Origin of the sequence: Neorhizobium sp. SHOUNA12A (assembly GCF_023006505.1) — a bacterium.
Taxonomy (GTDB): domain Bacteria; phylum Pseudomonadota; class Alphaproteobacteria; order Rhizobiales; family Rhizobiaceae; genus Neorhizobium.
Window position 1 is genome coordinate 57021 of sequence record NZ_JALBGV010000005.1, and the last position, 89557, is coordinate 146577.

Annotated in this window: 83 protein-coding genes and 2 pseudogenes (1 of these 85 running past the window's edge); 51 read left to right on the forward strand and 34 right to left on the reverse strand. The window is 62.4% G+C overall.

Features of this window, described 5'->3' with window-relative positions:
* A protein-coding gene (gene scpA, locus MOV63_RS03940) for a methylmalonyl-CoA mutase (RefSeq protein ID WP_405029299.1) crosses the window boundary here: on the forward strand, window positions 1-1578 show its 3' portion. It extends 564 nt beyond the left edge of the window; the window shows 1578 of its 2142 coding nt (coding positions 565-2142); the start codon falls outside the window, past its left edge; the stop codon is at window positions 1576-1578.
* Between the two features lie 3 nt (window positions 1579-1581).
* On the opposite strand, the gene MOV63_RS03945 is transcribed toward scpA, so the two are convergent.
* Window positions 1582-2520 (reverse strand): sugar-binding transcriptional regulator, encoded by a 939-nt coding sequence (locus MOV63_RS03945; protein WP_247031837.1) that lies wholly within the window; start codon window positions 2518-2520, stop codon window positions 1582-1584.
* Between the two features lie 150 nt (window positions 2521-2670).
* On the opposite strand from MOV63_RS03945, the gene MOV63_RS03950 reads away from it, so the two are divergent.
* From MOV63_RS03950 to MOV63_RS04000, 11 genes are all read left to right on the forward strand, one after another.
* Entirely contained in the window at window positions 2671-3996 is a 1326-nt protein-coding gene (locus tag MOV63_RS03950; RefSeq protein WP_247031839.1) for an extracellular solute-binding protein, read from the forward strand.
* Window positions 3983-4975 carry an ABC transporter permease subunit gene (locus MOV63_RS03955; protein ID WP_247031841.1) on the forward strand — a complete coding sequence of 331 codons (993 nt, stop codon included), beginning with the start codon at window positions 3983-3985 and terminating at the stop codon, window positions 4973-4975. The genes MOV63_RS03950 and MOV63_RS03955 overlap by 14 nt, the downstream gene beginning before the upstream one ends.
* Before the next feature lie 2 nt (window positions 4976-4977).
* Complete coding sequence (locus tag MOV63_RS03960) at window positions 4978-5898, forward strand: ABC transporter permease subunit (protein WP_247031843.1); 921 nt, start codon at window positions 4978-4980, stop codon at window positions 5896-5898.
* A gap of 16 nt (window positions 5899-5914) precedes the next feature.
* Window positions 5915-6667, forward strand: coding sequence for a glycerophosphodiester phosphodiesterase family protein (locus MOV63_RS03965; protein ID WP_247031845.1), 753 nt, complete (start codon window positions 5915-5917; stop codon window positions 6665-6667).
* Entirely contained in the window at window positions 6654-8177 is a 1524-nt protein-coding gene (locus MOV63_RS03970) for an alkaline phosphatase (RefSeq protein ID WP_247031847.1), read from the forward strand. The genes MOV63_RS03965 and MOV63_RS03970 overlap by 14 nt, the downstream gene beginning before the upstream one ends.
* Before the next feature lie 23 nt (window positions 8178-8200).
* A complete protein-coding gene (locus tag MOV63_RS03975) occupies window positions 8201-8884 on the forward strand; it encodes an HAD family phosphatase (RefSeq protein WP_247031849.1) in 684 nt (227 codons plus the stop codon).
* Between the two features lie 113 nt (window positions 8885-8997).
* Window positions 8998-10131: an ABC transporter ATP-binding protein gene (locus MOV63_RS03980; RefSeq protein ID WP_247031851.1), complete on the forward strand. Its 1134-nt coding sequence runs from the start codon at window positions 8998-9000 to the stop codon at window positions 10129-10131.
* Between the two features lie 42 nt (window positions 10132-10173).
* Window positions 10174-11307 (forward strand): extracellular solute-binding protein, encoded by a 1134-nt coding sequence (locus tag MOV63_RS03985; RefSeq protein WP_247031853.1) that lies wholly within the window; start codon window positions 10174-10176, stop codon window positions 11305-11307.
* 173 nt (window positions 11308-11480) lie between these two features.
* Window positions 11481-12302: an ABC transporter permease gene (locus tag MOV63_RS03990; protein ID WP_247031855.1), complete on the forward strand. Its 822-nt coding sequence runs from the start codon at window positions 11481-11483 to the stop codon at window positions 12300-12302.
* Entirely contained in the window at window positions 12299-13138 is an 840-nt protein-coding gene (locus MOV63_RS03995) for an ABC transporter permease (protein WP_247031857.1), read from the forward strand. Before MOV63_RS03990 ends, MOV63_RS03995 begins: the two co-directional genes overlap by 4 nt.
* A 7-nt stretch (window positions 13139-13145) precedes the next feature.
* Complete coding sequence (locus MOV63_RS04000) at window positions 13146-14159, forward strand: LacI family DNA-binding transcriptional regulator (protein WP_247031859.1); 1014 nt, start codon at window positions 13146-13148, stop codon at window positions 14157-14159.
* Here the strand turns inward: MOV63_RS04000 and MOV63_RS04005 are convergent.
* Genes MOV63_RS04005 through MOV63_RS04015 form a run of 3 tightly spaced genes read right to left on the reverse strand, consistent with a single transcriptional unit; the run spans window position 14156 to window position 16319 of the window.
* On the reverse strand, window positions 14156-15031 hold the full coding sequence (locus MOV63_RS04005; RefSeq protein ID WP_038547636.1) for an amidohydrolase family protein: 876 nt from the start codon (window positions 15029-15031) through the stop codon (window positions 14156-14158). The genes MOV63_RS04000 and MOV63_RS04005 overlap by 4 nt on opposite strands.
* Before the next feature lie 25 nt (window positions 15032-15056).
* Window positions 15057-15512: a MarR family winged helix-turn-helix transcriptional regulator gene (locus tag MOV63_RS04010; protein ID WP_038547639.1), complete on the reverse strand. Its 456-nt coding sequence runs from the start codon at window positions 15510-15512 to the stop codon at window positions 15057-15059.
* A 12-nt stretch (window positions 15513-15524) separates the two neighbouring features.
* A complete protein-coding gene (locus MOV63_RS04015; protein WP_038547642.1) occupies window positions 15525-16319 on the reverse strand; it encodes a crotonase/enoyl-CoA hydratase family protein in 795 nt (264 codons plus the stop codon).
* A 133-nt stretch (window positions 16320-16452) separates the two neighbouring features.
* Between MOV63_RS04015 and MOV63_RS04020 the strand changes: the two genes are divergently transcribed.
* From MOV63_RS04020 to MOV63_RS04060, 9 genes are all read left to right on the forward strand, one after another.
* The gene (locus MOV63_RS04020) at window positions 16453-18309 is read left to right on the forward strand and encodes a feruloyl-CoA synthase (protein ID WP_247031860.1); all 1857 of its coding nucleotides are present in this window, start codon (window positions 16453-16455) and stop codon (window positions 18307-18309) included.
* Window positions 18306-19067 carry an SDR family NAD(P)-dependent oxidoreductase gene (locus MOV63_RS04025; RefSeq protein ID WP_247031862.1) on the forward strand — a complete coding sequence of 254 codons (762 nt, stop codon included), beginning with the start codon at window positions 18306-18308 and terminating at the stop codon, window positions 19065-19067. The genes MOV63_RS04020 and MOV63_RS04025 overlap by 4 nt, the downstream gene beginning before the upstream one ends.
* A gap of 6 nt (window positions 19068-19073) precedes the next feature.
* On the forward strand, window positions 19074-20681 hold the full coding sequence (locus tag MOV63_RS04030; protein WP_247031864.1) for an acyl-CoA dehydrogenase family protein: 1608 nt from the start codon (window positions 19074-19076) through the stop codon (window positions 20679-20681).
* Between the two features lie 83 nt (window positions 20682-20764).
* Window positions 20765-21673 (forward strand): LysR family transcriptional regulator, encoded by a 909-nt coding sequence (locus tag MOV63_RS04035; protein WP_247031866.1) that lies wholly within the window; start codon window positions 20765-20767, stop codon window positions 21671-21673.
* 194 nt (window positions 21674-21867) lie between these two features.
* Window positions 21868-23205, forward strand: a complete 1338-nt coding sequence (locus MOV63_RS04040) for an FAD-dependent oxidoreductase (RefSeq protein WP_247031867.1) — start codon at window positions 21868-21870, stop codon at window positions 23203-23205.
* 10 nt (window positions 23206-23215) lie between these two features.
* Entirely contained in the window at window positions 23216-24487 is a 1272-nt protein-coding gene (locus MOV63_RS04045; RefSeq protein WP_247031869.1) for an aconitase X catalytic domain-containing protein, read from the forward strand.
* A complete protein-coding gene (locus MOV63_RS04050) occupies window positions 24487-24927 on the forward strand; it encodes an aconitase X swivel domain-containing protein (protein WP_247031871.1) in 441 nt (146 codons plus the stop codon). The genes MOV63_RS04045 and MOV63_RS04050 overlap by 1 nt, the downstream gene beginning before the upstream one ends.
* Window positions 24928-25018: 91 nt before the next feature.
* The gene (locus MOV63_RS04055; RefSeq protein WP_151045538.1) at window positions 25019-25759 is read left to right on the forward strand and encodes an SDR family oxidoreductase; all 741 of its coding nucleotides are present in this window, start codon (window positions 25019-25021) and stop codon (window positions 25757-25759) included.
* 74 nt (window positions 25760-25833) lie between these two features.
* Window positions 25834-26880: an NAD(P)-dependent alcohol dehydrogenase gene (locus MOV63_RS04060; protein WP_247031873.1), complete on the forward strand. Its 1047-nt coding sequence runs from the start codon at window positions 25834-25836 to the stop codon at window positions 26878-26880.
* Here the strand turns inward: MOV63_RS04060 and MOV63_RS04065 are convergent, their stop codons facing one another.
* From MOV63_RS04065 to MOV63_RS04115, 12 genes and pseudogenes are all read right to left on the reverse strand, one after another.
* Window positions 26881-27585: a ParA family protein gene (locus tag MOV63_RS04065; protein WP_038547666.1), complete on the reverse strand. Its 705-nt coding sequence runs from the start codon at window positions 27583-27585 to the stop codon at window positions 26881-26883.
* A gap of 115 nt (window positions 27586-27700) precedes the next feature.
* The gene (locus MOV63_RS04070) at window positions 27701-28783 is read right to left on the reverse strand and encodes a chemotaxis response regulator protein-glutamate methylesterase (protein ID WP_038547669.1); all 1083 of its coding nucleotides are present in this window, start codon (window positions 28781-28783) and stop codon (window positions 27701-27703) included.
* Between the two features lie 3 nt (window positions 28784-28786).
* A complete protein-coding gene (locus MOV63_RS04075) occupies window positions 28787-29650 on the reverse strand; it encodes a protein-glutamate O-methyltransferase CheR (RefSeq protein WP_038547672.1) in 864 nt (287 codons plus the stop codon).
* A gap of 38 nt (window positions 29651-29688) precedes the next feature.
* The gene (locus MOV63_RS04080; RefSeq protein ID WP_038547675.1) at window positions 29689-30180 is read right to left on the reverse strand and encodes a chemotaxis protein CheW; all 492 of its coding nucleotides are present in this window, start codon (window positions 30178-30180) and stop codon (window positions 29689-29691) included.
* Window positions 30180-31439: pseudogene (locus tag MOV63_RS04085) on the reverse strand (methyl-accepting chemotaxis protein); the annotation flags it as partial. The pseudogene MOV63_RS04085 and the gene MOV63_RS04080, both read right to left, overlap by 1 nt.
* A 189-nt stretch (window positions 31440-31628) precedes the next feature.
* A pseudogene (locus MOV63_RS32910) lies at window positions 31629-32105 on the reverse strand (MCP four helix bundle domain-containing protein); the annotation flags it as partial.
* Window positions 32106-32279: 174 nt separating this feature from the next.
* Window positions 32280-34091 (reverse strand): methyl-accepting chemotaxis protein, encoded by a 1812-nt coding sequence (locus MOV63_RS04090; protein ID WP_247031877.1) that lies wholly within the window; start codon window positions 34089-34091, stop codon window positions 32280-32282.
* 186 nt (window positions 34092-34277) lie between these two features.
* Window positions 34278-35984, reverse strand: coding sequence for a methyl-accepting chemotaxis protein (locus tag MOV63_RS04095; RefSeq protein ID WP_247031879.1), 1707 nt, complete (start codon window positions 35982-35984; stop codon window positions 34278-34280).
* Window positions 35985-36008: 24 nt separating this feature from the next.
* A complete protein-coding gene (locus MOV63_RS04100; protein ID WP_038591915.1) occupies window positions 36009-36524 on the reverse strand; it encodes a chemotaxis protein CheW in 516 nt (171 codons plus the stop codon).
* On the reverse strand, window positions 36521-38542 hold the full coding sequence (locus MOV63_RS04105) for a chemotaxis protein CheA (RefSeq protein WP_247031881.1): 2022 nt from the start codon (window positions 38540-38542) through the stop codon (window positions 36521-36523). The genes MOV63_RS04100 and MOV63_RS04105 overlap by 4 nt, the downstream gene beginning before the upstream one ends.
* The gene (locus MOV63_RS04110; protein WP_038547692.1) at window positions 38539-38907 is read right to left on the reverse strand and encodes a response regulator; all 369 of its coding nucleotides are present in this window, start codon (window positions 38905-38907) and stop codon (window positions 38539-38541) included. The genes MOV63_RS04105 and MOV63_RS04110 overlap by 4 nt, the downstream gene beginning before the upstream one ends.
* The gene (locus MOV63_RS04115) at window positions 38904-39233 is read right to left on the reverse strand and encodes a hypothetical protein (protein ID WP_051899923.1); all 330 of its coding nucleotides are present in this window, start codon (window positions 39231-39233) and stop codon (window positions 38904-38906) included. The genes MOV63_RS04110 and MOV63_RS04115 overlap by 4 nt, the downstream gene beginning before the upstream one ends.
* A 365-nt stretch (window positions 39234-39598) precedes the next feature.
* On the opposite strand from MOV63_RS04115, the gene MOV63_RS04120 reads away from it, so the two are divergent.
* From MOV63_RS04120 to MOV63_RS04150, 7 genes are all read left to right on the forward strand, one after another.
* Window positions 39599-41302, forward strand: a complete 1704-nt coding sequence (locus MOV63_RS04120; RefSeq protein ID WP_247031883.1) for a chemotaxis protein — start codon at window positions 39599-39601, stop codon at window positions 41300-41302.
* A 174-nt stretch (window positions 41303-41476) separates the two neighbouring features.
* Window positions 41477-41884, forward strand: a complete 408-nt coding sequence (rbfA, locus tag MOV63_RS04125; protein ID WP_038547695.1) for a 30S ribosome-binding factor RbfA — start codon at window positions 41477-41479, stop codon at window positions 41882-41884.
* 12 nt (window positions 41885-41896) lie between these two features.
* A complete protein-coding gene (gene truB / locus MOV63_RS04130) occupies window positions 41897-42826 on the forward strand; it encodes a tRNA pseudouridine(55) synthase TruB (RefSeq protein ID WP_038547697.1) in 930 nt (309 codons plus the stop codon).
* 151 nt (window positions 42827-42977) lie between these two features.
* The gene (rpsO, locus tag MOV63_RS04135) at window positions 42978-43247 is read left to right on the forward strand and encodes a 30S ribosomal protein S15 (protein ID WP_038547700.1); all 270 of its coding nucleotides are present in this window, start codon (window positions 42978-42980) and stop codon (window positions 43245-43247) included.
* Between the two features lie 334 nt (window positions 43248-43581).
* Window positions 43582-45714, forward strand: coding sequence for a polyribonucleotide nucleotidyltransferase (pnp, locus tag MOV63_RS04140; protein ID WP_247031885.1), 2133 nt, complete (start codon window positions 43582-43584; stop codon window positions 45712-45714).
* A gap of 89 nt (window positions 45715-45803) precedes the next feature.
* Window positions 45804-46811: a class I SAM-dependent methyltransferase gene (locus MOV63_RS04145; protein WP_247031886.1), complete on the forward strand. Its 1008-nt coding sequence runs from the start codon at window positions 45804-45806 to the stop codon at window positions 46809-46811.
* A gap of 16 nt (window positions 46812-46827) precedes the next feature.
* Window positions 46828-47409, forward strand: coding sequence for a hypothetical protein (locus tag MOV63_RS04150; protein WP_247031888.1), 582 nt, complete (start codon window positions 46828-46830; stop codon window positions 47407-47409).
* Window positions 47410-47412: 3 nt separating this feature from the next.
* Here MOV63_RS04150 and fabI read toward each other — a convergent pair whose 3' ends face one another.
* Genes fabI through fabA form a run of 3 tightly spaced genes read right to left on the reverse strand, consistent with a single transcriptional unit; the run spans window position 47413 to window position 50010 of the window.
* Window positions 47413-48219: an enoyl-ACP reductase FabI gene (fabI, locus tag MOV63_RS04155; RefSeq protein ID WP_038547712.1), complete on the reverse strand. Its 807-nt coding sequence runs from the start codon at window positions 48217-48219 to the stop codon at window positions 47413-47415.
* Between the two features lie 4 nt (window positions 48220-48223).
* Window positions 48224-49447 carry a beta-ketoacyl-ACP synthase I gene (fabB, locus tag MOV63_RS04160; RefSeq protein WP_247031890.1) on the reverse strand — a complete coding sequence of 408 codons (1224 nt, stop codon included), beginning with the start codon at window positions 49445-49447 and terminating at the stop codon, window positions 48224-48226.
* 47 nt (window positions 49448-49494) lie between these two features.
* On the reverse strand, window positions 49495-50010 hold the full coding sequence (gene fabA, locus MOV63_RS04165) for a 3-hydroxyacyl-[acyl-carrier-protein] dehydratase FabA (protein ID WP_038547719.1): 516 nt from the start codon (window positions 50008-50010) through the stop codon (window positions 49495-49497).
* 316 nt (window positions 50011-50326) lie between these two features.
* Here fabA and irrA point away from each other — a divergent pair, with 316 nt between their 5' ends.
* Entirely contained in the window at window positions 50327-50743 is a 417-nt protein-coding gene (gene irrA / locus MOV63_RS04170) for an iron response transcriptional regulator IrrA (RefSeq protein ID WP_038547722.1), read from the forward strand.
* A gap of 6 nt (window positions 50744-50749) precedes the next feature.
* Here the strand turns inward: irrA and MOV63_RS04175 are convergent, their stop codons facing one another.
* Window positions 50750-51403, reverse strand: a complete 654-nt coding sequence (locus tag MOV63_RS04175; protein WP_038547724.1) for a trimeric intracellular cation channel family protein — start codon at window positions 51401-51403, stop codon at window positions 50750-50752.
* A gap of 116 nt (window positions 51404-51519) precedes the next feature.
* Between MOV63_RS04175 and MOV63_RS04180 the strand changes: the two genes are divergently transcribed.
* Window positions 51520-51996 carry a hypothetical protein gene (locus tag MOV63_RS04180; RefSeq protein WP_247031892.1) on the forward strand — a complete coding sequence of 159 codons (477 nt, stop codon included), beginning with the start codon at window positions 51520-51522 and terminating at the stop codon, window positions 51994-51996.
* Between the two features lie 18 nt (window positions 51997-52014).
* On the opposite strand, the gene MOV63_RS04185 is transcribed toward MOV63_RS04180, so the two are convergent.
* The 4 genes from MOV63_RS04185 to MOV63_RS04200 all read right to left on the reverse strand — a co-directional run bounded on the left by MOV63_RS04185 (window position 52015) and on the right by MOV63_RS04200 (window position 58505).
* Window positions 52015-52803: a YdcF family protein gene (locus MOV63_RS04185; protein ID WP_247031894.1), complete on the reverse strand. Its 789-nt coding sequence runs from the start codon at window positions 52801-52803 to the stop codon at window positions 52015-52017.
* Between the two features lie 18 nt (window positions 52804-52821).
* Entirely contained in the window at window positions 52822-53541 is a 720-nt protein-coding gene (locus tag MOV63_RS04190) for a YoaK family protein (protein ID WP_038547731.1), read from the reverse strand.
* 109 nt (window positions 53542-53650) lie between these two features.
* A complete protein-coding gene (locus MOV63_RS04195; protein WP_247031896.1) occupies window positions 53651-54859 on the reverse strand; it encodes a TIGR03862 family flavoprotein in 1209 nt (402 codons plus the stop codon).
* Between the two features lie 19 nt (window positions 54860-54878).
* Complete coding sequence (locus MOV63_RS04200) at window positions 54879-58505, reverse strand: hydantoinase B/oxoprolinase family protein (RefSeq protein WP_247031898.1); 3627 nt, start codon at window positions 58503-58505, stop codon at window positions 54879-54881.
* A 204-nt stretch (window positions 58506-58709) separates the two neighbouring features.
* Here MOV63_RS04200 and MOV63_RS04205 point away from each other — a divergent pair, with 204 nt between their 5' ends.
* From MOV63_RS04205 to MOV63_RS04220, 4 genes are read left to right on the forward strand one after another with little or no spacing between them, the layout of a single operon-like run.
* Complete coding sequence (locus MOV63_RS04205) at window positions 58710-59294, forward strand: TRAP transporter small permease (protein ID WP_247031900.1); 585 nt, start codon at window positions 58710-58712, stop codon at window positions 59292-59294.
* A gap of 3 nt (window positions 59295-59297) precedes the next feature.
* On the forward strand, window positions 59298-60611 hold the full coding sequence (locus tag MOV63_RS04210) for a TRAP transporter large permease (protein WP_247031902.1): 1314 nt from the start codon (window positions 59298-59300) through the stop codon (window positions 60609-60611).
* Between the two features lie 35 nt (window positions 60612-60646).
* The gene (locus tag MOV63_RS04215) at window positions 60647-61627 is read left to right on the forward strand and encodes a TRAP transporter substrate-binding protein (protein WP_247031944.1); all 981 of its coding nucleotides are present in this window, start codon (window positions 60647-60649) and stop codon (window positions 61625-61627) included.
* A 56-nt stretch (window positions 61628-61683) separates the two neighbouring features.
* Window positions 61684-62205: a winged helix DNA-binding protein gene (locus MOV63_RS04220; protein ID WP_080719246.1), complete on the forward strand. Its 522-nt coding sequence runs from the start codon at window positions 61684-61686 to the stop codon at window positions 62203-62205.
* Here the strand turns inward: MOV63_RS04220 and MOV63_RS04225 are convergent.
* Window positions 62202-63026 (reverse strand): alpha/beta hydrolase, encoded by an 825-nt coding sequence (locus tag MOV63_RS04225; protein ID WP_247031904.1) that lies wholly within the window; start codon window positions 63024-63026, stop codon window positions 62202-62204. The two genes, MOV63_RS04220 and MOV63_RS04225, sit on opposite strands and share 4 nt — an antisense overlap.
* A gap of 205 nt (window positions 63027-63231) precedes the next feature.
* Here MOV63_RS04225 and MOV63_RS04230 point away from each other — a divergent pair, with 205 nt between their 5' ends.
* The 8 genes from MOV63_RS04230 to MOV63_RS04265 all read left to right on the forward strand — a co-directional run bounded on the left by MOV63_RS04230 (window position 63232) and on the right by MOV63_RS04265 (window position 70971).
* A complete protein-coding gene (locus MOV63_RS04230; RefSeq protein ID WP_247031906.1) occupies window positions 63232-64857 on the forward strand; it encodes an AMP-binding protein in 1626 nt (541 codons plus the stop codon).
* A 142-nt stretch (window positions 64858-64999) separates the two neighbouring features.
* Window positions 65000-66136 carry an ABC transporter substrate-binding protein gene (locus MOV63_RS04235; RefSeq protein ID WP_038547751.1) on the forward strand — a complete coding sequence of 379 codons (1137 nt, stop codon included), beginning with the start codon at window positions 65000-65002 and terminating at the stop codon, window positions 66134-66136.
* Window positions 66137-66145: 9 nt separating this feature from the next.
* Window positions 66146-67069 (forward strand): branched-chain amino acid ABC transporter permease, encoded by a 924-nt coding sequence (locus MOV63_RS04240; RefSeq protein ID WP_247031908.1) that lies wholly within the window; start codon window positions 66146-66148, stop codon window positions 67067-67069.
* 15 nt (window positions 67070-67084) lie between these two features.
* Complete coding sequence (locus tag MOV63_RS04245; RefSeq protein ID WP_405029298.1) at window positions 67085-68062, forward strand: branched-chain amino acid ABC transporter permease; 978 nt, start codon at window positions 67085-67087, stop codon at window positions 68060-68062.
* A complete protein-coding gene (locus MOV63_RS04250) occupies window positions 68055-68804 on the forward strand; it encodes an ABC transporter ATP-binding protein (RefSeq protein ID WP_247031910.1) in 750 nt (249 codons plus the stop codon). The genes MOV63_RS04245 and MOV63_RS04250 overlap by 8 nt, the downstream gene beginning before the upstream one ends.
* Window positions 68804-69487: an ABC transporter ATP-binding protein gene (locus tag MOV63_RS04255; protein ID WP_247031912.1), complete on the forward strand. Its 684-nt coding sequence runs from the start codon at window positions 68804-68806 to the stop codon at window positions 69485-69487. Before MOV63_RS04250 ends, MOV63_RS04255 begins: the two co-directional genes overlap by 1 nt.
* A gap of 2 nt (window positions 69488-69489) precedes the next feature.
* On the forward strand, window positions 69490-70002 hold the full coding sequence (locus MOV63_RS04260; protein ID WP_037080105.1) for a MarR family winged helix-turn-helix transcriptional regulator: 513 nt from the start codon (window positions 69490-69492) through the stop codon (window positions 70000-70002).
* A gap of 39 nt (window positions 70003-70041) precedes the next feature.
* Window positions 70042-70971, forward strand: coding sequence for a glutaminase (locus tag MOV63_RS04265; RefSeq protein ID WP_247031914.1), 930 nt, complete (start codon window positions 70042-70044; stop codon window positions 70969-70971).
* Between the two features lie 48 nt (window positions 70972-71019).
* Here MOV63_RS04265 and MOV63_RS04270 read toward each other — a convergent pair whose 3' ends face one another.
* The 4 genes from MOV63_RS04270 to MOV63_RS04285 all read right to left on the reverse strand — a co-directional run bounded on the left by MOV63_RS04270 (window position 71020) and on the right by MOV63_RS04285 (window position 75303).
* Entirely contained in the window at window positions 71020-72537 is a 1518-nt protein-coding gene (locus MOV63_RS04270; RefSeq protein WP_247031916.1) for a tripartite tricarboxylate transporter permease, read from the reverse strand.
* 22 nt (window positions 72538-72559) lie between these two features.
* The gene (locus tag MOV63_RS04275; protein ID WP_247031918.1) at window positions 72560-73054 is read right to left on the reverse strand and encodes a tripartite tricarboxylate transporter TctB family protein; all 495 of its coding nucleotides are present in this window, start codon (window positions 73052-73054) and stop codon (window positions 72560-72562) included.
* Window positions 73051-73995 (reverse strand): tripartite tricarboxylate transporter substrate binding protein, encoded by a 945-nt coding sequence (locus MOV63_RS04280; RefSeq protein WP_247031920.1) that lies wholly within the window; start codon window positions 73993-73995, stop codon window positions 73051-73053. Before MOV63_RS04280 ends, MOV63_RS04275 begins: the two co-directional genes overlap by 4 nt.
* Before the next feature lie 237 nt (window positions 73996-74232).
* Entirely contained in the window at window positions 74233-75303 is a 1071-nt protein-coding gene (locus MOV63_RS04285; protein WP_247031921.1) for an ABC transporter substrate-binding protein, read from the reverse strand.
* Between the two features lie 182 nt (window positions 75304-75485).
* Here MOV63_RS04285 and MOV63_RS04290 point away from each other — a divergent pair, with 182 nt between their 5' ends.
* The 3 genes from MOV63_RS04290 (at window position 75486) to MOV63_RS04300 (ending at window position 78152) form a co-directional block, all read left to right on the forward strand.
* Window positions 75486-75995, forward strand: coding sequence for a DUF1993 family protein (locus tag MOV63_RS04290; RefSeq protein WP_151045590.1), 510 nt, complete (start codon window positions 75486-75488; stop codon window positions 75993-75995).
* Window positions 75996-76065: 70 nt separating this feature from the next.
* Complete coding sequence (locus tag MOV63_RS04295; protein WP_247031923.1) at window positions 76066-76743, forward strand: response regulator transcription factor; 678 nt, start codon at window positions 76066-76068, stop codon at window positions 76741-76743.
* Window positions 76740-78152 (forward strand): sensor histidine kinase, encoded by a 1413-nt coding sequence (locus MOV63_RS04300; RefSeq protein ID WP_247031925.1) that lies wholly within the window; start codon window positions 76740-76742, stop codon window positions 78150-78152. Before MOV63_RS04295 ends, MOV63_RS04300 begins: the two co-directional genes overlap by 4 nt.
* A gap of 178 nt (window positions 78153-78330) precedes the next feature.
* Here MOV63_RS04300 and nagA read toward each other — a convergent pair whose 3' ends face one another.
* Genes nagA through MOV63_RS04320 form a run of 4 tightly spaced genes read right to left on the reverse strand, consistent with a single transcriptional unit; the run spans window position 78331 to window position 82185 of the window.
* Complete coding sequence (gene nagA, locus MOV63_RS04305; protein ID WP_247031927.1) at window positions 78331-79491, reverse strand: N-acetylglucosamine-6-phosphate deacetylase; 1161 nt, start codon at window positions 79489-79491, stop codon at window positions 78331-78333.
* Window positions 79488-80519 carry an SIS domain-containing protein gene (locus MOV63_RS04310; RefSeq protein ID WP_247031929.1) on the reverse strand — a complete coding sequence of 344 codons (1032 nt, stop codon included), beginning with the start codon at window positions 80517-80519 and terminating at the stop codon, window positions 79488-79490. The genes nagA and MOV63_RS04310 overlap by 4 nt, the downstream gene beginning before the upstream one ends.
* A gap of 17 nt (window positions 80520-80536) precedes the next feature.
* Window positions 80537-81301 carry a GntR family transcriptional regulator gene (locus MOV63_RS04315; RefSeq protein ID WP_038591998.1) on the reverse strand — a complete coding sequence of 255 codons (765 nt, stop codon included), beginning with the start codon at window positions 81299-81301 and terminating at the stop codon, window positions 80537-80539.
* The gene (locus MOV63_RS04320) at window positions 81298-82185 is read right to left on the reverse strand and encodes an N-acetylglucosamine kinase (protein WP_247031931.1); all 888 of its coding nucleotides are present in this window, start codon (window positions 82183-82185) and stop codon (window positions 81298-81300) included. The genes MOV63_RS04315 and MOV63_RS04320 overlap by 4 nt, the downstream gene beginning before the upstream one ends.
* A 207-nt stretch (window positions 82186-82392) precedes the next feature.
* Between MOV63_RS04320 and MOV63_RS04325 the strand changes: the two genes are divergently transcribed.
* The 6 genes from MOV63_RS04325 (at window position 82393) to MOV63_RS04350 (ending at window position 88891) form a co-directional block, all read left to right on the forward strand.
* On the forward strand, window positions 82393-83307 hold the full coding sequence (locus MOV63_RS04325) for an N-acetylmuramic acid 6-phosphate etherase (RefSeq protein ID WP_247031933.1): 915 nt from the start codon (window positions 82393-82395) through the stop codon (window positions 83305-83307).
* 26 nt (window positions 83308-83333) lie between these two features.
* On the forward strand, window positions 83334-84602 hold the full coding sequence (locus MOV63_RS04330; protein ID WP_247031935.1) for an ABC transporter substrate-binding protein: 1269 nt from the start codon (window positions 83334-83336) through the stop codon (window positions 84600-84602).
* Between the two features lie 208 nt (window positions 84603-84810).
* Window positions 84811-85761 (forward strand): carbohydrate ABC transporter permease, encoded by a 951-nt coding sequence (locus MOV63_RS04335; protein WP_038547794.1) that lies wholly within the window; start codon window positions 84811-84813, stop codon window positions 85759-85761.
* A gap of 13 nt (window positions 85762-85774) precedes the next feature.
* The gene (locus MOV63_RS04340; RefSeq protein WP_247031937.1) at window positions 85775-86614 is read left to right on the forward strand and encodes a carbohydrate ABC transporter permease; all 840 of its coding nucleotides are present in this window, start codon (window positions 85775-85777) and stop codon (window positions 86612-86614) included.
* Between the two features lie 187 nt (window positions 86615-86801).
* Window positions 86802-87863: a Gfo/Idh/MocA family protein gene (locus MOV63_RS04345; protein WP_247031938.1), complete on the forward strand. Its 1062-nt coding sequence runs from the start codon at window positions 86802-86804 to the stop codon at window positions 87861-87863.
* A 26-nt stretch (window positions 87864-87889) separates the two neighbouring features.
* Entirely contained in the window at window positions 87890-88891 is a 1002-nt protein-coding gene (locus MOV63_RS04350; protein WP_247031940.1) for an ABC transporter ATP-binding protein, read from the forward strand.
* 60 nt (window positions 88892-88951) lie between these two features.
* Here the strand turns inward: MOV63_RS04350 and MOV63_RS04355 are convergent.
* On the reverse strand, window positions 88952-89557 hold a 606-nt coding region (locus MOV63_RS04355; protein WP_247031942.1), incomplete at its 5' end, for a carbohydrate kinase family protein.

Consider the following 89557-nt stretch of genomic DNA (forward strand, 5'->3'; position numbering starts at 1 on the left):
ATTTTGAAGGAGTTCATGGTCCGCAACACCTATATCTATCCGCCCGAGCCCTCGATGCGGATCGTCGCCGACATCATCGAATATACGGCAAAAGAAATGCCGAAGTTCAATTCGATTTCGATATCCGGCTATCATATGCAGGAAGCGGGTGCGACGCTCGTCCAGGAACTCGCCTTCACGCTGGCCGACGGCCGCGAATATGTCCGTGCTGCACTTGCCAAGGGTCTCAGCGTCGACGAGTTCGCTGGCCGGCTGTCGTTTTTCTTCGCGATCGGCATGAATTTCTTCATGGAGGCGGCCAAGCTGCGTGCCGCCCGGCTTCTGTGGTCGCGGATCATGGAGGAGTTCAAGCCGCAGAAGGCGTCGTCGCTGATGCTGCGCACCCATTGCCAGACGTCGGGCGTCTCGCTGCAGGAGCAGGACCCCTACAACAACGTCATCCGCACGGCCTATGAGGCCCTGTCAGCGGTGCTCGGCGGCACCCAATCGCTGCACACCAACGCGCTGGACGAGGCGATGGCTTTGCCGACCGATTTTTCCGCCCGCATCGCCCGCAACACCCAGCTCATCCTCAGCCACGAGACTGGCGTGACGAAGGTCGTCGATCCGCTGGCCGGCTCCTACTATGTCGAGAGCCTGACCAACGAGCTTGCGAATAAGGCCTGGGCGCTGATTGAGGAGGTCGAGGCGATGGGCGGCATGACCAAGGCGGTCGCCGATGGCCTGCCGAAACGGCTGATCGAGGAAGCCGCCACCCGCCGCCAGGCCGCCGTCGACCGCGGCGAGGAAATCATCGTCGGCGTCAATAAATACCGGCTGGAAAACGAGGACGAGATCGACATTCTCGCCATCGACAATACCGCCGTCCGCAAAGGCCAGATCAAGCGGCTGAAGGAGGTTCGCCGGCAGCGGGATCCGAAGCGGGTGGCGGCGGCGCTCGCCGTCCTCGAGGAAGCCGCGGAAACCGGCGAGGGAAATCTGCTGCAAGTGGCGATCGAAGCGGCCCGCGCCCGCGCCACCGTCGGTGAAATCTCCGATGCGATGCGGCAAGCCTTCGGCGATCATTCCGCCGTGCCGGAAGTGGTCAGCGATATCTATGGACCCGCTTACGAGGATGATCCGGAATACAGGACGATCGTCTCGCGGCTTGGCAGCTACGCTCAAACGCTTGGCAGCAGGCCGAAGATCATGGTCGCCAAGCTCGGCCAGGACGGCCATGACCGCGGTGCAAAGGTGATCGCCTCGGCCTTTGGCGACATCGGTTTCGAGGTTCTCGCCGGCCCGCTGTTCCAGACGCCCGAGGAAGCGGCGGACCTCGCGGTCAAAGAGAAGGTCCAGGTGGTCGGCATGTCGTCGCTCGCCGCCGGTCACCGGACGCTTGCGCCCCAGCTCGTCGAAGCGTTGAAGGCGAAAGGCGCCGAAAACATAATCGTCGTGGTCGGCGGCGTCGTTCCTCGGCAGGATTACGACTACCTGATGGAGCACGGCGTTGCCGCCGTCTTCGGCCCGGGCACCAACGTGCTTGATGCCGCAAACTCGATCATCGACCTTCTGGAAGGCAAGCGCCGCAATATCTGAGGGTTATTTCGCCGCCAGCATCGCCTTGGCGCTGTCGGCATCTGTGATCAGCACGTTGATCAGCCCGTTCTGCGCCACCGCCTGCAGGATCTTGTGCTTGTGCGGCCCGCCCGAGGCGACGATGCGGCAGCCGATGCGGCGAAAATCCTCCATCTCGGGGGCCAGCACCTGGCGGTTCAACGGATGATCGATCTCCTTGCCCGCAGCGTCGAGATAACGGCCCATCAGGTCGCCGACCGCCCCGGCTTGTCTGAGGATCTGTTCGGTCATGCCTTCCGGCAGGCCGTAGCGCACCTGTAGCGACTGCTGCGACACGTCGCCGACGCTGAGGTAAGCGACATCCACCTCGCAGATCTGCTTGAACGTCCGCTGGAACACCGCCTGCGAAATGATCGCATCGCGCGATTCCGGGCTCTCGGCATAGATCGGCGCCACGAAATAGCGGCACTGGGCGTTCAGCACTTGCGCGAAGCCGCGCACGATCTCGAACGTGTTGATTTCGGAGCCCTGCGTCAGTCCGCCCATCATCGAGCGCACCTTGATCTGCGGTTCGTTGAGCGAGGGGATGTGCTGGATCGTCTCGCGCAGCGTCGAGCCCCAGCCAACGCCGATCGAGGCGGGTTTCTGCGTCTGGATCAGCCGGCCGAGAAAGCCGGCGGCCCCGCGTCCAAGCACCGAATGCAGAAGCGCCGGATCCGTCGGCGTCGGCACCACGACGGCATCCTGCAGACCGAATCGCTTGCGCAATTTCGCCTCCAGCTCGACGCTTTCGGCCAGCACGGAATCGAAGCTGATCCTGACGACGCCCGCTTCCAGCGCCTCCGAGAGGATCTCGTTAACACGCCGCCGCGTGATGTTCATCCGTTCGGCGATCTGCTGCTGGGTAAGGCCTTCCACGTGATAGAGCCACGCGGCCCGCACCATCAGCTCACGATATTCCATTGTCCCCACCTTTGAAGTATCATATGTCACATGTGTGTAACATGTGTAACCTAACCCATCCAAGTCATGGCTAACCCAGACTGATGGAGATGGCCAGAACCGAAACAGGGCGGGTCGCGTGAAAGACCCGATTATGGAGGGATCCGAAACATGGCTTCGACATATGTGAAATCGATAACCGGCCTTCTTGCCGCCGGCGCGCTGCTGGTGGGCGCGGCGGGTGCGACTGCCGCCGACCGAGTCAAGATCGAATGGTGGTATGCGATCTCCGGCAAGCTCGGCGATACCGTCCAGCAGCTGATCTCCGACTTCAACAAGTCGCAGGACAAGTACGAGCTCGTCGGCACGTTCAAGGGCAATTACGAAGAGACCATGGCCGCCATGGTCGCCGCATACCGCGTCAATCAGCAGCCGGCTATCCTCCAGTCTGCCGAGCGCGGGTTCATGACCATGCTGAATTCCGGCGCCGTCATCCCGGTCGATCAACTGATGGCCAAGCAAGGCTACAAGATCGACTGGAACGATTTCGTCAAGCCGGTCGCAGGCTTCTACATCGTCAACGGCAAGCCGGCAGCACTTCCCTTCAACTCGTCGACGCCGATCCTCTGGTACAATGCCGATGCCTTCAAGGCCGCCGGCTTCGACGCGCCGTCCGACACCTGGCAGGGCCTCGAAAAGCAGCTTTATGCACTGAAGGAAAAGAAGATCACCGATTGCTCGATGGCGCTGCCGGGTGATTTCCAGTGGAGCCTGATCGAGAACTATTCGGCGATCAACAACTATCCCTTCGCCACCAGGGCCAATGGGTATGCCGGCCTCGACACCGAATTTGTCTACAACAAGACCGGCGTCGTCGGCCAGGTTGCCCGTCTCAAGAAGTGGGTTGATGACGGCGTGCTGAAAATCGCCGGCCAGGGCGTCGCCCCGATCAGCCTCTTCACCTCCGGCACTTGCGCGACGATCATCAATTCCACCGCCAGCCATTCCGGCGTCGAAGCCGACGCGAAGTTCAAGTGGAGCGCCGCGGTCATGCCGCATGAGGAAGGCGCCGATGTCAGGAACGGCACGATCGGCGGCGCCTCGCTCTGGGCGGTCAAGGGCAAGTCGGAAGAGGTTCAGGCCGGTGTCGCCGCCTTCTTCAACTTCGTCGCCCAACCCGATACCCAGGAATGGTGGAGCAAGGCGACCGGCTACGTTCCGGTCACCAATGCCGCCTATCAGAAGATGAAGGCCGAAGGTTATTTCAAGGATCACCCGACCCGCGAAATCGCCATCGAACAGCTGTCGCGTGGCGAGCCGACCGATAACTCCCGTGGCTTCCGTTTCGGCAACCACAACCAGTCGACCGCCATCCTGATCGAGGAAATCCAGGCCGTGTGGACCGGCAAGAAGACCCCGCAGGAAGCGCTCGACAGCTCCGTCAAGCGCGGCAACGAAATCTTGCGCCAGTACGAGAAGCTCCATGCCGGCAAGTGATGCCATCATGATGGAGAACGAGGGCGTGGGGACACGCCCCCGTTTGCCCTTGCGGCGAAGCCTCCGCTCCCTGGTCGGGACGTCGGAAGCGGGGCTGAAGGCCTCGCATTTCCGGCGGCCCTGGCTGGCCGCCGGCCTTCTCGCGCCGCAGCTGCTGATCCTGCTCTTCTTTTTCTTCATCCCCACCTGGAAGGCTCTATCGCTCGCCTTCGTGCAGGTGGATCCGTTCGGTGGCACGATGATCTTCGTCGGCTTCGAGAATTTTACCACCCTGTTTTCGAGCCCCGAATATCGAGACAGCGCAATCCTGACGCTGTGGTTCACAGTTGTGCAATGTATCGCCACGCTCGCCATCGCCGGGCTGTTGGCCTTCGCCACCGACAACGTCATGCGCGGCCGGGCGATCTACAAGGGCGTCATCCTTCTGCCTTATGCGATCGCGCCGGCCATATCCGGCGTGCTCTGGGCTTTCCTGTTCAACCCGACCGTCGGCCCGCTCGCCCAGATGCTGCATCAGTTGGGCTTCGCCTGGGACCCGAACCGCCGGCCGTTCGACGCGCTGCTGCTGGTCTCGGTCGCGGCGGTCTGGAAACATGTCTGCTACGACTACATCTTCCTCGTCGCGGCCTTCCTTGCCGTGCCGGCCTCGGTGATGGAAGCGGCCGCGATCGACGGCGCCCGTCCGGTCCGCCGCTTTTTCACGATGACGTTGCCAATGGCGGCGCCTACCATTTTCTTCCTGATCGTCATGAACTTCGTCTACGGGCTGTTCGAGACCTTCGGCATCATCGACACGGTGACGCGCGGCGGACCCGCCGGCAGCACCAACACCCTGGTCTACAAGGTTTACCAGGACGGTTTCCGCCAACTCGACCTCGGCTCGTCCGCCGCCCAGTCGGTGATCCTGATGGTGATTGCCGTGCTCTTCACCATTCTGCAGTTCCGCGCCGTCGAGCGCAAAGTCAATTATCAGGTGTGACCATGGTTGAACGTCACACGGGCCTGTCGATCTTCTGCCACGTCGTTCTGCTGATAGGCGCGGCAATCGTCTGCATGCCGCTCTATTTCGCCTTCGTCGCCGGTTCGCTGACGGTCGGCGAGGTGCAGCAGGTGCCGTTTCCGCTGGTTCCAGGCGGCCATTTCGTCGAGAACACCGTCCTTGCCTGGAACGAAGGCCAGTTCAGCCGGCTCTATGTCAATTCCGTCATCGTCACGGTCGGCATTGTCGTCGGCAAGCTCACGGTCTCGCTGATAGCCGGTTTCGCGGTCACCTATTTCCGCTTTCCCTTCCGCATGACCGCTTTCTGGCTGATCTTCATCTCGCTGATGCTGCCGGTCGAAGTCCGCATCATCCCGACCTATGAGGCGGTGGCCGACGCCGGCGGGCCGCTGCGGTCGTTGTTCGACGCTATCGGCCTGACGGGCTTCATTGCCGACAGGACCGGCTATCAGCTCGACGCGGCGCTGCAATGGAACATGATCAACAGTTATGGCGGCCTCATCCTGCCGCTGATCGCCTCGGCGTCCGCGACCTTTCTGTTCCGCCAGTTCTTCCTGACCGTGCCGGACGAACTCTGCGAGGCGGCCAAGCTCGATGGCGCCGGTCCGTTGAAATTCTTCTGGGATGTGCTGTTGCCGCTGTCTCGCGCCAATATCGCGGCGCTGTCGATCATCCTCTTCCTCTACGGTTGGAACCAGTATCTGTGGCCGCTCCTCTTCACCACCGAGAAGACGATGGCGACGGCGATGATCGGATTGAAGGACCTGATCCCGGTTGCCGACGCCCAACCAGCCTGGAACATCGCCATGGCCGCCTCTTTTTTTGTGATGGCGCCGCCCGCGCTCGTCATCCTTCTGATGCAACGCTGGTTCACCAAAGGTCTGGTAGACTCCAGCAAATAGAAATGAGGTATTTCCAATGACCAGTCCCATCATCGTCGGCCATCGCGGCGCCCGCAATCTCTGGGCGGAGAACAGCCTGACCGGCTTTCGCAACCTTCTCGACCTCGAAGTCGAATCGGTCGAATTCGACGTGCACCTGAGCGCCACCGGCGAACTCCTCGTCATCCATGACGCGACGCTCGACCGCACTACCGAACGCTCTGGCCGGGTAAGCGAACTTGCCGCCGGCGAATATCGCTCGGTGATCCTCAAGGGCACCGATGAGCACATCCCGACGCTTGAAGACGTGCTCGAAATCTACGCTCCGACCGGCCTCGAACTGCATGTGGAACTGAAGGCCGACGCCGACGGCAAGCCCTATGAAGACCTCGAAGCCAGGGCCGCGGCGATGCTCGATCGTTTCGGCGTGGCCGACAACTCCTTCCTGACCAGCTTCAGCAGTGAAGTCCTGAAGACGATCGGCGAGGTCGCGCCGCATATCCGCCGGCTGTCGTCGCTCAATCACAAATCCGTCCAGGCTCTCGGCTTGCGCCAGTCCGTCGAAGCCATGCTGCGGGTCTCCGACGTGCTGGCGATCGAAAAGGCGCTGCTTCTGGAGGAATGGGAATTGCTCTCCGCGCTTGTCCCACCCGAAAAGCTCGGCGTCTGGGTTCCGAACGAATTGGAAGACCTGTCCTTCTGGCTTAAGCGCCCGCTCCGCCAGATTACCACTGACCGCCCGGACCTTGCGGTCAAGGCTCGCGAAGGACTGTTCGATGCCGCTCATTGATCGTCGAGGCCTGCTACTGGGCGGATTGGCGGCGGCTGCCATCTGGCGGCCGCTCGGCTCCGCACGGGCGGCGAGCTTCAGCACCGATCCTTTCGCTCTCGGTGTCGCCTCCGGCGCGCCGAGGGCCGACAGCGTCGTCCTCTGGACGCGGCTGATCCTGGAGAACGCATCGCCCGCCGCCGCCGATCCCTTTGCCCCGGCGCCGAAGCAGAACCTCGATCCGATCGACGTGGAGTGGACGGTCGCCGAGGACGAGGCTTTTTCAAAGCCGGTCCGGTCAGGCCTATTCCGTGCAGTCCCCGAATTCGCCCATTCCGTGCATGTGGAGGTGAAGGGCCTTCAACCCGGCCGCTGGTATTTCTACCGCTTCCGCTCCGGTAATGCGGAAAGCCCGGTCGGCCGCACCCGAACAGCACCGGCGGACAGCGTCAATTCGCTTCACCTCGCCTTCGCCTCCTGCCAGCAATACGAGCAGGGTTTCTACAGCGCCTATGCCGACATGGCCGCCCGCGACCTCGATCTGGTCGTCCATCTCGGAGATTACATCTACGAGCGGAGTTATGGTGCGCAGCTCGTGCGCAAGCACGAGACCGGCATACCATCGATGCTCTACGAATTCCGCGACCGTTATGCGCTCTACAAGTCCGACCCGCAACTGCAGGCAGCCCACGCCGCCTTTCCCTGGCTCGCCGTCTGGGACGACCACGAGGTCACCAATAATTACGCCAATGACCGTGCCCCCGACGCACCGAACCCGGCGGAGTTTCTAACCCGCCGCCGCGCCGCATATCAGGCCTGGTTCGAGCACATGCCCGTACATCCGAGCCTTGCTGCCGGGTTCGATGCGCTCCGCATCTACGATCATTATCGGTTCGGCAATCTGGCTGGCGTGACGCTTCTCGACACGCGGCAATACCGCTCGCCGGAACTCGAAGGTTCCGCCGGCGACGATCGGCCGGAGCGGACCATGCTCGGCCCGGCGCAGGAAGAATGGCTGGGCAAGACGCTCGGTGCCGGCCGCGCGAAATGGAACATCATCGCCCAGCAGACCCTGCTTGCCGAACGCGACACCAAGGCCGGGCCCGCTACGGCATACAATCTCGACGGCTGGGACGGCTATCGCGCCGCCCGCGGTCGTCTGCTGGAGGCGGTGCAGACCTCGGCGGTCGAGAACCCCCTAATTATCGGCGGCGATCTGCACGCCTTCTACGCCGCCGACGTGAAGCGCGACTTCGCCGACGAGAAAGCCCGGGCAATCGCCAGCGAATTCGTCTGCGGCTCGATCACCTCGGACGCGCCGTCTGCCGCAAGCCTTGCGACCGCACTTGCCGAAAACCCGCATCTCAAGTTTGCCTCGGACAAGCATGGTTATGCGATCATGCGCTTGAGCGAGAGGTCGGCCGAGGTGGATTTCATCGGTGTCGCCGACCGCAAGCAGCAGAACTCCCCCGCCTCCGTTTTCCAGAGCTTTGCCGTCGCCGACGGTGCAGCCGGCGTCAATCGGCTTTGACGCCTCACCCAAGTTGGACTTTCATGCAGATAGATCTCCTGATTTTCGATTGTGACGGCGTCCTGATCAACAGCGAGCCGATCGCCAGCCGCACGCTTGCCAAGGCTCTGCAGGATGCTGGCGCCGCGATCACCACCGAAGAGGTGCTGGTCCGCTTCACCGGCAATTCGGCGAGCGTCATCCGCCGCATCTGCACCGAAGAGCTTGGCATTGCCGATCTGGATACGGTCCTCGAGGCCTGGCATCTCGATATCTATCCGGAATTCGCCCGCTCGCTGGAACCGATGCCCGGTATCGAAAGCCTCGTTCGCTCGTTACCGCATCGCAAATGCGTCGCCTCCAACAGTTCGACGGACCGGCTGTCGAAAAGCCTTGGTCTTTTGCCCCTCTGGAACGCTTTTGCGCCCTCCATCTTCAGCGCCGACATGGTGGCACGGCCGAAACCCGCGCCGGATCTCTTCCATCTCTGCGCCGAAACGCTCACCGTCGATGCGGCCCGTTGCGTCGTGATCGACGACAGCGCCCACGGGATCACCGGGGCGAGGGCGGCGGGCATGACGGCGATCGGCTTCGTTGATCCAGCAGACCCACGGCCCGGCCGCGTGAAAATCCTGGCGGAGGCCGGAGCCATTTTCGTGGCGACCGGTGCCGACGAGCTTGAGGAAGCGCTCGCCCGGCTGGAAGCCTCGCTCTCCGTGGACGCCTGAGCGGCCACCTCACGAGCATCCGGCAATAAAAAATTTGAGGTGTCATCCGCCTGTAAAACTCCGGCCCTAAGAAACGCCCAGCAAGATTGCACGGCTGTGCAAAAGGGGGTTCGATGGAACGGGACGGTTTTCTGGAATTGCGCGGTGTCGCCAGCCGTTATGGCGCCACGCAGGTTCTGACCGATATCGATCTGTCGATCGCCAAGGGCGAATTCGTGGCGCTGCTCGGTTCGTCCGGCTGCGGCAAGACCACGCTTCTGCGTCTGCTGGCCGGTTTCATCAGCCCGTCGGCCGGTGAAGTGAAGGTGCGCCATCGCGACGTGACTTACCTGCCGCCCGACAAGCGCGGCATGGCGCTGGTTTTCCAGTCCTACGCGCTTTGGCCACATATGACGGTGGCGCAGAACATCGGCTACGGGCTGAAGCTGAAGGGCATTTCTCGAACCGAGATCGCCACCCGCGTCGCCGCCATGCAGTCGCTGCTTGGCCTCGACGGGCTGGAGGCACGCAAACCGTCGGCGCTGTCCGGCGGTCAGCGCCAGCGTGTCGCGCTCGGCCGGGCGCTCGCCATCGATCCGGAAATCCTGCTGCTCGACGAGCCGCTGTCCAACCTTGACGCCCGTATCCGCCTGACGGTGCGCCACGAGCTGCGGGCGCTGCAGAAGCGGCTCGGCATCACCGCGATCCATGTTACCCACGACCGCGAGGAGGCTATGGTGATGGCCGACCGGATCGTCATCCTGAATGCCGGCAGGATCGCCCAACAGGGCACGCCGGAGGAAGTCTATAACCGTCCGGCCTCAACTTTCGTCGCCGCCTTCATGGGTGCCGAAAATGTGCTTTTCTTGAACGGTGCGCCACAGGGTGACCAGTTCGCGATCGCCGCCGGCCCGGCAAATACGGCCTGTTCCGTGCCGCTCCTCGGCCGTCCGTTGGCCGCCGGTCCGGTCGAAGCTCGCTTCCGCCCGGAGGCCGCGCGCCTTTTTTCGACCGACGATATCGCCGTGATCGGCCCCGGCATCACCTTCGGGGGCGAGGTCGCCGCCGTCAGCTATCCCGGCGGCCATTGGCGTCATGTCGTCAAACTCGGCGATCACGAGATCATGGCCGATGCCGAGCGCGCCTTCGAGCCGGGCGCCCGCGTCGCCGTGTTCGTGCCGGCTGAGGCGCTCTTTCTGTTTGGTTCGCCGGAGGCTGCTTCGGCCTCCCCTATTTCCCGGGCGCCATCCGAGAAAGTCCACGCCTGACCTTTCGATACCTCTGCCTTTTCAACTCACGGAGAAGCACTCATGAACAAGATGTCCTACGCAGCCTTCGCCGTCGTTTTCGCAGCCCTTCCGGTTCATGCCGAAGAGCTGACGGTTGCGACTGCCGGCGACCAGAACATGGTCGATTACATCAACCAGTATCTCGGACCGCTTTTCGAGAAGACCTATCCGGGCAACACGGTTCGCGCCGTCGGCACCGGTCCTGGCGACGCAGGTTCGCAGAAGATCCTGGAGCGTTTCGACGCCCAGTCTGCCGCCAAGTCCGATAAGTGGGACGTCGACGTTGCCGTCGTCCACGAAAAATTCGTCGGCCCGATGGTGACCAAGAGCTATCTCGACAAGTATCGCGGCGACATCGACACCGGCAAGCTCGTCTCGCGCGACAACGCCAAGATGGCGCTCGGCACCAATGTCGACGGTTATGTCATGCCGATGTTCAACAGCCAGACCGCGATCGCCTACAACCCTGCGCTCGTACCGAACCCGCCGAAGTCCTACGCAGAACTCGCAGACTGGGCCAAAGCCCATCCGAAGCAGTTCGGTTATAACGGCATCAAGGGCGGCGCTTCCGGCGTTTCGTTCGTCATGGGCTGGATCTACGCCTTCGGCGGTGGTGATGCCAACACCCTGATGAACGGCCCGTTCAAGGAAGAGGAAACCAAGAAGTGGGATGCGGCCTTCAAGAGCCTCGCCGACTTCACCACCAATGCCACGCTGACGCCCGGCAATGCCGGCACGCTCGACCTCCTGTCGCGCGGCGAAATCGCCATGGGCCCGGTCTGGGTCGACATGTTCTACTCCTGGCAGGCCAACGGCCAGCTGCCGCCGACGATGAAACTCGTTCTGCCGGCGCCGGGCATGCCGGGTCAGCCGATGCACTATGTCCTGCCGGAAAAGGCAGCCCACAAGGCGCTGGCCGAGAAGTTCATCGCGCTTGCCACCAGCCCGAAGGTCCAGGCCGAAGGCATCGTCAAGCGCTTCAACTGGTATCCGGGAATCGACGCGGACAAGGTAAAGGTCGAACTCGACGACGCCACCTGGAACAAGCTATTCGTCGATATCTCGCCGGCCGACCTTGCTGCCAAGGGCAAGCCCTTCCCGATCGCGCCCTACAACACCGCGATCCTCGAAGCTTATGAGAAGTCTGTGAAGTAAACAGTCAGCGTCTGCCCCTCATCCGCCTGCCGGCACCTTCTCCCCGCTCGCGGGGAGAAGGACCAATGCCGCGCCCTCTCCGCCCGATTGACGGTCGGGTGGGGCACGTTCCCTCTCCCCGCATGCGGGGAGAGGGTTAGGGTGAGGGGCAAACTTCAGCGAGCGTGAACCCCATGCCAAAACGCCTCCTCGGTCTCCTCCTCGTGCTGCCGGCACTCGCGGTGATCGCCTTCCTTTTCATCCTGCCGCTGATCATGTCGGCGGTCGGCGCCTTTCAGGTGGAGGGGGCATTCGGCTGGGGTAATTTCACCAAGACCTTCGACCTCTATACCAAGGACATCATTTTCACCGTCGTGATCGTCAGCCTATCGACGGTGCTGATCGGCATCGCCTCGATCGCGATCGGGGGGTATCTGACGCTCGGCGAACATCCGGTCGCGGTGGCGATCCTGCGCTGGCTCTACCGCTGGCCGATGTTCATTCCCTTCATCGTCGTCGGCCAGATTCTACGCACGTTCCTGTCCAAGAACGGCATGATGAACAACACTTTCATCAACCTTGGTCTCATGACGCCGCTCGATGCGGTGAGCTTCCTCGACTGGCGCGGCATCGTCATCGCCTTCGTCTGGAAGCAGACACCGTTCGTGGCGCTGCTCGTCGCCGGTGCCATGGCCTCCATCAACCGCGATACGATCGAGGCAGCCCGCAATCTCGGCGCTTCGCGGCTGCGGCTCCTCGTCGAGATCGTCGTGCCGCAGGTGGCGATGACGCTGACGGTCGGCCTCATCCTCTCCTTCATCACCATGATGTCGGTTCTCTCGGTGCCGCTGATGATCAACGCCCAGTCGCCGACCATGCTGACCGCCGATATCGCCTTCCGGGTCAATTCCTACGGGGATTACGGCGTCGCCAATGCGCTCGGCCTGATCTCGCTCGTGCTCGCCGCCTCCGTCGCATGGATCTACCTGCGCGCCAGCCTCAAGGAGCGCGCATGACAGCCGCCCATAATCCCGCCGCCCGCAATCCTCTCGCGGCCCTCTGGTGGGTGCCGCGCGGCATCATCTTCGGGCCGATGGCCTTCTTCATCTTCGGGCCGCTCTTCAACCTGCTGATCTGGACGGTGGCTGAGAAGTGGTATTTCCCCTACAGCCTGCCGCTGGAATACGGCTTCAGTTCCTGGGCGCGGGTGTTTGCACCGCGCGGCGGGGCGATGGAATCGCTCACCAATTCGCTGGTCGTGGCCCTGCTGACCGTTGTCGTGTCGCTCTTGTTGGCGATCCCGGCCGGCTACGCTCTGGCGCGGTTGAAACTGCCGTTCCGCGGCCTCATCCTGCTCGCCTTCCTCATTCCGCAGGCCTTTCCGAACCTAACGGTCTACGTCAACGTCGCCCGCATCTTCTACGAGATCAGGCTCAACGGCACGATTCCCGGCGTCGTGCTGGTGCATGTCTCGCACGGCCTCGTTTATGCGGTGTGGATCGCGACGGCCGCCTTTTCGGCGATCGACGCGGAGCTCGAACAGGCGGCGCGCAATATCGGCGCCGGAGCCTTCCGGGCTTTCCTCGACGTGACCCTGCCGCTCGCAGCACCCGGCCTGATGGCGAGCGCCATCTTCGTGTTCCTGGAATCGCTTGACGAGTTCACCGGCAGCTATTTCGTCGGCGCGCCTGATGTGAACATGCTGCCGCTATTGCTCTATACGACCGCCGCCGGCGGAAATTATCAGATAGCATCGATCACGGCCCTCTTGCTGCTCGTTCCCTCTCTGGTGTTCATGTTGATCGTCGAGCGATTCCTGAAGGCGGACGTCCTTTCGCGCGTGGGGCATTGAGGAAAGCATGAAGGACGAAAAACGGATGCGTTTCGTCAGCGCCGAACAGGTGGCGCAACTTGCCGGCGTCTCCCGCTCGGCGGTTTCCCGCACGTTTACGCCGGGCGCCAGCGTCGCGCCGGCAACGCGGGAAAAGGTGCTGCGGGCGGCGGAAGAGCTTGGCTATCATGTCAACGACCTCGCCCGCGGCGTGCTCGCCAACCAGAGCCGCCTTGTCGGCATCGTCGCCACCAAGCCGGAACTCGGCTTTCGCGCCCATCTGACCGCGGCTTTGGCCAAAGCGCTGATCCAGCGTGGCAGCATCCCGATCCTCATCAATACCGGACAGGCGGAAGAGGAATTGCTGGCTGCCCAGAAAATGCTGATCGGCCACCGCGCCGAGGCGACCATCATCCTCTCCGGTTCGCCGCCCGCAAGCTTTTTCGAACTCGCCCAGCGCAATGGCCAGCCGCTGGTGGTGATCGGCCGTTCGGAACCGGATGCCGATCATGTCCGCGCCGGCAATTCCGAGGCCTCCCGCAAGGCTGCCAATGCCTTTTTCGATGCCGGCCGTCGGCACCTCGCCGTCGTCGGTTCGCAATCGGGGACGCCGAGCATCGTCGAACGCGAAAATGCCTTCACGGCGGCGGCGCGGTCGCTCGGCGCCGAAGTCCAGTCCGCCGGGGGGCCTGATTCCGACTATGACAGCGGCATAGCCGCCGCCCGCGAGCTGTTTGCCGGTGATGAAAGCCCGGATGCGGTGTTCTGCGCCAACGACCAGATTGCCTTCGGACTGATGGATTTCATTCGCATCGAGAAGAAACTGCGCGTCCCGGAAAACGTTGCGGTGATCGGTTTCGACGACGTGCCGGAAGCGGCCTGGCTGAGCTACAGCCTCACCACCTTCCGCCAGGACCCGGTCACCATGGCGCTGCGGGCCGTCGAGCTTCTGGAACGGCGCCTCGGAAACCCGGACGCTTCGCCGGGCTACGAGCGGGTGATCCCCGAACTGGTCGTGCGAAAGAGTTTCGTCCCGGTTTAAAGCTTCAACAGCTTGCGGGCGTTTTCCTTGAGGATCAGCGGCCGCACCTCGTCCTTGATCGAGATTGCGGCAAAATCCGCCATCCAGCGGTCCGGGGTGATCGCCGGCCAGTCCGAGCCGAACAGCATTTTGTGCTTCAGGATCGAGTTGGCGTACTGCACCAGGATCGCCGGAAAATATTTCGGCGACCAGCCGGACATGTCGATATAGACGTTCGGCTTGTGGGTCGCGACCGAAAGCGCCTCTTCCTGCCAGGGGAAGGAGGGGTGCGCGAGAATAATCGGCATGTCGGGAAAATCCGCCGCCACGTCGTCCAGATAGATCGGGTTGGAATATTTGAGCCGCATGTTCATGCCGCCGCGCATGCCGGCGCCGACGCCCGTCTGGCCCGTATGGAACAGCGTGATCGCACCCTCTTCGGCAATCGCCTCGTAGAGCGGGTAGGCCATCCGGTCGTTCGGATAGAAGGCCTGCATGGTCGGGTGGAACTTGAAACCCTTGACGCCGAATTCCCGCACCAGCCGGCGCGCCTCGCGGGCGCCCATCTTGCCCTTGGCGGGGTCGATCGACGCGAACGGGATCATGATGTCGCTGTTTTCGGCAGCGATCATCGCCACTTCTTCGTTGTTGTAACGCCGGAAACCGGTCTCGCGCTCGGCATCGACCGGAAAGATCACGCAGCCGATCTTGCGTTCGCGGTAATAGACGGCAGTCTCGTTCACCGTCGGCAGCATGCCCTTGTGGCCGGCCGGGTTCTTGAAATATTTGGCCATGCCGGCCTGGAATTGGTCATAGCCGTCGTCGCGCGGGCCGCAGCAGGGCTCTTCCGCATGGGTGTGGACGTCGATGGCGATCAGCTCGTCGATGTTCAAGGTTCGCTCCTCCCGATCCTTAAATTCAGCCCAGGCCTACGAATTTCCGCAGCAGGGACGTCAGTTGTTGGCGCTCGTCACCGGTAAGGTTGGCGCCGACCGACTCTTCGTAGGTGAAGAACCATTGGCTCGCCTGCTTCACCCTTGTCACCGCTTCCGGCGTCAGCGTGATCTCCACGGCGCGGCGATCTCCATCCGGCACCTTCCGCGAAACGAGGTTCTGGTCCTCCAGCGCCCGGATCAGCTTGGTCATATGAGCGCGCTTGATCATCAGCCGTTGGCCGAGCACGCTCTGGCGGATACCGGGATTGTGGAGAATGACCCAAAGCACGGAGAATTCCCCCGGCTTCAGATTATGCTCGCCGACCTCTTCGAAAAAACGCTCGTAGATCTTGAGCTGCGCCAGCCGCATCAGGAAACCGAGCGCCGAATTGAGCCGGTCGAGTTCGACCTCGTCTGCGGTGCGGATCGGCATGTCCATGGGCGTTCCCCCTTATGCCGAGCCCGGCGCCTTCAGCCGCGCGGCGCGTTTTTCCAGGAAGGCGCGCAGACGCTCTTCGGCCTCCGGGCTGGTAGCGGTGAAGGAGGCGATGAAGGATTCGACGAAAAGCCCGTCTTCCTTGGCCATGTCCTGGATGCGCGGCAATGCGTTGAGCACCGCGTAGTTGGAAATTTCGGCGTTGCTGGCGGCGGCTTCTGCAAGCTCATGCGCCTTCTGCCGGGCCATGCCCTTTTCGACGACGTATTGCGCCAGGTTCCAGCGCTCCGCCTCTTCCGCCGAAGCGACGCGGCCGGTCAGCATCATGTCGGTCATGCGGGCGACGCCCATCAGCCGGGCGGCCCGAACCGAACCACCGCCGCCGACGAAGATGCCGCGCTGGCCTTCCGGCAGGGCGAAAAAGGCGGACTTGTCCGCAACCCGGATATGGGTGGCGGACGCCAGTTCGAGGCCACCGCCGACCACCGCCCCGTGCAGGGCTGAAATCCACGGGATCGTGCCATGTTCGATGCCGGCAAACACCGCATGCCAGCGGCGCGAACCGCGCACGCCTTCGATCGGCGTTTTCTTGACGTGTTCGGCAAGGTCGAGCCCGGCGCAGAAGTGATCGCCATGGCCGAACAGCACGACGGCTTTCGCCTCGCTTTCGGCGCGCGCCACGGTCTCGGCGATCGTTTCGACGAAACGGTCGCTGATCGCATTGCGCTTTTCCGGACGATTGAGACCTATATGGGCAACATTGCCCTTGAGCTCATAGGTCACGAAGCTGGTTGCCGTATGATCGGCCATTTTATGCATTCTCCTCCAGCAACGGACGCTCCCCAGCCCGTCATCAGTTTTTGATCGTTTACAGGGAGATTGTTTCTTTGTAAACAAATTTTGGGAGCCCGATAGGGAGCATTGACGTCTGGGAGGAGAAGTCATGAGCGGAAAACCTGTGCGTGACGTGAAGCTGTGGTCGCCTGTGGTCGGCTGGGAAGAACGGCCGAACGGCGAGTTCGTGGTCTGGCGTGAGGATCCGCTCGGACCTTATCCCGACAAGCTCAACGAGCGGCTGGTCCACTGGGCGAAAACCGCACCCGACCGCACCTGGATGGCGGATCGCGAAGGGACGGCCGAGTGGCGCAGGGTGAGTTTTGCTGAGGCGCTGGATCACGTGCGGCGCATCGGTCAGTTCCTGCTGGACATGAAGCTCTCGGCCGAAAATCCGCTCGTCATCCTTTCGGAAAACTCGATCGAACATGCGCTGATGGCGCTCGGCGCCCAGCATGTGGGCATCCCGTCGGCGGCGATTGCACCCGCCTATGCGACCATCTCCTCGGACTTTTCCAAGCTGCACGACATCGCCAGGCAGATCACCCCCGGCCTGATCTTCGCCGACGACGCGGCTGCTTTCCGCAACGCGGTCGATACGGCTTTCGGGGCGGATATTCCGTTTGCGGGGATGCGTAACCTGCCCGAGGGCCGGTCCTGCACTTATCTCCTCGACGACATCCTCAAGACCGAGCCGACAGTGGCCGTGGACAAGGCTTTTGACGCAGTCGGGCCGGATACGGTTGCGAAATTCCTGTTCACCTCGGGCACGACCGGCTCGCCCAAGGCGGTGATCCAGACCCAGCGCATGCTCTGCTCCAACCAGGAAATGGTCACCGACTGCTATTCCTATTTCCGCGACGAGCCGCCGGTTCTGGTCGATTGGGCGCCCTGGAACCATACCGCCAGCGGCAACAAGGTGTTCAACATCGCCATCTATAACGGTGGCACCTATTATATCGACCGCGGCAAGCCGAGCCCGGCGCTGATGGCCCAGACGATCGCCAACCTGAGGGAAATCTCGCCGACCTGGTATTTCAACGTGCCGGCCGGCTATGAAATGCTGATCCAGGCGATGCGCGAGGACGAGGGGCTTCGCAAGACCTTCTTCAAGGACCTGAAGCTCTTGATGTATGCCGGCGCCGGCATGGCGCAGCATACCTGGGATGCGCTGATCGAGCTTTCCGAAATGACGATTGGCGAACGGGTGCCGCTCGGCACCGGCATCGGCTCGACGGAGACCGCGCCGTTCGCGATCTTCTGCACCGAACCGCAGGAAAAGCCTGGCAATATCGGCGTCCCCGGCCAGGGGGTCACCATGAAACTGGTGCCGATCGACGACAAATACGAACTGCGCCTCAAGGGTCCGAACGTCACCCCAGGCTACTGGCGCAACGAGAAACTGACCAAAGAAGCCTTCGACGACGAAGGCTTTTATCGGATCGGTGACGCGGTGAAATTCGCCGTGCCGGGCGATCCGCGCCAGGGGTTCTATTTCGACGGCCGCACGGCGGAAAACTTCAAGCTGCAGACCGGCACCTGGGTGGCGGTCGGCGTGCTGCGGGCACAGTTGGTAAACCAGTTCGGCGGGCTGATCCGCGATGCGGTCATCACCGGCGAGAACCGGGCCGAGCTCGGGGCGCTGGCGGTCCCTTTCATGCCGGCACTGCGCGAACTGATCGGCGGCGACACTGCCCTTTCCGACGAGGCGGTGGTTGCCCATCCGAAGGTAAGGGCGGCGATCATCGAGCGGCTGAAGGACCATCAGCGCCAGTCGAGCGGTTCGGCAACGCGCGTCATGCGCATGATGCTGATGACCCAGCCGTTGCGTTTCGAGAAGGGCGAGGTGACCGACAAGGGCTCGATCAATCAACGCGCCGTGCTCGCCCATCGCGGCGATCTCGTCGAGGAACTGTATGCGGATGCGCCGGGGGTCATCCGGGTCGGCAAGGAGCTTGCGGCATGAGGATCGAAGGAACAAGCGCCGTCGTCACCGGTGGTGGATCGGGGCTCGGCGAGGCGACGGCACGGCTGCTCGCGAAACTCGGGGCCGTGGTGCATGTCTTCGACCGCAACCAGGCCGCAGCCGAAAAGATCGCGACCGAGATCGGCGGCGTGGCGCTCTCGGGCGACGTGACCAGCGAGGACGATGCGGCTCGGGCGCTCGACGTTGCGGCGAAGGCCGGTGACGGCTTGCGCATCCTCGTCAACTGCGCCGGTATCGGCACGGCGGGGCGCATCGTCGGCAAAAATGGCCCGATGCCGCTTGCCGATTTCGAGCGGGTCATCCGTGTCAACCTGATCGGCACGTTCAACATGATGCGGCTTGCGGCCGATCGCATGTCTGGCCTGCCCGAGCGCGACGACAAGGCACGTGGCGTCATTGTCAACACCGCCTCGGTCGCCGCCTTCGAGGGACAGATCGGCCAGGCGGCCTATGCGGCCTCCAAGGGCGGCATCGTTTCGCTGGCTTTGCCGGCGGCGCGCGAATTCTCCCGCTTCGGCGTAAGGGTCAACACTGTAGCACCCGGCATCTTCCTGACGCCGCTGCTTCATGAGCTGCCGCAGGAGGCGCAGGACAGTCTTGCCAGCGCTATCCCCTATCCGTCCCGGCTCGGCGACCCCGGCGAGTTTGCCGATGCGGTGCGGTTCGTGATCGAGAACCAGTATGTCAACGGCGAAGTGATCCGGCTCGACGGCGCACTGCGCATGCAGCCGCGGTAACCGCCGATGTCTTTTTCGGATCAGGCCGACCGAACGCTGGACATCCTGGCTCTGACGCCGGGCTGGCACCGGCTGAAAGAGCTCCGTGAGGATTGCGACGACGAGACGGTCGCCGCGATTATCGAGGAGGCGGCAAGTTTTGCCGAGGGCGTGCTGGCGCCGCTGAATGCGGTGGGCGACCGGATCGGTGCGAGGATGGTCGACGGCCGGGTGAGGACGCCGGATGGCTTTTCCGACGCCTTCCGGCAATATGCCGAGGCCGGCTGGCTCGGCATGGACGTGGCCGAGAAATTCGGCGGCCAGGCCGTGCCGCTGATATTGCATGCCGCCTGCGCGCCGTTGTTCGAGCGCGCCTGCGTGGCGCTGATGATGGCGGCCGGCTCGACACGCGCCGCGGCGCATCTTCTGGCCGAAGCCGCCGACGAGACGACCGCGAACGAATGGGTGCCGAAACTCACCGCCGGCGAATGGGCGGCGACGATCTGTATTTCTGAGCCGGAAGCGGGCTCGGATGTCGGACGCCTGCGCACCAAGGCCGAATTGCGCGACGGCGAATGGCTGATCACCGGCCAGAAGATCTGGATCTCCTTCGGAGATCACGACATGGCGGACCGCATAGGTCATTGCCTGCTCGCCCGCACCAACGACCAGCCGGGCACGCGCGGCATCAGCCTGTTTCTGGTTCCCAATCTCATCGACGGCCAGCCGAACGGCGTTTCGGTCGATCGGATCGAAGAGAAGATGGGCCTGCATGGCTCTCCCACCTGCGCCATGCGGTTCGACAATGCCCGGGGCATCATGCTCGGCCGCGAAGGGCGAGGCCTGCCGCAGCTTTTCACCATGATCGAGCTGATGCGGCTGCTCACCGGCTGCCAGGGGCTGGGCATCGCGTCTGCTGCGGCCGATATCGCCGAAGACTATGCGAAGGAGCGCCGTCAGGGCGGACGGCCGGACCAGCCGCCGGTGCCGATATCGAGCCATCCGGATGTGCAGCGCCAACTGCATGAGATCCGCAGCTCCACGGAAATCCTGCGCGCCGCCATTCTCGAACTTGCCACGACCATGGATATTGCCCGGCTGGAGCCCGAGTCCGGCCTGGAGGACTTTACCGGCTGGATGCTGCCGCTGATCAAGAATTTTGGCGCAGCGGCGGGGTTCGAGACAGCGAATGCGGCGATCCAGGTGCTTGGCGGCGTCGGCTACACCCGGGATTGGCCGCTCGAACAATATCTTCGCGACGCCCGCATCATGACCATCTATGAGGGTACGACGGGCATGCAGGCGCTGGACTTTTTGACCCGCCGCCTCTGGCGCGACGAGGGCAGGGGGGTTGCGCTCTTCCTGGAGAGGGCACGCGACGAGATCGATGCCTATATCGCCGAACATCCGCAGGCTTCGGAACTGGCTCTCGCGGCCCTCGATGGTTTCGAACTCTTGAGCGCGCGCATGATGGCGCTTCAGAGCGATCCGGATGCCGCCCTCTACCGCGCCGACAGCTATATGCGGGCTGCCTGGTCGGCTGTATCGGTGTGGATGGCATTGCGCATCTCGGAAACCGGTGCGGTCCGGAGACTGGTTGCGGAGTTCGATTTCCATAACGCACGTTGCGGCTGATATGGAACGCGGCCGGAGTTGCGGAACCCCGGAAAATATGCGCGTGATACCGGCTCGGATTTTTTCTCGAAACGAGAAAGACAGTGAACATACTTCTCGATATCGGCGCATTCCTGGCAACCGCCCGCGCCGGCAGTTTTTCCGCCGCTGGCCGTGACTTGGGCGTCGCGACCTCGGTCATCACCAAGCGAGTGAAGCGGCTCGAAGACCATCTGAACACCCAGCTTTTCGTGCGCACCACAAGACGGCTGGCCCTGACGCTCGACGGCGAGCGGCTGAGACCCCGTCTGCAGCTCCTGGTCGGTGAGATCGAGGAGACGCTGGCGACGCCGAATACCCATGAACTGGGGCTGACCGGTTCGCTGCGCATCAAGGCGCCGACGACGCTGACCTCGATGTTCTTCGGCGATATCTGCGCCGCGTTCCAGGCCGCCAATCCGCGGGTGAAGATGGAGATCGTGCTGATCGATCGTTCGGTCAATCCGCTCGAGGAGGGGTTCGACGTGGCGATCGGCGCGCTGCCTCAATCCTACGCGTACGTGATCGACCACCCGCTTTGCCCTTATCCACGCGTCCTCTGCGCATCGCGGGACTATCTGGCAAGCCGCAAGCGGCCCAAGACGCCTACTGAACTCGTCGGCCACGAATGCATCACCTTCCACACGATCGGCACGACCTGGACCTTCCAGATGGAGACGAGCACGATCAACGTGGAGATCACCTCGAATTTCACGGCCAACGATAGTCGGGTCCTGCTCGCCGCTGCCCGGCAGGGGCTGGGACTGGCAATCCTGCCGAGGTTCCTCGCTCGGTCGGATCTCGGTAGCGGCGCGCTCGAAGAGGTGATGCCGGAGTTTCCGGTCGAGCCGCTCTGGGTCAAGGCGTCGGTGCCCAGGATCAAGATGAACAAGGTCGTGGTGTCGGAGTTCATATCCTACGTGCAGAAGCGGTTTTCGGAAGGGGTGCCGGATCAGGTCATTCCGATGTTCTGAGGAGAAATCCGGACGCACCCGCAGCTGTCCACCTCCACGCTTGCGTTTCGCTGACGCCAAACCGCTGAAATCCAGCGGGACCTTTCTCGAAACAAGAAAGCTGATCGCATCACTTGCCGGGTTCAAGGCGAGGCGGCTTGGGTTACGATCATGGCCAGAGCGCCGGGAGGGCGCAGGCTGTATGGGAGGGTTCGATGGCGGAGACGCTGAGCAGGGAAACGCGGATTGTCCGGCGCGAGAAGTCGGCGCCATTCCGCAAGCTCAAGGCGGATATCTGCGTCGTCGGCGCCGGCATTGCCGGCATTTCCGCAGCACTTGAAGCCGCGAAGCTCGGTCGCAAGGTGGTGATCGTTGATGGCCAGGCAGCGCTCGGCGGGCAGGCGGTCAACTCGATCATCGCCACGTTCTGCGGCCTGTTTTCGAATGGCACGCATGGCTACCAGTTCACCTATGGCATCGCCGACAGGCTGCTCGCCCATCTCGAAAGCCAGGACCGGTCGATCTATTACCGCCACGGGCCGAACACCACGGTCGTCTATTACGACGAAGTCGTCCTCGGCCGCTGGATGGAGAGTAGCATTCTGGACGCCGGTATCGAGGTCGTGCTCGGCGCGCAGATCCTCGACGTGCATGTCGAAGGCCGGCGCGTCGTCCAGACCGATTTCATGACCCGTTACGGCGGCGTCTCGATCGAGGCGACGGGCTGGGTGGAGGCGAGCGGCGACGCTGCGCTCGTCTGGCAGGCCGGTTTTGCCTGCCGTCAGCCGGAAAAGGGCGGCGTTTTCGGCACCCAGATGGTCGTGCTGGAAAACATCGACGAAGCCAGGCAGCCGACCCGCTACGAGATCGGCGACCGGATGAAGGAGAAGGCCGCGAGCTATGGCCTGCTGCGCCGAGAAGGCCTCGGCTTCACCATTCCCGGCCGCGGCATTGCCGCCATGAACATGACCCATGTGGAAACGCCGCTCGATCCGGTCGAGGCTTCCAGGAAGGCGCTGGAAGGCAAGGACCAGGCGGCTCGCGCCGTGGAGTTCCTGAAGGCGGAATTCCCGGAATGCTTCGGCAATGCCCGTATCCGCTCCTTCGGTCTGCCGGGCATCCGCCAGACCCGCTGGATCGCCGGCAGCCATCACCTGACGGTCGACGAGATCAAGGCCGGCACCAAGTTCGATGACGCGGTTGCCCGCACCGCCTGGCCGATCGAGCTGCATGACCACGGCGACGGCCATCACTGGATCACTTTCGACGAAGAGCATGCCCACTACATTCCGCTTGGCAGCCTGACGCCGGACGAATGCGACAACATCGCCGCCGCCGGCCGCTGCGTCGATGCGGATTCCGCGGCCCTGTCGAGCATCCGCGTCATGGGCCCGTGCATCGCCATGGGCATGGCCGCCGCCAACGCGCTCGACCTTGCCGGAACCGGCAGCGTGCACCAGATCGATCGCGATGCGCTGCGCGAGCGGGTTTCCGACAACGTCGAAAAGAAGCATTATCGGTGGGCCGACGCGAAAATGCGCGCCGCATCGTGAGGAGGATGCGATGAACCTGACGGATCACGAAAAGGCCATGTATGACGGCGAGCACGGGCGCGCCAAGGCACGCGCCATGGACCTGCTGGTTCGTTACGGCGAAGCGCTCGGGGCCGAGCGGCTGGTCGAGACCAACAATGTCGCCGGCGCCTTCAACGCCTCGACCCCCTCGGTGCAGGCGATTGCCGAAAAGGGCATGGAACACGTCTATTCAGAGCTCAACCTCGACAGCGACGAAGTCGTCGAGGTGCCGCATATGGTGGCGCATACCTGTCAGCTGATCACCGGCATCGACAACGACAATTGGGAACTGCAGGGCGTCGACAAGGCGCTGGTGGACATGCAGCGCGCCAATGAGAAGTACCTGGGGCGCCGCGGCGTCAACATGTTCGCCACCTGCACGCCCTATCAGGTGGGCAACGTGCCTGTGAAGGGCGAACACTGCGCCTGGATGGAATCATCGGCCGTCATCTACTGCAATTCGGTTCTCGGCGCCCGCACCAATGTCGAGGGCAAGGAAAGTACCGGGGCTGCGGCGCTGACGGGCCGCATACCCTATTGGGGTTTCCACATTACCGAAAACCGCCGCGGCACCCATCTGGTCGAGCTCGATGTCGAGGTCGACGACATGATGGATTGGGGCCTGCTCGGTTATTACATCGGCGAAGTGATCGGCGAGGAGATCCCGGTGCTGAACGGCACCGGCCGCCAGCCCGACCTCATCAAGCTCAAGCATTTTGGAGCCGCCGCAGCGTCCTCCGGCGGGGTCGAGATGTACCATATTCCGGGCATCACGCCGGAAGCGGATTCGATCGAGGAAGCCTTCGGCGGTCGCAAGGTCAAGGGCACGTTCCGCTACGGCGCCAAGGAACGGCGCGAAACCTATGAGAAGCTGCAGAGCTCGACCGAGAAAAAGGTCGATTTCATCATGCTCGGCTGTCCGCACAATTCCATCGACCAGATGGCGCTGATCGCCCACATGCTGGAGAATAAAAAGATCCATTCGGATGTGCAGCTCTGGGTGCACACGCCGCGTGCAATCAAGCAGGTCGCCGAGCGCAACGGCTATATCGACGTCATCCGCGAAGCCGGCGGGGTCGTCATGAGCGACACCTGTCCCGCCATTTCCCGCCGGCTGCCGGCTGGGACCAAGGTCATCGCCACCGATTCGGCCAAGCAGGCGCACTACCTGCCGGCGATCACCGGCGTGCAGGGCTGGTTCGGCTCGGTCAGCGATTGCGTCGATGCCGCCTTGACGGGTGAGTGGAACGGGAGGGTCTGATGGATATCGTAACAGAAGCAAAACCTGGAACCATCGAACTCAAGGGCCGCAAGGTGGTGGCCGGCCGCGCCGAGGGCGAGGCGCTTGTCACGACCGAGACGATCTCCGGCTGGGGTGGCATCAACGAGCGCACCGGCACGGTCATCGAGCGTCGGCATGAGATGCGCGGCGTCTCCTTCGCCGGCAAGATTCTGGTTTTTCCGGGCGCGAAAGGCTCGTCCGGCTGGTCGGCCTATTTCCATATGACACGGCTGAACGGCGTCCAGCCGGCGGCGATGATCTTTACGCGGATGACCACCAAAATCGCCCTCGGCGCCGTCGTCACCCGCGTTCCGGCGATCACCGAGCTCGACCAGGACCCGCTTTCGGTGATCGAGACCGGCGACTGGGTAGTGGTCGATGCCGATGCCGGCACGGTGACCGTGACCAAAAAATCCTGAAAGCGATGTTCGCTCTCGCAGGCCTGCCCACTCGACGGCCATGCCGATCGCCGACTATAAGATGCGGCGAAACGGACAAGGAGGAGTGGACATGTCGAAAGTAGCGATCGTAACCGGCGCTGGCTCGGGCGTTGGCAGGGCCGTCGCCATCGGGCTTTTGAACGCAGGTTATAGGACTGTGCTTGCCGGCCGGCGCGAGAGCGAGCTGCAGGGCACGGCGGAACTGGCCGGCGGGAAGTCGCTGGTGGTGCCGACGGACGTCACCGATCCGGCAGCCGTCGACGCCTTGTTTGCGGCGACGCAGGAGGCCTATGGCCGTCTCGATCTTCTGTTCAACAATGCCGGCCGCGGCACGCCGGCCGTTCCGATCGACGAATTGCCGCTTGAAACCTGGCGCGCCGTCATCGACCTCAACCTCAATGGCGCCTTCTATTGCGCCCGGGCGGCCTTCGGGATGATGCGGCGGCAGAACCCCGGCGGAGGGCGGATCATCAACAACGGCTCGATTTCGGCCCATGTGCCGCGCCCGTACCAAGCCGCCTATACCGCCACCAAACACGCCATTACCGGTCTGACCCGTCAGATCGCGCTCGACGGGCGGCCGCTGAACATCGTCTGCGGTCAGGTGGATATCGGCAATGCCGACACGCCGATGACGGTGCGAATGAAGGAAGGCGCGCTGCAAGCCGATCTGACGACTGCCGTGGAGCCGGTCATGGACCCGAAACACGTGGCCGATGCGGTGCTCTATATGGACGGATTGCCTTTGGAGGCCAATGTCCTGTTCATGACGGTGATGGCAAACGGCATGCCCTACGCCGGCCGCGGCTGAGATCGGCCGCCGGCCGCCTTGATCTTGCCCGCAAGCTCGACCAGCGTCAGAAGATAATCGGAAGGAAACATCCCATGCAGCAGGCACTGGTGCTCGAGAAAAAAGGCGTCCTCTCGTTGAGGGAAATCGATCTTCCGACCGAGGTCGGGCCGGGCGACGTGAAGATCGCCATCGATACGGTCGGCGTCTGCGGCAGCGACGTTCATTATTACACCCACGGCGCGATCGGGCCCTTTGTTCTGCGCGAGCCGATGGTGCTCGGCCATGAGGCGGCCGGCATCGTCGTCGAGGTCGGCAGCGAGGTGAAAACCTTGAAGGTTGGTGACCGCGTCTGCATGGAGCCCGGCGTGCCGAACCTTTCGTCCCGCGCTTCCAAGCTCGGTCTCTACAACGTCGATCCAGATGTCCGTTTCTGGGCGACGCCGCCGATCCACGGGGTGCTGACGCCGGAAGTCATCCACCCGGCAGCCTTCACCTACAAGCTGCCGGACAATGTCTCCTTTGCCGAAGGCGCCATGGTGGAGCCGTTTGCGATCGGCATGCAGGCCGCCAGCCGCGCCCGCATCCAACCCGGCGATGTCGGTGCGGTGATCGGTGCCGGCCCGATCGGCATCATGGTGGCGCTGGCGGCACTCGCGGGCGGTTGCGCCCGCGTGTTCATTTCGGATCTGAGCCCCGACAAGCTGAAGATCGCCGGCCAGTATCCGGGCATCATCCCCGTCAACATTACCGAACGGCCGTTCGCGGAAGTCATCGCCGAGCAGACCGGCGGCTGGGGCGCGGATGTGGTGTTCGAGGCGAGCGGCAGCCCGAGGGCCTATTCCGGTATGTTGGACCTGGTACGGCCCGGTGGCGCCTTCGTGCTGGTCGGCCTGCCGGTCGAGCCGGTGCCGCTGGACGTCGCAGGCGCCATCTCCAAGGAGGTTCGCTTCGAGACCGTGTTCCGTTACGCCAACATCTTCGACCGGGCGCTGGAACTGATCGCCTCGGGCAAGGTGGACCTGAAGCCGCTGATCACCGGCGTCTTCGATTTCAAGGATTCGATCAAGGCCTTCGAGCGAGCCGCCGCCGGACATCCATCGGACGTCAAGCTGCAGATCGTGCTGAGCGGCAAGGCCTGATCAGGCGGCGCGGGTAAAGCGCTTCGAAAGCGATGCCGGCTTGTGAAGCGGCACGCGGCGGAGCATTTCGAGCGCGAACAGGCGGGCGTTCTGCCGGGCTTTGTCGAGATTGCTGATGCGGTTTTCGTCCATCGTGTAGAGCGTGCCGCCGAGATCGAAGATGTCGCGGAAGGCGGCGCGTTCGATGATCGGCGTGTCCAGCACTTCGACCTTGCGCTCGGCGAGCAGCATCTTCACCGCCAGCAGCGCACGGGTGGTGACCATCGAGTTGACGCGGGTCAGCACGACCGAGTGCGGCACGTGAAGATTGGCCTTTTCTTCGAGATAGCGCAGCAGTTCAAGCACGTTTGCACCGCCCTGGGCATCCATGGCGCAGCCCTGGATCGGGATCAGCACGTGGTCGGAGAGGCCGATCGCCTTGGCGAGCAGCGGGCTCTGCGCGCCGGGAAGGTCGAGCACGAAATAATCGGTCTTGTGGCGGTTTTCAGAAATATGCCGGTCGATCGAGGCCTGCGTCACGTAGGAAATGACGTTGAGCTTGTCGTTATGCGGTGAGAGCATGTGCCAGCGGGTGATCCAGTATTGCGGATCGGCATCAAGGATCGTAACGCGGTAGCCCTGCTCAACGAGTTCTGTTGCAAGAAGGAGCACAGCGGTGGTCTTGCCCGCTCCGCCCTTGGTGTTGGCAAAGGTAATGACTGGCATCTTGGGTCCCTGTCCGGCTACGAGCGTAAGATTGCTCTCTCACCGCACCCTCATGATGCGTTGCCCCATTCTTGCCAAACATGGTTAACGAGACGTGAAAATCCGTTGCCAGATCTTACCGGCGGCGATCGGCGGCGAGAATTTCCCGGGCGATCTGCTCGAGCGACACGACCTTGTCGACGCCGCCATGGGCGATGGCTTCCTTGGGCATGCCGAAGACCACCGACGACGCCTCGTCCTGGGCCACCGTATAGGCTCCCGCCTGATGCATCTCGTTCATGCCGCGGGCGCCGTCGTCGCCCATGCCGGTCATGATCACGCCCATCGCGTTCGCGCCGGCCGAGCGGGCGGCGGACCGGAATAGCACGTCGACGGAAGGGCGATGGCGGCTGACGAGCGGACCCGAGCGGACCGAGACTTCATAACGCGCGCCGCGCCGTTCTAGCAGCATATGTTTGTCGCCGGGGGCGATGAGCACATGGCCGCGCAGTACCGGATCGCCTTCGGCTGCTTCCTTGACCTCGACTTCGCAAAGGCTGTTGAGACGCTTGGCGAAGGCGGCGGTGAATTTTTCCGGCATATGCTGGACGATGACCAAGCCCGGAGAATTGGCCGGCAGGGCTTCGAGAAGCTCGCGCAGAGCTTCGGTTCCGCCAGTCGAGGCGCCGACGCAGACGACCATTTCGGTGGTCTTCGCCATGGCTCCGAGCTTGGGAGGCGGAAGCATCGCATCGGCCGTAAGCTTGGCGGTCGTGCCGCCTTCGGAAATGCGTGACGGACGCAGCCGGCCGACGCGGGCGCGTGCGGCTCCCTTGACCGCGGTGCGGATCCTTTCGCCGGACTCGGCGAGGTGGTCGGCCGCGCCGATCTTCGGTTTCAGGATAACGTCCACGGCGCCCGCTTCAAGCGCCTGCATCAGCGTTTCCGAGCCGCTTTCGGTCAGCGACGAACACATCACCACCGGGATGGGATGCTGCGCCATCAGCTTGCGGAGAAAAGTGATGCCGTCCATCTGCGGCATTTCCACATCGAGCGTGATGACGTCGGGAATTTCCTCGCGCAGCTTGCGCGCCGCCATGAAGGGATCGCTGGCCGCGCCGATGACTTCGATATCCGGATCCGCCGACAGGACGGCCGTCAGGGTCTGGCGGACGCTGGCTGAGTCATCGATGATCAGAACTCGAATTTTGCCGGTCATGGTTCATACCCGCTTGAACACAGTATTTGCCACCTGCCGGATCGGCAGATCGAAGCCGGTCACGGTTTCCGAGTGACCGATGAACAGATAGCCTCCCGGAAGCAGGGCTTCGCAAAGGCGCGACAGCACGTGCTGCTGAGTCGGCTTGTCGAAATAGATCAGCACATTGCGGCAGAAGATCATGTGCATCGGATCGCCGATGGGATAGGCCTCGTCCATCAGGTTCAGCCGGGCGAAACCGACGCGGGAGCGCAGTTTCGGCGAAATTCGCATCTCCTGCCGTCGCTTGTCGGATGGCCGCATGACATATTTGTTCATCATGTCTGCCGGAACGGGTGCCAGGAGATCGCTCTGGTAGATGCCGCGCTGGGCCTTCTGCAGCACGTCGGTCGAAAGATCGGTAGCAAGCACGAAATAGTCGCGTTCCGGCGTCGACGAACTCAGAAATTCCGAAAGCACCATGGCCATCGTATAGGGTTCGGCGCCCGTCGAGCAGGCGGAACTCCAGGTGCGGATGCGCCGGTCGGCATAGGTCTTCAGGATGTCCGGCAGCGCCGTCTGTACCATGTAGTCGAAATGCTTCGGCTCGCGGAAGAAATCGGTCTTGTTGGTGGTCACCGCATCGATGAGGAAGATCGACTCCGCTTCAATGCCGCCGTGCTTGAACAGATAGTCGCAATAACTGTCGAAGGTCGGCATGGCCGTGACCCGCAGGCGCCGGCGAAGCCGCCCCTCCAGCATCGTCATCTTGCTGTGCGGCATCTTGATGCCGCTATAGTCGTAGATGTACTTCGAAAGCAGATCGAAGTTGCGCTTGCTCAGCCGATCATCGAGCGGCTGGCTTCTCATTGCTGCATTCACGCACATGCCCCCGTACAAGAACCTATTCGGTTATGCCAATTCCGTCATGCGACCTGAGACTGCGGCCCCACATCGGCGAGAGCCGATCCGGAATCCGAAAATAGCCGTGCAAGATCGACGACGACGACGAAACCGCTCTCCCGCCGCACCACGCCGGCGATATAATCGGAGCGCCAGCGCACGCCGATATCCGGTGCCGTCTCGATCTGTTCCTTGCGAAACGGCACGACCTCGAAGACCCGGTCTGCGACGAGGCCGAGCACCAGGACGCGATCGGCGACCGGCACGTCGAGCACCAGGATGCGCGTATGTGGCGTCTTAACCGTCCTCGTCATGCCAAGGCGAAGACGAAGGTCGATCACAGGCACGCCCTGTCCGCGCACATCGCGCAGGCCGAGCAGGTATTCCGGGCCGTGTGGGATCTTGAAGGGTTCCTCGTGGTCGAGAATCTCGCGGACCACCTCGACGGGGACCGCAAAAATCTCGTCGCCGAGGCTGAAGGTCACGAATTGGGATTCGGAGGATATGACTGCCATTACGCGCTCTCCCTGAAATCGTCATCGTCCGCGTCCGGGCCGCCCATCGACAGGTCGAGGGCAAAACCTTTCACGCGGGCCTGTTGTGCGGTCACCGAGTGGCCGGCCGAATAAGCCTTTGCCGGCGGCTGGGTCTTGGCCTTCGCCGGTGCGGGCTTGGCGGTCGGGGCCGGCTGGTTTCGCTGCTTGGACCCGGCCCGTTCGACCTTGAAGAAGGCGATCGAGGCCTGCAGTTCTTCCGCTTGAGCGGCGAGTTCTTCTGAAGTCGCGGACATCTGTTCAGAGGCGCCGGCGTTCTGCTGTGTCACCTTGTCGAGCTGCTGGATCGCTTCGTTGATCTGCGAAGCACCGATGTCCTGTTCACGGCAGGCGGCGGAGATTTCCGACACGAGTTCCGCGGTCTTGTGGATGTCCGGCACCAGCTTATTGAGCATCTCGCCGGCTTCGGTGGCGACCTGCACGGTCTCGCCCGAAAGCGCGCTGATTTCGGCGGCGGCAGCCTGGCTACGTTCGGCAAGCTTGCGGACTTCCGAAGCGACGACCGCAAAACCCTTGCCGTGTTCCCCGGCACGGGCGGCTTCCACCGCAGCATTCAGAGCAAGAAGGTCGGTCTGACGGGCGATTTCCTGGACGATCGAGATCTTCTGGGCAATCGTGCGCATGGCGCCGACGGCGCGTCCGACAGCCTGGCCCGACGCTTCGGCGTCACGCGACGACTGGCGGGCGATCTTTTCCGTCTGGGCGGCGTTATCGGCGTTCTGCTTGATGTTGGCTGCCATCTGCTCCATCGAAGAGGAAGCTTCTTCAGCCGATGAGGCCTGCTCGGTGGCGCCCTGGCTCAGCTGTTCCGAACTTGCCGACAGTTCCTGGCTGCCCGAAGAGACGTTGTTTGACGCTGCAAGCGCGTCGGCCACGACACCCCGAAGACGTTCCACCATGCTCTGCAGCGCAAGACCGAGCGTGTCCTTCTCGGAGAGTGGCTTTGGCGAAATGGTCAGGTCGCCATTGGCGATCTGGTCGGCCACGTGCGCCGTGGTCCGCAGATTGGCGACCATGCTCTGCATGGCGAGCCCAAGCGTATCCTTGTCGGAAAGCGGCTTGGCATCGACCGAAAGGTCGCCCTCGGAAATACGCTCGGCGATCGCCGCCGTATTGCGGAGATTGCCGGTCATCACGTTGACCGTATCGATGAGGTCCTTGATCTCGTCATTGGTCTTGACCTCGACCTTCTGGTTGAGGTCTCCGATCGCCACGGCATTGGCAATCAAGGATATCTTTTTCAGGCCTCGGCTGATGCCGAAAGCGATCCAGAGGGCGGCGGCGATCGCCACGATCGTTGCCAGAGAGGCGATGGCGAGGACAAGATTACGCGTGCTGTTGTATTGTTCGTCCGTGGCCTGATCCGTTGCAGCCATTTGGTTCTTTGCGGCCTGGACGCGCTTGTCGATGGCGCTTTCGATCTCGTCGATCAGCTCTCGGCCTTGGCCTGCGATGATCACGACCGCTTCGTTGGACTTGCCGGCCTTGACAAGATCGCGGATTCGGGTGTCGAGAGTCACGATCTGCTGAAACTTGAGGCCGACATCTCTCCAAGCCTGCCTGCCTTCCTCTGTAGAGGCAAGGCCGGCAAGTTTCTCAAGTATTGTCTTGAAGTTCTGCTGGTTACGGTCACTGGCTTCGGCATAGGTGTCGAAGTCCTTGGGATTGCTTGCATTTACCATATTGAGCTGCGCCCGGGTCAGGCGAAGCTGGATATTGCCTAGGTCCTGCGCGGTTTCCAAACGCGCCGCCGGCCCGGCGATCAGTTTGCCGATCGCGTCGTTCAGGTCGGACAAGCTGTATATTCCGAAGCCCGCCACGCCGATTAGCAGCGCTATGACCAAGCCATAAGTGAATGCCAGCTTCAATTTGATAGTAAACCGCATTTTAAGGTCTCCGAAATCCTTCAGGTCGGGGAATGCTTCATCTCGGATGCGATCGAGAAAGCCTCACGATCAGGATACTTCCTAACGGCAGTCGTTTCGTTGCTCGCACCAACGCAATAACGCTGGCTATCGCGGGGCCGCCTGACGGCCCCGCTCATTGGTTGGGGTGAGCGCTCAGGCGCTTTCCCGGAAGTCGTCGTCATCACCGTCGGGACCGCCCATCGAAAGATCGAGAGCAAATCCTTTGGCGCGTGACTGCTGAGCTGCGACGGAATGGCCGGCCGGACGGGGCGCAGGAGCCTTAGACGGTTGTTTTGGGCCAGGCTTTGCTGTTGTGTGAGCCTTGGCGCCCGGCTGCGGCCGCGCTTTTGCGCCCGCCCGTTCGACCTTGAAGAAGGCGATCGAGGCCTGCAGTTCTTCCGCCTGAGCGGCGAGTTCTTCTGAAGTCGCCGACATTTCTTCCGAGGCGCCGGCGTTCTGCTGGGTCACCTTGTCGAGCTGCTGGATCGCTTCGTTGATCTGGCTGGCACCGACATCCTGTTCGCGGCAGGCGGCGGAGATTTCCGACACGAGTTCCGCCGTCTTCTGGATGTCCGGCACCAGCTTGTTGAGCATCTCGCCGGCTTCGGTGGCGACCTGCACGGTCTCACCTGAAAGCGCGCTGATCTCGGCGGCGGCAGCCTGGCTACGTTCGGCAAGCTTGCGGACTTCCGAGGCGACGACCGCGAAGCCCTTGCCGTGTTCGCCGGCACGGGCGGCTTCCACCGCGGCGTTGAGAGCAAGAAGGTCGGTCTGGCGGGCGATTTCCTGGACGATCGAGATCTTCTGGGCAATCGTGCGCATGGCGCCGACGGCGCGGCCGACGGCCTGGCCGGACGCTTCGGCGTCACGCGACGACTGCCGGGCGATCTTTTCCGTCTGGGCGGCGTTATCGGCGTTCTGCTTGATGTTGGCTGCCATCTGCTCCATCGAAGAGGAGGCTTCTTCAGCCGATGAGGCCTGTTCGGTGGCGCCCTGGCTCAGCTGTTCCGAGCTGGCCGACAGTTCCTGGCTGCCCGAAGAGACATTGTCTGCCGCCGAAAGAGCGTCGCCGACCACGCCGCGCAGGCGTTCCACCATGCTTTCAAGCGCAAGACCGAGCGTGTCCTTGTCGGAGAGCGGTTTCGGTGAAACGGTCAGATCACCGTTGGAAATCTGGTCGGCAATGGTCGCCGTGTTGCGCAGGTTGGCCGTCATCGTGTTGATGGTATCGACCAGATCCTTGATCTCGTCATTTGTCTTGATTTCGACGTTCTGATTGAGATCGCCGATCGACACGGCCCGGGCGACGCCCATGATCTTGGTGAGGCCTCTGCCGATGCCGAGGGCGATCCAGAACGCTGTCGCCGCCGCCGTAATGACGGCAACGACCGCGATCGAGATCATTAGGCTGCGCGTGGTCCAATATGTGGCTTCGGCTTCATCATTGGCCTTCTGCATCCGGTCGCGATTGATTTGGACGGATTCATCCAGCTGCGCGGAGAGTTCGGTGATCGCCTTGCGGCTTTCTCCAGCCGAGAGAGCGAGTGCTTGCTGCATGTCGCCGCGCTTGGCGGCGGCATCGACCTTGTCGTTCGCAGCCTGGTTGGTCGTCGCGAGACCGCGCGTTTCATCCCAGAACGGCTTCTGGTCTGCCGATGCGGTCGAAGCCAGTTCGTTCAGCAGCGTGATGAACTGCAACTCCAGCTTGTCGCCGTCGCCGAGGAACTTTTCGATCTCCTGCGGCGAGGTGGCAAGCAGCATGTTCTTCTGCGCGCGGATGCGATTGAGCGACAGGATGTTCATCTGCTGGACTTTATCGAGCCGCGTCGCCGCGACGTCCGTGACGTAAGTCATGGCCTCATTGGCGGCGCCAAGGCTATATATTCCGTAGCCGGCCGTACCAACCAGCATGCTGACAAGAAAGCCGAAGGCCAATGTCAGTTTGGCTTTGATCGTAAATCGCATAGCCCTATCCCCTCAAGGCAATGAAGTGCATCAGTCGATGCGTCCCTCCAGGCGGGGGGACGCGGTTGAAAACGAGAAGACCGATACATTCACCCTTCTGCGATAGTCCGGTTGCCCGGATATTCTCCCGCCTACATGCAAGAGACGATCCCGAATTCCTGTCAATCCGGGATCGGTTCAGTTCCCTCAGGCGCTTTCGCGGAAGTCCGCGTCATCGGCATCCGGCCCGCCCATCGACATGTCGAGGGCAAAACCCTTGGCGCGGGCTTGCTGGCTGAGGACCGAATGGTCGCCCTTGTGGTGTTGTCCCGCAGCGCGTGCCTGCGTGGGTTTTGCCATCGGCTTGCGGGCGGCGGAGGCGGCCGGAGCGCGCTTTGCCTGTTTGGCCTGTTTGCTGCCGGACTGATCCACCCGGAAGAAGGCGATCGAGGCCTGCAGTTCTTCTGCCTGCGAGGCAAGTTCTTCCGAAGTCGCCGACATTTCTTCAGAGGCGCCGGCGTTCTGCTGGGTCACCTTGTCGAGTTGCTGGATCGCTTCGTTGATCTGGCTGGCACCGACATCCTGCTCACGGCAAGCGGCGGAGATTTCCGACACGAGTTCCGCCGTCTTCTGGATGTCCGGCACCAGCTTGTTGAGCATCTCGCCGGCTTCGGTGGCAACCTGCACGGTCTCACCTGAAAGCGCGCTGATCTCGGCGGCGGCAGCCTGGCTGCGTTCGGCAAGCTTGCGGACTTCCGAGGCGACGACCGCAAAACCCTTGCCGTGTTCCCCGGCACGTGCGGCTTCGACCGCGGCGTTGAGAGCAAGAAGGTCGGTCTGACGGGCGATTTCCTGGACGATCGAGATCTTTTCCGCGATCGTGCGCATTGCATGGACGGCGCGTCCTACCGCCTGGCCCGACGCTTCGGCGTCACGCGACGACTGGCGGGCGATCTTTTCCGTCTGGGCGGCGTTATCGGCGTTCTGCTTGATGTTGGCCGCCATCTGCTCCATCGAGGCGGATGCTTCTTCGGCCGACGAGGCCTGTTCGGTGGCGCCCTGGCTCAGCTGTTCCGAGCTTGCAGAAAGTTCCTGGCTGCCCGAGGAGACGTTGTCGGAAGCGGCGAGCGCATCGCCGACGACGCCGCGCAGGCGCTCGATCATGGTGTTGACGAAGCCGAGCAGTTCACCGATCTCGTCCCTGCTGGAGATGGCGGCGAAGCGGGTCAGGTCGCCGTCGGCGACGTTCTGCACTGCCCCGATCGCATTGCGCAGGCCCTTGTTGATCGAAAGGGCGATCCAGAGGGCGGCCAGCAAGGCGATCAGGAAAGCGGTTGCCGCGACCGAGATCATGATCAGTCGGGTCTGAGCATAATCCACATCCGACTGTTTGTTGGCGTCGTCGAGCCGGCCTTCTTCGAGTTTGACCACGTCGGAGAGCAAAGCATCGATCTCGTTGGTGACGGTGCGTGCCTCAGTGGTTGAAATACGCAGTGCCGAGCTTGTATCTCCACCCAGCATCAGGGTGCGGATGTGGTCATCCTGCTTGCGGAATTCCGCTGTGAAGGCGGAGAGCTTGCCCCAAAGGACTTTGCCCTGTTCGGTCGCGCGGGCTTCAACCGCCTTGAGCGTCTCGTCGAATACACGGCGGGCCTCGTCACTCTTCGCGATATATCCCTGTATCTCGCCGGGATTCGCCGCCAGAAGCAGGTTCTTCTGTTGGCGGATCTGCTGAAGCTGCTCGTTGTTCAGGTTCTGGGCAAGTTTCAGTCGCAGGGCTGGCCCCTGCAGCACATTTTCGAGCGTGTCGTTCAGGCTACTGAGGCTGAAAATGCCATAGGTAGCAGTCGCCAACAGCATGATGATGATGAAACCGAATGCTGAAGCCAGCTTAAATTTGATTGAAGCGTGCATTTTTTGAGTCCATCAAAAGGGTGATCAACCGTGGGAGGCCCCGGTCGCGGAATGGTCGTGTTGGGCGGAGAAGATCACCTGGAGGTTCGGGAGGATGATGAATTCAGCCCCTCGCTTGACGAGGCAATCGATGAAATCTGGTCGCCAGCGCATCCCCACGCTCGGCGGCGGCTCGCCGGCGGTGCGAAGCAGCGTTGTCACTTCGTGGACTTTGTCCGTGCGGATGCCCGTCAGAACCGATTCGCCGTCGATCTCGATCGAGATGACGATGATGCGGCTGTCGATCGTCGGCTTGGTCGCTTCCATGCCGAATGCGAGACGGATATCGGCAAGCGGGATGACCTTGCCGCGGAAGTTGATGACGCTGCCGACAAAGGCCTTGGCGCCCGGAACCATGGTCTCCGGCAGAAGATCGAGGATCTCCTGCACGATGAAGGCTTCCAGCGCGAAAACTTCGCCGGCAATGTCGAATGTCAGGACTTCCAACTCGTCGCGGCCGCCCCAAAGGTCCTGAGAAATCTTTCTGACTGCTTCGTTCATCCGGCCGCGCGCAGATGCGCCTCCTGTTGTTGCCCCTCGGCCACCAGATGGCCGACGTCGAGGATCAGCGCCACGTCCCCGTCGCCGAGGATGGTCGCACCCGAGAAGGTGGCGACGTCATGGTGCAGTTTCGACATGCCCTTGATGACCGTCTGGTGATCGCCAATGATCTGGTCGACGACCAGGCCGACCCGTTCGGAACCTGTCGAGATGACGACCACCTTCTGGAAGGGGTCGGGCTTGGTGCCGGTGCGGAAGAGATCGCGAAGCCTGAGAAATGGCACGAGACTGTCGCGCAGCGAGATGAAGCTGCGGCCGCGTGAGCGCATGTCTTCTTCAATCGAGAGCTCGAGGCATTCCTCGACCGCCGAGAGCGGGATGACATAACGGCCGTCGCCGACCCGCACGAGCAGTCCGTCGATGATCGCGAGCGTCAGAGGGATCGCCAGCGAAATCTCGGAACCTTCGCCAGGATGGCTTGCAACGTTGATCGTGCCGCGGAGTGCATCGATGGTCCGCTTGACCACATCCATGCCGACACCGCGGCCTGAAAGGTTGGTGACCGTCTGGGCTGTCGAGAAGCCGGGGTGGAAGATCAGCTGGTAGAGTTCCTGATCGGTGAGGCTGGCATTCGGCGGGATGAGGCCGGAGGATTCCGCCTTGGCGCGCACCCGTTCGCGGTTGATGCCGCGACCGTCGTCCTTGATAGTGATAATGACTTCGCCAGCCTGCTGGCGGGCGGAAAGCAAGATATGCCCTGCTTGTGATTTGCCGGCGGCAAGCCGTTCCTCGGGGGTCTCGAGACCGTGGTCGCAGGAGTTGCGCACCAGATGCACCAGCGGATCGGCCAGGCGTTCGATGACGCTCTTGTCGACTTCCGTGCTTTCGCCCTCGGTGACCAGTTCGATCGTCTTGCCGGTTTCATGCGAAAGATCGTGCACCAGCCTGCGGAAGCGGCTGAAGAGGTGCGCGACCGGTACCATGCGCAGCACCATCATCGTATCGCGCAGCTCGCCTGAAAGGCGTTCCACGTCTTCCGAGACGGCCCGCAGCTGCAGATCGCCGCTGCCGCCTGCAAGTTGGCTGAGGCGCGACTGGGCGATGACGAGTTCGCCGACCCGGTCCATCAGCTCGTCGAGTTTTTCGGCGGGCACACGGACGTTTTCGGACGCCTTGTTCTGCTTCGTCTCGACGGGAGCTGCAGCGATCGGCGCAGGTGCAGCCGCATGCAGGACGACAACCGGTGCCGCCGCAGGCTGGGGTGCCGCGGCGGGCTGCGATGCCGTAACCGGGGCTTCCGTCTTGGCTGGTGCCTTGGCGGCGACCGAAGTCTCGACGGTTATGACTTCGAGCTGCATCTCGTCCATGACGAAGATGAATACGTCGTCAATCGCAGACCGCGGCTGGGTGGTCAGAAGCTCGACTTCCCAGGAGACATAAAGATCGGTCGGCGCGAGAAGGTCGAGCGATGGGATGGCAGAGCGGTCTGCCACGATCCGGCACTCGCCGAGCTCGCGCAGTTCGTCGAGAAGCGGCAGCGGATTGGTGCCGTTTGCCATTGCGTTCTGCGGCAAGCTGAAGCGGATCTTGAAATGGTTCTGGCCCGGAGCAGTTTTGGCGGGGCCGGAAGAACCGGCGTTGTTGGCGCCATCGACGGCAGCGCGCAGGCTGGCGAGAAGCGCTTCGCCGGTCGCCTCATGGTCGCCATTCGGCGTGTCGACCAGGGCACGCATGTGATCCTTGGCCTCGAGAACCGCCGTGACCAGCTCCTGTGTTGCAGGAACTTCGCCCTTGCGGACGCGGTCGAACGCCGTCTCGCAATGATGGGTGAAAGCAGCCAGGGCATCGAAGCCGAACATGGCTCCCGATCCCTTCAAAGTGTGGAGTCCGCGGAAGACCGCGTCCACCTGATCCTTGTCGCCGAGGTTTACGTTCAGGTCGAGAAGCCCAGCTTCGATCTGTTCCAGAAGCTCGGCAGCCTCTGTCCTGAAAACCGCGATAGGATCGGGAAAGCTCATCTGCCGAGTACCTTTCGAACGATCTTGACCAGGCTTTCCGGGTCGAAGGGCTTGGTGAGCCAACCGGTGGCACCGGCGGCCTTGGCTTCCTGCTTGATGTCGTTGTCGGATTCCGTCGTCAGGAAGATGACTGGAACGCCCATATGGGCCGGCATCTTGCGCAGTTCCCGGATCATCGTCAGGCCGTCCATGTTCGGCATGTTGAGATCGGTGACGATCAGGTCGAACTGGCTGGCGCTAAGCTTGGCGATGCCGTCCATGCCGTCGACTGCTTCCGTGATCTGGTATCCGGCATTGCTGAGGGCGACGCGCGTCGTCAGCCGGATGCTGGCGGAATCGTCGACTGTTAAGATGCTGGCGCTCATTGAATACCCCCTTGATGAAGCCAGAATTTCAGGTCTTCAGCGGACATCCCGTCGAGGAAGCCGCTGCGCTTCAAGACATCGAGCGTTGGGCCGCTGGCGGGACGGGCTAACGCGATTTGCTTTCCGGCTGCGACGGCGTAGATGCGCGCCGCTTCCATGAGTTGAATGAAGCTGATGTCCACTTGGCAATCATCATCGAGTTCGATGGTTGCGGACGCGGTTTTGTCCAGAAACTGCAGTATTTCCCGCTGCACGGTTGCAATCGTGCGAACAGTCAGGTTCTGCGGCGGGCGAAAGTAATCCTCTTGAACATCGGAAGCAGGCATTCTTACCTCAATATAATTCCGAAAACGCTGAAATAGCTGGCCGAATGTGGACTTGCATCGTTAATGCGGAGTTAACCAACCATGGCCATTTCTCACGAAACAAAACTGATAGGTTGCATTTCGCCGCGCTAATGAGCGGGAAAATTAACCACAAGTCGCAAACGACCGCCGCTATTCTGCGGGAATTAACTCATCGTCCCTCAGAGTAGTTCTCGCGCAGGACAAAACCGTGCCCGAACTTGCTGGTGCGGAACTGTCCCAAAACAATGCAGGCGAGTTCATCGTCGTATCTTCAGCAGGCAGAGGTCCCGTGGGGACCTGAAAGGTGAGGCAAAGTGGCTGTCAGGGCATCCATTTTTGACATCGTGAGTAGCTCGACTGGCGTTCTCGCCTTCGTCGACCGGATGGAAACGGCACGCTCGCGTATCGAGGAGCGTTTTCTCGATGGCGGCGCGGCGCTCCTGTCGATCCTCGATGTGCTGAACAAGCTGATCACCTCCCTCGACCAGTTGACCGGTTCGCTGGACGAAGGAACGGCAAACGCCACGATGACCGAGCTGAAGAGCACGGTCGAGCGGCTGTCGCACCTGACCAGGCTCGAATCCGGACGCCAGGTTGGCTTCCAGGAAATCGCCTCCGCGGAAAGAAAACTGCGGCCTCAGATCGAGGACATGCAGGAAACGCTGCGCTATCTGCGCACCTTCGCCGTGACTGCCAAGATCACCGGGGCCGGTATTGCCGATTTTGCGGGCTTCGCGGAAGAGATTCTCGCAAAGATCCAGGAGGGATCACGCCAGGTCAACGATCTGGCCGGCAAGCTGAGCACCCTCGGTCATGGCCTAGGGCCAGTGATGATCAAGGGAAAGGCGATCCTGGCGAGCTACGACGAAACGGTGCCGCAAATCGTTTCCGGCCTCTCCAACGGCGCGGCTGAGATCGGCAAACACCGCAAACTGCTCGTCGAGCGCGCAGCAAGGGTGCGTACCGTCGCAAGCGGCATCCAGTCGAAGCTCGCCTCGACGCTGTCGGCCATGCAGGTCGGCGATATCACCCGCCAGCGTATTGAACACTGCCAGTCGAGCCTGCGCATCCTTTCGGATTATCTGGAAGCGCCTGGGGCCGCAAAACTAACCGGCGGCCAGCGCGAAAGCCTGTCTCTGATCATCCGCAAGCTCGTCTCGCTGCAGCTCAATCAATCGATCTCCGACTTTGAACGCGATACTGCAAAGATCGTCGCCATCGTCGCAAGCTTCCGGTCCGATCTGTCGCAGATCGAGGCCCTTCGTGCGGCGATGACCGATGCCGACAGCGGCAACAACAACAATGCGATCCGGCAACTTGAAACCGGTGTGGCCGCCGCTCGCGGCGCCGTGCGCGAAATCGAGGATGTCGCCCATCGCGCCGGCGAACTCAGCCGGGCGACCAGCGACACCGTCGGGGAACTTCTCGACGGCATCGGCACCGTCCAGATCGTGCGCACCGACATTCATTATATGGCACTCAATACCAACTTGCGCTGCAGCAAGATAGGCGAAGAGGGCAAGGCTATAAATGTCGTGACCGCCGAACTGCGCAACTTTGCAGCAGCGCTCGACGGAACGGCTGAAAAGATCCTGACCGAACTCCAGACGCTGGAAATCGCCGCCAACAAGCTGACCAGCGTGCATGGCGAAGAAGGTGAACAAAGCCTCGATCAGCGCCTCGAAAACGCGCTTGAGAATATCCGCTCCGTCGGCGACCGGATGGATGCTCAGATGCTGGCGCTCGGCGATCAGAGCAGGACGGCCGTCGGCGAAATGGATATCGCGCTCGCCCGGTTGAACTTCAACGCCGAACTCGGCGAAGTGCTACGCGCCTGCGCAGACGAGATGGAACTCGATGAGGACGTCTTCGAAGCGCCGGGCCTTGAAGAGGCGCTTGTGGAAGTCGGTGGCCGTATTGCCCGTCTTTATACGATGGTGACCGAACGCGAATTGCATGCCGCGGTGCTCGGCACGGCGCCGCCGATGGTCGCCGCTGCTGCCGCCACCACCATGTCGGATGAAGACATCGACGATGCCCTGTTCTGATCGGCCGGCGCCTGCGCGGACCGGCGGGGGCTGCATTCAGCGGCTTGTCCTGTTAAGATAAAGCGAAGGCCGCGCCTTGACCTTTGGGTGCGCCTGGGTCATGTGACCGCCTTTGCTGACCGCAGCGCTTGGAATACGGGACGAACCCCGCAAGTGCTCTAGAAGAGAAACACAATGAGCAAGCCAACATCCTCGGCGCCCTCCCAGCGCATGCTTCGCGTTGGCGAACAGGTCCGCGCCGCCATAACCCAGGTCCTGCAACGCGGCGAAGTGCGCGACGACCTCATCGAAAAGACCGTGATCTCGGTGTCCGAAGTGCGCATGTCGACAGACCTTAAGGTCGCCACGGCCTACGTGACACCCCTCGGCCTGCCGGATCATGCGGCAATCATCGAGGCGCTGAACCGCAACGCCAAATACATTCGCGGCCGCATCGGCGGTCAGCTCCGGCAGATGAAATACATGCCGGAAGTCCGCTTCCGCGACGATACCAGCTTCGACAACTACAAGAAGATCGATGAGCTGCTGCGCTCGCCGGAGGTCCAGCGGGATCTCGACGGCGGCAATGAAGACAAAGAATAATCAAGAGAACGCATGTCAAAACCCCGCAAACCAAAGGGCCGCCCGATTTCCGGCTGGCTGATCCTCGACAAGCCGGTCGACTTCGGCTCCACCGAAGCCGTCTCCAAGATCAAGTGGCTGTTCAACGCCCAGAAGGCGGGACATGCCGGTACGCTCGATCCGCTCGCTTCCGGCATGCTGCCGATTGCGCTCGGCGATGCGACCAAGACCGTGCCTTACGTTATGGACGGACGCAAGATTTATGAATTCGCCGTCAGCTGGGGCGAAGAGCGTTCGACCGACGACCTCGAAGGCGAAGTCACAGCCGCTTCGGATATGCGTCCCGACGAACAGTCCATCCGCGATCTGCTGCCGAAATACACCGGCACGATCAGCCAGATTCCGCCGCAGTTCTCGGCCATCAAGATCGCCGGCGAACGGGCCTATGACCTCGCTCGCGATGGCGAGACGGTCGATATCCCTTCCCGCGAAGTAGAGATCTTCCGGCTGACGCTGCTCGGCGTCACCGCGGACAAGGCGCATTTCGAGGTGGAATGCGGCAAGGGCACCTATGTGCGCGCGCTCGCCCGCGATTTCGGCCGCGATCTCGGTTGCTATGGCCATATTTCCGAATTGCGTCGCACCTTCGTCGCGCCGTTCGCCGAGGAAAAGATGGTTCCGCTCGCCGATCTCGTGGCGCTTGAGGAGATCGAGGACCGCGACGAACGCCTGGCGGCGCTCGATGAGTTCCTGATCGACACTGCCGAAGCGCTGTCCAGCCTGCCGCATCTGCCGGTCACCGACGATCAGGCGCACAGGCTGAAAATGGGCAACCCGGTCATTTTGCGCGGCCGCGATGCGCCGCTTGCGGAGGCCGAGGCCTATGCGACGGTGCGCGGCAAGCTGATCGCCATCGGCGAGATCGGCCAGGGCGAATTCCGGCCGAAGCGGGTGTTCGGCTGATCGGCGGACGCCTCTTCCAATTGCAACGTGAATGGTCTATAGGCAGCGCCAGCATCAGGAGCCTATAGGCATCCTACTGCATTCATGGCCGAAGCTGAACGACATCTCGGCTTCTGGCGTCTCGTTCTCCTCTTTACGAAAGGATCGTAAGATGTCGATCACTGCCGAGCGCAAGACTGCGCTGATCAAGGAATATGCAACCGTCGAAGGCGACACCGGTTCTCCGGAAATTCAGGTCGCAATCCTGACGGAACGCATCAACAACCTGACGGGTCACTTCAAGGATCACAAGAAGGACAACCACTCGCGTCGTGGCCTTCTGACCATGGTTTCCACCCGTCGCTCGCTTCTTGATTATCTCAAGAAGAAGGACGAGGCCCGTTACAGCAAGATCATTGCTGCTCTGGGTATTCGCCGCTAAAAATTTCCGGCGGGCGCTCTTGGGGTGCCTGCCGGTTCTTTATTCGGGCTAAGGTCCGATGAAATGTTTGCGCTACGCCCTAGTTCGCGTGGTGACTGCCCGCAGACCCGGATGGGCCGGATCTGCCAAACAAACCGTTGACCTGTCATGGGGCAGGATTGCCGGATGCTTTCGGCCAAAGCCCTCGGGGCTTTAGCCGCGGCTCCTTTCCAGGATGCCGGTGATGCAAAGCCTCCCGTTGTCTTGCCCATGATGTGTCACATTGATTGCGGTCGACTGTACGCTACGCCTGATATCGGCGATGCGTGTGCTCCCGCATTGAAGGACAAGACATATGTTCAATACTCATTCCGTCGAAATCGAATGGGCCGGCCGCCCGCTGAGGCTGGAAACGGGCAAGATCGCCCGCCAGGCTGACGGCGCGGTTCTCGCAACCTACGGCGAGACCGTCGTTCTCGCGACCGTTGTTTCCGCCAAGGCTCCGAAGCCTGGCCAGGATTTCTTCCCGCTCACCGTCAACTACCAGGAAAAGACCTATGCCGCCGGCAAGATCCCGGGCGGCTATTTCAAGCGCGAAGGTCGTCCGTCGGAAAAGGAAACGCTGGTTTCCCGCCTGATCGACCGTCCGATCCGCCCGCTCTTCCCGGAAGGCTACAAGAACGACACCCAGGTCGTCGTTACCGTCGTCCAGCACGACCTTGAGAACGATCCGGACGTCTTGTCGATGGTTGCGGCATCTGCTGCGCTGACGCTCTCCGGCGTTCCCTTCATGGGCCCGGTCGGCGGCGCCCGCGTTGGTTACATCAACGGCGAATACGTCCTGAACCCGCATCTCGACGAGATGGACGAGTCGGTTCTCGATCTCGTCGTCGCCGGTACGGGCGATGCCGTCCTGATGGTCGAATCCGAAGCCAAGGAACTCAACGAAGACATCATGCTCGGCGCCGTCATGTTCGGCCACCGCGGTTTCCAGCCGGTCATCGACGCGATCATCAAGCTCGCTGAAGTCGCCGCCAAGGAACCCCGCGAGTTCGAACCGGAAGATCATTCCGCGCTCGAGGCCGAAATGCTCCAGCATTTCGAAGCCGAACTTCGCGAAGGCTACAAGATCACCCAGAAGGCCGACCGTTACGCAGCCGTCGACGCCGTCAAGGCGAAGGTGAAGGCCCACTTCTTCCCAGAGGGCGCCGAGCCGAAGTACAATGCCGAAGTCATCGGCGCCGTGTTCAAGCACCTGCAGGCCAAGATCGTTCGCTGGAACATCCTCGACACCAAGAGCCGCATCGACGGCCGTGATCTCGAGACCGTCCGCCCGATCGTCTCTGAAGTTGGCATCCTGCCGCGCACCCACGGTTCTGCCCTCTTCACCCGCGGCGAGACCCAGGCGATCGTTGTCGCCACGCTCGGCACCGGCGAAGACGAGCAGTACGTCGACAGCCTGACCGGCATGTACAAGGAGCGCTTCCTGCTCCATTACAACTTCCCTCCCTACTCGGTTGGTGAAACCGGCCGCATGGGCTCCCCGGGCCGCCGCGAAATCGGCCATGGCAAGCTTGCATGGCGCGCCATTCGCCCGATGCTGCCGACTGTCGAGCAGTTCCCCTACACGCTGCGCGTCGTTTCCGAAATCACCGAGTCCAACGGCTCGTCTTCGATGGCGACCGTCTGCGGCACCTCGCTCGCACTGATGGACGCCGGCGTACCGCTGGCCAAGCCGGTTGCCGGCATCGCCATGGGCCTCATCCTCGAAGGTGAGCGTTTCGCGGTTCTCTCCGACATCCTCGGCGACGAAGACCACCTCGGCGACATGGACTTCAAGGTAGCGGGTACCGCCGACGGCATCACCTCGCTGCAGATGGACATCAAGATCGCCGGTATCACCGAAGAGATCATGAAGGTCGCGCTCAATCAGGCACAGGGCGGTCGCAAGCACATCCTCGGCGAAATGGCCAATGCCATCACCGAGAGCCGCGGCCAGCTCGGCGAATTCGCACCGCGCATCGAAGTGATGAACATCCCGGTCGACAAGATCCGTGAAGTCATCGGTTCGGGCGGCAAGGTCATCCGCGAAATCGTCGAAAAGACCGGCGCCAAGATCAACATCGAGGACGACGGCACCGTCAAGATCGCTTCGTCTTCCGGCAAGGAAATCGAAGCCGCCCGCAAGTGGATCCACTCGATCGTTGCCGAGCCGGAAGTTGGCGCTATCTATGAAGGCACGGTCGTCAAGACCGCTGACTTCGGTGCTTTCGTAAACTTCTTCGGCGCCCGCGACGGCCTCGTGCACATCTCGCAGCTCGCTTCCGAGCGCGTTGCCAAGACCCAGGACGTCGTCAAGGAAGGCGACAAGGTCTGGGTCAAGCTGATGGGCTTCGACGAGCGCGGCAAGGTTCGCCTGTCGATGAAGGTCGTCGACCAGGCCACCGGCCAGGAAGTCAAGAAGGCTGAAGGCGAAGCCGCCGAATAAGGCCTTCGTCTTCCCGAGACATCGAGGCGCGGAAGCTCTTCCGCGCCTTTTGTTTATCTGCTTCACGAGACGAACCCACGAGACTAGCCATGAGCCGAGACGCCCTGAAAACCCTGTTCCACCCCTTCGACACCGAGGCTGTTCCGATGCCCGGCGAAGGCGAGCGCGTGCTCTTCCTGGGCGCCGAGGCGGGTAATGCCCTGCCCGAAGGGTTCGCGGCGGAGATCACGGCGGTGCAGCCGTTCCGGCCGCTGTTCCGGGCCCTGCGCGACGGCGCCTTTCCCGAGGCCGAGGGCGACGGTTACGACTTTGGGCTGGTGCTCTGCGGCAAACATCGCGGCGAGAACGAGAACCGTGTCGTCGAGGCTCTGGAGCGTGTCAGAACAGGCGGCGTCATCATCGTGGCCGGCGGTAAGGATGATGGCATCCAGCCGCTTCGCAACACGCTCCTGAAGCTTGGCATCGAACTCGATTACACCCCGAAATATCACGGCGTCGCCATATGGTTCGCCAGGCCCGCCAATGCCGACGCAGCGATCAAGGCGCTGAAGAAGTCGACCGTGGTGATCGACGCCCGGTTCGAGGCTGCACCCGGCATGTTCTCCCACGAGCGCGTGGATGCAGGCTCGGAACTGCTCGCAGGCCGCCTGCCGACCGATTTCGACGGCAACGCCGCCGACTTCGGCGCCGGCTGGGGTTATCTCTCGGTGATGCTGGCCGAAAAGTCGAAGCGTGTGAACCGCATCGATCTCTTCGAAGCCGATTACCAGGCACTGGAATTCGCCAAGCGCAACATCGCGCGCAACTGCCCGGATCTCAATGCCCGTTTCTATTGGCAGGACCTCGGCGCCGAGCCGCCGAAGGAAAAATACGACCTCGTCATCATGAACCCGCCGTTCCACGAGACGCAGGCGACGGATCCGGAACTCGGCAAGACGATGATCCGCACTGCCGCTGCGGCACTCAAGAACGGCGGCCGCCTGATGCTGGTCGCCAATCGCGGCCTGACCTACGAGCCGGTCCTGGCCGAAGGTTTCCGCGAAAGCGGAGAGACTTGCCGCAACGCCCGCTTTAAGGTTCTATGGGCGAAGAAGTAGCCTCGCAAGGACCGATATGCTCGATCGAGATCCGATTGTCATCGCTGACGCAGGGCCGTTGAACCGCCTCGCAGCGGCGGGGCTCCTCGATTGCATGCGGCTCACCAATCGCAGGATTGTCATCGTCGATCGGATCGAGGAGGAAGTCTGCAGTGATCTCTCCAAACCTTATGCGCCGGAGATCGAGGCCTGGATGACGTCCATGAACGGGGCGATCGAGCATGCAGAGACGTTGGAGGGCATCGCGATCGCGGCATTGCGCGATCGTGCGACAACGCCGGAAGCGCAGGACAAACTCAAGCGGGCATTGAGGAACAGCGGCGAACGCGCCATTCGCGAATACATCGAAGCAATGGACCCGCAGGATACGGATGAGGCATTGGTCCTTTATGAGGACGGCGCCGTTCCGAATCTGATGGCAGCAGCAACGGTTCCGATGACGCTTTTGACGACCCGCGCCTTCGTCAGGGAAATCGAAGAGCGTGGCTACAATCTCGATGCCGTTCAGGCGCTTGAAGCCGTTCCATACAATCTGAAGCCGGCAATACGCACCGTTATCGATGCGAACAGCGGGCCTTCAGAAGGTTTCCCAAAATAGCGCTTACTCCGAATCCGCGTTCCGCAGCCGGTCGAGGCTCGGCAGCGACGTGATGTTGTAGCCGGCGTCCACATAGTGGATTTCCCCGGTGACGCCGCGGGAAAGGTCCGAGAGCAGGTAGAGGGCCGAGCCGCCGATATCCTCGATGGTGGCCGTGCGACGCAGGGGCGCGTTCTTCTGGTTCCAGGAATAGATCGCGCGCGCGTCGGAAATGCCCGCACCCGCAAGCGTGCGCACGGGGCCTGCGGAGATTGCGTTGACGCGGATGTCGCGTGGGCCGTAATCGGCGGCGAGATAGCGCACCGAGCTTTCCAGCGCCGCCTTTGCAACGCCCATGACGTTGTAGTTCGGGATGACCCGCATCGAACCGCCATAGGTGAGCGTCAGGATCGTTCCGCCGTCGATCATCAGGTCCGCCGCCCGTTTGGAAATCTCGGTGAAGGAGAAGCAGGAAATCACCATGGTGCGGCTGAAATTCTCGCGCGTCGTGTCGGCGTAGAGGCCTTTCAGCTCGTTCTTGTCGGAAAAGCCGATGGCATGCACCAAGAAGTCCAGCTTGCCCCAGCGTTCCTTGATCGCCGCGAAGGTCGCGTCCACCGAGGCGATATCCTCGACATCGCAAGGCACCACGAAATCGGAATTGAGTTCGGCTGCGAGCGGCTTGACCCGCTTGCCGAGCGCTTCGCCCTGAAAGGTGAAGGCGAGTTCGGCGCCTTGCGCTGCGACGGCTTTCGAAATCCCCCAGGCGATGGAGTGATTATTAGCGACCCCCATGATCAGGCCGCGTTTCCCCTGCATGATTCCGGTCATGGATTTACCCGTTAAAGCGCTGGAAGACGAGCGTGGCGTTGGTGCCGCCGAACCCGAAGGAATTGGAAAGAACCGTATCGATCTTGGCGTCGTCGATCCGCTTGCGGACGATCGGCACACCTTCGAATTCCGGGTCCAGGTTCTCGATATGGGCGCTTTCGCCGATGAAGCGTTCCTGCATCATCAAAAGGCCGTAGATCGATTCCTGCACGCCGGCGCCGCCAAGCGAATGGCCGGTCAGCGACTTGGTCGACTGGATATGCGGGATCTTGTCACCGAAGACCTGGCGGATTGCGCCGATCTCCTTGCTGTCCCCGACCGGCGTCGAGGTGCCGTGGGTGTTGATGTAGTCGATATCGCCTTTCACGGTCGCCAGCGCCTGGCGCATGCATCGCATCGCGCCTTCGCCCGAGGGGGCGACCATGTCGTAGCCATCCGACGTCGCGCCGTAGCCGACGATTTCCGCATAGATCTTGGCGCCGCGGGCCTTGGCATGCTCGAGTTCTTCGAGAACCAGCACGCCGGCGCCGCCGGCGATGACGAAACCGTCGCGGTCGACGTCATAGGCGCGGGAGGCCTTGTCGGGATTGTTGTTGTACTTGGTGGACATGGCGCCCATGGCGTCGAACAGGTTCGACATCGTCCAGTCGAGGTCCTCGTGGCCACCGGCGAACATCACGTCCTGCTTGCCCCACTGGATCATCTCCGCAGCGTTGCCGATGCAGTGCGCGGATGTCGAGCAGGCGGACGAGATCGAATAATTGACGCCGTGGATCTTGAACCAGGTGGCGAGTGTCGCGGATGCCGTGGAGGACATCGCCTTCGGCACGGCAAACGGACCGATCCGCTTCGGGCTGTTGTTCTTGAGCGTGATCTCGGCGGCTTCGATCAGCGTGCGGGTGGACGGGCCGCCGGAGCCCATGATGATGCCGGTGCGCTCGTTCTCGCCGATATCCTTGTCTTCTAGACCGGAATCGGCGATCGCCTGTTTCATGGCGACATGGTTCCAGGCGCCGCCCTGGGAAAGGAAGCGCATCGCGCGGCGGTCGACGAGATCGGTCGGGTCGAGCGTCGGCTTGCCCCAGACCTGGCACTTGAAGCCGTGCTCGGCGAAATCGGGAGAGAAGGAAATGCCGGACTTTGCCTGACGCAAGGATTCGGTGACTTCGGCGGCATCGCTCCCGATCGAGGATACGATACCGAGACCCGTTACAACTACCCGTCTCATCTCATCAAAACCTTTTCTGCTTGTTCTGCTTTGGCCGCCACGCAGGATCAGGCGGCCTTTTCCTTCGACAGGCCTACACGAAGGTCCGTCGCCTGGTAAATGGTTTCGCCATCCGCCTTCAGCCAGCCATCGGCGGTGCCGAGCACCAGGCGGCCGCGCATGACGCGCTTGAAGTCGATGCCATACTCAAGCAGCTTGGTATCCGGGCGTATCATGCCCTTGAACTTCACTTCGCCGGTCGACAGAGCCATGCCGCGTCCGGGTTCGCCGAGCCAGCCGAGGAAAAAGCCGGTCAACTGCCACATGCCGTCGAGACCGAGGCAGCCCGGCATGATGGGATTGCCTTCGAAATGGCAGGGAAAATACCAGTCGTCCGGTCGTACGTCGTACTCGGCGCGGAGATAACCCTTGTCGAAAGCTCCGCCTGTTTCCGAGATATCGGTGATGCGGTGGACCATCAACATCGGCGGCAGCGGAAGCTGCGCATTGCCTGGTCCGAACAGCTCACCATGGGCGCAAGAGAGAAGTTCTTCGTAAGAGAAGCTGGACTGCCTGGGTGCCATAAATTTCCGTTCCCCCCGTTGAACCTTAGACCTTTTGTTTCAGCAGCGTATTGCAAGATCGGTCGGAATTGAAGCGTAACGATGAACTTGCGCTCCGCCTGGGGATGGCAGCCGAGCCGCTGGAACATGCGTTTGTTCTGGTCCGCATATAGGAAGCTACAGGCGCAAACCAGAGGCTTGTAACGAAATTGCGCGTTTTTGGCGCTCTCGCCGCAGGTATCCTCCGGAAACTATTGAAACTACCGTCCGTAAAAGTTATATCGGAAAGTCAAGATACCTGATATTGGCGTGAAACGGCAGGAGTTGACGGGTAATTATGGCAGAAGCCATTACGGACATCGAGACGAGACTGCGCCATTGCGGCCTGCGTCCGACGCGGCAGCGTATTGCGCTTGCCGACCTGTTGTTCGCCAAGGGTGACCGCCATCTGACCGTCGAGGAACTGCACGAGGAAGCCACCTTTGCCGGTGTCCCGGTTTCGCTCGCGACCGTCTACAATACCTTGCATCAGTTCACCGAAGCCGGTCTCATCCGCGTGCTCGCGGTTGAAAGCGCCAGGACCTATTTCGACACCAATATTTCCGATCACCATCACTTCTTCGTCGAGGGCCGCAATCAGGTGCTCGACATTCCGGTCAGCAATCTGCAGATCGACAACCTTCCGGAAGCTCCCGAAGGCATGGAAATCGCTCATGTGGATGTGATCATCCGTCTGCGCGAAAAGAAAAGCTGACGCCTCTCACGGCCTTTTCTTTCCTTTGATTGCTTCGTCCTGGTCCCGTCCGGGACGCGGCCTGTAGCGTGGCAATGTCCAGCCATAGTGGATCGCGCCACCGCGCAGGCCGAAGGCGAGCGCCGCGCCCAGCCCCGAACTTGCATAGACCGGCAGGCCGAGTGCATTCGCCGCGGTAAACCCGCAGGCGCCCGCGAGGGCGGCGGTGATGTATATTTCCGGCCGAAGCAGAACCGAGGGTTCGTTGGCGAGAAGGTCGCGCAGGATGCCGCCGAAGGCGGCTGTCAACGCTCCGGTGACGATCGCGATCGTCGGCGATCCGGTGGCGGCGAGACCTTTTGCTGCACCGAGCACGCTATAGGCGGCAAGCCCGATCGCGTCGAGCCAGATCAGCAGGCGAAAGCGCCATTCCACCCGATGCGCGGTGCAGAACACGAAGGCGCCCGAGACGACGCAGATGAGAATATAGGTCGGGTCCAGCACCCAGAAGACCGGCGTGCGACCGAGGAGGATGTCCCTGAGCGTTCCCCCGCCGAGCCCGGTGACCGCCGCGAAAAACAGGAAGCCGACGAGGTCGAGCTGCTTTCGCGAAGCGGCAAGCGCGCCTGTCGCAGCAAAAAGCGCGATGCCGGCATAGTCGAGTATCGTCAGCAGAGACATGTCAGACCTTGTGATCCAGCGTCGCGCAAGTGCGGGCCGTTAGCATAGCCGCCGATCGTTGCGTGCGTCATCCTTCGACGCACGCCGTGAACAGATGAATTTGCAGAGGTCCGCCAGTGAAAAAGCTCTTGATCATTGTCGTGCAGGCGCTCGTCCTGGTGTTTGCGCCCGCACTTGCTTTTGCTCAGCAGCCGCAGCGTTTCAGCGATCCGGAAATCTACGAGAAGGACTACTTCCGCAAGGAGTGCAAGACCGTCGATTTCGGCCCGGCCTTCATCAAGCGCTTCGACATCAACAACGACGGCATGCTCGATCTCGTTTCCAACCAATCCGAAGTAACCTGCGACGGGGTGAGGGGACCGCGCTGCGCCAGTGAAGGCTGCCGCTACAATTTTTATGTGCAGATCAAGGAAGGCGGCTACGTCATGGTCGCCACTGCCCAGCTTTATCACTACGATTTCGTTCAGTACTTCGGCAACATGGTCTTCGAATTGACGATGCACCCCCGCTTCTGCGGTCGCACCGACGCCGCGCCCTGCGAAATGCGCGTCAGGGTGCGCGGCCTTGATTTCAATATCCTGTCGAAAAAATAGAACGGCCCGGCAGAGGGCTTATTTCGGAAAGATCTCGCCGATCCGCCCGGTGAGATAATAGGCTGTCAGGCTCATCCACTCGCGGGCTGCAGTCGTCGTCAGTTGCGCATTCAGCGCCGGCTGGGTGAAATCCAGCGATAGGCGGACGATGCCGCTGGTGCGGTAGTCGACCGGCCACGGCGTCACCTCCGTTCCGGCGGCCCGGAACAGGCCTATCGATCTCGGCATATGGAAGGCGGAGGTGATCAGCAGGCAGCGTTCGAGCCCCTGAGCCTTCAGAAGCCCGGCCGAATTCACTGTGTTCTCATAGGTCGTGCGAGACGTATTCTCCTTCACCAGTCGATCGGCCGGGATGGCGAAGGCGGAGAAGAACCGTTCCGCAGCCTGCGCCTCTCCTTCGTAGGCGCCGCTGATCGAACCGTCGCCGCCGGAAATCAGGATGTGTGCTTGCGGATGATTACGGGCGAGCCGCAACGCCTCCACGAACCGGTCGGCGGCCTGATTGAGCTCGATGCCGCCGCGCACGGTCGTCACCTCGTTCTCGAGCACGCCGCCGAGCACGATCATGCAGGAAACCGACTGGGGTTCCTGCATCGGCTTTGGAATGCGGCCTTCCAGCGCCTGCAGCGCCACTGCGCCCGTCGTGGTAAAAAGCGTCAGGAACAGCACCAGTGCGGTCAGCAGCGCAGCAAGGCCGCCAAGCCGGCGCCAGCCGACGGCGATGAGAACTGTGGCAAGGGCGGAGAGGAGAAAAGCAAGCGAGAGGGGCTGGGCGAAGACCCAGAAGAGTTTTGAAAGCAGGAACATCAAAAACTTTCGGAAAGATCAGGCACGGCGGCGGGCTGAGGCGATCGGCTGCTGGAAATGCAGGTGCAGCGGGCGCGGCAGAAGCGTCGTCGCCAATGCGACCGCGAGGGCCAGAACCGAAACGATCCAGAGCGCATGGCTGCCTGCATATTTCGTCAAAAAAGCGCCCGTCACCGCGCCGCATGCCATTCCGGTCCAAGGAACCGTCTGGATCAGCCAACCGGTCGGGTTGCGGTCGCCGATCAGCCAGCGGCCGATGCCGCGGCCAAAGCGGGAAAGCGCCCCCGTCACGTAGGTGAGGCCGATCGGCAGCCCTTCGATATGTTCGACCGTTGCGTTGATCATGCCCATCGACAACACGACCAGATAGAATTGCAGCCGAGGATATCCCCCCGCGTCGGGGACGGTCGAGGCGGCGGCAAGCAGGATGGAGACGCTTGCAAGCACCACGAATGTGCGGCGCGCCGACACCGTATAGGCAAGCACGATGCCGAGCGCGTTGCCGAGGATGAAGACCCAGAGCGCGATGAACAGGATGATCGCATGGCTATAGTCGCCGTCGGCGAAGGCGATGGCCGCGCGGGTCGTGTTGCCGGTCATGAAGGACACGAAGTCGCCCGAGAGCAACAGGCCCACCGCATCCGTCATGCCCGCCACGAAGGAAATGGCGGCAACCAGCGCAAGGCCTGTCACGGTCCGCCGCCTGCGGATGATGCGTCTTCGTCTTTCCCTGCTCATGGAGCCCCTTCTTCCGCGTAGATCTGCGCGAATCACGCCTTGAGGCGTTGATCTAGGACAATGTCGGATAAGTGGAGAAGAAATCGCAAATAGCGTCCCGAAGCGAGTCCTATCTCGGGTCCAACCAGGCATCGATACCCTTTGCCGCGGCCAGGCCCGTCGCAAGACACGCGGTCAGCAGGTAGCCCCCCGTCGGGGCCTCCCAGTCGAGCATTTCCCCGGCGGCGAAAAGGCCCGGAAGCGGTTTCAGCATGTAGTTTTCGTCAAGGTCGCTCCAGGCGATGCCGCCGGCGGAGGAGATTGCTTCCGCAATCGGCCGGGGACGGAGAACCGGGATCTGCAGAGACTTGATCAGCCTCGCCAGTTCCTCAGGGGACACGCGGTTAATATCGCCAACAAGTTCGCGAAGTAGGGCAGCCTTCACGCCCTCCAGCCCTGCTCCCTTGCGCAGACGGTTGGAGAAACTCGCCTTGGCATCCTGCCGGGCAAGGTCGCGGCCAAGTCGCTCCAGCGTGCGGCCGGGTGCGAGGTCGACGGTCAATGTCGCCTGGCCTTGCGCAAAAAGCCGGTCCCGAAGCGCTGCTGAATGGGCATAGACAAGGCTGCCTTCGATCCCCTGCCCGGAGATCACGAATTCGCCTTGGAATGTGCCGGCGTCCGAAGTGGTCGAAACGGATTTCAGGGGCTCGCCCGCAAACCGTTCGCGAAACGTCCCGCTCCAGGCAACATCGAAGCCGCAATTGGCCGGCTGCAGATCGACGACTTCAACGCCCTTGTCCTTCAGCCACGGCACCCAGGCGGCATCCGAGCCAAGCCGCGGCCAACTGGCGCCGCCCAGCGCCACAAGAGCGGCATCCGGCTGGACGGTGACGGGCCCTTCCGGCGTTTCGAACCGGTAACCGTTTTGGGCAAACCCTATCCATCGATGCCGTGTCCTGAGCGCCACGCCCTGCGCCTCCAGCCGCCGCAGCCAGGCGCGCAGGAGCGGCGAGGCCTTCATAACCGTCGGAAACACGCGGCCGGAGGTCCCCACGAAGGTTTCCGTGCCAAGCCCCAGCGCCCAGTGCCGAACGTCGCCCGGCGTGAATGCCTCGAGGGCAGGGCGCAGTCGAGCGGAGGCGCTTCCGAAACGCGCCGCGAACTTTAAAAAATCTTCCGAATGGGTGATGTTCAGCCCGGATTTCCCGGCGAGCAGGAATTTCCGCCCGAAGGTCGGCATCGCCTCGTAGACGATCACGGAATGCCCGGCAGCGGAGAGAACCTCCGCCGCCATCAGCCCTGTCGGGCCGCCGCCGATGATCGTGATCTGCTTTGTCATGCCTCCCGGTTAAGGCAGATCAGTCCGCTTTGCCATAGCCTCCGGCGGTCGGCGTCTGAACGGTCACCGCTTCGCCCGCCTCGATGATCGTCTGGGCGCAACCCCCAAGCTCTTCGAGCGTGCCGTCGAGGCGTCGTACCGTCGTCTTGCCAAGCTCGCCGGTTTCGCCGCCCTCAAGCCCATGCGGCTTGATCGTCCGGTGCGAGGAAAGGATGGCACAATCCATTTTTTCGAGGAAGCGGATGGTGCGTTTCGTGCCGTTGCCGGCCGAGAACCTGCCCCTGCCGCCGGAATTGTCGCGGATGTGGAAATCTTCGAGCAGCACCGGATAACGGGTTTCCAGGATTTCCGGATCGGTGAGACGGGAATTGGTCATGTGCACATGCACCGCATCCGTGCCGTCGAAACCGGTTCCATCGTTGAACACGCCGGCCGGCGAGCCGGAGCACAGCGTCTCGTAATACTGGTAGGTCGCGTTGCCGAAGGTGAGATTGTTCATCGAGCCCTGGCTTGCCGCCATCGCCCCGAGCGCGCCGAACAGCGCATTGGTCACATGCTGGCTGGTCTCGACATTACCGGCGACGACTGCCGCCGGATATTGCGGCTTCAGCATCGACCCTTCCGGGACGATGATGCGGATCGGCCGCAGGCACCCCGCATTCATCGGAATGGAGCTTTCGACCATGACGCGGAAGACATAGAGCACCGCGGCGCGCGTCACCGGTTCCGGCGCGTTGAAGTTGTTCTTCTTTTGGGGGCTCGTCCCGGTGAAATCGACGGTCGCCTCGCGCTTGGCCTTATCGACGGTGATCCTCACCTGGATGACGCTGCCCTGGTCGGTCGGATACGAGAATTCCGAATCGCCGAGTTTTTCGATGACGCGGCGGACGCTCTCCTCCGCATTGTCCTGCACATGCCCCATATAGGCCTGCACCACGTCCAGCCCGAACTGCGCGATCATCTTGCGCATCTCGTGCACGCCTTTTTCGTTAGCGGCAATCTGGGCGCGGAGGTCCGCGACGTTCTGCGCGACGTTGCGAGCGGGGTAGGGGTGGTTGGAGAGGAGATCGGTGATGCCGGCCTCGTCGAACCGGCCGCGATCGACAAGCAGCACGTTGTCGAACAGCACGCCCTCCTCGTCGACGGTGGTCGCAAGCGGCGTCATCGAACCCGGTGCGGTGCCGCCGATATCCGCATGGTGCCCGCGCGAGGCAACATAGAACAGGATGTGTTTGCCGCCCGCATCGAAGACCGGCGTGACGACGGTGATATCCGGAAGGTGCGTGCCGCCGTTATAGGGCGCGTTCAGCGCAAATACGTCGCCGGGGCGGATCCTGCCCTGGTTCTGAGCAATGACGCTTTCGACCGACCGGTCCATCGAGCCGAGATGCACCGGCATATGCGGGGCGTTGGCCACCAGCGCGCCATCCGCATCGAAGACGGCGCAGGAGAAGTCCAGCCGTTCCTTGATGTTGACCGACGAGGCGGTGTTCTGCAGCGTCACGCCCATCTGTTCGGCGATCGACATGAACAGGTTGTTGAACACCTCGAGCAGCACCGGATCGGCCTGGGTGCCGATCGGCTTGGCGCGGGAGAGTTCCGCAACGCGCTTCAGAACAATGTGGTTTAACCCGGTGATCTCGAAAGCCCAGCCGTCTTCGACGACGATCGTCTGATGCGGCTCGACGATCAGGCAGGGGCCGCTTGCGCGCGAGCCAGGCTTGATCTCGGCGCGGCGATAAACTGGCGCTTCACGCCATGCACCGCCGGAGAAGAACTTTGTCTGTTCAGCTGCCGTTGGCGCGCTATCGTCCAATTCGAATTCCGGTTCGTCGGAATCGGCGCCGCCGCCGATCGCCTCGACCTCGTAGGCCTCGAAAATGATCTCTCGGTTTTCGAAGATGAAGCCGAACTGTTTCCTGTGCGCCGTCTCGAAGGCGACCGTCATGTCGGCAGCGTCGGTCACGGTTACGGGCAAAGTCGTATCCGTACCCTGATAGCGCAGGTGCGCGCGGTGCAGCACCTCGGTATCCGCCCGGGAAACGCCCTGTGACGCCATTTCTTCCAGCACGCTGGCGGTCAGCTCGTCTTGGGTTGCCTCAAGCGTCTCCAGCGCGGCCGCAAGCTCGTGAGATACCGTGCGCTGGCGTGTGGCCCGGATATCCGCGAGCCCCATGCCATAGGCCGACAGGATGCCCGAAAACGGATGGATCATCACCGTCGAGATGCCAAGCGCATCAGCCGTCAGGCAGGCATGCTGGCCGCCGGCGCCGCCGAAGCAGGTCAGCACGTAATGGGTGACGTCATAGCCGCGCTGGACGCTGATCTTCTTGACCGCATTCGCCATGTTCTCGACGGCGATCGCCAGGAAACCATCAGCCACTTCTTCCGGCGAACGGTCGTCGCCGATCACCTTGGCCATATCCTCGAAGGCGGCGCGCACGGCATCCGCATCGAGCGGCTGGTCGCGGTTGGGTCCGAAGATCGCCGGAAACAGCTCTGGCGACAGCTTGCCGAGCATGACGTTGGCGTCGGTGACCGTCAGCGGCCCGCCGCGGCGATAGGCCTTCGGGCCGGGATTGGCGCCAGCCGAATCCGGGCCGACGCGAAAACGACCGTTCTCGAAATGCAGGATCGAACCGCCGCCGGCGGCAACCGTGTGGATCGACATCATCGGCGCCCGCATGCGAACGCCCGCGACTTCGGTTTCGAACGAGCGTTCCAGTTCGCCGTCATAATGCGACACGTCGGTGGATGTGCCGCCCATGTCGAAGCCGATCATCCGGTTGAAGCCGGCCAGCCGCGAGGTCTCGACCGCGCCGACCACGCCGCCGGCGGGGCCGGAGAGGATCGCATCCTTGCCCTGGAACAGCCGCGCCGCGGTCAGCCCGCCGGAGGACTGCATGAACATCAGCTGCGCGCCTTGCTTGTCGGCGGCGTCGAGCCCGGTACCGAGTTCGCCGGCAACTTGTTCCACATAGCGGCGCAGGATCGGCGACAGATAGGCGTCAACGACCGTCGTGTCGCCGCGCCCGACCAGCTTGATCAGCGGCGAGACCTCGTGGCTGACGGAAACCTGGGTAAAGCCGATCTCGCGGGCAATCCCGGCCACCACCTGTTCGTGGGCCGGATACCGATAGGCATGCATGAAGACGATCGCGACGGCGCGGAAACCGGCGTCGAATTGCTCCTGCAGCTGCGCGCGGATCGTCGCTGCATCCGGTGCGGCCTCGATCGTGCCGTCGGCGCGGACGCGTTCGTCCACCTCGACCACGTGCTTGTAGAGCAGTTCCGGCTTGATGATCTTCTTCGCAAAGATGTCGGCGCGGGCCTGATAGCCGATCGCCAGCGCGTCGCGGAAGCCGCGGGTCGTCACGAGCAGCGTGCGCTCGCCCTTGCGCTCCAGCAGCGCATTGGTGGCGACTGTCGTGCCCATCTTGACCGCGCCGATGGCATCGGCGGGTATGGCAGTGCCGGCCGGCACGCCCAGGAGTTCGCGAATCCCTTGTACGGCCGCATCACGATAGGCTTCCGGATTTTCGGACAGGACTTTATGGGCGACAAGCGATCCGTCCGGCTTCCGGCCGACGATGTCTGTGAACGTGCCGCCGCGATCGATCCAGAAATCCCACTTAGCTTCGGTCATGTTCCGCCCTCAAATCAAACTTGATAGACGATAACGAAAACATTTCGTCGATAAAACGTCAATGATTAGTTGACAGGAAAATGCACATTGAAGCATCATGCTCGCTGAACGGGCAGGAAGCCACCAAGAGCTCCACCCGGATAACCGGCAACCGAGGGGAGCCGATCATGCCGTTTTTCATATCCTGTTACGGGAGGCCGATCCATGTCCTCCGTTGATCCCCGCCACAGCGTATTCCCGGATTGGCTCCGGAAAGGGCTGGATAGACTTTATCTGTTTTCCGGCTATCTCGCCGGCCTTTTCCTGGTTGCGATCTTCCTGCTGATGATGGCGCTCTCCGCCGGCCGCCCGCTCGATATAGACGTGCCGGCCGGTGACGATTTCGCCTCCTGGTGCATGGCTGCAAGCGCCTTCCTGGGCCTTGCCCACACGTTTCGCTCCGGCGAAATGATCCGCGTCGGCCTGCTGGTCGAGCGTTTTAAAGGCCCGGTCCGGCGCGTCATCGAGATCGTCGCCCTGGCGATCGGCACGATTGCGACACTCTACTTCGCCTGGTTCGCCTTCGACATGACCAGGACCTCCTACATGTTCAACGACCTGTCGCAGGGCGTCATCGCAGTGCCCCTGTGGATGCCGCAGCTCGGCTTCTGCGGCGGCCTGATCATCCTCGCGATCGCCTTCGTCGATGAACTCCTTCACGTCCTGTTCGGCGGCTCGCCGCGCTATGAGAAACCGGAGCCGCAAACGGCCGAGGAAGTCATCGAGCGCGCTATCCAGAGCGGGGCGTGATCCATGAGCACGATCGAACTCGTTGAAATCGCCGGCGTCGTTCTCGTCGCCCTGTTTGCGCTGCTGGCAGGAGGCGTCTGGATCGGCATTTCGCTGCTGATCTGCGGCTTTATCGCCATGCTCTTCGTGCCGGGCATCCCGATCGGCGCCGTGCTCGCCACCAATTCCTGGAGCGGCGGCGCATCCTGGTCACTCGCGGCCCTGCCTCTGTTCGTGTGGATGGGCGAAATCCTGTTCCGCACCCGGCTTTCGGAAGAGATGTTCCGCGGCTTGGCTCCGTGGCTTGGCTGGCTACCCGGCCGTCTCATGCATGTCAACGTGATCGGCTGCGGCCTGTTCGGCTCGATCTCCGGCTCATCGGCCGCCACCACTGCCATGATCGCCAAGATCGCCCTGCCGGAATTGAAGAAGCGCGGTTATGACGAGATGGTCAGCCTCGGCTCTCTCGCCGGCGCCGGCACGCTCGGCATTCTCATCCCGCCGTCGATCACCATGGTCGTATATGCTGTCGCGGCGAATGTCTCGATCATCCAGATCTTCCTCGCCGGCTTCCTGCCGAGCGTCATCGTCATGGTGCTTTATTCCGGCTATATCATCGTCTGGTCGCTTCTGAACCCGGACAAGCAGCCGCCGGCACCGCCGAAGATGAGTCTCAGGGAGAAACTCAAGGAATCGGCCAATCTCATCCCCGTCACGCTGCTGATCGTCTTGGTCTTCGCGACGCTCATCCTCGGCTGGGCGACGGCGACGGAATGCGCCGCCTGGGGCGTGCTCGGTTCGCTTGCCATCGCTGCCTGGTCGCGGACGCTGACGATGAAAGCCTTCTGGGACAGCGTCATGGGCGCCACCCGGCTCACCTGCATGATCATGCTGATCCTGACCGGCGCCGGCTTCATGTCGATCGCCATGGGCTATACCGGCATTCCCAACGCGCTCGCTGCCTGGGTCGACAGCTTCAATCTCAGCCCCTACGCGCTGATCGCTGTACTGACGGTGATGTATATCCTGCTCGGCGCAGCACTCGACGGGTTGTCGATGATCGTGCTGACCACGGTCGTTGTCCTGCCGATGATCCAGCAGGCCGGTTTCGATCTTATCTGGTTCGGCATCTTCCTGGTGCTGATCGTCGAGATGGCGGAAGTCTCGCCGCCGGTTGGCTTCAACCTGTTCGTGCTGCAGACGATGAGCGGTCGCGACAGCCTGACCGTTGCCCGCGCCTCGCTTCCATTCTTCTTCCTGCTTGTGGCGACTGTCGCCATCATCACGGTCTTCCCGGAAATCGTGATGGTTCTGCCGAAAATGGCATTCCCGGGTTAATCAGAGTGAGAAAAAAGGGGACTGATATGAGGAAAATGCTTTTCAATCTCGTTCGCTCCGGCCTTGCCGGCGCAGCACTGCTCGCCGCCAGCGGCGCGGCCTTCGCCCAGACCGCCTGGGTCCTGCCGTCGGCCTATCCGCCGGCGAACTACCATGTCGAGAACCTGATGCAGTTCGCCAAGGACGTCGAAACGGCTTCAGCTGGCAAGCTGAAGATCACCGTTCATCCGAGCGCCTCGCTCTTCAAGGCGCCGGATATCAAGCGCGCGGTCCAGACTAGCCAGGCGCAGGCCGGCGAAGTGCTGATCTCGTTGCACGAGAACGAAAACCCGGTCTTCGGCATCGACGTCGTGCCGTTCCTGGCAACCAGCTTCGACGCATCGAAGAAGCTCTATGCTGCCTCGAAGCCGGCGATCGAAAAGGCGCTAGACGCCCAGGGACTCAAGCTCCTCTACGCAACGCCGTGGCCGCCCCAGGGCATCTTCACCAAAAAGGACGTCAACAGCACGGCGGATCTCAAGGGCCTGAAATGGCGCGCCTATAACGTCGGCACGTCGCGCATCGCCGATCTCGTCGGCGCCCAGCCGGTGACCGTCCAGGCAGCCGAACTGCCGCAGGCTCTCGCAACCGGCGTCGTCGACGGCTTGATGACCTCGAGCGCAACCGGCGTCGATAGCAAGATCTGGGAATCGCTGACCCACTATTACGACACCCAGGCCTGGATCCCGAAGAACGTCATCTTCGTCAACAAGGCCGCCTTCGCAGCACTCGATCCGGCCGTCCAGAAGGCCGTCACCGATGCAGCGGCTGCCGCTGAAACCCGCGGCTGGGCGCTCGGTGCCGAAAAGACCGCCGCCTACATGGAAACCCTCAAGAAGAACGGCATGAAAGTTCTCGAACCGAGCGCCGATCTGAAGAAGGGCCTGGCCGATGTCGGCTCCAAGCTGACCGAGGACTGGTCGAAGAAGGCCGGCGCTGATGGCGCCGCCATTCTGGACGCCTACAAGAAGATGTGATTTGAGGGGCGCCGCAGGCATCCGCCTGCGGCGCGCTCGTCCCGGGAGGAGAAATCATGGCATCGGAAAAGAGTGAATTCGGCCCGATCGTATCCTCCGGGCACTTGGCGAGCGGCGCATTGCCGGCGCTGTCCGAGATCGAGTTCGGCATGATCATGCTGAACCACGCCTTCAGCCGCTGGATGGTCCGGTGTATGTCGGCGGCCGGCGTGCCGGATCTGTCGCCGATCGATATCCTCGTGCTGCACAATATCAACAGCCGCAACAAGGCAAAGACGCTGGCCGATATCGCGCTCGTCCTCAACATAGAGGACACGCATGTGGTGACCTACGCGCTGAAGAAGCTCGAGCGGCTGAAACTGATCAAATCCGGCCGCCGCGGCAAGGAAAAGCTGGTCATGGTGACGGATGCGGGCGCCGAAGCCTGCAGGCGTTATGCGGCGGTGCGCGAGGAACTGCTGGTCAAGTCGGTGCTTGCGACCGAGGTGTCGGGCGAAACCCTGTCGGCCATGGCAGCCCGCCTGCGTGCGTTGTCCGGCCACTACGACCAGGCGGCCCGCGCCGCCGCGTCGCTTTAGGAAAACAGCGCATCCATCAGCGGATGGGCGGGGTCCGCCATGCCGTCGAGGATGGTGAAGTGATGCCTATCCGGCTCCTCGACAGCCTCCGTCTCGGCGCCCAGCCCCTTCCAGATGCTCGCAAGTAGCGCGTTTTGACGGATGAACTCGGCGCGCTCGCCGGCTCCCACCCAGCAGGTCACCCGCGCACCCGGTAGCGGCTCCAGCAAGGCAGGGCTCTCCGATTGCGCTTCCTCGGCGTCGATACGCTGTTTTTCGTTCATCTTCGTCTTCATGATCGGCCGCAGATCGTGCACGCCGGACAGTGAAACCGTATTGGCGATGCGGCTGCGCACTGCTTCCGGCAGCGGTGAGGTGGCTGAGATCATCCGCGTCACCAGATGCCCGCCCGCCGAGTGGCCGATCAGCCGGATCGGTCCATTGACTTTAGCTGCCGCCGCTTCGATCGCCTTGCCGATTTCCACAGTGATGCCGGAAATGCGGTTTTCCGGGGCCAATGTGTACATCGGCATGGCGACGGCATATCCGCGCTGCACCGAACCCTTGGCGAACTGCGACCAGTAGCTGTTGTCGAGGCCGATCCAGAAGCCGCCGTGGACAAAAACCACAAGGCCGGCCGGTTCGGTTTCGGGCAGGAAAAGGTCGAAGCGGTTGCGCGGTCTTTCGCCATAGGAAAGACCGAGCTTGGCGCGGCCCGCTGCGAAAAGCGTCTCGCGAAAAAGTCGTGCCGGCTCCACCCATGCTGCCGGCCAACGGTCGCCCTGGGGAATGTTGATGCCGTTGGCATAGGCATTGTCCCAGTCGCTAATCCGATGACGCATCTTCACTTTCCCTTCGATAAGGCCTGATTTCGAGCGTCATACTGGCACCGCATCGGCCCGCTTGGAAGCCGCTCAAGCGCCAAAAATGGCGGTCGCGGAAAATTATTACAAACTTAAAATTTCTCTCTTGCAACCGAGGGAAAGCAGTGCTTTTCTGAATGAAAGGCAAAAAGCCGCTCGATAAAAAACGCTTGGGAACGAAAATATGCTGGGACCGTCAGGCCATCTGGATACGTTTGCCCGCGACAATCTTCCGCCGCCAGACCAGTGGCCGGAAATCAGGCTTGATGGCTTCGATTATCCGGAATGGATGAATGCGGGCGTCGAACTCACCGACCGCATGGTCGAGCGCGGCTTCGGCGACAACACAGCGCTCATCGGCAACGGCCGCCGCCGCACCTACAAAGAACTATCTGACTGGACGAACCGCATCGCGCGTGCGCTGACCGAGGATTACGGCCTGAAGCCCGGCAACCGGGTGTTGATCCGCTCCGCCAACAACCCAGCCATGGTCGCCTGCTGGCTGGCCGCGACCAAGGCCGGCGCGGTGGTCGTCAATACGATGCCGATGCTGCGATCCGGCGAACTTTCCAAGATCATCGACAAGGCGGAAATTTCGATCGCGCTCTGCGATACGCGGCTCATGGACGAACTGGTCGCCTGCGCCAAGGAAAGCCGGTTCCTGAAACAGGTGATCGGCTTCGACGGCACCGCCAATCATGACGCCGAGCTCGATCGGGCGGCGCTGAACAAGCCGGTGCGTTTCGAAGCGGTGAAAACCGGCCGCGACGACGTCGCCCTGCTCGGTTTCACCTCCGGCTCCACGGGCGTGCCGAAGGCCACCGTGCATTTCCACCGCGATATCCTGATCATCGCCGATGCCTACGCGAAGGAAGTGCTGGACGTGACGCCGGACGACGTGTTTGTCGGTTCACCGCCGCTCGCCTTCACCTTCGGGCTCGGTGGCCTCGCGGTCTTCCCGCTGCGTTTCGGCGCGGCTGCGACCCTTCTGGAGCAGGCCACGCCCGCGAAGATGATCGAGATCATCGAGACCTACAAGGCGACGATCAGCTTCACCGCGCCGACCGCATACCGCGCCATGCTGGCGGCGATGGATGCCGGCGCCGATCTCTCGTCGCTGCGCATCGCCGTTTCCGCCGGCGAGACCTTGCCCGGTCCGGTCTTCGACGAGTGGGTCAAGAAGACCGGCAAGCCGATCCTCGACGGCATCGGTGCCACCGAGATGCTGCATATCTTCATCTCCAACCGTCTCGGCGATTCAAAGCCGGCCAGCACCGGCAAGCCGCTCACCGGCTACGAGGCGATCGTTGTCGACGACGACATGAACGAGGTGCCGCGCGGCACGATCGGCAAGCTGGCGGTCAAGGGACCGATCGGTTGCCGTTACCTCGCCGACGACCGCCAGAAGGACTACGTCAACGACGGCTGGAACCTGACGGGCGACAGTTTCGTCGAGGACGATGACGGTTACTTCCACTTCGCCGCCCGTTCCGACGACATGATCGTTTCGGCCGGCTACAACATCGCCGGTCCCGAGGTCGAGGCGGCCCTCCTCAAGCACGAGGCGGTACTCGAATGCGCCGTGATCGGCGTGTCGGACGAGGCGCGCGGCACGATCGTCGAGGCGCATGTGGTTCTGGCGAAGGGCGCCGAACCAGGCGAACTGATGGTCAAGCTCCTGCAGGATCACGTGAAGGCGGTCATCGCCCCTTACAAATATCCGCGTTCGATCGTGTTCACCGACGCGCTGCCGAAGACGGAATCCGGAAAGATCCAGCGCTTCCGCCTGAAGCAGAAGCCCTCGGCTTAACCATGGCGATTGGCGGTTGAATTTCGCCTGACATGTAGAGTGGAAGTTTCCACGCAAATGTGGAAGACAAAGAAGACCCGGCGGATGTCCAAGTCCGTCGAAGGCATCGGGAACAACACAAAAACAAACGGGAGTTCGTCACATGAAGAAAATGCTTGCTGCTGCCACTTTGGCGCTGAGCATGAGCACCACCGGCATGGCTTTCGCCGAGCCGCTGAAGATCGGCATGATCACCACGCTTTCGGGTGGTGGCGCCGGCCTCGGCATCGATACGCGCGACGGCTTCATGCTGGCAATCAAGAACGCCGGCAACAAGGACATCACAGTCGTTACCGAAGACGATGCGCAGAAGCCGGAACTGGCCGTGCAGATCGCCGACAAGATGATCCAGAGCGACAAGGTCGATATCCTGACCGGCATCGTCTGGTCGAACCTGCTGATGGCCGTTGCCCCGAGTGCGGTGGCACAGGGCAAGTTCTACGTGTCGACCAATGCGGCGCCTGCAGCGCTTGCCGGCGCCAACTGCAACAAGCTCTATTTCAACGCCGCCTACCAGAACGACAACCTTCATGAAGCCATGGGCGAATATGCCAACAAGGGCTACAAGAAGATGTTCATCCTCGCCCCGAACTATCCGGCCGGCAAGGATTCGCTGACCGGTTTCAAGCGTTATTACAAGGGTCAGCTCGCAGCCGAGGTCTACACCCAGGTCGGCCAGACCGACTATGCTGCCGAAATCGCCCAGATGCGCGCCTCCGGCGCCGACGGCATCTTCGTCTTCCTGCCCGGCGGCATGGGCATCGCCTTCATGAAGCAGTTCGCCCAGTCAGGCGTCAAAATTCCGGTCATGGGCCCGGGCTTCTCCTTCAGCCAGGACGTTTTGCCGGCAATCGGCGATGCGGCGGTCGGCGCCAAGGCGTCCGGTCAGTGGGCCCCGGACTTCGACAACGCAGCAAGCAAGAAGTTCCTGGCGGATTTCCAGAAGGAATATAACCGCCTGCCGTCCATCTATGCCGTCCAGGCCTATGACGCAGCCCAGCTCATCGTTGCCGCAGCGTCCAAGGCCAGCGTCAAGAATGCCGATGCGTTCGGCGCCGAACTGAAGAAGGCCGACATCCAGTCCCCACGTGGAAAATTCAAGTTCAACACCAACCAGCATCCGATCCAGGACATCTACCTGACGGAAGTGGTGAAGCAGAACGGCGTTATCACCAATAAGACGGTGGAGAAGATCTTCGCCGATCACGGCGATGCCTATGCCAAAGACTGCAAGATCTAAGGTCATCCCGTGACTTTGGCACTTGCTCTCGAGCAGTTGCTCAACGGCCTGCAGCTCGGCGTCATGTTGTTTCTCATGGCAGCCGGGCTGACGCTGATCTTCGGCGTCATGGGCCTGATCAACCTCGCTCACGGCTCGCTCTACATGGTCGGCGCATTCGCCTGCGCCACCGTGGCGGCGTGGACCGGCTCGTTCTGGATCGGATTGATCGCCAGCCTCGCCGCGGCCGCCGCCGCCGGCGCGATCGTCGAACTCGTGGTAATCCGCAGGCTCTACGATCGCGATCACCTCGACCAGGTGCTCGCCACCTTCGCGCTGATCCTGATGTTTTCGGAAGGCACACGCTGGCTGTTCGGCTCCTTCCCGCTCTATCTCGATATCCCACCGCTTCTGCAGGGCGCCGTCGCGTTGCCGGGCGGCACGGAATATCCGGTCTACCGTCTGGCGATCATCCTCGCCGGCGCGATCGTCGCGTTCGGCCTCTATCTGCTGATCTCCCGGACCCGCCTCGGCATGCGCATCCGCGCCGGCGAAAGCGACCGCGAGATGATCGGTGCTTTAGGCGTCGATATCCGCACGCTCTATACGGTCGTCTTCGCGCTCGGCGCGGCACTCGCTGGTTTTGCCGGCGCCATGGTCGGGGCACTGCAGTCGGTGCAGGTCGGCATGGGCGAGCCGGTGCTGATCCTCGCCTTCGTGGTCATCGTCATCGGCGGCATCGGCTCGATCAAGGGCGCGCTTCTCGGTGCGCTGCTGGTCGGGGTTACCGATACGATGGGGCGTTTCCTGTTGCCGAAGATCCTGGCGCTGTTCGTCGCCCCGGCCCAGGCCGGCATGATCGGCGGCGCTGCGGCCTCGATGCTGATCTATATCGTCATGGCGGTCATTCTTGCGGTCAAACCGCGCGGCCTCTTCCCCGCGGCGCATGCGTGAGGCCCCTGGTTTAAGATGATCCTGACCCGCGAAAACCTCATCAACTTCATTCTGGCGGCAATGCTGCTCGCCGTGCCCTTTGCGGCGAACGCGCTAGGCCAGCCATTCTACAGCACACTGGCGACCCGCATCGCCATCCTCGCGCTTGCTGCGACTGGCCTCAATCTGGCGCTCGGCCTCGGCGGTCTCGTCTCGTTCGGCCACGCGGCCTTCTTCGGAATCGGCGGTTATGTCGCCGGCATCCTGGCCGCTCACGCCTTTTCCGGCGATCCGCTGCTGTTCGGCCTTTCCGGCTCGAAGCAGATGTGGGTGATCTGGATCGTTGCCGTGATCGTCTCGGGACTCGTCGGCCTGGCGATCGGCGCGATCAGCCTTCGCACCTCGGGCGTCTATTTCATCATGATCACGCTCGCATTCGCGCAGATGGTCTATTATTTCGCGATCTCCTGGCCCGCCTATGGCGGCGAGGACGGCCTGTCGATCCTCGTCAGGAACCAGTTTCCGGGCGTCAACACCATGCGGCCGCTGACCTTCTTCCTGATCTGCTACGTTGTCCTGCTGCTGGCGCTCAGCCTCTTCGCGCTGATTCGCGCCTCGCGTTTCGGCACGGCGCTGCAGGCGGCGCGGCAGAACGAGGTGCGTGTCGCGACCGTCGGCATCCAGCCCTACCGCATCCGGCTGACCGGCTTTGCGATCTCGGCGGCGGTCACTGGCCTTGCCGGCGCCCTGTTTGCCGATCTCAACCGCTTCGTCAGCCCGTCCATGCTCTCCTGGCACATGTCGGGCGAACTGATCGTGCTGATCATCCTCGGCGGCACCGGCCGGCTGTTCGGGCCGCTCGCGGGTGCGGCACTCTACGTCATCTTCGAATTTGCGCTCGGCGGCCTCACCGAGCGCTGGCAGTTCTTCCTCGGCCTCATCCTCCTTGTCGTCGTACTGTTTGCGCGCGGCGGTCTTCTGGGCCTGCTTGCCGGAAAGGCCAAACATGGTTGAGCCGGTTCTCCAGATCTCCAATCTCGTCAAGAATTTCGGCGCGCTCCGGGCCACAGATGGCGTGACGCTCGACCTGCGTCCCGGCGAAATTCACGCCCTGATCGGCCCGAACGGCGCCGGCAAGTCGACGCTCATCCACCAGATCTGCGGCACGCTCCGGCAGGATAGCGGCTCGATCCGTTTTGCCGGGCAGGATATCGGCTCGCTCGGGGTTGCCGACCGCGCCCGCCTTGGGCTTGGCCGCACCTTCCAGGTCTCGTCGATCGCGCCGGATTTCTCGGGCCTGCGCAATGTCATGCTGGCGGTGCAGGCAAAGCAGGGCTCGAGTTTCCGTTTCTTCAAGCCCGTCATGCGCGACATGTCACTGATCAACACAGCGATGGCCATGCTGGAGCGCGTCGGCTTGACGGCCCGCGCCCGCATCCCTGCCGCCGAGCTTTCCCATGGCGAACGCCGGCAGCTCGAAATCGCCATGGCGCTGGCGCTCGGCTCGAAAGCCTTCCTGCTCGACGAGCCGATGGCCGGCATGGGGCCGGAAGGTTCCAAATCGCTGACCCGCTTCCTCGATACGCTGCGGCAGGAAGCGCCGATCCTGCTGGTCGAGCACGACATGGATGCGGTTTTCGCACTCGCCGACCGGATTTCGGTGCTCGTCTACGGCCGCATCATTGCGACCGGCACGGTGGAGGAGATCCGCCGCGATCCTACGGTGCGCACCGCCTATCTCGGAGACCACGCCTGATGCTGCTCGATGTAACAAAGATCGAAGCATTTTATGGCGCCAGCCAAGCATTGTTCGGCGTTAACCTCGCAGTCGCCGAAGGCGAGGCCGTCGCCCTCATGGGCCGCAACGGCATGGGCAAGACGACGACGATTCGGGCCATCTGCAACCTCAATCCGCCACGTGTCGGTGCGGTGAAGATCGGCGGCACGGATACCAAGGGCAAGCGGCCGCACCATGTCGCCAGGCTCGGCATCGGCCTGGTGCCGGAAGGCCGCCGTTGTTTCCCGAACCTGACTGTCCATGAAAATCTGGTCGCTGCCGCACGACCCGGCCAATGGACTCTGGAACGCGTCAACGAACTGTTCCCCCGGCTTGAGGAGCGGCATGCCCAAATGGCAAGATCGCTGTCGGGGGGCGAGCAGCAGATGCTGGCGATCGGCCGCGCCCTGATGACCAATCCGCGGCTTCTCATTCTCGACGAGGCGACCGAAGGCCTTGCCCCGGTCATTCGCCAGGATATCTGGAAGGCGATCCGGCGGCTGAAAGCCGAAGGCCTGTCCATTCTCGTGGTGGATAAGACGCTTTCGGAGCTTTTGCCGGTTGCGGACCGCTGTGTCATCCTTGAAAACGGAAGAAGCGCCTGGAGCGGCAGGCCCGCGGACCTGACGACGGAACTGCAGGATCGATATCTCGGGGTATAGGCATGGAAGCGGAAGCGGCAAGCGCCGACCTGGAACTGATCGCCCATGGCCCGCATGGGAAGAACAAGCCTGAGACGCGGCTCTGGCTGCGCATGCTTTCGACCACCAAGCTGATCACCACGGAAATCCGCCGCCGGCTTCGCACCGAGTTTGGTGCAACGCTTCCCCAGTTCGATCTGATGGCGCAGCTCTATCGCGAAGCGGATGGCTTGAGGCTCGGCGAGCTTTCCAAGCGCACCATGGTGACGAACGGCAATGTGACCGGCCTGGTGGAGCGGCTGGAGACGGACGGTTTCGTGCAGCGGGTCACGCCGGATGGAGACCGTCGCGTCACCGTCGCCAAGCTGACGCCCGCCGGTACCGAGCTTTTTGTCGCCATGGCGGCCGCTCACGAAGGCTGGCTGCGCGACATCATGGCCGATGTCGACCCGGCGATGATCGCCTCATTGTGGTCGGAGATCGGCGCGGTGAAAGCTTCCGCCAGCAACCACCTTTCCGGCAGCGCCTTCGAATAGTAAGGCTCGTCTCCGGGCGCAACAATTCGGGGTTAGGAAATGGCAGACCTGCAGGCGATCGTCGACGAGATCCATGACAAGCTGACGCCGCGTCTGGGCGAAGGCAAGGTGGCCGACTACATCCCGCAGCTCGCCCATGTCGATCCGAAGAAGTTCGGGATGGCGATCATCGATGTCGACGGCAAGGTCTTCAAGGCCGGCGATTGCGATGAACCTTTCTCGATCCAGAGCGTCTCGAAGGTCTTCACGCTGACGCTGGCGCTCGGCAAGCATGGCGAGACCACCTGGAACCGCGTCGGCCGCGAGCCCTCCGGCTCCGCCTTCAATTCGATTGTCCAGCTCGAGCACGAGGAAGGCAAGCCGCGCAACCCGTTCATCAATGCCGGCGCCATCGCCGTCAGCGATCTCGTCCTTGCCGGACACACGCCGCGCGAGGCGATCGGCGAGATCGTCCGTTTCGTGCGTTACCTGGCGGATGACGATTCGATCGCCATCGATCCGGAAGTGGCGAAGTCGGAGCAGGCGACGGGTTTCCGCAATTTCGCGCTCGCCAATTTCATGCGCTCCTTCGGCAAGCTCGATCATCCGGTCGAGCATGTCCTCGGCGTCTATTTCCACCACTGCGCGCTGGCGATGACCTGTACCCAGCTTGCCAAGTCGGCCCTTTTCCTCGCCGCATCGGGCCGCAATCCGCTGACCGGGCACACGGTAGTCTCGAAGCAGCGGGCAAGGCGCATCAATGCACTGATGCTGACCTGCGGCCATTACGATGGATCGGGTGATTTCGCCTACCGTGTCGGCCTGCCCGGCAAGAGCGGGGTCGGCGGTGGCATCATGGCGGTAGCGCCGGGCAAGGCCTCCGTCGCCGTCTGGTCGCCGGGCCTCAATCACAACGGCAATTCGCTGCTTGGTTCGCTGGCGCTGGAAATGCTGGCCACCAGAACCGGCTGGTCGGTGTTCGGCCAATAAAAAAAGCCCGGCCGGAGCCGAGCTTTCAGTCTGCTGGCAGCGTTATGATCAGTCTTCGCTGGCTGCCATCTGCGAAAGAGCATCGCCGCGTCCCCGTGCGCGCAGGACGAGCGGCAGGATGAGGGCAAGTGCTGCCACGCCCAGCAGCACGGCGGCGATCGGCGAGGTGACCAGCACCGTCACGTCACCCTGGCTGATGGCGAGGGCTCGGCGGAGCTGCTGTTCGGCAAGCGGGCCGAGAATGAGGCCGACGATAACAGGCGCAATCGGATAATCGAAGACGCGCATGATGTAGGCGACCAGCCCGAAGACCAGCAGCATGCCGAGTTCGAAGACCGACGGGTTGGCGCCGATCGTGCCGAGGGTGGCGAACACGAGGATGCCCGCGTAGAGCCACGGCTTCGGAATGGTCAGCAGCTTCACCCACAGGCCAACCAGCGGCAGGTTGAGCACCAGCAGCATCAGGTTGGCGATCAGCAGCGAGGCGATCAGGCCCCAGACGAGCTGCGGGTTGGTCGCAAACAGAAGCGGGCCGGGCTGCAGTCCGTATTGCTGGAAGCCTGCGAGCATGATCGCCGCGGTCGCCGAAGTCGGCAGCCCGAGGGTCAGGAGCGGCACCAGCGTGCCGGCGGCGGACGCGTTGTTGGCCGCTTCCGGACCGGCGACGCCTTCGATCGCGCCATTGCCGAATTCTTCCGGGTGCTTGGAAAGCCGCTTTTCGGTTGCATAGGAGAGGAAAGTGCCGATCTCGGCACCCCCCGCCGGCATCGCGCCGATCGGGAAGCCGATCACGGTACCACGCAGCCAGGCTTTCCAGGAACGCGCCCAGTCCTGCGGCGTCATCCAGACCGAGCCCTTGATCGCCTCGATCCTGTCCGGTGCGGATGCGCCCTGGGCGGCGATATAGAGTGTCTCGCCGATCGCGAACATGGCGACAGCCATCGTGGTCACCTCGACGCCGTCGAGCAGGTCCGGCACGCCGAAGGAGAGCCGGTTCTGACCGGTCAGCTGGTCGATGCCGACGAGCGACAGGGCAAGGCCGATGAACAGCGAGGTGAGGCCCCGCAGCGTCGAACTGCCGAAGGCCGAGGAGACGGTGACGAAGGCCAGAACCATCAGCGCGAAATATTCGCGCGGACCGAAGACCAGTGCCAGCTTGACGATGTAGGGGGCGATGAAGGCAAGCGCCAAGGTGGCGATCAGGCCGGCGACGAACGATCCGATCGCCGCCGTCGCAAGAGCCGGGCCACCGCGTCCTGCCCGGGCCATCTTGTTGCCTTCGAGCGCGGTGACGATCGAGGCGCTTTCACCCGGCGTGTTGAGGAGTATCGACGTCGTCGAGCCGCCATACATGCCGCCGTAATAGATGCCGGCAAACATGATCAGCGAGCCGGTCGCATCCAGCTGGTAGGTGACCGGCAGAAGCAGGGCGACCGTCGTTGCCGGACCGATGCCGGGGAGTACGCCCACCGCGGTGCCGAGCGTCACGCCGATCAGCGCGTAAAAGAGGTTCATCGGCTCCATTGCCGATACGAGCCCCTGGAGAAGAAATTCGAATGTGGTCATGATCTTGCTCTCAAGGGTCGCATCACTGGATGAGGTGTTCCAGCGGGCCTGCCGGAAGCGAAAGTTGCAGAACGCCGGCAAACAGCCACCAGATGGCGAGACAGATGACGATGCCGGCCGGAATGCTGATCCACAGCCTGCGGGCGCCGAAACCTGCCGCCGCAAGGCCGAAAAGCGTGCCCGTGGCGATCGAGAACCCGGCGATCCGGATGAGGATCATCTGCGCCAGCAGTCCGGCGACGACCCACGCGACAGGTCCAAGCTCCTGTTTTTCCCGCGCCGGAAAATCGCGGCGAAAGGCGGCGAAGACGGTCCAGACGGCAAGTCCGATCAGCGCAAAGGCGATCCAGTCCGGAACGGTGGCCGGGCCGACTTGGCTATAGCCGCCCATATCCCTCAGCCGCGAGACGTCGAGGAAGATGACGACAGCGACAGCGACGAGGATGGCGGCAATAACAAGCGCCGCCCAATCGGGGCGGCGCTGCTCGGTGGTCGTTTTGTTGTTGTCGAGGCTCATTTGACCAGTCCGATGTCCTTCAGGATGGTTTCAGTGGCAGCGATGTCCTTGGCGAGCTGGGCGTCGAATTCCGGGCCGGAGAGATAAGTGTCGATCCAGCCCTTGGTCTTCAGGTTGTCCTGCCAGGTCTTGGACTTGGCGAGCTTTTCGACGTCGGCGGTCACAGCCTTCTTCTGCTCGGGGGTCAGGCCGGGAGCGGCGGCGACCATGCGCCAGTTCTGGATAACGACGTCAAGACCGCCTTCCTTCAGTGTCGGGGCATTGATGCCTTCGACCTTCTTTTCGGAGGAGATGGCGAGGAGGCGAAGCGTGCCGGCCTTGATCTGGCCTTCGAACTCGCCGTAGGACGAGATGCCGGCCGTTACCTGGCCGCCAAGGATGGCGGCGAGTGCTTCACCGCCGCCGGAAAACGCGATGTAGTTGACCTTCGTCGGATCAACACCGGCAGCCTTGGCGATCAAACCGGCCGTGATGTGGTCCGTACCGCCGGCCGAACCGCCGCCCCAGGAAACCGAACCCGGATTTGCCTTCAGCTTGGCGGTCAGATCGGCAACCGACTTGATGTCGGAAGAAGCCGGAACGACGATGACTTCGTATTCGCCGGTCAGGCGGGCGATCGGGGTAACGTCCTTCAGCGTGACCGGGGACTTGTTGGTAAGGATCGCACCGACCATGACGTAACCGCCGACCATCAAGGCGTTCGGATTGCCCTTCTGTTGGCTGGCGAACTGGGCGATGCCGATCGTGCCGCCGGCGCCGGGAACGTTCATGACCTGCACCTTGCTGGAGATCTTCTCAGTCTGCAAAGCGGTCTGCATGGTCCGGGCGGTCTGGTCCCAGCCGCCGCCGGGGGCGGCTGGCGCCATGATCGAATAGTCGGCCGCGGCGGCCGGAAGTGCGGTTGCGCCCGCGAGAAGGGAAGCAAGCAAGAAATGTTTCAAGGGTCGATCCTCCGTTGGCGTCTTGATCCGACGCGAAATGCTTGTTTTGGCGAAACGAGGGAGATTGAAGCGGAAAGCGAGAATCGCTCGTCCGATGTCCTCCCATCGTGAATCGGATCCCCGCCTCCACGGGGCCGAATGCCCTAAGCCAGCATATCAAGCTGACATTTACCTGACATCTTTCGCGGACTTGCGATTTGGCAAGGGGTTTCGGCCCGCAGCCGCCGAATTTTGTGACTATTGCAGCCGAAGGACTTCGTTCCAGCGGGAAATCAGTCGTGCTCGCTTCACCTGGTCGAGATAAACCATCAGCCCGAGGCTGACCGGAACCGGCTTCAATTGTCCGCCCAACATCTCCCGCAGCGTCGTGGCGGTGTTATTGCCGGCGACTTCCGGGCTGACGGCCGGGATCTGCAGTTCGCGGGCCATGATTGTCTGGCCTTCCTTCGACATGAAGAATTCGAGGTAACGTTTGCCGAGATCCGGCGCGGCGGCGGCCTGCGGCACCAGGCCGATGCGCGACATCACGACGGTATAATCCTTCGGTAGCACGATCCCGACATCCGGGTGACGGGAAGCCCAGTCGGCGGCATAGGAACCGAGAATGTTGTAGCCGAGCAGGAACCGTCCGTCGGCGACGCGCTCCAGGATCGCCTGGCTGGTCGAATAGAGTTTCACGCCCGCAGCACCCATTGCCCGGATCACCGACCAGATATCGCCGAACTGCTCCTGGTCGCGCGCCATGAACAGGAAACCGACGCCGGACCGCTCGATGTCGTAGGTGCCGATCCGACCGTAGACGGCATCGCCCCGCTTCTGCAGGAATTCGACCAGTTCCGCCCGGGTCGAGGGCGGTGGGGAATCCTTAAAACTCGGCTTGTGATAGACGAACACGGCCGGTTCGAAAGTCAGCGCATAGGCCGTATTGCGCCAGTTGGCCCAGCCCGGCCATTGCCCGCTCATCGGCAGATCGCTGCGCTGGGCGTAGCCGTCATTGGCGAGCTTCACCTGCAGGTCCATGGCGGAGGAAAATGCAAAGTCGGCGGTCTTGTTGCCGGCATCGGTTTCGCCCACGATCCGGTCGTAGATCTCGCCCGTCAGCATATCCTCGTAGCGCACCGCGACATCTGGATTGGCCGTCTGGAAGCCGGCTATCATCGGCTTGGCGAGCGGCTCGTCGAGCGACGAATAGACCGTCAGCATGGGTGCATCGTCCTGCCCGGAGAGCGCCCGGAACAGCGTCGTGTCTGCCGCTGCAAAGCTGGGCCAAAGGGCAAGACAGAGGAGTAGGAAAAGCAGCCTTTTCATGTGGCCACAATGCCCCACTGCAACGGCCGCGACAAGCCAACCGGAACTCCGTAACATTCCCGCCACAGGGACCCCGATGCAACCGTCCGCCAGCTTGTTTTCCGATGTCACGTCATTACCTGTGGGCGGTCTTTTCGCGCCGGAAGTCCCGGTGTCTTGTCAGCAACCAAAGGTCTCGCCCCATGTCGCTTACGCTCTACGATGTCACAGTGCCGGTCTTCATCCGCGCTTTCGGCAACCTCACGGAAATCCTGAAAAAGGGCGAAGCTTTCGCCGATGAAAAGGGCATCGCCCACAAGGAACTGCTGGAGACCCGCCTGGTCGATGACATGTACCCGCTGATCTCCCAGATCCAGCGCGCCAGCGACACCGCGAAATTCGTGCCGGTCCGCGTCGGGCAGATCGAGAATATCCCGATGGCCGACGAAGAAGTTACTTTCGCCGACCTGCATGCCCGGATCGAAAAGACCGTGGCCTTCCTCAACAGCGTCGATCCGGCCACCATGGTCAATCGCGAGGATGCCGAGGTGATCGTCAAGACCCGCAGCGGCGAAACGAAGTTCACCGGCAAGAGCTATGTCCTCGGCTTCGCGCTGCCGAATTTCTATTTCCACGTCACCACGGCCTACGCCATCCTGCGCCACAAGGGCGTTCCGATCGGCAAGATGGATTATATCGGCCGTTCGCAGTAATACGGCGCCAGCGCCTCAGTGACATCGCCGCTTCCGCGTTTATAATCATCTGCGGAAGCGGGGAGATTTCGTGCGTATTCTTCTGGTCGAGGACAATCAGACGCTGGCCGAGGGGCTGTCGACGATCCTGCGCGGCAGCGGTTATGCGGTCGACGCGGTCGCCGACGGCGCTTCGGCGGAAGCAGTCGCCGCCGCCGAAACTTATGACCTCGTCATCCTCGACCTGAATCTGCCGGAAATGGACGGGCTCGACGTGCTGCGCGCCATGCGGGCCAGGGCGAACAAGGCCGCCGTGATGATCCTGACCGCCCGCGGCACGCCCGAGGAGCGGGTGAAGGGGCTCGATCTCGGCGCCGACGACTATATGATCAAGCCTTTCGACATTTCGGAATTCGAGGCGCGCATCCGCGTGCTGCTGCGCCGTCAGGCGGGCCTCAGAAGCTCGATCGTCAACTACGGCGGCGTCACCTTCGACTTGAATTCGCGGACCTTTTCGAGCCAGGGTGTGACCCTCGACCTCCCCGCACGCGAGGTGGCGCTTCTGGAACTGCTTTTCCTGCGCGCCGGCAAGGTGGTCTCCAAGGACGCGATCATGGCATCGCTGACTGGCTTCGACGACGATCTGTCCGCCAATGCCATCGAGCAATATGTGAGTCGCCTGCGCCGGCGTCTCGCCCCGCACGGGCTCACGGTGAAGACCGCTCGCGGCATCGGGTACTATCTCGAAACCACGGCGCCGACCGCATGACATCCGTCTCCCACGGAGCCCAACCCGTCCCGCCGATTGCCGCCTATTCCCTGCGCCGCCGGTTGCTCGCCTGGCTTCTCGTCTCGACGGCGGTGATCGGCACGGTCGCCATGGCCGACACCTGGGACGAAGCGATCGATACCGCGAACGAGGTGTCCGACCGAGTGCTCGCCGGCTCCGCACTGGCGATCGCCGAGCGGGTGATCGTCGCCGAAGACGGCACGCTGGAAGTCGACATTCCCTATGTGGCCCTGGAAATGCTGACCTCGGCGGCCCAGGACCGCGTCTTCTACCGCGTCGACGGGCCGCCCGGAAAATTCATCACCGGCTACCAGACGCTGCCGTCGATCCCCCGCCGCGAGGGCCAAGCGGCCGCCTTCGAGAACGCCACGTTCCGCGGCGAGCCGATCCGCGTGGCCGCCCTTGCCCGCTCCGCCTCGACCGGCATCAATTCCGTGCCGTTTACAGTGACAGTTGCGGAAACCACCATCGCCCGCCAGCAACTGACCCAGACGATCCTGATCCGCTCGGCGCTGCGCCTGCTGTTCATGATCGTCGGTGCTGCGATCATCGTCTGGGTGGCGGTAACGCTTTCGCTCCGGCCGCTCTACCGGTTCAGCGAGGCGATCGCCGAACGCAGCCCGGACGACCTTCACCCGATCAGCGAGCGGGTGCCGAACGAGGTGCAGGGACTTGTCGACACGGTTAATTCCTTCATGGTGCGGCTGGAAAGCGCGCTTGAGGCATTACGTCATTTCACCGGCAATGCCAGTCATCAGCTGCGCACGCCGCTCGCCATCATTCGCACTCAGCTGGCACTCGCCGACCGCGCCACGGAACTTGGCGAGGTGAAGGAGGCTGCCCGCAAGGCGGACGAGGCGGTCGCGGATGCCGAGCGTATTATTGCTCAGCTTCTCCTGATGGCGAAGATCGATGCGGCCACGCGCTCGGCCTCGATGCAGCGCATCGACCTGACTGCGTTGGCGCGCGGTGCGACGGCCGACAATGTGCCGCTTGGCGCCGATGCCGGTATCGATCTCGGTTTCGAGGGGGAGGGGGAAATCATGATCTCTGCCGAGCCGCTGCTGATCGGCGAACTGATGAAGAACCTGATCGGCAATGCGCTGCTCTATGCGGGAAACGGCGCCGAGGTGACCGTCCGTGTCACGCCGGAAAACGGCATTGCGGTTCTCGAAGTGGAAGACGACGGCCCGGGCATCCCGCCTGAGAAACGAGCTTCGGTGCTCAAGCGCTTTGATCGCGGCGACCGCTCCGATAAACTGGGCACCGGCCTCGGCCTGCCGATCGTCGAGGAGATCGCCCGCCTGCACGGGGCGGAGATGATCCTTGCGGAGGGTCGCAAGGGCAGGGGTTTAAAGGTCGAGATACGGTTTTCCGTAGCCGGCTAACTTCTCAAAGCATTGGCGAGGCAATTGCCCCTCATCCGCCCTGCCGGGCACCTTCTCCCCGTTAAAACGGGGAGAAGAGATTTGTGGCACTGTCGGCGCTCCAGCGTCCTTCGCCCCGCGTGCGGGGAGAAGGTCCCGGCAGGGGGATGAGGGGCAACGTCCGGTGCTGGCCTTACACCTATTCCTGATGAACCTTCGTTCCACCGATCCAGGTGCTCTTCATGCCGAGGTCGTTGGTGAGAACCACAAAATCCGCATCGAAGCCGGGCTTCAGCGCCCCCTTGCGGTCGGCAACATAGGCTGCCTCCGCCGGATAGGCGGATGCCATGCGCAAAGCCTCCTCGATCGGCAGGTCGAGCGCCTCATGCGCAAACCGGACTGAAGAGATCATGTCGATATCGGCGCCGGCGAGCGTGCCGTCGGCGAGCGTCAGGCGCCCGTCCTTGCGCAGGATCTCGCGGCCGTTCAGCGTAAAACTCTTCATGTCGGTGCCGATGGTCGACATCGCGTCGGTGACGATGAAGATCTTGCCGGGTCCGTTCTTGGCCCGCAGCGCGACGCCCATCGCGGCCGGATGCACATGGATGCCGTCGGCAATGATCCCGACATAGAGCGAGCCAATATCGAGTGCAGCGCCGACGACGCCCGGCTGGCGGTGGCCGAGCGGGCTCATGGCGTTGAACAGATGGGTAACGGTGCGAACGCCGGCCTCCGCATAGGCCCTGGCGGACTCGTAAGTCGTGTCGGTATGGCCGAGGCTCACCATGAAGCCGGCCTGCGCCAGCCGTGCCGCCTGCTCCACCGTCACGTTTTCCGGCGCGATGGTGATCATCATCGCATCGAACACTCCTTTGCAGGAGAGCATCAGTTCGATGTCCTTCTCCTCCATCGGCCGGATCAGGTTCGGGTCATGCGCACCCTTGCGCGCGATCGAAAGATGCGGACCTTCGAGATGCAGGCCGAGGAAACCCGGTATGCCTTCCGCCTTCGCCTGCTTGCCGGCCTCGACCGCCCTGGACGTGATCTCGTAGGTGTCGGTGATCAGCGTCGGCAGTAGTGAGGTGGTGCCGAATTTCGCATGCGCGGCGCAGATCTGCCTGAGACCGGCGACAGTCGGCTCCTCGTTCAACAACACACCGCCGCCGCCATTCACTTGCAGGTCGATGAAGCCGGGCACGATCAGCCCGCCTCCGGCGTCGATCTTCTCAATGCCTTCCGGCAGTTTGGCGGTGGAGTCGATCGCCTCGATCCTGCCATTCGCAAAAACGAGCGCAGCATCCTCATGCCAGAAGGTGCCGTCGAAAATACGGGCGCCAGTAATCGCCTTTCGCGTGCTCATAGCGTCTCTGTCACCTTCTTGAGTGCGACAGGCGCATCCGGATTGAAGCCCTTGGCGCGCGACCAGGCTTCGACGAAACCGTAGAAGGGCAGGATGAGCGTCAGCGCGTCGGTGATCGGATGGCCGGTCGCGACGAAGGGCAGCCTGCGGGCGTCCTTGACCTTGTCTGAGGTCGCAAACGCGAGAGCCCCCTTGGCCGCCAGGCTATCGGCGATCTCTATCGCCGAAGCTTCCGCCGCATCGCGTGCCGCGAAGGTGACGACCGGGAAACGCTTTTCGACCAGCGCCACCGGACCATGCAGCACTTCTGCCGCCGAATAGGCCTCCGCATGCATGTTGGAGGTTTCCTTGAACTTCAACGCCGCCTCGCTGGCGATGGCCAATGCCGGGCCGCGGCCGAGCATGTAGAGCGATTCCGCATCGCCGAGCTCGTTGGCAAGCACGCTCCAGTCGAGCTTGACTGCCTTTTCGAAATGCTCCGGCAGGTCGCGAATGGCGGCTTTCAGCGCCTCGTCGCCGACCCACTCCGACAGCAGCGCAAGGCCTGCGACGATCGAGTTGACGAAGGATTTGGTTGCTGCGACGGCGAGTTCGGGTCCGGCATTGATGTTGATCGCATAAGCGGAAGCGCTGGCGATCGGCGAGGGGAGCGTATTGGTGAGCGCCACGGTGACGGCGCCGGCCTTGGTCGCGGCCTCTGCCATCGCGACGATATCCGGGCTCTTGCCGGATTGGGAAATGGCGATTGCCGCACCGCCGTCGAGCTTCAGCCTGGCGCCATAGATCGAGGCAAGCGATGGCCCGAGCGAGGCGACCGGTCGGCCGGCGGTGAGTTCGACCGCATATTTGATGAAGGTCGCCGCATGGTCGGAGGAGCCGCGTGCAATAGTGATCAGAAAGGCCGGGTCCTTTTCGCGCAGCGCGCGGCCGGCTGCGGCAAGCTCGGTCGCCGAACCGTCGAGCAGGCGGGCCGCCGCTTCCGGAATCTCGTCGATCTCTTTGCGCATGTTCGTCATATTGGTCAGCATAACATCGTCCTCGAAGGTCAGTTTTCGCCGAGCGAGAGCTCGGCCACGAAATCATAGGCGTCGCCGCGATAGAGCGAACGGGTCAGCTCCACCACACGGCCGGAGGCCAGATAGGAAACCCGCTCGATCGAAAGCCCGGCGGAACCGACCGGCACGGCCAGCAGCCCGGCATCCGGGTTCTTCATATTGCAGGCGGATATCCGCTGTATGGCGCGCACCGGCCTGGCGTCCTTTTTCCCGAGCTCCGCATAGAGCGAATTGGTCACCGCCGAAGGATCGGGCAGGAAATTGGCCGAAATGCTGGCGCGTTCGATCGCAAGCGGCATGTCGTTGCCAAGGCGCAGGCGCCCGAGCCGCGCAACCTTCTCTCCTGGCGCAAGGCCAAGCATCATCATCTCCTCGGGGGAAGGGTGGAAAAGCCCGCGCTCCAGCCATTCGGACCTTGTCACCAGCCCACGCCGCGCCATGTCCTCGGTGAACGACGTGAGGCGGGTCAGCGGCTGCTCGACGCGCGACATCGGCTTGACCACGAAAGTGCCGGAGCCGTGCTTGCGGGTCAGCAACCCGTCCTTGACGAGATCGTCGACGGCCTTGCGCACGGTGACGCGGCTGACCTGGGCGTAGTCGGCAAGATCGCGCTCGGCGGGCAGGGCGTCGCCATGGCCGAGCTTGCCGGTGCGGATCGCATCTTCGAGGCTCTGGCGCAGCTTTCGGTAAAGCGGCCCGGTGCCGGCCGATTGCAGGCCGTCGAGCGGCAGGATGGCGGCGAGCGTCTGGTTCATGCGCGAAGCTCCGCCCGCGCGCCATAGGTCTTGACGGCAAGCGCCACTGCCCCGGTCAGCGCATCGGCAAGCGGTTCGGACAGCCGGGCGCGATGCCGTTCGGCCAGATATTCAGGATAGAGGGGGGCAAGACCGCCGAGCAGGCAGAGCCGGCCTTTCGTCCCGGTGATCCCGTTCACAGCATCGAGCGCCTCGTCGATGCCGGCTGCCCCGGTCTTGAGGATGCGGATTGCCGCCTCGTCGCCCTGCCGCGCGAAATCAAACACTTTAGGCGTATGACGCCCAAAATCTCCGGGTTTCGCCAATCGCGCAAAATCGACGACCTTTTCCGGATTGTCATCGAACTCGGCGAGGATGGCCTTCGAAAGGCCGGACATCGGATGGATGTTGTCGTAGGCGAGCAGGCTTTCCTGCAGGGCGAGTTGGCCGAGCCGTGCTCCACTGCCGAGATCGCTCACCTGGAAACCCCAGCCGGCGACCGAATGAAGCCGGCCTTGGTGCCGGGCGATATAGACCGTCCCGGTGCCGACGATGCCGATCGCCCCGTCCTCGTCACCAATCGCGCCCTGAAGCGCGATCACGCCATCGGAAACGATGTCCGATTGCCTGAAAGGCAGCCGTGCCTGCACATAACTCACCGCATCGCCGACATTGTTGCCGGCAAGGCCGAGCACGGCGGACGTGGCGGAAAGACCGGGCTCCAGCCCGGCTTCGGCAAAGGCGAGGCGGGAGGCCTCGGCGATATGTTTCAGGGCGGTATCGGGGTCAGTCAGGATATTGGAGGCGCCGCTCTTGCCGCGGCCGAGAATCCTGCCGTTTTTGTCGGCCAGGGCCGCACGGCAACTTGTCCCGCCGCCATCGATTCCGATAAAATAGTCCGCCATGGGTACCTCCGGGGTAAATAATACCAAAAAAGTACCAATAACCAAGCGTGATTTCAAAAATCCCAAGCAGCAGGTTTCATATATTTGAAAATATTGCCATATTTCCCCTATGTTTGGCAGAAATTATCGATCCATTCATAAAAGTTAATTTTCCTTCTGGACAATTGGTATTTTTTTGGCATCATTTTGGTTAGAGGGAGAAGCCGGATGAGCAGAACTGCCACCGAAGCGAGACATGGGAAAGCGGAAGGGCTCGATACGCTCGCATCCGCCGACATCCTTGCGCTTCTCGCGTCCGGCCAGCAGGCGGCAGCCAAGGCCGTCGACCATGCCATTCCCGCGATCGCCAAGGCCGCCGATCTCGTCGCTGTCGCTCTCAAGTCCGGCGGCAAGGTGGTCTATGCCGGGGCCGGCAGCGCCGGCCTCGTGGCGATGGCCGATGCCATGGAACTGCCTGGCACATACGGCATACCGCCAGAACGGATCGCCATCCTGTTTGCCGGCGGTGTTCCCAACATAGCTGACCTACCCGGCGGTCCCGAAGACGACGCGTCGCTCGGCGAGCGTGATGCCGATATCATTGAGGCGGCCGATTGCGTCATCTGTGTTTCCGCAAGTGGTTCGACCCCCTACACGGTCGCCGTCGCCGAAACCGCGAAGCGCCGCGGCGCGAAACTCGTGGCGATGGCCAACAATGCCGGCGCAAAGCTGTTCGAGGGCGCCGATGCAGCGATCCTGCTCGAAACGCCACCGGAAGTCGTCGCCGGCTCCACCCGCATGGGTGCCGGTACGGCCCAGAAGATCGCCTTCAACATGCTGTCGACCCTTGCCGCCGTCAAGCTCGGTCACGTGCATGACGGCCATATGGTCAATCTGCGCGCCGATAACGGCAAGCTGCGCATACGCGCCGCCCGCATGGTGGCCGATATCGTCGGCATCGGTTTTGACGAGGCCCGTGTCTGGGTCGAGGCCGCCGAAGGTTCTGTCAAGGTCGCGGTCCTTCTCGCAGCCGGCGCGACCGATGTGGAAGCCGCAAAGACTTTGCTTGCCCGTTCGGGCGATGTGCTGCGCGCAGCGCTTGCCGAATTGCAGGCGTCCAAGAGTTCCATGAAACGCGCCTGAAAGGCGCATATAAAAGGGAGAACATCATGACACGCATATTGAAAAGCATTCTTTTTGCCACGACCGTACTCGCACCGGCGGGCCTTGCCGCCACCGGGGCATCCGCGCAGACCGCTAACCTCACCATCGAGAGCTGGCGCAATGACGACCTGCCGATCTGGCAGAAGAAGATCATCCCCGCCTTCGAAGCCAAGAACCCGGGCATCAAGGTGACCTTCGCCCCGATGGCGCCGACCGAATATAATTCGGCCGTCAACGCCAAGCTTGACGCCGGCACTGCTGGCGATCTCATCACCTGCCGTCCGTTCGACCTGTCGCTCGCCATGTTCCAGAAGGGCCAGCTTGCCTCGCTGAACGACCTGCCGGGCATTTCCAACTTCTCCGACGTCGGCAAGTCCGCGTGGAGCACCGACGACGGCAAGACCACGTTCTGCGTGCCGATGGCTTCCGTCATCCACGGCTTCATCTACAACAAGAAAGCCTTTGCGGATGTGGGCGTCCAGATCCCGAAGACCGAGGACGAGTTCTTCGCGGTCCTCGAAAAATTCAAGAAGGACGGCAAATACATTCCGCTCGCCATGGGTACCAAGGACCAGTGGGAAGCGGCGACCATGGGCTATTACAACATCGGCCCGAACTACTGGAAGGGCGAGGACGGCCGCAAGGCACTGATCGCAGGCAAGGAAAAGCTGACCGACGCCGACTGGGTCGAGCCCTACAAGGCGCTCGCCAAGTGGAAGCCTTATCTCGGCGACGGTTTCGAGGCCCAGACTTATCCGGACAGCCAGAACCTCTTCACGCTCGGACGCGCCGCCATCTATCCGGCCGGTTCCTGGGAAATCGCTCCGTTCAAGGCGCAGGCCGATTTCGAGATGGGCGCCTTCCCGCCGCCGGTAAAGAAGGCAGGCGATACGTGCTACATTTCCGACCATAACGACATCGGCATCGGCCTCAACGCCAAGGGCAAGAACCTCGAAGCCGCCAAGAAATTCCTTTCCTGGGTCGCTTCGCCGGAATTTGCCGATCTCTACGCCAACGCTGCCCCGGGCTTCTTCAGCCTGAACTCGACGCCGGTGAAGATGCAGGACGCTCTTGCCCAGGAGTTCGTCTCCTGGCGCCAGAACTGCAAGCAGACGATCCGCCCGAGCGCTGCCGTCGTCGGCCGCGGCCAGCCGAACCTCGACCTCGAAATGTGGCGTGTCTCGGCCAACGTCATCAACGGCACGCAAACCCCGGAACAGGCCGCTGCCGAAACCCAGAAGGGTCTCGACAGCTGGTACAAGCCGGCGAAGTAAGCCTCCGCCTCTGGCGATCGAAGACTGCCTCTCACCCTAACCCTCTCCCCGCTTGCGGGGAGAGGGGACTTGCCCCACGATGCCTTTGAAGCACGGAAACGATGCGGCATATCCCTTCTCCCCCGTCGAGACGGGGAGAAGGTGGCGGCAGCCGGATGAGGGGCTCCTTCGTAATTCAGTTCGAGATTCTAACCCGGAACCCAAAACCATGAGCGATACCGAAATTGCCGATATCGAAACGGTTCCGGTGAAGCGCCCCACCCGCTGGCACATCGCCGTTTTCCTGGCGCCGGCTTTCCTCGTCTATACGGCGGTGATGATCCTGCCGCTGATCGAGACGTTGCGTCTGTCGCTCTTCAACATCGTCGAGGGCCAGCTCGCCTTCGTCGGCCTCAGCAATTTCAAGGTGCTGTTCGGCGATCCGCGCCTGTCCGCCGATTTCTGGAACGCGCTGCGCAACAACGTCATCTTCTTCATCATCCACATGCTGGTGCAGAACCCGGTCGGCATCGCGATTGCCGCCATGCTGTCGCTGCCCGGCCTGCGGTTCGCGGCTTTCTACCGTTCGGCGATCTTCGTGCCGACGCTGCTTTCCTTCGTTATCGTCGGTTTCATCTGGAAGCTCATCCTGTCGCCGATCTGGGGCATCGCACCGAGCCTGATGGATCTCGTCGGCCTGAAATGGGCCTTTGCGCCCTGGCTAGGCAAGGCGGAAACCGCGCTCATCGCCGTCTCGCTGATTTCCGTCTGGCAATATGTCGGCATCCCGATGATGCTGATCTATGCGGCGCTGCTCAACATTCCCGACGAGGTGCTGGAAGCTGCCGAATGTGACGGCATTACCGGCTGGAGCCAATTCTGGAAGATCAAGCTGCCGCTCATCCTGCCGTCGATCGGCATCGTCTCGGTGCTGACCTTCGTCGGCAATTTCAACGCCTTCGACCTGGTCTACACCGTCCAGGGTGCGCTTGCCGGTCCCAACGGCTCGACCGACATTCTCGGCACGTTGCTTTACCGCACCTTCTTCGGTTTCCAGAACCAGATGGGAGACCGTTCCATGGGTGCCACCATCGCCGCGGTGATGTTCCTGATCATCCTCGCCGGTGTCGCGCTCTATCTTTTCGTCATCCAGCGGCGCATGCGCCGCTACCAGTTCTGAAGGAGCGCCAGATATGTCGAAAGCCCGCTCCGCCCCTGTCCGTGCCGCGTTTATCCACCTGGCGCTGATCGCCTATACGCTGGTGGCGCTGTTTCCGGTGTTCCTGACGCTGGTCAATTCGTTCAAGAGCCGCAGCGCGATCTTCAGCCAGCCAATGGCCCTGCCGACACCTTCGACCTTCAGTTTGATCGGTTACCAGACGGTGCTGCAACAGGGCGATTTCGTCGGTTATTTCCAGAATAGCCTGATCGTCACCGTCGCCTCGATCGCGCTCGTCCTGCTGTTCGGCGCCATGGCCGCCTTCGCGCTGTCCGAATACCGGTTCCGCGGCAACACGCTGATGGGGCTCTATCTCGCCCTCGGCATCATGATCCCGATAAGGTTGGGCACGGTGGCGATCCTGCAGGGCATGGTCGCCGCCGGCCTCGTCAACACGCTGACCTCGCTCATCCTGGTCTACACGGCTCAAGGGCTGCCGCTGGCGATCTTCATCCTGTCGGAATTCATGCGCACCGTTTCGGATGACCTGAAGAGCGCCGGCCGTATCGACGGCTTGTCCGAATATGCGATCTTCTTCCGCCTGGTGCTGCCGCTGGTGCGCCCCGCCATGGCGACGGTCGCGGTCTTCACCATGATCCCGATCTGGAACGACCTCTGGTTCCCGCTGATCTTGGCGCCAGGCGAATCGACCAAGACAGTGACCTTGGGCGCTCAGATGTTCATCGGCCAGTTCGTCACCAACTGGAACGCCGTGCTCTCGGCCCTGTCGCTGGCAATCCTGCCGGTCATGGTTCTGTACGTCATCTTCTCGCGGCAGCTGATCCGCGGGATTACGTCTGGGGCGGTGAAGTGATGGGTTTGAAATCCACAGAACCGTCGCTCCCCCTCATCCGCCCTTCGGGCACCTCCCCGAGGGGAGAAGAGGGTGGTGCGGCGAGGTCTCCGATCTTCCTCTCCCCTTGGGGAGAGGGTGGCCGAGCGAAGCGGAGGCCGGGTGAGGGGGCGATCCGGCACGCTGTCTCAAACAAGGAGACAAACACATGAATTCCACCCGCCCCATCCGCGTCCTCGTCGCCGGGCTCGGCAATATGGGTAGGAGCCACGCGCTCGCCTACCACGACAATCCGGGCTTCGAGATCGTCGGCCTCGTCAACCGCTCGCGGCGCGACCTGCCGGCCGGGCTCGAGGCCTATCCGATGTTTTCCGATTTCGAGCAGGCACTGCGCGAGACGAAGCCCGATCTCTGTTCGATCAACACCTATTCCGATACCCACGCCGACTATGCGGTCATGGCTTTCGAGGCCGGCTGCGACGTGTTCGTCGAAAAGCCGCTGGCGACCACTGTAGCCGATGCCGAACGCGTCGTGGCGGCGGCGAAAAAGCACGGCCGCAAACTCGTGGTCGGTTACATCCTCCGCCACCATCCCTCCTGGATGCGGTTGATCGCCGAAGCGCGAAAGCTTGGGCCCCCCTACGTCTTCCGCATGAATCTCAACCAGCAGTCCTCGGGGTCCAAGTGGGACGTCCACAAGGCGCTGATGCAGACCACCCCGCCGATCGTCGATTGCGGCGTCCATTATGTCGATGTCTGGTGCCAGATCACCGATGCGAAGGCCGTCGAAGTGCGTGGCATGGGCCTGCGGATGACCGACGAGGTCGCGCCGGACATGTACAATTACGGCCATATGCAGGTTCTGTTCGAGGATGGTTCGGTCGGCTGGTACGAGGCCGGCTGGGGACCGATGATGTCGGAAATGGCCTTCTTCGTGAAGGACGTGATGTCCCCGAAGGGGTCGGTGTCCATCCTCGTCGATGCCAAGGCGAAGTCCGACGATATCGATACCCACACCAAGACCTCGGTCATCCGCGTCCACTCGGCCGAGACCGGCCCGGACGGCCAGTTCGTCCGACGCGACGAGGACCTCGCCATGACCGGCGAGCCGGATCATCAGAAACTCTGCGATCTCGAACAGGCCTATGTGCTGAAAGCGATCCGCGAAGATATCGATCTCACCCGGCACATGGACGACGCCGTCCAGTCGCTGCGCATCTGCCTTGCGGCGGACGAAAGCGTGCGCACCGGCGCACCCGTCCGCCTCTAGAAGTACGGTTTGTAAGGAAAACGCCCTTGGGTTCGCTTCAACTGAAATCCATCCGCAAGGCCTTCGGTCCTCACGAGGTACTGAAGGGCATCGATCTCGAGGTTCAGGACGGCGAGTTCGTGATCTTCGTCGGCCCGTCCGGCTGCGGCAAGTCCACGCTGCTCAGGGTCATCGCCGGCCTTGAGGATGCGACCAGCGGCAGCGTCAGGATCGATGGCGCGGAAGTCATCAATACACCGCCCGCCAAGCGTGGCATCGCAATGGTGTTCCAGTCCTACGCGCTTTACCCGCATCTGACGGTCAAGGACAATATGGGCCTCGGCCTCAAGCAGGCCGGTACCGAAAAGGCCGAGATCGACACCCGCGTCGCCAAGGCGTCCGGCATGCTGTCGCTCGATCCCTATCTCGCCCGCCGCCCGGCGGAACTTTCCGGCGGCCAGCGCCAGCGCGTCGCGATCGGCCGCGCCATCGTGCGCGAACCGAAACTCTTCCTGTTCGACGAACCGCTGTCGAACCTCGATGCGGCGCTGCGCGTCCAGACCCGCCTGGAAATCGCCGGCCTGCACCGGCGGCTCAAGGCGACGATGATCTACGTCACCCACGACCAGGTCGAAGCGATGACGCTGGCCGACAAGATCGTCGTGCTGAATGCCGGTGCGATCGAGCAGATCGGCTCGCCGATGGAACTCTATAACAAGCCGGCCAATGTCTTCGTTGCCGGTTTCATCGGCTCGCCGCAGATGAATTTCATCCCCGCCGAAAAGCTCAGCCAAATCGGCGCCAAGACGATCGGCGTCCGGCCCGAACACATCGCCCTCTCCCGCGAAAGCGGCGACTGGAAGGGCAAGGTCATCCATGTCGAACATCTCGGCGCCGACACGATCGTTTACCTGGAAACCGAAGCGACCGGCCTCCTGACCGTCCGCCTGTTCGGCGAACATGCTTATACGCCCGACGACGTGGTGTTCGCGACGCCGGACAGGGCGAGCCTGCACCGGTTCGATGCCAACGACCGCGCCATCGTCTGAAGGGCTTCATTCATTCGCAATTCCGAACGGAAAACCGCTCCACACTTTTCCTGGAATTGCTTAGTCGCCGCTCGCGAGCAGCTTGGCGCCGCCGGCCGCCTGGACGGCGCGGCTGCCGAACCGGATGCCTGCCTTGAGGCAGGCTTCATCCGATGCCTCGTTCAGCCAGGCATCGATAAAGCCGGCATTAAAGGCGTCGCCGGCGCCGGTCGTGTCGATCACCGGCACGGTCTCCGCCGGCGCATGCAGCATCCGGCCGTTCGACATCGCCCAGGCGCCCTTGGCACCGCCCTTCAGGAGGACCAGCGGAAACGCCGGCGACAGCTTGGCGAGCACGGCTTCAGGATCGGCCGAACCGGTGATCGCTTCCGCCTCTTCCAGATTGGGCAGGAAGAGATCGACGCCCTCGCAGGCGCGCAACAGGCCGCGGTCATAGATCAGCGTCGCATCCCAGCTCGGATCGAGCGACACGGTCAGGCCCTTTTTCTTGGCGCGGGAAACGAGGTCCGGTATCTCGTGCAGCGTCGCATATTCGGCGATGTGCAGGTGGCGCGCTTCGTCCCAGTCGAGCGCCGCATCGAGTGTGGCGGGCAGGGCAGGGCCGGCGCGGCGGGTGAGAAAGGCGCGGTCCTGGCCGACCACGGCCGCAACCGTCACCTGCGGGCC

What these genes read in the sequence shown, in the direction of transcription:
- MOV63_RS03945 (WP_247031837.1), bottom strand. Translation starts at nt 2,520, where the DNA reads ATGGAATATCGTGAGCTGATGGTGCGGGCCGCGTGGCTCTATCACGTG.
- MOV63_RS03950 (WP_247031839.1), top strand. Translation starts at nt 2,671, where the DNA reads ATGGCTTCGACATATGTGAAATCGATAACCGGCCTTCTTGCCGCCGGC.
- MOV63_RS03955 (WP_247031841.1), top strand. Translation starts at nt 3,983, where the DNA reads ATGCCGGCAAGTGATGCCATCATGATGGAGAACGAGGGCGTGGGGACA.
- MOV63_RS03960 (WP_247031843.1), top strand. Translation starts at nt 4,978, where the DNA reads ATGGTTGAACGTCACACGGGCCTGTCGATCTTCTGCCACGTCGTTCTG.
- MOV63_RS03965 (WP_247031845.1), top strand. Translation starts at nt 5,915, where the DNA reads ATGACCAGTCCCATCATCGTCGGCCATCGCGGCGCCCGCAATCTCTGG.
- MOV63_RS03970 (WP_247031847.1), top strand. Translation starts at nt 6,654, where the DNA reads ATGCCGCTCATTGATCGTCGAGGCCTGCTACTGGGCGGATTGGCGGCG.
- MOV63_RS03975 (WP_247031849.1), top strand. Translation starts at nt 8,201, where the DNA reads ATGCAGATAGATCTCCTGATTTTCGATTGTGACGGCGTCCTGATCAAC.
- MOV63_RS03980 (WP_247031851.1), top strand. Translation starts at nt 8,998, where the DNA reads ATGGAACGGGACGGTTTTCTGGAATTGCGCGGTGTCGCCAGCCGTTAT.
- MOV63_RS03985 (WP_247031853.1), top strand. Translation starts at nt 10,174, where the DNA reads ATGAACAAGATGTCCTACGCAGCCTTCGCCGTCGTTTTCGCAGCCCTT.
- MOV63_RS03990 (WP_247031855.1), top strand. Translation starts at nt 11,481, where the DNA reads ATGCCAAAACGCCTCCTCGGTCTCCTCCTCGTGCTGCCGGCACTCGCG.
- MOV63_RS03995 (WP_247031857.1), top strand. Translation starts at nt 12,299, where the DNA reads ATGACAGCCGCCCATAATCCCGCCGCCCGCAATCCTCTCGCGGCCCTC.
- MOV63_RS04000 (WP_247031859.1), top strand. Translation starts at nt 13,146, where the DNA reads ATGAAGGACGAAAAACGGATGCGTTTCGTCAGCGCCGAACAGGTGGCG.
- MOV63_RS04010 (WP_038547639.1), bottom strand. Translation starts at nt 15,512, where the DNA reads ATGGACATGCCGATCCGCACCGCAGACGAGGTCGAACTCGACCGGCTC.
- MOV63_RS04015 (WP_038547642.1), bottom strand. Translation starts at nt 16,319, where the DNA reads ATGGCCGATCATACGGCAACCAGCTTCGTGACCTATGAGCTCAAGGGC.
- MOV63_RS04020 (WP_247031860.1), top strand. Translation starts at nt 16,453, where the DNA reads ATGAGCGGAAAACCTGTGCGTGACGTGAAGCTGTGGTCGCCTGTGGTC.
- MOV63_RS04025 (WP_247031862.1), top strand. Translation starts at nt 18,306, where the DNA reads ATGAGGATCGAAGGAACAAGCGCCGTCGTCACCGGTGGTGGATCGGGG.
- MOV63_RS04030 (WP_247031864.1), top strand. Translation starts at nt 19,074, where the DNA reads ATGTCTTTTTCGGATCAGGCCGACCGAACGCTGGACATCCTGGCTCTG.
- MOV63_RS04040 (WP_247031867.1), top strand. Translation starts at nt 21,868, where the DNA reads ATGGCGGAGACGCTGAGCAGGGAAACGCGGATTGTCCGGCGCGAGAAG.
- MOV63_RS04045 (WP_247031869.1), top strand. Translation starts at nt 23,216, where the DNA reads ATGAACCTGACGGATCACGAAAAGGCCATGTATGACGGCGAGCACGGG.
- MOV63_RS04050 (WP_247031871.1), top strand. Translation starts at nt 24,487, where the DNA reads ATGGATATCGTAACAGAAGCAAAACCTGGAACCATCGAACTCAAGGGC.
- MOV63_RS04055 (WP_151045538.1), top strand. Translation starts at nt 25,019, where the DNA reads ATGTCGAAAGTAGCGATCGTAACCGGCGCTGGCTCGGGCGTTGGCAGG.
- MOV63_RS04060 (WP_247031873.1), top strand. Translation starts at nt 25,834, where the DNA reads ATGCAGCAGGCACTGGTGCTCGAGAAAAAAGGCGTCCTCTCGTTGAGG.
- MOV63_RS04065 (WP_038547666.1), bottom strand. Translation starts at nt 27,585, where the DNA reads ATGCCAGTCATTACCTTTGCCAACACCAAGGGCGGAGCGGGCAAGACC.
- MOV63_RS04070 (WP_038547669.1), bottom strand. Translation starts at nt 28,783, where the DNA reads ATGACCGGCAAAATTCGAGTTCTGATCATCGATGACTCAGCCAGCGTC.
- MOV63_RS04075 (WP_038547672.1), bottom strand. Translation starts at nt 29,650, where the DNA reads ATGTGCGTGAATGCAGCAATGAGAAGCCAGCCGCTCGATGATCGGCTG.
- MOV63_RS04080 (WP_038547675.1), bottom strand. Translation starts at nt 30,180, where the DNA reads ATGGCAGTCATATCCTCCGAATCCCAATTCGTGACCTTCAGCCTCGGC.
- MOV63_RS04090 (WP_247031877.1), bottom strand. Translation starts at nt 34,091, where the DNA reads ATGCGATTTACGATCAAAGCCAAACTGACATTGGCCTTCGGCTTTCTT.
- MOV63_RS04095 (WP_247031879.1), bottom strand. Translation starts at nt 35,984, where the DNA reads ATGCACGCTTCAATCAAATTTAAGCTGGCTTCAGCATTCGGTTTCATC.
- MOV63_RS04100 (WP_038591915.1), bottom strand. Translation starts at nt 36,524, where the DNA reads ATGAACGAAGCAGTCAGAAAGATTTCTCAGGACCTTTGGGGCGGCCGC.
- MOV63_RS04105 (WP_247031881.1), bottom strand. Translation starts at nt 38,542, where the DNA reads ATGAGCTTTCCCGATCCTATCGCGGTTTTCAGGACAGAGGCTGCCGAG.
- MOV63_RS04110 (WP_038547692.1), bottom strand. Translation starts at nt 38,907, where the DNA reads ATGAGCGCCAGCATCTTAACAGTCGACGATTCCGCCAGCATCCGGCTG.
- MOV63_RS04115 (WP_051899923.1), bottom strand. Translation starts at nt 39,233, where the DNA reads ATGCCTGCTTCCGATGTTCAAGAGGATTACTTTCGCCCGCCGCAGAAC.
- rbfA (WP_038547695.1), top strand. Translation starts at nt 41,477, where the DNA reads ATGAGCAAGCCAACATCCTCGGCGCCCTCCCAGCGCATGCTTCGCGTT.
- truB (WP_038547697.1), top strand. Translation starts at nt 41,897, where the DNA reads ATGTCAAAACCCCGCAAACCAAAGGGCCGCCCGATTTCCGGCTGGCTG.
- rpsO (WP_038547700.1), top strand. Translation starts at nt 42,978, where the DNA reads ATGTCGATCACTGCCGAGCGCAAGACTGCGCTGATCAAGGAATATGCA.
- pnp (WP_247031885.1), top strand. Translation starts at nt 43,582, where the DNA reads ATGTTCAATACTCATTCCGTCGAAATCGAATGGGCCGGCCGCCCGCTG.
- MOV63_RS04145 (WP_247031886.1), top strand. Translation starts at nt 45,804, where the DNA reads ATGAGCCGAGACGCCCTGAAAACCCTGTTCCACCCCTTCGACACCGAG.
- MOV63_RS04150 (WP_247031888.1), top strand. Translation starts at nt 46,828, where the DNA reads ATGCTCGATCGAGATCCGATTGTCATCGCTGACGCAGGGCCGTTGAAC.
- fabI (WP_038547712.1), bottom strand. Translation starts at nt 48,219, where the DNA reads ATGACCGGAATCATGCAGGGGAAACGCGGCCTGATCATGGGGGTCGCT.
- fabB (WP_247031890.1), bottom strand. Translation starts at nt 49,447, where the DNA reads ATGAGACGGGTAGTTGTAACGGGTCTCGGTATCGTATCCTCGATCGGG.
- fabA (WP_038547719.1), bottom strand. Translation starts at nt 50,010, where the DNA reads ATGGCACCCAGGCAGTCCAGCTTCTCTTACGAAGAACTTCTCTCTTGC.
- irrA (WP_038547722.1), top strand. Translation starts at nt 50,327, where the DNA reads ATGGCAGAAGCCATTACGGACATCGAGACGAGACTGCGCCATTGCGGC.
- MOV63_RS04175 (WP_038547724.1), bottom strand. Translation starts at nt 51,403, where the DNA reads ATGTCTCTGCTGACGATACTCGACTATGCCGGCATCGCGCTTTTTGCT.
- MOV63_RS04185 (WP_247031894.1), bottom strand. Translation starts at nt 52,803, where the DNA reads ATGTTCCTGCTTTCAAAACTCTTCTGGGTCTTCGCCCAGCCCCTCTCG.
- MOV63_RS04190 (WP_038547731.1), bottom strand. Translation starts at nt 53,541, where the DNA reads ATGAGCAGGGAAAGACGAAGACGCATCATCCGCAGGCGGCGGACCGTG.
- MOV63_RS04195 (WP_247031896.1), bottom strand. Translation starts at nt 54,859, where the DNA reads ATGACAAAGCAGATCACGATCATCGGCGGCGGCCCGACAGGGCTGATG.
- MOV63_RS04200 (WP_247031898.1), bottom strand. Translation starts at nt 58,505, where the DNA reads ATGACCGAAGCTAAGTGGGATTTCTGGATCGATCGCGGCGGCACGTTC.
- MOV63_RS04205 (WP_247031900.1), top strand. Translation starts at nt 58,710, where the DNA reads ATGTCCTCCGTTGATCCCCGCCACAGCGTATTCCCGGATTGGCTCCGG.
- MOV63_RS04210 (WP_247031902.1), top strand. Translation starts at nt 59,298, where the DNA reads ATGAGCACGATCGAACTCGTTGAAATCGCCGGCGTCGTTCTCGTCGCC.
- MOV63_RS04215 (WP_247031944.1), top strand. Translation starts at nt 60,647, where the DNA reads ATGCTTTTCAATCTCGTTCGCTCCGGCCTTGCCGGCGCAGCACTGCTC.
- MOV63_RS04220 (WP_080719246.1), top strand. Translation starts at nt 61,684, where the DNA reads ATGGCATCGGAAAAGAGTGAATTCGGCCCGATCGTATCCTCCGGGCAC.
- MOV63_RS04225 (WP_247031904.1), bottom strand. Translation starts at nt 63,026, where the DNA reads ATGCGTCATCGGATTAGCGACTGGGACAATGCCTATGCCAACGGCATC.
- MOV63_RS04230 (WP_247031906.1), top strand. Translation starts at nt 63,232, where the DNA reads ATGCTGGGACCGTCAGGCCATCTGGATACGTTTGCCCGCGACAATCTT.
- MOV63_RS04235 (WP_038547751.1), top strand. Translation starts at nt 65,000, where the DNA reads ATGAAGAAAATGCTTGCTGCTGCCACTTTGGCGCTGAGCATGAGCACC.
- MOV63_RS04245 (WP_405029298.1), top strand. Translation starts at nt 67,085, where the DNA reads ATGATCCTGACCCGCGAAAACCTCATCAACTTCATTCTGGCGGCAATG.
- MOV63_RS04250 (WP_247031910.1), top strand. Translation starts at nt 68,055, where the DNA reads ATGGTTGAGCCGGTTCTCCAGATCTCCAATCTCGTCAAGAATTTCGGC.
- MOV63_RS04255 (WP_247031912.1), top strand. Translation starts at nt 68,804, where the DNA reads ATGCTGCTCGATGTAACAAAGATCGAAGCATTTTATGGCGCCAGCCAA.
- MOV63_RS04260 (WP_037080105.1), top strand. Translation starts at nt 69,490, where the DNA reads ATGGAAGCGGAAGCGGCAAGCGCCGACCTGGAACTGATCGCCCATGGC.
- MOV63_RS04265 (WP_247031914.1), top strand. Translation starts at nt 70,042, where the DNA reads ATGGCAGACCTGCAGGCGATCGTCGACGAGATCCATGACAAGCTGACG.
- MOV63_RS04270 (WP_247031916.1), bottom strand. Translation starts at nt 72,537, where the DNA reads ATGACCACATTCGAATTTCTTCTCCAGGGGCTCGTATCGGCAATGGAG.
- MOV63_RS04275 (WP_247031918.1), bottom strand. Translation starts at nt 73,054, where the DNA reads ATGAGCCTCGACAACAACAAAACGACCACCGAGCAGCGCCGCCCCGAT.
- MOV63_RS04285 (WP_247031921.1), bottom strand. Translation starts at nt 75,303, where the DNA reads ATGAAAAGGCTGCTTTTCCTACTCCTCTGTCTTGCCCTTTGGCCCAGC.
- MOV63_RS04290 (WP_151045590.1), top strand. Translation starts at nt 75,486, where the DNA reads ATGTCGCTTACGCTCTACGATGTCACAGTGCCGGTCTTCATCCGCGCT.
- MOV63_RS04300 (WP_247031925.1), top strand. Translation starts at nt 76,740, where the DNA reads ATGACATCCGTCTCCCACGGAGCCCAACCCGTCCCGCCGATTGCCGCC.
- nagA (WP_247031927.1), bottom strand. Translation starts at nt 79,491, where the DNA reads ATGAGCACGCGAAAGGCGATTACTGGCGCCCGTATTTTCGACGGCACC.
- MOV63_RS04310 (WP_247031929.1), bottom strand. Translation starts at nt 80,519, where the DNA reads ATGCTGACCAATATGACGAACATGCGCAAAGAGATCGACGAGATTCCG.
- MOV63_RS04315 (WP_038591998.1), bottom strand. Translation starts at nt 81,301, where the DNA reads ATGAACCAGACGCTCGCCGCCATCCTGCCGCTCGACGGCCTGCAATCG.
- MOV63_RS04320 (WP_247031931.1), bottom strand. Translation starts at nt 82,185, where the DNA reads ATGGCGGACTATTTTATCGGAATCGATGGCGGCGGGACAAGTTGCCGT.
- MOV63_RS04325 (WP_247031933.1), top strand. Translation starts at nt 82,393, where the DNA reads ATGAGCAGAACTGCCACCGAAGCGAGACATGGGAAAGCGGAAGGGCTC.
- MOV63_RS04330 (WP_247031935.1), top strand. Translation starts at nt 83,334, where the DNA reads ATGACACGCATATTGAAAAGCATTCTTTTTGCCACGACCGTACTCGCA.
- MOV63_RS04335 (WP_038547794.1), top strand. Translation starts at nt 84,811, where the DNA reads ATGAGCGATACCGAAATTGCCGATATCGAAACGGTTCCGGTGAAGCGC.
- MOV63_RS04340 (WP_247031937.1), top strand. Translation starts at nt 85,775, where the DNA reads ATGTCGAAAGCCCGCTCCGCCCCTGTCCGTGCCGCGTTTATCCACCTG.
- MOV63_RS04345 (WP_247031938.1), top strand. Translation starts at nt 86,802, where the DNA reads ATGAATTCCACCCGCCCCATCCGCGTCCTCGTCGCCGGGCTCGGCAAT.